A 115,343-nucleotide genomic window follows, 5' to 3' on the forward strand; every position below is an offset into this window, starting at 1 on the left:
GCGTTTGTTCATCTTATCGACGTTACTCTCGAAAACGCCCTGCCCTGCGATACGCAAATCGACTATGACCTGCTGATCGACGACACCACTGGCATCGCTGACTGGGCGGCGCATCTGCTGTACGGCGATGCAACCTGCCCGAACTTCGTCCTGCGCTCGCGGATCGACCAACTGCTGCACGGCTCCTGCCGCAAACCGCATCACCCGGCGGCGGATGGTTTGCTTTGCGTCGATCAGCTATTGGCAAGCGAAGCCGACCCGCAACAACGCCCGGCCTGGCTGATGATGAGCGGCGACCAGGTTTACGCCGACGATGTCGCCGGCCCGATGTTGCGGGCGACTCATGCCTTGATCGAACGTCTCGGCTTGTTCAACGAACATCTCGAAGGCGCCGTGGTCAGCGACAGCGCGAAGCTCTATGAACACCCGGCCAGTTACTACCACCGCGCGGATTTGTTACCAGCGCTGGAGAGCAACGAGACATTGCGCGAGCGATTTTTCGGCGGTGCGCGTAAGCCGATTTTCACCAGCAGCAGCGCTGACAATCACTTGGTGACCTTCGCCGAAGTCATGGCGATGTACTTGCTGGTGTGGGCGCCGACGGCTTGGTCGCTGATCGACCCGCAAGCGCCCGAACTGACGCCCGAACGCCTCAAGCGCTACGCCCTCGAGCAGACTCGCATTGACGCCTTCAAGGCTGGACTGGGCAAGGTCGCCCGCGCGCTGGCGCATCTGCCGAGCCTGATGATTTTCGACGATCACGACATCACCGATGACTGGAATCTGTCCGCGCAATGGGAGGAAACAGCCTACGGCCACCCGTTCTCCAAACGCATTATCGGCAATGCGCTGATCGCCTATATGTTGTGTCAGGGCTGGGGCAACAATCCCGATGCGTTCAAGGATGTGCTGGGAAAAACCCTGAGCCTTAGCGCCAGCGGTGATGATCAATACCTCGACAGCCCGGTGCAGGATGCTCTGATCGATGATTTGCTGCGCTTTCAGCAATGGCATTTCGTCCTGCCAACCAGCCCCGCGCTGGTGGTCATCGACACGCGCACACGGCGCTGGCGCAGTGAGATGGCGCTCAAGCAACCCTCGGGCCTGCTCGATTGGGAGGCGCTGAGCGAACTGCAACAGGAACTGCTCGATCACCCGTCAGCGATCATCGTTTCCCCGGCGCCGATCTTCGGCGTGAAGCTGATTGAAACCGTGCAGAAGGTCTTCAGTTGGTGCGGCTACCCGCTGCTGGTCGACGCGGAAAACTGGATGGCTCATCGCGGTGCGGCGCAGGTGATCCTGAATATTTTCCGCCACTCGCGCACACCGGGTAATTACGTGGTGCTGTCGGGCGATGTGCATTATTCCTTTGTCTACGAAGTGCTTATCCGCCACCGCAAGGCCGGGCCGCGGATCTGGCAGATCACCAGCAGCGGCATCAAGAACGAGTTTCCGAAAAGCCTGCTGGAATGGTTCGACCGCCTCAACCGCTGGCTCTACTCGCCACGCTCACCGCTGAACTGGTTCACCAAACGCCGACGCATGCGCATCGTGCCGTACACGCCGGAACATGCTGAGGCAGGCGAACGCTTGTGGAATTCGGCGGGGATCGGTCAGGTGTTTTTCAATGAACAGGGGCAGCCGCGCGAGATCATTCAGCACAATTCGAATGGCAAGGCGAAGACACGGATGCTGGCGCCGGATCTGGCGGATTATCCGGACTAAGGCCTACACCGTACATGTGGGAGCGAGCCTGCTCGCGAAAGCGGTCGATCATCCAGCAGAGATGTCGACCGATAGTCCGCCTTCGCGAGCAGGCTCGCTCCCACAGTGCTACTTACAAGCCATCAATGCGCGATCAGTGCTCGCCCCACACCTCTGACAATCATCTCCACCTCACGCTCATCAATCGTCAACGGTGGCAGCAGCCGTATCGTCTTGCCCCGCGTGACGTTGATCAACAGCCCATGATCCCGCGCCGCGATCAGGGTCAGATCCCGCACCGGTTGTTTCAGCTCGATACCGATCATCAAGCCCTGCCCACGAATCGCCAGCACATTGGGATTGTCCGCCAGCTCTGCACGCAGACGAGTCAACAAACGCTCGCCCTGAATCCGGGCGTTTTCCAGCAGACCCTGCTCTTCGATGATATCCAGCACCGTGCAACCGACCCGACACGCCAGCGGATTGCCACCGAAAGTGCTGCCATGGCTGCCGGGCGTGAACAGATCCGCAGCCCTGCCCCGCGCCAGACAAGCGCCGATCGGCACACCATTGCCCAGACCTTTTGCCAGGGTCATGACATCCGGAACGATGCCTTCATGTTGAAACGCGAACCAGCGGCCGGTGCGGCCGATGCCGGTCTGGATTTCATCGAGGATCAATAACCACGCATGGCGATTGCACAGTTCGCGCAGCGCTTTCAGGTAGTCGGGCGGCGCAAGCTGCACGCCGCTTTCGCCCTGAATCGGCTCGACCAGAATTGCCACGATGCGCTCGCCGTGCTTTTTCTGCGCCTGCTCGAGCGCCGCGAGATCACCGAACGGTACTTTGAGGAAATCCCCCGGCAATTCGTTGAAACCCAAACGCACCGCCGGGCCATCGCTGGCCGACAAGGTGCCAAGTGTGCGGCCATGGAACGCGTTGGCCATGACCACCACCAGCGGCTGTTCGATGCCCTTGCGCCAGCCGTACAAACGCGCGAGTTTCAGCGCCGTTTCATTGGCCTCGGCACCGGAGTTATTGAAGAATGCACGCTCCATGCCCGACAGCTCAGTCAGCCGTTTGGCCAGTTGTTGTTGCCAGTCGATGCTGTACAGATTGGACGTATGCAGCAGCAATCCCGCCTGCTCGCTGATCGCCGAAACAATCCGCGGGTGCGAGTGGCCGACATTGGTCACCGCGACACCGGCCACCGCATCCAGATACTCGCGGCCGGCCTGATCCCACAGGCGAGTGCCGAGGCCTTTGGTGAAACTCAGGGCCAGTGGTTGGTAGGTGTTCATCAGGGCGGCGGTCATGACTTCAAACTCCAGTGCAGGTCGGTGTGCTGGCAGTATGGTTAGCCAGCGAAACTGGATAAACTCGGCAAAACTTCATTCATTTAAAAGCAGAGCTTGATAATGGACCTGTTCCAGTCGATGAGCGTGTACGTCAAAGTCGTCGAAGCCGGGAGCATGACGGCGGCCGCGTTGCAGTGCGATATGTCGACGACCATGGTCGGCAATCATCTGCGCGCGCTGGAACGACGGCTCGGCGTGCAACTGCTGCAACGCACCACCCGGCGTCAGCGGCTCACTGAATTCGGCAGTGTTTACTACCAGCGCTGTCTGGAAGTGTTGGGGTTGGTCGCCGATTCCGAACGCCTCGCCGAGCAGACCCTCGATCAACCCCGGGGCATGTTGCGCCTCACCGCGCCACTGACCTTCGGCGTTGAACGGCTGGCTCCGGCGCTCAGTGAGTTTTCCCTGCTGTACCCGCAGGTCAAACTCGATGTGGTGCTGACCAACAGCCGTCCCGATCTACTGGAGAGCGGCCTCGATGTGGCGTTTCGGCTGGGCAATTTCGACCAGTCCAACTTGATCGCCCGGCCCTTGATCGACTACACCCTGACTGTGTGCGCCTCGCCGCACTACGTTGCCCGGCGCGGCATGCCGAAAACCCCCGAAGACTTGCAACAGCACGACTGCCTGTCGTTCGCCTATCCCGCCGGCGACGACTGGCAATCGGTGGAAAAGCGCTGGCGCCTCGGAGGGCCCGACGGGGAAATCATGGTCGACGTCAGCGGGCCTATGCTGATCAACAGCTCTGCCGGTTTACATCAGGCTGCCCGCACCGGCATGGGCATCGTGATGCTGCCGGATGCGCTGGTAGAACAAGACCTGCGTGAAGGCCGACTGGTGAAGGTGATCGCCGACTTCCAGCCACCCAGCAGACCGATGCATCTGCTCTACGCGCCAGATCGCTATCGCTTGCCGAAATTGCGCCGGTTCGTGGAGTTTGCGATGCAGACGTGGGGGAAATCCTGAGACTGCCTGCTCGACGTTCCCCTGAAAACTCGCTGACAAGGACATGAACAGCAGATGAACAACACTCTCAACGTACGTGATTTGCTGCCCGCCGAAACGCAATCGGTGCGGCAGTTTCTCGGGGAGCATGGCTGGGGCCATCGCACCGGCTCACCTGAACACTTCGCCCAGTTGATCAAGAACTCTCAGCGCACCGCCGTCGCCGTCCAGGGTGAGCAGATCATCGGATTCGCTCGTGGGATCAGCGATGGTTTGTCCAATGGTTATCTGTCGATGGTAGTGGTCGACGACCAGCATCGGCGTGCTGGGATTGGCCGCGCACTGGTCGAGCACATCATGGGCGACAATCCGGATATCACGTGGGTGCTGCGTGCCGGACGCGAGGGCGCAGAGGCTTTTTTTGCCAGCCTGGGTTTTGAGACCTCGGTGATCGCCATGGAACGGCCGCGCTTGAAATAGTGCACGCCGGGAAAAAACTCGACCGGCAGACCGTTGCTCCGTGACAACGCCGCCGCGCTCCCCTAAATTAGTCGGCCTGAAAAAGCCCTCGGCTTTCTCATCTCCACTCAAGTTAAAAAGTAGTGAAATTTCAATGTCCGATTTCAACACCGCTGAATCCGTAGTCACCGAATCGTCCAAAGCGGAATACGAAAACTCCATCAATCTTTCACAACACCTGCCACAAGCCAAAATCATCAGCGAGATGGTCCTGGACGCGTTCCAGTCGACCCGCGAAAGCGACCAGATCCGCGAGCTGCGCGCGGCGATCCGTCAGGCTCACGACAGCTTCGATGACGACAAGGCCTACGAGCTGATGGGCGAACTCAAGGCGCTGAAAGACGCCGAAGCCGCCGACCTCGCCGCCCTCGAAGACCTCAGCAGCAAGTTCTCGATCGGCCGCATCCTGTCCAGCTTCAAGGACGATCCGGCGTTCCAGGAAATCGTTTACGGCCTCGCGCTGAAAGTGCTGAACCAGACCCATCAGGCGATCAGCAATCCGAGCGGCGGCAAGAGCAAGGCTGCGAAGAAGAAGGAAGTCGAAATCTTCACCATCAGCAAGGACGGCATCAGCGTGACCTTGCCACTGCGCACGCCACGCTCGCGCCTGAACGTTGACCGTGCAGCGCTGGAGTTCCTCGGCTTCACCTTCGTCGGAGAAGGCGAAGAAGCGGAGCTGGAGAGCGAAACGTTCATCGACAATGCCGGCACCGAACAAACCGTTAACCGCAAGAACATCATCACTGCGTTGCAACAGCAGACTGCATTCGATGGGTACAGCATCGCCGCGCAGTACTAGCGCAGCGCTGAACGAAAAAGCCCCGCACTGGGATTCAGTGCGGGGCTTTTTGTTGTCCGGCTTGGGATTCGTGAGGAGGCGAAAATCCTCGCCCCTCACCCCAGCCCTCTCCCGAGGGAGAGGGAGCCGATTTGGGAATATTGTAGAAGTACACCGAAATGAAAGTGATGTGCCGAATCCACAATCGCCCCCGAAATGAAAGTGCTGTGCGGAATCCAATCGCCTCGGTCTCTCAGGTCGATGTATAGCGCAAGACACCTCGGTCAGTCCCCTCTCCCGAGGGAGAGGGTTAGGGTGAGGGCAAGCCGTCAAACAACCCTCAAGCCGAAGGATGCAACGCCACGATCATGTCGACCTCAATCGCCGCGTTCTTCGGCAACTGATACACGCCAACCGTAGTGCGCGTGTGCCGGCCGGCATCACCGAGCACATGACTGAACACGTCCGACGCACCGTTGGCGACTTCGCTCAGATCAACGAAGTCCGGCGTCGACTTCACATACACCGTCACCCGCAACAACGCCTTGATCTTGTCCAGCGAACCCACCGCATCGACGATCAGCGCCAGGCAACGCATCGCACTGATGCTGGCGGCGGCTTGCGCATCCTTGAGGGTCAGCTCCAGTCCGACGCGACCCGGGTACTGAATCTTGCCATTAGTGCGCGGCACCATGCCGCTGATGTACAACTCATCGTGATGTCGGATCAGCGGCGCGTAATTGCCGCCGGCGGTGTTCTCGCCATAGATGTCGTAGTTCAGCTCTTGGGCCAGGGCAATAAAACGCTCGTCGCAGGTCATCCTCTCAGTCATCTCGCCCAGCCTTATGATCAGTGCATGAAGAACCGCAGGTTAAGACAGATGGGCAACCGCAAATGGCAAGGAGCTATCACTGTCATGGTTGGATCCAAATCTAGGGGGTTTACCGGAAGTCTGCAACCAGCAACCCAGCAAATTCAGTGACGTTGGGATTCGCGAGCAGGCTCGCTCCCACATTGGATCTGCGTCGATCGAATATCCCCTGTGGGAGCGAGCCTGCTCGCGAATGGCAGCACATCAAATCAGCATAATCCACCCAACAAAAAACCCCGCACATCTCTCAATGTGCGGGGTTTTTCTTCAAGCCCTTGAGCCTTACGGCGCGTACGTCAGCAGCAGCTCTGCGGGCACCTTGAAGTCCAGGGACATCATGACGCTCAACGCAGTGATGGTGAAGATCGAGAACACGAACAGCTTGCGTGCCCAGACCGTGTCATCCACCGCTTTGTAGCCGGTCCAGGCCATGTACAACCAGTACATGCCCATGGCCGCGGCGACGGCGAGGTAGCTCATGCCGGCGTAACCGCTGAAGGTCAGCATCAAGGTCGCTACAAGGAACGCCAGGATGTAGAGCAGGATGTGCTTCTTGGCCACTTGAATCCCGCGCTTCACTGGCAGCACCGGAATCGATGCGGCCAGGTAATCGTTGAAGCGGAAGATCGCGATGGCGTAGGAATGCGGCATCTGCCACAGGCTGAACATCACCAGCAACGTCAGCGCGGCCATGTCGAAGCTGTTGGTTACGGCGACGTAACCGATCACTGGCGGCATGGCGCCCGACAGACTGCCCACCAGCGTGCCGTGAACCGACTTGCGCTTGAGGTACAGGCTGTAGAAGCCGACGTAGATGATGAAGCCGATCACCGCGAACAAAGCGGCCAACGGATTGGCCACCTTGTACAACAATGCAACGCCGAGAACACCAAGGATGGTCGCGTAGACCAGCGCCAGTTTCAGGGAGATCAAGCCCTGCACCAGCACCCGGTTCTTGGTGCGTTCCATCTTCAGGTCGATGTCGCGGTCGATGCAGTTGTTGAACACGCAACCGGAGGCAACAACCAGGGATGTACCGATCATGGCAGCCAGAAACACCGCCAGATCCACATGCCCTTTCGAGGCCAGGAAGAACCCGCCTGCCACAGAAAGCACGTTACCGAAAATGATCCCCGGTTTGGTGATTTGGATAAAGTGCTTGAGCGACATCGGGTCTTACCTCACTTCGCCATCATGTAGGTGTGGATGCTGAACATGATCCACAACGACAGGCCAACCAGCAGCACGATCACGATCGCCGTAAAGACGAATGCAATCACGTTGTTACGCTGAGCAATGGAACGGTCCAGGTGCAGGAAGTAATACAGGTGAACGATCACCTGGATCACTGCGAACAGCAGAACGATTGCCAGCGTGGTGGCCTTCGGCAGGCTCGGGTACATCACCAGACCGAATGGGATGACGGTCAGGATCACCGACAGGATGAAGCCAATGGCGTACGACTTTACGCTGCCGTGGCCAGCATCATGGCTGTCATGGGAGTGTGCATTAGCCATTACAGAGTCCCCATCAGGTAAACAACGGTGAATACGCAGATCCACACCACGTCCAGGAAGTGCCAGAACAGGCTCAGGCAGCTCAGACGGGTCTTGTTGGTCGCCGTCAGGCCGTGCTTGTTGACCTGGTACATCATGATGCCCATCCAGATCAGACCCGCCGAAACGTGCAGACCGTGGGTACCGACCAGGGTGAAGAACGCGGACAGGAAGCCCGAACGGCTAGGACCGAAGCCCTCGGAGATCAGCAGGTGGAACTCGTTGATCTCCATGGCGATAAAGCCTGCGCCGAGCAGGAAGGTCATGAACAACCAGCCCAGGACCGCCTGCTTCTTGCCTTTGTACAACGCCAGCATGGCGAAGCCGTAGGTGATCGAACTGAACAACAGCAGAGCGGTTTCGCCCAGCACGTATGGCAGTTCGAAGATGTCGTGGCCCGACGGGCCACCGGCTACGTTGTTTACCAGTACTGCGTACACCGCGAAGATCGACGCAAACAGAATGCAGTCGGTCATCAGGTAGAGCCAGAAACCGTATACGGTCATCTCGCCCGAGTCGTGGTGATGGTCATCGTGCCCATGGTCACCATGGGCGTGTCCAACATTGGTCACTAAGTTCGACATGGTTTAAGCCTGTTCCAACGAGGTTTCAACACGGGTGGCACCGGCCGGGATTTTCCCTGCCGCAACCAGACGCTTGTGCTGCTCGGCTTCGATACGCTCGATCGTTTCAACCGGAACCATATAGCCCTGGTCGTCACGTGCAGCGTGGATCACGAAGTAAACGACGGTGCCTACCAGGCTCGCGATCGCCAGCCACCAGATGTGCCAGATCATTGCGAAACCGAAGACGGTCAACAGTGCGCCCATCACCACGCCAGTGGCGGTGTTGTTCGGCATGTGGATCGGCTCGTACTTGGCCGGACGCTGGTACGCAGTACCGTTTTCCTTGGCTTCAGTGAACGGGTCGATGCAGTCAGCCTTAGGCAGCACAGCAAAGTTGTAGAACGGCGGTGGCGACGAGGTCGACCATTCCAGGGTGTGTGCATTCCACGGGTCACCGTGATCGCAAACGTTCTCTGGCTTGTTGCGGTCACGCACCGACACGTACAGCTGGATCAGCTGGCAGGCGATACCCACAGCGATCATCACCGCACCGAACATGGCAACGTACAGGTACGGTACCCACTCAGGGTTGGTGGTGGCGTTCAGACGACGGGTCATGCCCATGAAGCCCAGTGCATAGAGCGGCATGAACGCGACGAAGAAGCCCGAGATCCAGAACCAGAACGCTGCTTTACCCCAGCCTTCGTGCAGCTTGAAGCCGAACGCTTTCGGGAAGTAGAACGCGAAACCAGCGATGTAACCGAATACCGCGCCGCCGATGATCACGTTATGGAAGTGCGCGATCACGAACAGGCTGTTGTGCAGAACGAAGTCAGCACCCGGGATGGCCAGCAGTACGCCGGTCATGCCGCCAATGGCGAAGGTCACCATGAAGCCCAGAGTCCACAGAACCTGGCTGGTGAAGCGCAGACGGCCCTGGTAGATGGTGAACAGCCAGTTGAATAGCTTCACACCCGTCGGGATGGAAATCAGCATCGTCGCCAGACCGAAGAAGGCGTTGACGCTTGCACCCGAACCCATGGTGAAGAAGTGGTGCAGCCAAACCATGAAGCCCAGTACCGAGATCGCGCCCGAGGCGTAGATCATCGAGTGGTGGCCGAACAGTTTCTTGCCGGTGAACGCCGAGATCACTTCCGAGAAGATGCCGAATGCCGGCAGGATCAGGATGTAAACCTCAGGGTGGCCCCACGCCCAGAACAGGTTGACGTACATCATTGGATTGCCACCAAGTTCATTGGTGAAAATGTGGAAATCCATGTAACGGTCAAGGGTCAGCAGTGCCAGGGTAGCGGTCAGGATCGGGAACGAAGCCACGATCAGAACGTTTGCCCAGGTGCAGGTCCAGGTGAAGATCGGCATGTCCATCAGTTTCATGCCAGGGGTACGCATTTTCAGTACGGTCGCGAGGAAGTTAACCCCCGTTAACGTCGTACCTAACCCGGATAGCTGTAGCGCCCAGATGTAGTAGTCCATGCCCACGCCAGGGCTGTATTGCAGACCCGACAATGGTGGATAGGCAACCCAACCGGTCTTGGCGAATTCGCCGACGCCCAGGGACAGGTTGATCAGTACTACGCCGGATACCAGCAGCCAGAAGCTCAGGGAGTTCAGGAACGGGAACGCAACGTCACGCGCGCCGATCTGCAGCGGCACTGCAAGGTTCATCAGGCCGGTGAAGAATGGCATCGCCATGAAGATGATCATGATCACACCGTGAGCGGTGAATATCTGGTCATAGTGTTCAGGTGGCAGGTAGCCAGGCGAACCCTCGGTGGCCATGGCCAACTGGGTACGCATCATGATGGCGTCGGCAAAACCGCGCAGCAGCATGACCATGGCGACGATGATGTACATCACGCCGATTTTCTTGTGGTCGACCGAAGTCAGCCACTCGGTCCACAAGTAGGTCCACTTCTTGAAGTAGGTGATTGCAGCGAACAGCGCCAGACCACCGAGGGCGATCATGGCGATGGTCACCATCACGATCGGCTCGTGGAATGGGACTGCTTCCCAACTTAATTTACCAAACATCGTTTACTCCTCTGCCCCGGCAGCTGAATGCGAACTCGAGTCAATTTCCGTGGCCGCCACTTCTTTCTCTTTCTTCTCGTGCTTCAGCGGCTTGCCCGGCTTCATACCTTCGTACTTGTCGACGATGATCTGGAACTGGTTCGGCGTGACCGAGGAGTAGAGCTCGACTGGGTTGTTCTGGCTCGGTTTGGCAAGGGCCGCGTATTCAGCTTGATCAAGCTGTTTAGGTGACTTCTTGACTTCACTTACCCAGGCGTCGAAATCTTCCTGAGTGGTGGAGATAGCCTTGAATTTCATACCGGTGAAACCCGCGCCGCTGTAGTTGGCGGAGATACCGTCCATTTCAGCGTTACGGTCAGCGATCAGGTGCAGCTTGGTCTGCATGCCCGCCATCGCGTAGATCTGGCCGCCCAGACCCGGGATGAAGAACGAGTTCATCACAGCGTCAGAGGTGATCTTGAAGTTGATTGGCGTGTGCGCCGGGAACACGATCTTGTTGACCGTGGCAATGCCTTGTTCCGGGTAGATGAACAGCCACTTCCAGTCCAGCGCGACCACTTCGATGGTCACAGGCTTGACGTCGGATTGAATCGGACGATACGGGTCCAGTTCGTGGGTCGAAATGTAGGTGATGTAACCCAGGGCAATGATGATCAGAACCGGGATGGTCCAGACTGCCACTTCGATTTTGGTCGAGTGCGACCATTTCGGGGTGTAGACGGCGTTCTTGTTCGACGCGCGGTACTTCCAGGCGAACAGGAAGGTCATGACGATAACCGGCACAACGACCAACAGCATCAGCAGGGTCGCGGTGATGATCAGGTTGCGCTGTTCCAGGCCGACCTGGCCCGTTGGATTGAGCAAGGTCATGTTGCAGCCTCCCAGCAACAACGTGCCGAGCAGCGGCACTAGGCCTAGTAATCTGGGGTACCTGTTTTTACTCATCTCACGACCTCTAAAGCAGCTTGCGCAATGCAGTTGGGTTTTGATCGCCAACACTTCACCCTGCCAAGGGTTGGCATTTTCTTTGGATTGAATAAGGGCCGCCCGTCGCGCGTCAGACGCTCGACAAAACCTGGGACAGCGGTCAGTTCTTATTCGAATTCGTGGTCAAAGGCCTTGTTACAGACCAATTCCATTTGGTGCGGAAAGTTGGAAGGCACCGACACCTGGGTGTCTTGGAAGCCTTGCGACTCACTCGACACCCGACTTTCTGCGCAGCGCCTTAATAAAAAGCGTTCCTTAATAAAGGCTGAACAGTGCCGGGAATTCAGTGCGGGCGATTGTAGATAGGTAGCGCCCTATACACCATGTCTTATCCCGAAATAATTTTTATCCGTTCGAGCAACAATCCATCGCCATTTTTGCAAAAGTTCCGCATCTTATCGAAATCAATTCTCAACAAAAACACCAAAAATTGTAGGTGTACCCGCGTCAGTTCAGACAGCTCTGAAGGCTTTTTCCGAACGCTCGAACAGCGCAAGCCCCGATAACCCAAGGCTTTTGGCCATATGCCCGCGCTTGTTAAAACTGCCTGCTCTGGCACCCGCGTGCTAAAGCCGAAAAACCCCGAAGCAGACCAATCCTTTTTTGTAACAACGCCCGATTCCGCATCACTGAAGCGTCCTGCGACACCGCGCGTGTGACAACATGTCGCACACCTGCCACACCCTGCCTTGCCGTCCGTCACGGTGTTTTCACAAACACTCTGAAATGCAAAAACGCCCCGATTGGCTGATCCGCAAATCGGGGCGTTTTCTGTATCGGCCAGACAGCCGAATAGTTGACTCAGCGCAGTGCTTTTCGGTTACGCGAGGTCAGCAGCGGCACCAGGATCACCACCAGCACGAACGCCACGAGCGCCCATTGCGCCAGCGACAGGCCGAGGATCGGCGGGTACGGCGTCGAGCAGAAACCGTCGACCTGGAAGCCCAGCGGGAAAATCTTCGCCAGCGGCAGATCATCGACAATCGGCTGCAGCACATCGATGCCACAGCTGACCGCCGGGTAGAACTGCGTGTACACGTGATGCCCGGCCACACCGGCCCCGGCAATCGCGCAAAGCACCACCAGCACTTCGAACACGGTGATGCTGCGACGGCTGCGCATCGCCGCGCCGATGAACGCGAACAGCGCGATCAGCAGCAATGCATAGCGCTGCAAAATGCACAGTGGGCACGGTGCTTCGCCGAGCACGATCTGCATGTACAGCGCACCGCCGATCAGTGCCAGGCAGATGATGCCCAGCAGCACCAGAAAGCGCCGCTCACGTCCCAGTCGAATCGTTTCCTCGCTCATCGCGTTTCCTTTATTGTCCATGGTTCAGCTGGCCGGCGGCTGCGCTTGCAGTTGCGCCATCAAGCTGATGTTGTCTTCGATATGCCAATTGGCCGCGATGCGACCGTTATCAATCTGATAGATATCGGTTGCCCGGAAGTCTACACGCTGGCCCTGCCCTTTGAGAGCCTTGAACGTACCGCTGAAATGCCCGCGAAAATGCAGATGCACCACCACGCGGTCACCGGCGATGATCATTTGCTCGATGTCGCAACTCAAGTCCGGCACCGCCGTGCGAAAGAACTTCGACGCCAGTAACGGCCCGGTCGGCCCCTGCACCCGGCCTTCAGGTGGGGTCTGGTCGACAAACTGCGGCGACAGCGCCGCCGTGGCCAACGCCTCTTCACCGGAATTCCAGAAACTGGCGTAACGCCGCGCGGCCAATTCCATAGCTTCGACCTGCGTCTTGGGCAGGCTCTGATCGACGATCAGGGTCTGCGGTTTTATCAGGGCAGATTCGGCAAAGGCAAACGGGCTCGTCAGCAACGCGGCCGAAAGACCGATGGCTGCGAAGCTGAAACGACGGGCGAAGGTGAGGTGCGACATGGGGGCGATCCTGATCATGTAAACGAACGAGCGCCTATCATCAGCATCGGGGAATAAACGATAAACCGGTTAAGAAATGATTAACCTTTAAACACTTTTTAAGAATCAGCACCGCGTAACGGCCTTCGCGAGCAGGCTTGCTCCCACACTGAATCTGCGTCAAACACAAATCCCCTGTGGGAGCGAGCCTGCTCGCGAATGAAGGCAACCCGGTTTCAGATCACTCCAAAGCAGCAGCCGGCCCAAAGAACTCATAACGGCTCTGCTGCTCCGGCACACCCAGCGCTTTCAAATGCCGCTTGATCGCCCCCATGAAGCCCTTCGGCCCGAGGAAGTACGCGTCGACATCACGCTCCTGCGGCAACCACTCGCCCAACAGCGCCTGATCCAGCATCCCGACCTTGTCTGCCGCCGGGCTCACGCCGTCATCTTCGGCGTAGCAGTAAAAACGCTTGAGTTGCGGATGACGCGCCGCCAGCTCATCAATCCAGTCGCGGAACGCATGCACGCTGCCATTGCGCGCGCAGTGGATAAAGTGCACCGGACGCTCGGTTTCCAGCGCGGCTTCGAGCATCGCCAGAGTCGGCGTGATGCCAACGCCGCCGCTGATCAGCACCAAGGGCTTGTCGCTCGCAGCCAAGGTGAACTCACCCGATGGCGGGAACAGCTGAATGCTGGCGCCGACATGCAATTGATCGTGCAAGTGGTTGGAGGCACGGCCACCCGGTTCACGCTTGACGCTGATGCGGTACTGACCGTTATTCGCCAGGGCCGACAACGAGTAATTGCGGCGGATTTCTTCACCGTCGAGGATCAGCTTCATGCCGATGTACTGGCCCGGTTCGGCGGCCAGAATCGGGCCTTTGTCTGCCGGCTCGAAGTAGAACGAAATGATCTCCGCGCTCTCCTCGACCTTGGCCGCGACGATGAACTCCCGCGCCCCGCGCCAGCCGCCAACGGCTTGTTCTTTCTGGTCGTAGATCGCGGTTTCGGCGCCGATCAGAATGTCCGCCAGTTGCCCGTACGCCGCGCCCCAGGCGTTCATCACTTCCGGTGTGGCAATCTCTTCGCCGAGCACTTCGGAAATGGCGCGCAGCAGGCAGGCGCCGACAATCGGGTAATGCTCCGGAAGGATCTGCAGGGCCACGTGCTTGTTGATGATTTTCGCCACCAGATCGCCCAACTGGTCGAGCTGATCGATGTGCCGCGCATACATCAACACGCCGTTGGCCAGCGCGCGCGGCTGGTCACCGCTGGCCTGGTGCGCCTGGTTAAACAGCGGGCGGACCTCAGGGTATTCAGAGAGCATCATGCGGTAGAAGTGCGTGATCAGCGCTTCACCGCCGCTTTCCAGCAGAGGCACAGTGGATTTGACGATGGCACGATCCTGGACGCTAAGCATAAGGTGGACTCCTGAGCTTCTTGGAAAAGTTACCTTAGAGTTATCAGTATTCGTGCCAACTTATTTATCCATATAAATCAAAAGTTTGAGATTTAAGTAGTCATAAAGACTCAGAGCACATTATAGTCATCCCGACTACATCTTGTCTCTTTGACTACAAGACCATGACCGCCAAATCACTGCTCACCGCCCTGCTGCCTCTCGTCTCCGACCTGTCCCGCGAACTGCCCGAGGGCGAGCGTTACCGACGCCTGCTCGAAGCCATGCGCGCCCTGCTGCCCTGCGATGCGGCGGCGTTGTTGCGTCTCGACGGCGAAGCCCTGGTGCCGCTGGCGGTGGACGGTTTAAGCACCGACACCCTCGGCCGGCGCTTCAAGGTCAGCGAACACCCGCGCTTCGAAATACTGCTGAGCGGTGCCGGCCCCACGCGGTTCGCCGCCGACAGCGACCTGCCCGATCCTTATGACGGTTTGGTCGACGGCCTCGACGAGCATCTGGAAGTTCACGATTGCCTCGGCTGTCCTTTATTCGTCGATGAAAAACTCTGGGGCCTGATCACCCTCGACGCCCTCGACCCCGAGCGTTTCGAACCGATCGAACTCGACACCCTGCAAGCCTTCGCCAGCCTCGCCTCGGCAACGGTCAACGCAGCCGAACGCATCCAACGCTTGGCCAATCGCGCAGAAGACGAACACCAGCGCGCCGAGGTTTATCGTCAGGCCAGCGGCCAGCAGAATCGCGAAATGATCGGCCAGAGCAAGGCGCTGAAGAAGTTAGTAGAAGAAATCAATCTGGTCGGCGGCAGCGATCTGACCGTGTTGATCACCGGCGAAACCGGGGTCGGCAAAGAGCTGGTCGCCCAGGCCATCCACGCCGCTTCTCCCCGCGCCGACAAACCGATCATCAGCCTCAACTGCGCCGCGCTGCCCGACACACTGGTAGAAAGCGAACTGTTCGGCCACGTGCGCGGCGCCTTCACCGGCGCCACCAACGACCGTCGCGGCAAGTTCGAACTGGCCAATGGCGGCACACTGTTTCTCGATGAAGTCGGTGAGTTGTCGCTGACCGTGCAGGCGAAATTGCTGCGCGTCTTGCAGAGCGGTCAGTTGCAGCGTTTGGGCTCGGACAAGGAGCATCAGGTCGATGTGCGCCTGATTGCCGCGACCAACCGCGACCTCGCCGAAGAAGTGCGCAGCGGTCGCTATCGCGCCGACTTTTACCATCGCCTGAGTGTGTACCCGCTACGCGTACCGGCGCTGCGTGATCGTGGCCGCGATGTGTTGTTGCTCAGCGGTTTTTTCCTCGAACAGAACCGCTCGCGCATGGGCCTCAACAGCCTGCGCCTGAACAGCGACGCTCAGGAAGCGCTGCTCGCCTACACTTGGCCGGGTAACGTGCGCGAGCTTGAGCACTTGATCGGGCGCAGTGCGTTGAAAGCGCTGGGCAACTGCAAGGTGCGGCCGAAGATACTCAGTTTGAGCGCGGCGGATCTGGATTTACCGCGTGAGGTTGTGGATAACTCGGTTGAGGCGGTTGCAGGTGTGGTGGCTGAGATGCCGTTGATCAGCGGGGATTTGCGCAGTGCGACCGAGCAGTATCAGCGGCGTTTGATCAGCGCGGCGCTGGAGCGTAATCAGGATAACTGGGCGAGTGCGGCGCGGGAGTTGGGGCTGGATCGAGCCAACCTCGGCCGCATGGCCAAACGACTCGGCATGAAGAGCTAAAAGCACACCCTCACCCTAGCCCTCTCCCGGAGGGAGAGGGGACCGACCCGGGGATGCTTCAGAAATACACCGACTTGAAACTGCTTTACCGAATCCATAATCGACTCCTTCGTTCAGGTCGATGTAAAACGCCAGACACCTCGGTCGGCCCCCTCTCCCTCCGGGAGAGGGCTGGGGTGAGGGGCTTTGGCTTTTGATCTGCACGCCACCCGACAACTAACCTAAAGCCCACCCCTTTAACGCCGATAACCCGGCATCAATAGTTTCTGGCGATTTCCACCCTCGCCCACCACCTTTCCACAGAAGGTTCATATGTCCTCCACCAAAGCCCGCGCAGACTCACTTTCGCTTCTGCTGTTTACCTTGCGCAGCGGCAAGCTGATGGCGATCAACCTGCTGAAAGTCAGTGAAATCATCCCCTGCCCGCCGCTGACCAAACTACCGGAGTCGCACCCGCACGTTAAAGGCATCGCCACCCTGCGCGGCGCCTCGCTGTCGGTCATCGACCTTAGCCGCGCGATCGGTGAGCGTCCGCTCGAAGATCCGAACGGCGGCTGCCTGATCGTCACCGACGTCAGCCGCTCCAAGCAGGGCCTGCACGTACAAGCGGTGAGCAAAATCGTCCACTGCCTGACCACCGACATCAAACCACCGCCATTCGGCTCCGGCGGTTCACGCGCTTACATCACCGGCGTGACGTCGGTGGACGGCACGCTGGTGCAGGTACTGGATATCGAAAAAGTTATCCACAGCATCGCCCCGGCGCAGATCGAAATGGCCCCGACCGATCTGAGCATGGAAGACGCTGATGTGCTCGGCAATGCGCGGATTCTGGTGGTCGACGATAGCCAGGTGGCGCTGCAACAATCGGTGCACACCCTGCGCAACCTCGGCCTGCAATGCCATACCGCACGCAGCGCCAAGGAAGCCATCGACTGCCTGCTCGACCTGCAAGGCACGGCGCAGCAGATCAACCTGATCGTCTCCGACATCGAAATGTCCGAGATGGACGGTTACGCCTTCACCCGCACCCTGCGCGAGACCCCGGACTTCGCCCATTTGTACGTGCTGCTGCACACCTCGCTCGACAGCGCGATGAACAGCGAAAAAGCGCGCCTGGCCGGGGCGAACGGCGTGTTGACCAAGTTCTCCTCGCCGGAACTGACCCACTGCCTGATCGAAGCGGCCAAACACGTCGCCGCCCAAGGGCACTGAGTCTTGGCCGAGACGTATTGTTTTTTGATGCGACGCGATCTTGCCAAGGACGCGCCTGATGCTCTTTGGCCTCAAGGCATTGAACTGTGCGCGTACTCCGTCGAAATGGCGGCGGACGTGCATCATTTGATGCAACTCGGTTATCGCGAAGGCGGCGGTCGGGTGCCGGCGCTGGACACTTGGCAGCAGCAATTCGAGACCGATCCTGAATACGATCCGACCCTGTGCTTTATTGCCCACGATGCCGAAGGCGTGGTCGGCGTGGCGCAATGCTGGACCAGCGCCTATATCAAGAATCTGGTGGTGCATCCGCGCATGCAGGGGCGCGGATTGGGCCGGGCGCTGTTGCTCAAAGCATTCAAGGTGTTTCAGCAGCGGCGCGAAGGGTTTGTTGATTTGAAGGTACTGGAAGACAACCGGCGGGCGCAGCGCTTGTATGAAAGTGCCGGGATGTATGTGGTCCGCCGGGAGTTGGTGCCGGACTGATCGACCGTCTTCGCGAGCAGGCTCGCTCCCACATTTTGAAATGCATTCCAGGGGGGGAGCGAGCCTGCTCGCGAAAGGGCCGGCATAGGCAACTTCTAACACTCAGGCAGACTCCAACCTTGGCCACCCACGACCAAGGATGCCCCCCATGAAAGCCCTCACCTTAAGCCTGCTCTGCCTCACCGCCCTCGCCTCTCAAGCCCACGCCTCCAGCCCCGACGCCTGGGCCGCTTACGACAAAACCGTACTCGCCAGTTGCACCAAAGCCAGCAGCCTGAAAAACACCAAACCCGTCGGCACCCCAGCGCAGTTCGATGACCGCGTCGGCTACACCGCCGTTCTGCTGCAAGGCCAATACCCGCAAAAACACATGAAGGGCCAGCAAGGCACCGAACTCTGTCTGTACAACAAACAGTCGAAAACCGCCTTCGTCACCGAGTGGGACTCGATCCGTCCGAGCGCCAAATCCCGGTGAGTGGCGCATAACTTGCTTCGATCAGCGTCTGTGCGGTGGTTTTCCGCCACCGTTTCACACCCTGATTGAAGACAGATCGCTCAATGAATACGACGTTTTCCTGCGTAGGTTGCGGCAAATGCTGCACCGATCACCATGTTCCCCTGACCCTGGCCGAAGCCCGCATGTGGGCGGCGGATGGCGGTCAGGTGATTGTGCTGGTGGAGGCTTTTCTCGGTAATGGCCTGGGTCTGCCGGCGCAGCAGCGAGAACATGCCGAACGTCGCTCAGCGGTCGTTCGCAGCGGCGCAACCGACGCCCATGTGGCAATCACCTTCGCGGCTTACAACGTCGGCCCCTGTCGGAATCTTGACGAAGACAAGTTGTGCCGGATCTACGAGCGACGGCCGTTGGTCTGCCGCATTTATCCGGCGGAAATCAATCCGCATATCCCGCTCAACCCTGCCGCCAAGGATTGCCCGCCGGAGTCCTGGCAACAGGGGCCGGTATTGATCGCTGGCGGCGAGTTGGTTGATCAGGAACTGGTCGAATTGATTCAACGTTCGCGCCAGGCCGATCGCGATGACATCGGGATCAAGGACGCGATCTGCGCGATGCTGGGGATTCGCACCACGGCGTTGAAGGGTGACGGGTTTACTGCGTACTTGCCGAATATGGATGCCTTTGCGGCAGTGATTGATCAGGTGACAGCGCAACCGTTGACGACTGCGCCGAGTGAGTGGGTGTTTCATCTGTCGGGCGATGATGTTGCCGGGCAGGTGTTGGCAGCCGGGGCTCAGGTGGTGACGGAGCCGGCGCAGACGTATGCGTTTATCTCGTTGCGCGCGGCTTGATCCAGATTCTTTAGCGTCTGCACGGGCCTCATCCCGAGCAGGCTCACTCCTGCATTTGAAATGCGTTTCCTAGTAAGAGTGAGCCCGCTCGCTGATCCCGCTGTAATGATCGCTGTTCTTGCAACGATTTTTCACCAGGCCCATCCACGACTGTCCGTGCTTGAGCGCCTGCCACATAGGCGCAAGCGCCTGCGCCGGCATGCATTTAGCCATCAACCGCACGCACAACGCAGCGACGGCTGACGGGAATGCTTGCGACTTTTTCAGCTGGCAGCCACTGCCAGACATTCAAGCTCCACTTTAGCTCCCGGCACCACCAGTTGCTTGCCCGCGAACGTCGTGCGAGCAGGTAACCGGTCGGCAGGGAAATAGCGGCGATAAACCTCATTCATCCCGGCGAAATCCTTGACGTCGGTGAGAATCACGGTGCACTTGGCCACGTGCGCGAGAGATGAACCACTTCGGTCCAGCGCGCTACGCAGATTCTCCATGACCTGAACCATCTGCGGACGAATCCCGCCCGCCGCCAGTTGGCCATCGACATCCAGCCCGAGCACACCGGACAAATAGATCGTCTCACCAATCTGTACGGAATCGGAAAACGGCAAATCCTGCGCCTTGGCTCGATAGCGGGGGAAGTCACTGATAGCAGACGACAGATAGCGCTCAGTGATCGCCTGATACTGGCCGCTCTGTTTTAAACGCTCGAGGGCCGTATTGAGTTCATCACGCAGTTTGCTGTCGGTTTTGCGCAAAGCCATGGCCACGCCCGTGCCCAGCATCGGATCCTTGAGCGCCGGCCCTGCAAAACCGAACGCCTGACCCTGCGGCCGGCTCAAGAATGCGTGCGTGATTTCGATGGAATCCTGCAAGGTGGCATCGATTTCACCGCTCTGCAGACTCGCAATCAGTTGATCGTTGAATTGAAAACTACGAATCGTCACACCCGACTCAGCCCAGCGCGCCTTGGCGAACGCCTCGCGACTGGTGCCGGCCAACACACCAATACGTGTGCCTTGGAGTGATTTGGCATCAGGTTGCAGATGCGTCCCCTTGCGCGCGACCAACTGGCTGCTCAACGGGTAGAGGTTTTCAGTGAAATCGATGCGTTCCCGCCGCGCCGGGGTGGCCGTCATCGGCATGATCACGTCGAAACGATTGGCCTCAAGCGCCACGATATTGGTCGCGTAATCCTGATCGACCCACACGCAACGTTTTTGCAGTTCGGCGCACAAGGCATTGCCCAACTCGATGTTGAGTCCGACCAGTTCACCTTTATCGTTGCGACTTTCAAAGGGAGGTACGAGAGGTTCGACGCCAAACCGCAGCGTCGGCTCGACCGTCGACGACACACAACCGGTGGTCAGGGCTAACAGCGACAAAGCGGACAGGATTTTTGCCAGAGACATGGAAGCGACCTTTATCAAAGCGTTCACGGGGCATGAATCTTTGACGAAAGGTCGCTTGGATTCCCAGAGGGCGAATCTGCTATCTCTGTGGGAATATTCTGCGTCTTGGTGCGATTACCTCAAGAACAGATCAGCGCTTGCCCATCGAACGACGGGTACCCGGCGGCGCCATGCCCGGGGTCTTGGTGTGGCCATTCTTGGCGCCGTTCTTGTACCACGGCTGGTTCGAGCCTTTGGCAGAGGCCAGCTCGCCCGGCTTGAACGGAAATTTGAAGGCCGGGATATCGGCTTTGGTATCGCTGGTGTCGGCCAGTTCAGCCGGGACATCGCTCACGGCGTCGTCAACCGGCGGCAGGGTCGGGGAAGTCATAAAAGCTCCGGAAAGCAAAAAGTCGGGCCCGATCAGTGAGCCGCGAAGGCGCGCAGTATACCTGTGCGCCAAGGTTGGGCACCTGAAGATTTGCAGCGCACGCCGAACGGTTTACAGGTAACTGATGATGACGATGCCTTTGTCGGTCGAGGTCTTCAGCGCTTCGTAGCGCATGGAAATCGGCAGCGACTGATGACTGCAAGCGTTGCGATCGGAGTCGACATCGACTTTCACGCCGGGTTTGATTTCGATCTGGCGAGACTCACGATCAGCAAACGCCCCGACCAGTCCGACCTGACAGCCCGAATCGACAATTTGCCCGGTAAAGCGGATCTCGCCGGATTGACTGGCAGGCGCGGCGGAGGCTATGAGTGGAAGCAAAAGAAGCACAGACGGCAGAGCGGTTTTCAGCTTCATTTCAAGACACTCCCGGGGTGAGCGGCCCAGAGAACCCGGGCTACACAATGTTTATCCGCGTGCAGGGACGGATCTTGAGAAGCGTAGTGGGCAAATAGGTCCCTGATTGGGACTGATCGGTCCCTTTTGGGGACTGCTCAACAAATAATTGCCGTTAGAGATGGGGTGCCCAATCAGACGTCTTCGCGAGCAGGCTCGCTCCCACAGGTGGACTGCGCTTCAAACGGTGGGAGCGAGCCTGCTCGCGAAGAACGATGACGCGGTGTTCAGACGGATTACGTTTGTGGATCAACCCGATCCAGCGCCCGGTTCACCGCCAGCTCGGCGAGCATGACGATCTGCTGGATCGCCAGCGCCGTACTGCGCTGCGGACGACTGAGCTTATCGGCCAGATCACCGGCCATGACATTGGCTGAAGCCAAAGACTCACAGGCGTGGGCGAGCAGGCTTTCGGTGTCGATGTTCGGGTGGATGAGGAACATCGTACTGGGCTGACGCGGTTTGACAGGTTCGGGGCAGAGGTAGAAATCGAGCGCACGCTTGATGGCTTCGCGGGTTTTGATCTGGTCGTCGGCGCGGATGGCGTCTTCGAGTGGGGTGGTGGGATCGATGGGTGGATCTGGAACTGGCTTAGTCATTGGAAACCCTATTTTGCAAATGGGAGCCATCCCTTGCCGTTTCTCACGCGGCGAAGTGGGTGGCAGCTATGTGCGGGGTGAGAAACCGGAAAAATAGGAAACCGGCCAGACCGAAGTCTGCCCGCACACAGCCGCCATGAAGCATTTGCAAGCAGCGGACAAGCCGCCGGCAATTATGCGGACTGATGGACTGAATCACTAATTTTTCAGGGTTCTCACACCCGATCACCGAGTATTCGGCGACAACCAAAGACTAGAGAGCGCACGTCCGACGGACAACCTGAAAAGCTTGTGGGAAGGTTCTGGTTATTTGACACAAATTTAAACAGCCAAAAGCCAACCCTCACCCTAGCCCTCTCCCAGAGGGAGAGGGGACTGACCGAGTAGTTTGCGAGAAGTACGCCGACGTGAAATACCGAGTCGAACTCAGATTCTGAAACAGATCAAAAGCCCCTCACCCTAGCCCTCTCCCGGAGGGAGAGGGGACTGACCGAGTCGTTTGGGAGAAGTACGCCGACGTGAAATACCGAGTCGAGCTCAGATTCTGAAACAGATCAAAAGCCCCTCACCCTGGCCCTCCCGAAACGTCGGACCGCCCGTAAGGAGAGGGGACTGACCGACGTGTTTGGGAGAGCTACGCCGACGTGAAATACCGAGTCGATCCTCAGATTCTGAAACAGATCAAAAGCCCCTCACCCTAGCCCTCTCCCGGAGGGAGAGGGGACTGACCGCGTGGACTGGAAGAGATACGCCGACTTGGGATACCGAGTTGAACTCAGATGTTGAAAAGCTCACAAATCGGCCCCCTCTCCCTCGGGAGAGGGCTGGGGTGAGGGGCAAGAGCACCACAAAAACCAAAGCCGTGCGCGCCGTGCTCTTCACCACTCAATAGGCCGAGTGTCAGCTCGCCTGCTCTTGATCTTGATCCACGAGCGACGTCGGAAGGCTGAGTGGAGGGATTGATCCGGGCGTGGGAGCGCAGCGACCGTTTGGCGCAGCCAAACACAGCGAGAGGAGGTGCAGCGAAGCAAACCGTAGGCGCTGCGCCCGGATCGATCCCGGAGCGAAGGAACCCCGAGCCCCAGCGAGCGGGCCGCACGCAGGAGCAAGCCTTTTTGGTTACTTTTTCGGCGTCTGGAAAAAGTGACCCGCCGTAAGGGCGGAACCCTAAGCCGCCGTTACCGCAGCAACGGATATGCACCCAACGAAACTGACAGCGCTGACAGCTAGCCGTCACCCTACTGACCCGCAGACAGGTTTATAAAGACAACAACCCTGCCCAAACTCCGTCCGGCGCCCACCCCGCATGCGAATCCAAAAAAACAAAGCCCTGCTCGCCACCCTATTGATCGTCCTCGCAGGCGCAGGTCTGTGGTACGCCCTGAAACCCGCCCCGACCAAACTCGCCACCCCCACCGCCATCCCCGTGCGAGTGATCGCCGTCAGCGAAAAAGACGTCCCCCGCTACACCAGCGGCATCGGCTCCGTACTCTCATTACACAGCGTCGTCGTGCGCCCACAAATAGACGGCATCCTCACCAAAATCCTCGTCAAAGAAGGCCAGCTCGTCAAAGCAGGCGACCTGCTGGCCACCATCGACGACCGCTCCATCCGCGCCAGCCTCGATCAGGCCCGCGCCCAACTGGGCGAAAGCCAGGCGCAACTGCAAGTCGCCCTGGTCAACCTCAAACGCTACAAACTGCTCACCGTCGACGACGGCATCTCCAAACAAACCTACGACCAGCAACAAGCCCTGGTCAACCAACTGAAGGCCACCGCTCAAGGCAACCAGGCCTCGATTGATGCGGCGCAGGTACAGCTTTCCTACACGCAGATCCGCTCGCCGGTCACCGGCCGCGTCGGTATTCGCACAGTCGACGAAGGCAACTTCCTGCGCATGACTGACACCGCAGGCCTGTTCACCGTCACCCAGATCGACCCGATCGCCGTCGAATTCTCCCTGCCGCAGCAAATGCTGCCGACCCTGCAAGGCCTGATCAACGATCCGCAACGCGCACAGGTCAAGGCCTACATCGGCGCAGACACCGACGGCGAAACCGGCAACCTGCTCGGCGAAGGTCACCTGACCCTGATCGATAACCAGATCAACGCCAACACCGGCACCATCCGCGCCAAGGCCGAATTCGACAACGCCAGCCAGAAGCTCTGGCCCGGCCTGCTGGTCACGGTAAAAATTCAGACAGCCCTCGACAAAGATGCGCTGGTCGTCCCGCCCACCGTCGTACAACGAGGCCTCGATCAACACTTCGTTTACCGGGTCAACAGCGACAAGGTCGAAGCCGTGCAAGTGCAGATGGTTTATCAAGGCAGCGGCCAGGACATCATCAAAGGCGTGAAGGCCGGCGACGTGCTGGTCACCGATGGCCAGTCGCGGCTTAAACCGGGTTCAACGGTGCAAGTCATGAGCGAGCCGGCGCAGGTAGTGCAAGCGGAGCCGAAACCATGAAGGCGCACAAAGGCGTCTCGACGTGGTGCATCGATCACCCGGTCGCAACCATTCTCCTGACCATCGCGCTGGTGCTGGTCGGTTTGATTGCCTTCCCGCGTTTACCGATTGCCCCACTGCCGGAAGCGGAATTTCCGACGATTCAGGTTTCCGCACAGTTGCCCGGCGCCAGCCCCGACACCATGGCCTCGTCCGTGGCCACGCCGCTGGAGGTGCAATTCAGCGCTATCCCCGGCATGACCCAGATGACCTCCAGCAGTGCGCTCGGCTCCAGCCTGTTGACTCTGCAGTTCACCCTCGATAAAAGCATCGACACCGCCGCCCAGGAAGTCCAAGCGGCGATCAACACCGCCGCCGGCAAACTGCCCAAGGACATGCCGACGCTGCCAACGTGGAAGAAGGTCAACCCGGCCGACAGCCCGGTGCTGATCCTCAGCGTCAGCTCGACACAAATGCCCGGCACCGAACTCAGCGACCTGGTGGAAACCCTGCTCTCGCGTCAGATCAGTCAGATCGACGGCGTAGGCCAAATCAACATCACCGGTCAGCAACGTCCGGCAATTCGCGTACAAGCCTCGGCGGACAAACTCGCCGCGATCGGCCTGACCCTTGCCGACATTCGTCTGGCGATCCAGCAGACCAGCCTCAACCTCGCCAAAGGTGCGCTGTACGGCGAATCGAGCATCTCGACGCTGTCGACCAACGACCAGTTGTTCCACCCCGAGGACTACAGCCAGCTCATCGTTTCCTACAAGGATGGCGCCCCGGTTCACCTGCGCGATGTCGCCAAAGTCGTCAACGGTTCGGAAGATGCCTACGTGCAAGCGTGGGCCGGTGATCAACCCGGGGTGAACCTGGTGATCTCGCGCCAGCCTGGCGCCAACATCGTTGAAACCGTCGACCGCATTCAAGCCGCCCTGCCCGGTCTCGAAGCGATGCTGCCGGCCTCGGTGCAAGTGAAAACCCTGATCGACCGCACCCAGACCATTCGTGCCTCCCTGCATGAGGTCGAGATCACCCTGTTGATCGCGATCCTGCTGGTGGTGGCGGTGATGGCGCTGTTCCTGCGTCAGTTGTCGGCGACCCTGATTGTTTCGGCGGTACTCGGCGTGTCGTTGATCGCCAGTTTCGCCCTGATGTACATCCTCGGTTTCAGCCTGAACAACCTGACGCTGGTGGCGATCGTCGTCGCGGTCGGCTTCGTCGTCGACGATGCGATCGTGGTGGTGGAAAACATCCACCGGCATCTCGAGGCCGGTGACGACATGCGCGAAGCGGCGATCAAGGGCGCGGGCGAGATCGGCTTCACCGTGGTGTCGATCAGTTTCTCGCTGGTGGCGGCGTTTATTCCGCTGCTGTTCATGGGCGGTGTGGTTGGGCGCCTGTTCAAGGAATTCGCCCTGACCGCGACCTCGACCATCATGATTTCCGTGGTGGTGTCGCTGACTTTGGCGCCAACACTGGCCGCACTGTTCATGCGCAAACCGGTGCATCACGCCCACGCCAAACCGGGCTTCAGCGAACGCTTGCTCGGCTGGTACGAGAAAGGCCTGCGCCGCGCCCTCGCCCATCAGAAATTGATGATTGGCGTGTTCGGTCTGTCGCTGGCGCTGGCCATCGGCGGTTACATCTTTATCCCGAAAGGTTTCTTCCCGGTGCAGGACACCGGTTTCGTCCTCGGCACCACCGAAGCCGCTGCGGATATTTCCTACGGTGACATGGTGAAAAAACACTTGGCGATGGCGGAAATCGTCGCCGCCGATCCAGCCGTGCAGGCGTTCTCCCATTCGGTCGGTGTGTCCGGCAGCAACCAGACCATCGCCAACGGCCGTTTCTGGATTGCCCTGAAAAAACGTGGCGACCGCGACGTCAGCGCCAGCCAGTTCATCGACCGTATCCGTCCGCAACTGATGAAAGTCCCCGGCATAGTCCTCTACCTGCGCGCCGGCCAGGACATCAACCTCAGCTCCGGTCCGAGCCGCGCGCAATACCAATACGTGCTGAAGAGTAACGACGGCGCGACCCTCGCCACATGGACGCAACGCCTCACGGAAAAACTGCGCAGCAACCCGGCGTTCCGCGATATTTCCAACGACCTGCAACTGGGCGGCAGCATCACCCACATCAGCATCGACCGCAGCGCCGCCGCACGTTTCGGCCTGACCGCCAGCGATGTCGATGAGGCGCTGTACGACGCCTTTGGCCAGCGCCAGATCAACGAATTCCAGACTCAGGTCAATCAGTACAACGTGATTCTGGAGCTGGACACCAAACAACGCGGCAAGGCCGAAAGCCTCAACTATTTCTACCTGCGCTCACCGCTGAGTGGCGAAATGGTGCCGCTGTCGGCGCTGGCCAAATTCGACGCGCCGACCATTGGCCCGTTGTCGATTGCCCATGACGGGATGTTCCCGGCGGCCAACCTGTCGTTCAACTTGGCGCCCGGTGTGGCGTTGGGTGATGCGGTGATTCTGCTCAATCAGGCCAAGGCCGAGATCGGCATGCCAACCGCGATCAGCGGCAATTTCCAGGGTGCGGCGCAAGCGTTCCAGAGTTCGCTGGCCAGTCAGCCGTGGCTTATCCTCGCGGCGCTGGTGGCGGTGTACATCATTCTGGGTGTGCTTTATGAAAGCTTCGTGCACCCGCTGACGATCATTTCGACTCTGCCGGCGGCAGGCTTGGGTGCGGTGATCATGCTGTGGATCTGCGGCCAGGACTTTTCGATCATGGCGCTGATCGGGCTGGTGTTGCTGATCGGTATCGTCAAGAAGAACGGCATCCTGATGATCGACTTCGCCCTCGAAGCCCAGCGCCACCGAGGCCTGTCACCGCAGGATGCGATTTTCGAGGCGTGCATCACGCGGTTCCGGCCGATCATCATGACCACCCTCGCCGCTCTGCTCGGCGCGCTGCCGCTGATGCTCGGTTACGGCACCGGCGCCGAACTGCGCCAACCGTTGGGCATCGCGGTGGTCGGCGGTTTGCTGGTCAGCCAGATGCTGACGTTGTTTACCACTCCGGTCATATACTTGTGGCTTGAGCGGCTGTTCCACCGGCCCAAACCGATGCCCTCACCGGCATTGGCGACCACAGACTGAGGCAGGGTCATGCGCGTTCTGATTATCGAAGACGAGGAAAAAACCGCGGACTATCTGCACCGCGGTCTGACGGAACAGGGTTACATCGTGGATCTGGCCCGCGACGGCGTCGAGGGGCTGCATCTGGCGCTGGAAAGCGACTACGCGGTGATCGTCCTCGACGTCATGCTGCCGGGCCTCGATGGCTTCGGCGTACTGCGCGCGTTGCGGGCGCGCAAGCAGACCCCGGTGATCATGCTCACCGCCCGCGAGCGCGTCGAAGACCGCATCAAAGGCCTGCGCGACGGCGCCGACGATTACCTCGGCAAACCGTTTTCCTTTCTTGAACTGGTCGCGCGCCTGCAAGCACTGACCCGGCGCAGCGGCGGCCACGAACCGGTGCAAGTGAGCATCGCCGACCTGTGGATAGATTTGATCAGCCGCAAGGCCACTCGCGCCGGCACCCGACTGGATCTGACCGCTAAAGAGTTCTCGCTGTTGAGCGTGTTGGCCCGCCGGCAAGGTGAAATCCTTTCGAAAACCGCCATCGCCGAGATGGTCTGGGACATCAATTTCGACAGCGATGCCAACGTCGTCGAAGTCGCGATCAAACGTCTGCGCGCCAAGCTCGACGGGCCGTTCGACGAGAAACTGCTGCACACCATTCGCGGCATGGGTTATGTGCTGGAGAGCCGTGGTATCCAGTAACTCGATTGCCCTGCGCCTCAGTGGCATGTTCACGCTGGTGGCGCTGCTGGTGTTTCTGTTGATCGGCGGCGCGCTTTATCAACAGGTGGACAAGGGACTGGGCCTGCTGCCGGAAGCCGAGCTGGATGCGCGTTACAGCGTGCTCGAATCGGCGCTCAATCGCTTCGGTACGCCGGAGCATTGGCTGAAGATAAACGCTAAGTTGAAGCTGCTTGGCGAGGAGGACAAACGCATTCGGTTCTGGGTGGTGAGTGGCGATCCGGGTTACGAGTATGGTCAGCCCGATGCGGCGATTCGCGCGTTCGCCCAAGGGCCGCTGGGCATGCATGACCTGCAGTTGCCCGACCATCCTTATCCACTGAAAGTGCTGCTGACCGAACTGCCGGCCAAGGATCAGCGCCCGCCGCTGCGCTTCATGATCGGCATTGATACCGAGACGTTTCATGAGACTCAGCACAACCTGTTGATCGCGCTGATCGGGCTGGCGATTGTCGGTGTGCTGATGGCTTCGGCGCTGGGTTATTGGGTGGCGCGGATTGGTCTCAAACCGTTGATCAAACTGTCCCATGAAGCCCAGCGTCTGGCGCCGCCGCTGCGGGCCGGGCGCTTGCGTTTGTCACCGCTGCCACCGGAGCTTGAACAGTTTGTCGACTCGTTCAACTCGACGCTGGAACGGGTCGAACAGGCCTACTCGCGGCTGGAATCGTTCAACGCCGACGTCGCCCATGAACTGCGTTCGCCGCTGACCAATCTGATCGGGCAGACGCAAGTGGCGCTGACCCGTGGGCGCTCAGCCGAACACTATTTCGAAGTGCTGCAATCGAATCTGGAAGAGCTGGAACGGCTGCGCTCGATCATCAATGACATGCTGTTTCTGGCCAGTGCCGATCAGGGCAACAAGGCGACCAAACTCACATCCACTTCGCTGGCGGATGAGGTGGCGACGACATTGGAATATCTGGACTTCATCCTTGAAGATGCGCAGGTTGAAGTGCAGGTCAGCGGTGATGCGCTGGTGCAGATCGAGGTCGCGCATTTGCGCCGGGCGTTGATCAATTTGTTGAGTAATGCGGTGCAGCACACCGGGCCGGGACAGGTGATCGAGGTGCGAATCGAGGTTGAAGAGCATCAGGTGAGTATCGGCGTGGCCAACCCCGGCTCGCCGATTGCCAGCGAGCATTTGCCACGCTTGTTCGAGCGCTTTTATCGGGTGGATGCGTCGCGCAGTAACAGTGGCAATAACCATGGGTTGGGGCTGGCGATCGTCAAGGCGATTGCGCTGATGCATGGCGGAGATGTGTTTGTGCGCAGTGATCGGGGGATGAATACCTTCGGGATTTATTTACCGGTCTGAAAAGCCCCTCACCCTAACCCTCTCCCGGAGGGAGAGGGGACTGACCGTGGTGTTCTTTCGAAGTACGCCGACCTGAAAGCTCGAGTCGAACTCAGGCTTTGAAAAGCCCCCGATCGGATCCCTTTCCCCCTCGCCCCCCTGGGGAAATGGGACTGAGCGAGTTGTTCTCTCGAAGTACGCCGACCTGAAATATCCAGTCGAACTCGGATTCTGAAAAGCCCCGGATCTACTCGCTTTCCCCCTCGCCCCCCTGGGGGAGAGGGCTGGGGTGAGGGGGTTGCTCTTGACTACACCGCGATCTTCGACTTTTACCTCCTGCGCAACAGTCATTTATGAAAATCACGCTGTTTCCCAACGCCCGGCAACCTTATCTTTGCCCGCACCAAACAGCACTCGCCAAGCGAGAAGGTTTTCAAGATGTCCAACAGTATGGGTATTGCCAGCGCTTTCGTTTTGTCCTCATTGATCCTGTCGCCAATGGCGATGGCTGAAGAATCCCACGCGTTCGTGGCGCAGAACACCGCGCGCGCTCAAGCGTATGACCAGCATCAGGCAGAAATGATGGCCAAGGCCAAAGACGCGACGCAGGCCCCTCAGGCTGCAACTTCCCAGGCTCAATCGCTGGAAAAAGACAGCTGAGTCGCGCACCACACCGTTTCCCTCGACGCGGTTGTTTGGCTCTTCCCGTTCAACCGTCGTCATTCCAGGCCGCTGCCTTTCAGCGGCCTTTTTTCGTTGTGGTCTGAAAGCCGTTTGGTTCGTCTGTAACAACAAGAAACATCGAGCGCCTCAAAATATAGAGGCGCCAGTTGACCCAAGGAGCTCCATTGCACGTGCGTTACCCAGTCCGTTTCACTCCGTTGTTCATTGCAATTGCCGCAACTATTGCCCCCATCGCTCACGCTGAAGAACCTGCTAAAGAAGGTTTCGTCGAAGGTTCGAGCCTCAACCTCAACGCCCGCAACTACTACATGAATCGCAACCGCTTGCAGAAAGCGGACGACAACATCGAGTGGGGCCAGGGCTTTCTCGGGGTCTTCAAGTCGGGTTACACCGAAGGCACAGTCGGTTTCGGCATTGATGCCCACGCCATGCTCGGGTTGAAGCTGGATGGCGGTGGCGGCACGGACGGCTCGAGCATCCTGCCGGTCAGAGAGAACGGCGGCAAAGCGCCGGGGGCTTTTTCCACCGCAGGGGGCACGTTGAAAATGCGTGCGTTCGATACCGAGTTGAAGGCCGGCGACCTGTTCCTCACCAACCCGGTGATTGCCGGCGGTGACACACGCATGCTGCCGCAGACCTTCCGTGGTGTGAGCCTGACCAACCACAGCTTCGACGGCTGGTTGATCGAAGGCGGCCAGGCCAGTTTCACCAAGCCTTACAACCAGAGTGGCCACACGCGCATCGGCACTTCCTACGGGACATTGGCCGACGGCGATGAGAGCCAGCACCTGAACTGGGCCGGCGTCGCCTGGAGTGGTGTCGAAGGCCTGACCAGCAGCCTATACGCCTCTGAGCTCAAGGACATCTGGAACCAGTACTACTACGACCTGGATTACACTTGGCAGTTGAACGATCTGGTCAGCCTCAATCCGGGCGTGCATTTCTATCACACGCAAGACACCGGTGATGCGCTGCTGGGCAACATCGACAACAACACCTACAGCCTGCACTTCACTGTCGGCATCGGTAATCACAGCGTTACCGCCGCGTATCAGCGCGTCAACGGCAACACACCGTTCGACTACATCAGCCAGGGCGACAGCGTTTACCTCGACAACTCCCAGCAGTACTCCGACTTCAACGGCCCGAACGAGCGCTCGTGGAAGCTCAAATACGCCTACGACTTCGCCGGTGTCGGCATGCCGGGACTGACCTCGGCAGTCTCCTATTCGCGCGGTACGGTGGACCTGACCAAGGTGGATCCGAACAGCAAAGGCTATTCCAACTGGTACAGCGCCGATGGCCGCAACGCCAAGCATTGGGAGCGCGATCTCGACTTGCAGTACGTAGTGCAGAGCGGTCAGGCCAAAGATCTGGCGGTGCACTTGCAATGGGCGACCAACCGTGGCGGCAACGGTTACGGCGTGATTGATTCGGATACAGATGAATACCGCGTAATCATCGACTACCCGATCAACGTCTTCTAAGATCGGCGCCCATAACGCCGTCTTGAATTCAGTGATGCACCCTGTGGGAGCGAGCCTGCTCGCGAAGGCGGTCTACCATTCGACATCTACGTTGAATGGTAGACCGCCTTCGTCGGAACGCCGCCCGGAGCAGGCTCGCTCCCACATTAGGAATGGTTTCTGGCTTCGGCTGTGGTGTTTGTGCAACTACGCTTATAAGACTCCCCCCAACCGACAGCCAAATCATGATCGCGAGCCGTACCCCACCCGTTTCGGGCAAGACCGGACGCCCCGAGCTGCTGCTGATCTGCGGCAGTTTGCTGACCGTGATCGCGATTCTGTGCATCGTCACGTTCCTGCTGATCCGCGAGCACGCCAATGCTCAGGAATCAGCCACCCGCAGCGCTACCACCATCGCGCAACTGATCGATGCTGATGTGCTGCGCACCGTCGAGTTGTACGACTTGACCCTGCAAGGCCTGATCGCCGCCGCCCAGCGTGATGACCTGCAAAATGTCTCGCCGCAGATCCGCCATCTGGCGCTGTTCGACCGCTCGACCACGGCACGCTTCAAGGGCGACATCCTGTTGCTCGACAAACACGGCGACGTGATCGCCGACTCCTCGCGGGTCGAGCCGAAACCGGGAAATTTTGCCGACCGCGATTACTTCCTCGCCCACGCGTTCAACCGCGATGTCGGCATGTTTATCAGCCGCCCGTTCAAGACCCGTTGCGACTGCGACGAAGCCAACCAGTGGCGAATCAGCTTCAGCCGACGGATTTCCTCGGACACCGGTGAGTTCGCCGGTGTGGCCGTGGCGTCGATGAAGCTCGACTACTTCGACCAGTTGTTCAACAGCCTCGACATCGGCAAAGACAGCACGTTGAACATCATCGATAACGACGGCGTCCTGCTGGCGCAAAAGCCCTATTTGCAAAGCGACTCCATCGGCAAAAGCTTCGGCAACCGACCCAACGTGATACGGATTCTGCTCGACAAGAGTGGCAATGGCAGTTTCAACAGTGTTTCGAGCATCGACCATCAACAGCGCCTGTATACCTATTCGCGGGTCGGCAATCTGCCGTTGATCGTGATGGTCGCGCTGTCCAGCGACGAGGTATTCGGCACTTGGCGTCGTACCGCCCTGTTGATCAGCGGCGCCACGGGGGTGTTGTGCGTGGGGTTGCTGTGGCTGACCTGGCTATTGGCTCGAGAGTTGCGCTTGCGCCAACGGGCCGAGCGCGAACTGGCACAACTGGCCGCCACCGACGCGCTGACCGGTGTGGCCAATCGGCGGATGCTCGATCAGGCGTTGCGTCATGAGTGGTTCCGCGCCCAGCGCTCGGGTAAACCGATGTCGGTGATGATGATCGATGCCGATCACTTCAAGGCGTTCAATGACCGCCATGGGCATCAGGCCGGGGATCAGGCGTTGAAGACGCTGGCCAAGGTCATTACTGAAAATGTGCGGCGACCGGCGGATCTGGTGGCGCGTTATGGAGGAGAGGAGTTTTCGGTGATTCTTGCCGAGACTCACGGCAGTGGCGCGCAGCAGATTGCCGAGCATATTCGTCAGGCTGTGGAACAGTTGCCGTTGGTCGACGGGGCCGGGCGGCCGATGACCGTGAGTATTGGCATCGCCACATGGACGGCGGCGAGCGAGATGACGCTGGAGCAGTTGCTGTTTGCGGCGGACAAGGCGTTGTATCAGGCCAAGGAAGGTGGGCGCAATCGGGTGGTGGTGGCTGCCTGAATGTTCTGGGGCGATCGCACCGACGCCTTCGCGAGCAGGCTCGCTCCCACATTTGAAATGCATTCCCCTGTGGGAGCGAGCCTGCTCGCGAAGAGGCCGGATCAGCCACTAGAAAAATTGCAGGCATAAAAAAAGGCCATCCGAGGATGGCCTTCAAAAAACTAGAGAGGTTTTTTACTTACACTGCCGCAACCGGGCGCATGTAAGAGATCGGTGCAGTACTGGCGTCTTCGAACGTCACCACTTCCCAAGCGTCTGTCTGCTCAATCAACTTGCGCAGCAGCTGGTTGTTCAGTGCATGACCGGACTTGAAGCCTTTGAACTCACCAATCAGGCTGTTACCCAGCAGGTACAGGTCGCCAATGGCATCGAGGATCTTGTGCTTCACGAATTCGTCTTCATAGCGAAGGCCGTCTTCGTTCAACACGCCATCGGCATCGACCACGATTGCGTTTTCAACGCTGCCGCCGAGTGCGAGGTTGTGCTTGCGCAGGTACTCGATATCACTCATGAAACCAAAGGTACGGGCGCGGCTGACTTCTTTTACGAACGAAGTGCTGGAAAAATCCACGCTTGCACTTTGGGTGCGGTCCCGGAATACCGGGTGATCGAAATCGATCTCGAAGCTCACCTTGAACCCTTCGAAAGGGACGAAAGTGGCGCGCTTGTCGCCGTCTTCCACTGTCACTTCACGCAGGATGCGGATGAATTTCTTGGCGGCGTCCTGTTCTTCCAGGCCTGCCGATTGAATCAGGAATACGAAGGGTCCAGCGCTGCCATCCATGATCGGGACTTCGGACGCGGAGAGCTCGACGTAGGCGTTATCGATGCCCAGGCCAGCCATGGCCGAGAGCAAGTGCTCTACCGTGTCCACTTTCACGTCGCCGTTAATCAGCGTCGTCGACATAGTGGTTTCACCGACGTTTTCCGCGCGGGCAGGAATCTGCACCACAGGGTCGAGGTCAGCGCGACAAAACACAATGCCAGTGTCGACAGGCGCAGGCTTGAGGGTCAGATAGACCTTCTCACCGGAGTGCAGGCCTACACCTGTGGCACGGATAATATTTTTCAGTGTGCGTTGTTTAATCATGGCTTGGGCCGCTTCAGCGCAAATTGCGAACTGGTATCAACAAAGGCTGGCGATGATAGCAGACCATGCCTTTGCTGAACACCAATCACCTTCATAGCCCTGATACATTCCATCAATCGGCCTGACGACGCAGGAAAGCCGGGATGTCCAGGTAGTCCAGATCATCTTGCGGATTCATCTTCGCGGCAGCCGCAGCACCGGCCTGAGCCTGGTTGCGCATGACGGTCGGACGGTCCAGATCACGGTAGTTGACCGCTGGCGCTTCCTGACGGGCCGCAGCCGGTTGTTGCACCTGGGCGGAAGCCATGGAGGTGTGAACGGTGTTGTCGATGACCTTCACAGGCTTCTCGATTTTCGCGCCCAGACCAGTGGCAACCACAGTCACGTGCAGCTCGTCGCGCATGTCCGGATCGATAACGGTACCGACCTTGACCATCGCGTGCTCGGAAGCGAAGGCTTCGATGATGCTACCCACGTCGGAGTACTCACCCAGAGACAGGTCAGGACCGGCGGTGATGTTCACCAGGATGCCGCGTGCGCCTTGCAGGTTCACGTCTTCCAGCAACGGGTTGCGGATCGCCGCTTCAGTGGCTTCACGTGCACGGTTCGGACCGCTGGCGCAGCCAGTGCCCATCATCGCCATGCCCATTTCGCTCATCACGGTACGTACGTCGGCGAAGTCGACGTTGATCATGCCCGGACGCTTGATGATGTCGGAGATACCGCGAACGGCACCGGCCAGTACATCGTCGGCCTTGGCGAAAGCCGACAAGAGGCTTGCGTCTTTACCGAGGATGGTCAGCAGCTTCTCGTTGGGAATGGTGATCAACGAGTCGACGCTTTCCGAGAGCATGCGGATGCCTTCGTCGGCGATCTGCATACGCTTGCGGCCTTCGAACGGGAACGGACGCGTTACTACCGCAACGGTCAGAATGCCCATTTCCTTGGCCACTTCGGCGATGATCGGCGCAGCACCGGTACCGGTACCGCCGCCCATGCCAGTGGTGATGAACACCATGTTGGTGCCCTGCAGGACTTCGGCAATGCGCTCACGGTCTTCGAGAGCGGCCTGACGACCTACTTCAGGGTTGGCGCCAGCGCCCAGACCTTTGGTCACGCCGGTGCCCAGTTGCAGAATGGTACGCGCGCCGATGTTTTTCAGCGCTTGAGCATCAGTGTTGGCGCAGATGAATTCAACGCCTTCGATGTTGCTCTTGACCATGTGATTGACAGCGTTGCCGCCGCCACCGCCAACACCGATAACTTTGATTACCGGGCTTGCGGGGATGTTGTCTACGAGTTCGAACATTTTCCCTCTCCTTACATTCTCTAGTTTTTTCGCCTACTGCATTTTTGTTGCGGTGCATCTACTGCTACTGCTTGCCGCTCGAAGCTTGTCGCTTCCAGCTGCTTTTAAAAGTTGCCTTGAACCCACTTCTTCAATCGGTCCAGCAACGGCGCCTGTGGCTCTTCGTTGCTGTAGCTGTCGCGGCTGCCGATGCCGGAGAACGAAACCCCGTCGGACTGCTTTTGCAGGCCGTACATCAACAAACCCACGCCAGTGGAATAAATCGGGTTGCGCACCACGTCATCCAGACCTTTCACGCCATGCGGCACACCGAGGCGTACCGGCATGTGGAAGATTTCTTCGGCCAGTTCAGTGGCGCCTTCCATCTTCGAGGTACCGCCGGTGAGGACGATGCCAGCCGGGATCAGGTCTTCGTAGCCGCTGCGACGCAGTTCGGCCTGAATCAGCGTGAACAGTTCGTCGTAACGCGGCTCGACCACTTCGGCCAGGGCCTGACGCGACAGTTCGCGCGGTGGACGGTCGCCGACGCTCGGCACCTTGATGGTTTCACCGGCACCGGCCAGTTTCGCCAGGGCGCAGGCGTAACGGATCTTGATCTCTTCGGCGTACTGGGTCGGGGTGCGCAACGCCATGGCGATGTCGTTGGTCACCTGATCACCGGCAATCGGGATCACCGCGGTATGACGGATAGCGCCTTCGGTGAAGATCGCGATGTCGGTGGTGCCGCCGCCGATGTCGACCAGGCACACGCCCAGTTCTTTCTCGTCATCGGTCAGTACCGAGTAGGCCGAGGCCAGTTGCTCGAGAATGATGTCGTCGATTTCCAGACCGCAGCGACGCACGCATTTTTCAATGTTCTGGGCGGCGTTGACGGCGCAGGTGACCACGTGAACCTTGGCTTCCAGGCGTACGCCGGACATGCCCAGTGGCTCGCGCACGCCTTCCTGGTTATCGATCACGTAATCCTGCGGCAGGGTGTGCAGCACGCGCTGGTCAGCCGGGATCGCCACGGCCTGAGCAGCGTCGAGGACGCGTTCAAGGTCAGCCGAGCTGACTTCGCGATCACGGATCGCGACGATGCCGTGGGAGTTCAGGCTGCGGATGTGATTGCCCGCCACGCCGACGAACGCCGAGTGAATGCGGCAGCCCGCCATCAGTTGGGCTTCTTCGATCGCGCGCTGGATCGATTGCACGGTGGACTCGATGTTGACCACCACGCCCTTCTTCAGGCCACGGGACGGATGGGTACCGATCCCGACGATTTCCAGCGAGCCGTCGTCGGAGACCTCGCCGACCAGCGCCACCACCTTGGAGGTGCCGATATCGAGACCGACGATCATTTTGCCGCTTTGCACGTTTGCCATGGGTCCTGCCTCTTCTTAATTCTTTGCGACAGCGGGTTGGGCTGTCGTCGGCGCTACTGGTTCCCGCCAGCCAACAGCGAGGCCGTTGGCGTAGCGCAGATCGATGCGCGCAATGTTCGTAATCTGGTCTTTAAGCGTCTTGTCATAGATGGCGATAAAACGGCGCATCTTTTCCACCAGGTTGCCGCGTCCCAGCAGCAACTCGATGCCGGGGCCAGAACTGCCGGCACCGGTGGTCAGGAACCAACTCCCGCGTTCACGCAGTTCCAGGCGTGCGATCGAGAAGCCCAACGGCCGCAGCATCTGGCTCAGCACCTGATACTGCTGCATCACTTGCTGCTGAGCCCGTTGTGGGCCGAACAGCTGTGGCAAATGTTCGTAGTTCGCCAGCTCCTTTGGCGTAAACGCCTGGCCCTGGTTGTTCAGTAACGACTCGTCGCCCCAACGCGCCACTGGCAGTTGCTCTTCGAGGCGGATCACCACCTGGTCCGGCCACACGCGACGGACTTCGGCGTGGGCGATCCACGGCATCTGCTCAAGCTCGGTGCGCATGCCGGCCAGGTCGATGGTGAAGAAGCTCGACGCCACATACGGGGCGATCCGCTGCTGCACCGCTTGCTGGCTGATGTAGCTGAGGTCGCCCTGCACGGCGATCTTGGTGATCGGCCGGTCAGCGTACGGCAGCAAACGCGTTGCGCCTTCGTAAGTACCAAAGCCCAGCACCACCAACAGCACCGGCCAGAACAGACTTTTCAGAAAGCTGAAATTGGCTTTCGGCAGGCGCGCGGACATCGGCTCTTTCGCCACCATTCGGCTGGCACCCCGTGGCACCGGCTTGCGGCCGGGTGCGGGAGGCTGATGTCGGAGCTGAGCGCCTTGCATCGTCTTAACCTCGAGCGTCTTCAACACTGGCGGCCAGAATGGCCAGAACCAGTTGCTGGAAATCCAGACCGGCCGCACGCGCGGCCATCGGTACCAGACTGTGATCGGTCATGCCCGGAGCGGTGTTCACTTCCAGAAACCAGAACTGCCCGTCGGCGTCCTGCATCACGTCCGCCCTGCCCCAACCGGCAATACCCAGCGCCTCACAGGCCTTGGCCGTGAGATCCATGAGTTCCTGTTCCTTGGCGGCATCCAGCCCGCACGGAATGCGGTACTGGGTATCGTTGGCGATGTACTTGGCGTCGTAGTCGTAGAACGTGTGCGGTGTACCCAGGGCGATAGGAGGCAACACCTGGTCACGCAGGGTGGCGATGGTGAACTCCGGACCTTGAATCCATTGCTCAACCAAGACTTGCGAATCGTAGGTACTGGCCGCTTTCCATGCGTCGATCAACTCGGACGCAGAACTCACTTTGGCCATCCCGATACTTGAACCTTCATGCGCCGGTTTGACGATCAAAGGGAAGCCCAGTTCCGTCGCCGCCGAAATACAATCGGCTTCGCTGCACAGCACGGCGTGACGCGGCGTCGGAATCCCGAGGCTGTGCCAGACCTGCTTGGTGCGCAGTTTGTCCATGGCCAATGCCGAGGCCAGAATGCCACTGCCGGTGTACGGAATGCCCGCCACTTCGAGCAGGCCCTGCATGGAGCCGTCTTCACCGCCACGGCCGTGAAGAATGATGAAGGCGCGGTCGATCTTTTCGCTGAGCAGACGTTGCAGAATGTCGTCGCCAACGTCGATGCCGAACGCGTCCACGCCAGCGCTTTGCAGCGCGTCGAGCACGGCGTTACCGGATTTCAGCGAAACCTCACGCTCGGCACTCAGGCCACCGAAGAGCACGGCGACGCGGCCGAAGTCTTTCGGCGCGATGGTGGAGAACAGGTTGGCGTAGGCAGCAGTCATTTCAACTTCCCCTCGACCGACGCCGCCACGGCGCCAGCGAACAATTCACTTTTCAACAGCTTCGGCGCGAGACCGCCGATATCACCAGCGCCCTGGCACAGCAGGATGTCGCCGGCACGCAGCAGCGGCTTGACCAGCGGCGCCAGATCGACGCCACGCTCGATGTAGATCGGGTCGAGCTGACCGCGCTGACGGATGCTGTTGCACAGCTTGCGGCTGTCGGCGCCCGGGATCGGCTCTTCGCCGGCCGGATAGACTTCCATCAGCAGCAGCACGTTGGCGTCGGCCAATACATTGACGAAGTCGTCGTACAGATCGCGGGTGCGGCTGTAGCGGTGCGGCTGGTAGACCATCACCAGACGGCGCTCCGGCCAGCCACCGCGCACGGCTTTGATCACTGCAGCGACTTCGGTCGGGTGGTGACCGTAGTCGTCGACCAGCATCACGTTGCCGCCGTCGACCGGCAGTTCGCCATAGACCTGGAAGCGTCGACCGACACCCTGGAAGCCAGAGAGGCCCTGGACGATGGCTTCATCGCTGACGCCTTCGTCGGTGGCGATGCAAATGGTCGCCAGCGAATTGAGCACGTTGTGGTTGCCCGGCATGTTCACGGAAACATCCAGCGGCTCACGATCCGGACGCAACACGGTGAAGAAGGTCTGCATGCCTTGCTGGCGAATATTGATCGCGCGGACGTCAGCGTCTTCGCTGAAGCCGTAGGTCACGGTCGGACGTTTCACCAGCGGCAGGATTTCGCGCACTACAGGATCGTCCAGGCACATCACTGCCAAACCGTAGAACGGCAGGTTGTGCAGGAACTCGACGAAGGTTTTCTTCAGCTTGTTGAAGTCACCGTCGTAGGTCGCCATGTGGTCGGCGTCGATGTTGGTGACCACGGCCACCAGCGGTTGCAGGTGCAGGAAACTCGCATCGCTTTCATCGGCTTCGGCGATCAGGTAACGGCTGGTGCCGAGCTGGGCATTGGTGCCCGCTGCATTCAGACGACCACCAATCACGAACGTCGGGTCCAGACCACCAGCGGCGAACACCGAAGCGATCAGGCTGGTGGTGGTGGTTTTGCCGTGCGTACCGGCGACGGCGATGCCGTGGCGATAGCGCATCAGTTCGGCAAGCATTTCTGCGCGCGGCACCACCGGGATACGACGCTCAAGCGCAGTCGCGACTTCCGGGTTGGAGGTGTTCACAGCGCTCGACACCACCAGCACATCGGCGGCAGCGGCGTTCTCGGCACGGTGGCCGATGAAGATCTGCGCGCCGAACGATTCCAGACGCTCGGTCACCGGCGACGCTTTCAGGTCGGAACCGGACACTTGGTAGCCCAGGTTCAACAACACTTCGGCAATCCCGCACATGCCCACGCCGCCGATACCGACGAAGTGGATGCGACGGATGCGGCGCATTTCCGGTTGCGGCATGGCTTTCTGATTCTCAACCATGGGCCACCTCCAGACAGGTATCGACCACACTACGAGTGGCATCGGGTTTCGCCAGACGGCGGGCCGCTTGGGCCATATCTTCGAGTCGTTGCGGTTGCATCAAGACCTCTGTCAGGCGCGCGGCAAGGTCCGCGGCACCAGTCGTTCTTTGCGGCATCAGGAAGGCAGCGCCTTCGCGGGCCAAATAATCGGCGTTGCGGGTCTGGTGATCGTCGATCGCGTGGGGCAAAGGCACCAGCATCGAGGGCAGACCGGCGGCAGCCAGCTCACTGATGGTCAACGCGCCTGCGCGGCACACCACCAGGTCAGCCCAGCCATAGGCCTGGGCCATGTCTTTGATGAACGGCTGCACCTGCGCTTCCACGCCGGCGGCGCGGTAGCGCTCTGCAGTCACTTCATCGTGGTTTTTGCCGGCCTGATGGAACACTTCCGGGCGCAAGTCGGCAGCGACTTGGGCCAGGGCTTCAGGCAGCAACTTGTTCAACGGTTCTGCGCCAAGGCTTCCGCCGAGGATCAGCAAACGCGCTTTGCGACCGGCCAGGGCAGGTCGCGATGTGTCGAGGAACAGCTCGCTGCGCACCGGATTCCCGGTGGTACGGCGGGTGTCCGACAGAGTAAAGGTGTCGGGGAACGCTTCACACACTCGGGCGGCGAACGGCACCAGCAACCGATTGGCGGTGCCGGCCACGGCGTTCTGCTCGTGAACGATCACCGGCACGCCGGCCAGTTTCGCGGCAAGACCACCGGGGCCAGTCACATAACCACCGAAGCCGACCACACACACTGGCTTCAAGCGACGAATGATCGCGCGCGCCTGCCACACTGATTTCAGCAGCATGAACGGCGCCTTGAGCAGCGACAGCTTGCCCTTGCCGCGCAGGCCGGTGGCGTTGATGCGGTGCAGTTCCAGCCCTGCGGCCGGCACCAGTTCGTTCTCGATCCCGCGTGGCGTGCCGAGCCAGTGCACGGTGTAGCCGCGCGCCTGAAACTCGCGGGCACAGGCCAGCGCCGGGAACACGTGGCCGCCGGTACCGCCGGCCATGATCAATACGTTAGCGCCCATGATTCGGCTCCTCGGCGAAGTCGCTCTCATGGAATTCCATCTCTTCACTGCCCAGATGGGTTCGACTCTCCCACTCGATCCTCAATAACAATCCGAGACAGGCGCAGCAGATCACCAACGAACTGCCGCCGTAACTGAGGAACGGCAAGGTCAGACCTTTGGTTGGCAACAAGCCGACGTTCACCCCGATGTTGATCAGGAACTGACCAATCCACAGGAACGACAAACCGTACGCCACATAAGCGGCGAAGAACTGTTTGGCTTTCTCCGCCCACAGGCCGATGTACATGCCGCGAATACACACGAACACGAACAGCGCGACGGTGCACAGCGAACCCACCGCGCCGAGTTCTTCAGCCAATACCGAGAACACGAAGTCGGTGTGCGCTTCCGGCAGGTAGAACTGCTTCTGCACGCTGTTGCCCAGACCAACGCCTAGCCATTCACCGCGACCAAACGCGATCAAGGCTTGCGACAACTGATAGCCGGCACCGAACTGGTCGGCCCACGGGTCGGCGAAGTTGGTCAGACGCGCCATACGATACGGCTGCATCTGAATCAGCAAGACCACGGCCCCGACCGCCAATACCACCATCAGCGAGAAGCGGAACAACCCGACCCCGCCGAGGAACAGCATCGCCGCCGCAGCCCCCATCATCACTACGGTGGCACCGAAGTCCGGCTCCATCAGCAGCAGGCCCGCCATCGGCAGCAGCACGATGAACGGCTTGAAGAAGCCCATCCAGCTCTCGCGCACTTCCTTTTGACGGCGCACCAGATAACCGGCGAGGTAGATCACCACGAATACTTTGGCGATTTCCGACGGCTGCACGTTGAAGAAGCTGAAACCGATCCAGCGCATCGATCCGTTCACTTCTCGTCCGATGCCAGGAATGATCACCATCACCAGCAAGCCAAACGCACCGATCAGCATCAGCCAGCCGAGGCGTTGCCAGGTGGCGATCGGGATCATCATGGTGACGATGCACGCGCCCAGGCCGAGCACCACATAAATAAGGTGGCGAATCATGTAATACAGCGGACTGCCCGACTGCGCGGCTGCCACTTCGGTGGACGCCGAGGCAATCATGATCAGGCCGAGACCGAGCAGCGCCAGGCAACCGGCGAGCATCGGAAAATCGAGATCGATGCCGCGTCCGGTGATGATCGGCGACGGGTACGGCTTGATGATATTGAACAGACTCATGCCAGATCCTCCACAGCGCGGACGAACTGGTGACCACGGTCTTCGTAATTCTTGAACATGTCGAAACTGGCGCAGGCCGGCGACAGCAGCACCACATCACCCGGCTGGGCGGCGGCGCGGCATTGCGCAACGGCGTCGACCAGTGAGGTCGCGCGAATCAACGGCACGGCATCACCGATGGCATCGCCGATCTTGTCGGAGTCACGGCCCATCAGGATCACGGCGCGGCAGTTGGCCGCCACCGGATCACGCAGATCGTTGAATTCGGCACCCTTGCCATCGCCACCGGCGATCAGGATGACCTTGCCGTCGATGTCCGCGCCCAAGCCTTCGATGGCGGCCAATGCGGCGCCAACGTTGGTCGCTTTGGAGTCGTTGTAATACGCCACGCCATCGAGATCACGCACCCACTGGCAGCGATGTTCGAGGCCGGCGAAGGTACGCAAGGCCGAGAGCATGGCGTCGAACGGCAAGCCCACGGCATGCCCAAGCGCCAATGCCGCGAGGGCGTTGGACTGGTTATGGGCGCCGCGAATCTTCAGTTCACGCACCGGCATCAGGTTCTGGAATTCGAAGGCCAGATACTTCTCGCCGTCTTCTTCGCGGATACCGAAGGCTTTGAAATCCGGTTTGCTCAGACCGAAGGTCCAGCACGGCTGGCCCTCGCCCATCAACGGACGGGTCAGCGCATCCTGACGGTTGACCACAAACTGCTTCGCGCCACGGAAGATACGGTGCTTGGCCAAGTGGTACGCCGGCAGACCGCTGTAGCGATCCATGTGGTCTTCGCTGATGTTCAGCACGGTGGCCACTTCAGCGTTGAGCTGGTCGGTGGTTTCCAGCTGGAAACTCGACAGTTCCATCACGTACAGCTCGACGTCGTCGCTGAGCAGGTCCAACGCCGGGGTGCCGAGGTTGCCGCCGACGGCGACGCGTTTGCCGGCCGCAGCCGCCATCTCGCCGACCAGGGTGGTGACGGTGCTCTTCGCGTTGGAACCGCTGATGGCCACGATCGGCGCCCGCGCGTTACGCGCGAACAGCTCGATGTCGCCGGACAGTTTCACGCCACGGGCCGCGGCGGCTTGCAGGGCCGGGGTCGCCAGCGCCAGGCCGGGGCTCACGTAGAGCTCGTCGGCACGGCAGAGGAATTCGACGTCCAGCTCGCCACAACGCACTTCCACGTGCGGATAGTCACGCTTGAGCGTGGCCAGTTCCGGTGGATTTTCCCGCGTATCGGCGACGGCAAACGACGTGCCCCGGTTCGCCAGGAAGCGAACCAGGGACATGCCGCTCTTGCCGAGGCCGACAACGATGCGGAAGTGGTCAGAAGCGATCAGAGACACTCGTTCTACCTCAGCTTCAGGGTGGCAAGGCCGATCAACACGAGAATCACGGTGATGATCCAGAAACGGACGATCACGCGCGGCTCGGGCCAGCCCTTGAGTTCAAAATGGTGGTGTATCGGTGCCATGCGGAACACACGGCGACCGGTCAGCTTAAAGGACGCAACCTGAATGACGACTGACAGGGTTTCCATCACGAACACGCCGCCCATGATGAACAGGACGATTTCCTGACGGACGATCACCGCGATGGTGCCCAGTGCCGCGCCGAGTGCCAGGGCACCGACGTCACCCATGAACACTTGCGCCGGATAGGTGTTGAACCAGAGGAAGCCGAGACCGGCACCGATCAGCGCGCCGCAGAACACGATCAGTTCGCCCGCCCCCGGCACATAAGGAATCAGCAGGTATTCGGCGAATTTCACGTTACCCGACAGGTAGCAGAAAATGCCGAGGCCACCACCAACCATCACGGTCGGCATGATCGCCAGACCGTCGAGGCCGTCAGTCAAGTTGACCGCGTTGCTCGAACCGACGATCACGAAGTAGGTCAGCACGATGAAACCGAGGCCCAGCGGAATGCTGTAGTCCTTGAGCATCGGCAGGATCAGCGTGGTTTCCACCGGGGTGGAAGCGGTCATATAAAGGAAGATCGCCGCGCCGAGGCCGAACACCGACTGCCAGAAATACTTCCAGCGGCTCGGCAAGCCACGGGAGTTCTTCTCGATGACTTTGCGGTAATCGTCGACCCAGCCGATGGCGCCGAACAACAGCGTCACCAACAGAACAGTCCAGACGTAGCGGTTGCTCAGGTCAGCCCAAAGCAGAGTGCTGACGCCGATCGAAGACAGAATCAGCGCGCCGCCCATGGTCGGGGTGCCCGACTTGGACAGGTGCGATTGCGGACCGTCGTTACGCACGGATTGACCGATCTGACGGTTCTGCAAAGTGCGGATCATCCACGGGCCATAGCACAGCGACAAAACCAGCGCGGTCAGTACACCGAGAATCCCGCGCAGGGTCAGGTACTGAAAGACCGCGAAGCCTTTGTAGAACTGTTGCAGATACTCCGCTAGCAGCAGCAGCATTAATGTTTCTCCAGACTGGACCCGCACAGAGCCGCAACGATGTTTTCCATCGCTGCACTGCGCGAACCCTTGATCAAAATGGTGGTGTTTGTGTCCTGCTCGGCGTCGAGGGCCTGAATCAGTTCGGCTTGGCTGCCGAAGTGAAGCGCCTGTTCACCGAAAGCGTTTACGGCGTGAACCATGTTTGGCCCGACGGCATAAAGCGCGGAAACCTTGCCCCGGGCGTACTCGCCCACGTCGCGGTGCCCCTGCTCCGCCCAATCGCCCAACTCGCCGATATCTCCGAGCACCAGGACGGTGCGGCCGGAAAAGCCGGCGAGTATATCAACGGCCGCGCACATCGAGGTGGGGTTTGCGTTGTAAGTGTCATCGATCACGCGCATACCGTTTTTCGCCAGTTGCGCGACGGTGCGCCCCTTGACCGGTTGCACGGCGCCAAGCCCGGTGGCGATGCCGAACAGCGACACGCCCAAGGCGTGAGCGGCAGCGGCGGCGGCCATCGCATTGGCGACGTTGTGCGTGCCGAGCAGGTTCAGTTGAACGCGCTCGACACCTTCAGGTGTGTGCAGATTGAAAGCCGGGCAACCACGCGCATCGGTGGTCAGATCGCTGGCATGGAAATCCGCCTGAGTGTTGCTCAGGGCGAACGTCAGTACTTTGCGAGCGCCGGCACGGGTCTTCCAGATACCGAAGGCCTTGTCATCGAGGTTGAGCACGGCGACGCCATCAGCCGCGAGGCCGTCGATGATTTCGCCTTTGGCTTCGACGATTTTTTCCGGACCGCCAAACTCACCAACGTGCGCGGTGCCGGCATTGTTCAGGATCGCTACGTGTGGCTTGGTCAGGCCAACGGTGTAAGCGATTTCGCCGAGGCGCGAGGCGCCCAGTTCGATCACCGCCGAAGTGTGTTCCGGGGCCAGTTCGAGCAGGGTCAGCGGCGCGCCGAGGTCGTTGTTCAGATTGCCACGGGTCGCCAGCACCGGTCCGCGCGTACGCAGGATGCTCGCGAGCATTTCCTTGACCGTGGTCTTGCCGCTGGAACCGGTGATCGCTGCGACTGGCTGAGTGAATGCAGCACGGTTCAGCGCGCCCAATTGGCCGAGGGCCTGACGGGTATCTTTCACCAGCAGTTGCGGCAAGGTGCTGTCGGCGACTTCACGCTCGACCAGCGCAGCGACGGCGCCTTTGGCGGCAACATCGTTCAAGTAGTCATGACCATCGAAACGCGGGCCGGTCAACGCAATAAACAGTTGTCCGGGCTGAATTGCACGACTGTCGATGCTGACGCCGTCGAAGCTGGCATCGGCGGCGATCAAACGTGCGTCGAGCGCGTTGGTCAGTTCGCTGAGTTTCAGGGCCTTAAGCATGGGCCACCTCCCAAGCGGTCAGGGCGTGATCAGCCTCGACCAGATCGGAGAAAGCGTGGCGCTCGCCGTTGATTTCCTGATAGTCCTCGTGACCTTTACCGGCCAGCACAATCACGTCATGCGCCGAAGCGCCGGCAATCAGTTGCGCAATCGCCTGACCACGGCCGGCGACGAAGGTGACTTTATCCACAGCCGTGAAACCGGCGCGGATGTCATCGAAAATCACTGCAGGATCTTCGGTGCGAGGGTTGTCGTCGGTGACCAGTACCTGATCGGCCAGACGCTCGACCACTTCGGCCATCAACGGACGCTTGCCGCGATCACGGTCACCGCCGCAGCCGAACAGGCACAGCAATTGACCTTTGACGTGCGGGCGCAGCGCGGTCAGAACCTTTTCCAATGCATCCGGGGTGTGGGCGTAATCGACCACCACCAACGGCTGAGTGCCACCGCCAAGACGCTGCATGCGACCGGCCGGGCCTTCGAGTTTCGGCAGTACTTTGAGAATTTCGTCGAGCGCGTAATCCAGACCGAGCAAGGCGCCGACTGCTGCCAGTACGTTGCTCAGGTTGAAGCGGCCGAGCAGCGTGCTGCGCAGATGATGCTCGCCCTGCGGCGTCACCAATGTGGCGCGCACACCGTGGTCGTCAAACTGCGCTTCGCGGCAGAACAGGTACGCGCTGCTGTCGAGCAGGCTGTAGGTGATCAGCCGCGACTCACGTTTTTCAGCGGCCAGTTGCCGGCCGAAATCGTCGTCGAGGTTGACCACGCGGCACTTCAGATCATTCCAGGCGAACAGCTTGGCCTTGGCCTCGGCGTACGCCTCCATGGTGCCGTGATAATCCAGATGATCGCGGGACAGGTTGGTCATCACCGCGACGTCGAACGCCAGCGCCGTGACCCGGCCCTGATCCAGACCGTGGGACGAGACTTCCATGGCAACGGCTTTAGCGCCGGCCTTTTTCAGGTCGCCCAAGGTCGCCTGCACGGCAATCGGATTCGGCGTGGTATGCAGACCGCTTTGCAGTGCGCCGTAGAAGCCTGACCCCAAGGTGCCGACGATGCCGCAATGCTGGCCGAGCAAATCCAGCGCCTGCGCGACCAATTGGGTCACGCTGGTCTTGCCGTTGGTGCCAGTGACGCCGATCAGGTTCAAGTGATGGCTTGGCTCGCCGTAAAAACGCCCGGCGATGTCCGACAGCTGCGCGGCCAGACCTTTGACCGGAATCAGCGGCACGTCGGTAATCGGCAGCACGGTGGCGCCTTCGACTTCATAAGCAACCGCAGCGGCGCCACGTTGCAGGGCATCGGCAATGTGCGCACGGCCATCGAATTTGCCGCCCGGCACGGCGAGGAACAGATCGCCTGCGCGCACGTTGCGGCTGTCCAGCGCCAGTTCACGGATCAACAGATCGTGGCCGGCGTGGGGGAATATCTTGTTCAGACTTAATGACATCAGCCGCGCCCTCCATTGGCTTTCAGCGGAATGACCGGGGTAGCGTTGGCTTGTTGCGTCGTCGGCAGGTTGTCCGGCGTAACGTTCATCAGGCGCAGGGTGCCGGACATCACACGGCTGAACACTGGCGCGGAAACCAGACCACCGAAGTAACCGGCCTTGGACGGTTCATCGATCACCACAACAATCGCGTAACGCGGATCGCTCATCGGGCCGAAACCGGCGAACAGCGAGCGGTAAGAGTTTTCGGCGTAGCCCTTGGTGCCCACCGAAGTCTTACGCGCAGTACCCGACTTGCCCGCCACGTGATACGCCGGCACCTGCGCACGGAACACGCCGCGCGGCGCTTCGATCACCTGAGTGAGCATGCCTTGAAGGGTTTTCGCCACGGCTTCCGGCAGCACTTGCGTGGTCTGCGGCGGCTTGTCGGTTTTGATCAGGGTCAGCGGCGCGAGACGACCGTTGTTGGCCAGCGCCGAGAACGCGTGGACGAGTTGAATCGCGGTCACGGAAATACCGTAGCCGTAGGACAGGGTCGCGGTTTCAGCCTTGCGCCAATCGCGGTAGTTCGGCAGGTTGCCGACACGTTCGCCCGGGAAGCCAAGGCCGGTGTCCTGGCCAAGACCGACTTTCTGTGCGAGGCGAAAAATGGTTTCGCCGCCGATATCGAAGGCGACCTTACTCATGCCGACGTTACTGGAATTGATCAGAATGCCGGTCAGATCGAGCACCGGCCCTTCGGTCCTGGAAACGTCCTTGATCGTGTACTTGCCGATCTGCAGAGAGCCCGGATACACCTCGACGGTGTCGCTCGGTTTCCAGCGGCCGGTTTCGATGGCGGCGGCCATCGAGATGGCTTTCATGGTCGAACCCGGTTCGAACACGTCGATCATCGCGCGGTTACGCATCATCGCCGGTTGCAGGTTGCGACGGTTGTTCGGGTTGTAGGTCGGCTGGTTGACCATGGCCAGAATCTCGCCGGTCTTGACGTCCATGATCACCAGACTGCCGGCCTTGGCGCCGTTCTCGATGATCGCGTTGCGCAGCTCGCGGTTGGCCAGGTATTGCAGACGCAGGTCAATGGACAACGCCAAGGGCTTGCCGGCCTTGGCGTTTTTGGTGACCTGGACATCCTTGATCAGCCGACCGCGCCGATCCTTGATGACCTGTCGTTTGCCCGGCACCCCGGCGAGCCATTCGTCATAAGCCAGCTCGACACCTTCACGACCGTGGTCATCGATGTCGGTAAACCCGACCATATGCGCAGTGACTTCACCGGCCGGATAGAACCGGCGGAATTCTTCGATGCCGTAGACGCCCGGCACTTTCAGGTCGAGCACAGCCTGGCCCTGTTCGGGGGTCAACCCGCGCACCAGATAAATGAATTCTTTGTTGGCCTGGGCTTCGAGGCGTTCGGTCAGGGCTTTCGGATCCTGACCCAGCGCGGCGGCGAGTGCCGGCCACTTCTCTTTCGCCGTTTGCATTTCCTTGGCGTTGGCCCACAGCGTGGTCACTGGGGTACTTACGGCCAAAGGCTCGCCGTTACGGTCGGTGATCAGACCACGGTGAGCGGGAATCGGAATGTGACGCAGGCTGCGCGCGTCGCCCTGACCTTTGAGGAAGTCACGGTCAACCACTTGCAAGTCGATGATGCGCCAGCAGATCGCCGCGACCATGATGCCGAGCAGCGCCACCATCAGGCGGAAGCGCCATGGGAACAGTGCGCCTTCAAGTTTCATCATGGCGCCACCATCTTCACGTCAGCCGCGCCAGGGATGTGCATTTTCAGTTGTTCGGTGGCCAGCACTTCGATGCGGCTGTGCGCGGTCCAGGTGCTTTGCTCGAGAATCAAGCGCCCCCACTCGGCCTGCGCCTTATCGCGCACGCTGAGTTCGTTATAAAGAGTGTTGAGCAACTGCCGGTTCCAGTGCGCGCTGTACGACACGGCGATGGCCGAGACGAGCACGCCGACAAACAGCAGCAGCATCAGAAAGCTGCCGCCGGGCAGTGGCTTGGCGAAAAGCTTGCTCACCGCAACTTCTCCGCGACGCGCATGACGGCGCTACGGGAACGTGGGTTGGCTTTGAGTTCGGCGTCGGAGGCCGTCTGCGCTTTGCCATGGACTTTGATTTTCGGTTCGAACGCGACATGGCGAACCGGCAGGTTGCGCGGCAGGTTGTCGGCTTCGCCTTTCACCAGCTTGCGCATGAACAGTTTGACGATGCGGTCTTCCAGCGAGTGGAAGCTGATCACCACCAGACGGCCGCCAACTTCCAGAGCGTCCAGGGCGGCTTCGAGGCCGGCTTCCAGATCGCCCAGTTCGTTGTTGACGTGAATGCGCAAACCCTGGAATGCACGGGTGGCCGGATTCTTGCCCTTTTCCCATGCCGGGTTGGCGACTTTCAACACTTCAGCCAGGTCGGCGGTGCGCTCGAACGGTTTGATATCGCGACGCTCGGCCACGGCACGCGCCATGCGCCCGGAGAAACGTTCTTCGCCATATTCCTTGAACACCCGGGCGATTTCTTCAGCCGGCGCGGTGTTGACGAATTCGGCAGCGCTGATGCCGCGGGACGGATCCATGCGCATGTCCAGCGGGCCATCGTTGAGGAAACTGAAGCCGCGTTCAGCGTCGTCGAGTTGCGGCGAAGACACGCCGAGGTCGAGCAGAATACCACTGACCTTGCCGCTCAGACCTTGTTCGGCAACCACCGAACCGAGCTCGGCAAAGCTGCGCTGCACAACGACAAAGCGGCCGTCTTCGGCCGCTAGCGTTTGCCCGGTGGCAATCGCTTGTGGATCTTTGTCGAATCCGATGAGCCGACCGTCCGTGCCGAGCTGGCTGAGGATCAACCGGCTGTGTCCGCCGCGCCCGAACGTGCCGTCCAGATAGCAGCCATCAGGACGTACGGCGAGAGCCTCGACGGCTTCGTCAAGCAGTACGGTGATGTGGTTAAAGCCGCTATCAATAGTCACAGGATCAAATCACGCAGTTCATCAGGCATCGCGCCCGGTTGTTGAATGGCAGCAAGGTCAGCGGCAGATACCGCATTCCATGCATCCTCGTCCCACAATTGGAACTTGTTCAGTTGGCCTACCAGCATTGCGCGCTTATCGAGCTTGGCGTATTCGCGCAAACGCGGTGGAACCAGAAAACGACCACTGCCATCGAGCTCGAGGTCGACGGCATTACCAATCAGCAAACGTTGCAGGCGACGGTTCTCTTCGCGAAGCGAAGGAAGCGCGCGCAACTTGGTTTCAATAATTTCCCACTCGTCGAGCGGATAGACACACAAACACGGATCAACGGCATCAATGGTCACGACCAGTTGGCCGGAACTGCGCGAATCGAGCTCGTCACGGTACCGGCTCGGCATAGCGAGACGGCCCTTTGCGTCGAGACTGATAGCGTTAGCTCCGCGAAACACGTCTGCGTTTCTCCAATTTTTATCGTTTTGAGCTCAAAAAACCCACTTCATGCCACTTTCCGCCACTTGCGCACACTATAGGAATGCGCCCACCACACCGTCAAGGCGCGGATTAAAGGAAAACCCTTACAGAACGGAGATTTAGGAGCATAAAAGGAGGTGCAACGAGAATCTGGCGGATACTTTTGACCAATAACTTGATGCAGCACTGAAAGCTGCGCTCGAAAGTTAAAGTAATTTGTTAAGAGTAAGATTTTTTCGGTATTACAGAAGCGCTTCTGCTGTTGATTGAAGCAAGGTGGGAAATGGCTATTACTGCGTGTGCCGCTGCCGGACTTTCAGAGCAGGCCTGCTGATATTACACAGCCCTGTTGCCAATGATTCAAGCAGGGAAAGAAAAAGGTGGAGAGTCGATCTGTAAGCCGGGTTCTGTCTTGAACAGTCATTCGTCTACGATGGCCATCACTGGACATCTTTAGCAACCTACCCGGTCCCAGCGCGGGCCACGCCTTGGGACCCTATTTGGTCTTGCTCCAAGTGGGGTTTACCTAGCCACGAACTGTTGCCAGACGTGCGGTGCGCTCTTACCGCACCTTTTCACCCTTACCGGCGCCGAAGCGCTTAGGCGGTTATTTTCTGTGGCACTTTCCGTAGGCTCACGCCTCCCAGGCATTACCTGGCACTTCGCCCTATGGAGCCCGGACTTTCCTCCCCCCCCTAATTTTCATAGAGGGCAGCGACTGTCCGATCGACTCTCCGCCGCGAAGGTTAACGGCAGAGCGCCCGAAGAACAAGCGCTAAAAGCCTCAAGACCGCTATGGGCGACGGCTTACACGCCTTTCTGTTTATCCAGCGCGACCTGATACAGCACGTTTTTGCGCTCGCCGGTGATCTGCGCGGCCAACGCAGCGGCACGCTTGAGCGGCATCTCTTCAAGCAACAGATCGAGAATGCGCATCGCCTCGCTGCTGACTGCATCTTCAGACTCCGGCGCGGTCCAGCCAGCCACCAACACGACGCATTCGCCGCGCTGCTGATTGCTGTCCGACTCGACGAACGCGCGTAGCTCAGCCAGCGGCAAACCCTTAAGCGTCTCGAAAGTCTTGGTGATTTCACGGGCAAGCAATGCCTGACGCTCACCGCCGAACACTGCTTCCATATCCTGCAGGCATTCAAGAATGCGGTGTGGTGCTTCATAGAAGATCAATGTGCGCGGCTCTTCCTTGACGGCTTCCAGTCGCGCCTTGCGCCCGACCGATTTGGCCGGCAGAAAACCTTCAAAGATAAAGCGATCGGATGGCAGACCGGCCGCCGACAGCGCGGCGATAAGGGCACAAGCTCCCGGCACCGGCACCACATTGATTCCAGCCGCCCGAGCCTGGCGCACCAGGTGATAACCCGGATCGGAAATCAGCGGCGTTCCCGCATCGGAAATCAGCGCGACGTTGTCACCGGCCAGCAAGCGGGTAATAAAACGGCTACCTTCATCTCGTTCATTGTGTTCGTGACATGCGGCCAGCGGCGTGCCAATCCCGAAGTGCTGCATCAGGCGCGCCGAGTGACGGGTGTCTTCGGCAGCGATCAAGGCCACTTCGCGGAGGATCTTCAGGGCCCGGGCGCTGATGTCGTCCAGGTTGCCGATGGGCGTCGCCACCACATAAAGCGAGCCAGCAGCGGAATTCAGGGAACCTGGAGCAGTCAAAGCGCACACCTCGTGATCGGTAAAAGAGGCCATTGTAGCGCGACACGAGGCTTGCGACGCGCCTCGACCCACCCCGGTTTTGCGCACAGTTGTGCGCCGCCGCAACATTTACTCCAGCTAAATTGTCCGATTCACGCCAGTAACATCGCGCCCCGGCCAGTGCTTGGGTACAATTCGACGCTAATTTGATCGAGTATCAGGAACACTTACATGATCGCTTGCCTGCGGCTGTTCACTGCCCTCTGCCTCGCTGCCCTGTTGGCGGCTTGTGCCAGCTCCCCTTCCTCCAGCCTTGGCGAACTTCCACGGACTCCGGATGCCAGCATCGAGCAACTGCTCGAACAGGCTAGCCAGGCGAAAACCCCGGAAAAAGCCGCCCTGTTGCGCCTCAGCGCTGCATATCTGGCTTATCGCCAAGGCAATGCCGGTCAGTCCGCGCAAATCCTGCAACAAGTGCCGATGGAACAACTCAAGCCCGGCCAGCAGATTTTTGCCAGCACGCTGAATGCTGAACTGGCCATGACCCGCAATCAGCCGAAAGCCGCGCTGACTGCCCTGAGCCATCCAAGCCTGCAACATTTGGGCGAGATGCCTGAAGAGCAGCAAGTGCGCACCGGCACCGTTCACGCCCGCGCCCTTGAAGCCGACGGTCAGACACTCGCAGCCGCTCGCGAGCGTGTGTTTATCGCGCCGATGCTGCAAGGCGAAGCCGCGAGCAAGAACCACGAAGCGATCTGGACCCTGATTGGCTCGCTGCCGACCGACCAACTGCAGCCAAACAGCACCGACGATCTCGGCGGCTGGATGGCCCTGGCCATGGCGGTGAAATCCGCAGGCACTCTGGAACAGCAACAAGCCGCGATCGACACCTGGCGCGCGCAGAATCCAAAGCACCCGGCCGCAATCAACCTGCCGCTGCCGCTGACCAAACTCAAGGAACTGGCCAGCCAGCCGCTGAGCAAAATCGCCCTGCTGCTGCCGCAGGACGGCCAATTGGCCGCTGTCGGCAAGGCACTGCGTGAAGGTTTCATGGCTGCACACTACCAGGCCCAACAAGCCGGGCAGAAACCGCCAGCGATCGAGTTCTACGACAGCTCGAAACTGACCTCGATGGACGAGTTCTACCGCAAGGCTCAGGCTGACGGCGTGCAACTGGTGGTCGGTCCGCTGGAAAAACCACTGGTCAAACAACTGAGCACCCGCCCACAACTGCCGATCACCACCCTCGCGCTGAACTACAGCGAAGGCGATCAAGGTCCGGCGCAACTGTTCCAGTTTGGTCTGGCCGCTGAAGACGAAGCCCGCGAAGTTTCGCGCCGTGCTCGCGCCGATGGCCTGCACCGCGCCGCGATCATGGTGCCGAAAGGCGAATGGGGCGACCGCGTACTGCGCGCATTCAGTCAGGACTGGCAGGCCAATGGCGGCAGCATCGTCGCCACCGAACGCGTTGATCAGCCAGTGCAGCTGGCCCAGCAGATCGCCGACATGTTCCAGCTGCGTCAGAGCGAAGCCCGCGCCAAGAGCCTGCAGAACGCCGCCGGCACCAACGTAGCCGCGCAGCCGTCGCGTCGTCAGGACATCGAGTTCATCTTCTTGGCCGCAACGCCGCAACAGGCGCAGCAGATCAAGCCGACCCTGAACTTCCAGTACGCCGGTGACGTTCCGGTTTACGCGACCTCGCACGTTTACAGCGCCAGCGGCGACGTCAACCAGTACAACGACATGAACGGCATTCGCTTCTGCGAAACCCCGTGGCTGCTGGACACCAGCGATCCACTGCGTCAGCAAGTGGTTGCGCAGTGGCCACAAGCCGCCGGTAGCCTCGGCCGCCTGTACGCGATGGGTGTGGATGCCTATCGTCTGGCACCACGCCTGGGTCAACTCAAGGCCCTGCCGGACAGCCGCATTGACGGTGAGTCGGGCAGCCTCGGCATGACTCAGACCCAACGCGTCGTGCGTCAGTTGCCTTGGGCGCAGTTCGTCAGCGGCCAGGTTCAGCGCCTGCCGGACACTCCGCGCTGATGCCCGACAGGTCACGCTCGCAAAGCGGCAAGGATGCCGAGCGCCAGGCGCTCGAGCATCTGCAACAACAAGGTCTGCGCCTGCTGGCGCAGAACTGGTTTTGTAAACGCGGCGAGCTTGATCTGGTCATGCTTGATGGCGATACAGTAGTATTCGTTGAAGTTCGTTACAGAAAAAACACTCAATGGGGTGGCGCGCTCGCTAGCATCGATGGGCGCAAGCAGCAGAAACTGATTTTCGCTGCGCAGTATTTTCTTCAGCGCGAGTCGCGTTGGGCCAATTCCCCTTGCCGCTTCGACGTGGTGGCCATCGACAGCCATCCGGATCAGCTGAACTGGTTGCAGAATGCTTTCGACAGTTGATCGTCGGCGTTGCGACCCGGACAATCCCACCGACAAATTTTGCTCTTTGCTTTGCGGGCTGCACATTCATGTGCCGGACAGCCGCGCTACTTAAGGTCACACAGATGGACATGCAATCCCGAATTCGCCAGCTTTTCCAGGCCAGTATCGATACCAAGCAACAGGCGATGGACGTACTTGCACCGCACATCGAGCAAGCCAGCCAGATCATGGTCAACGCCCTGCTCAACGAAGGCAAAATGCTTTCGTGCGGCAATGGCGGCTCGGCCGGCGATGCCCAGCACTTCTCCTCCGAGTTGCTCAACCGCTTCGAGCGCGAGCGTCCGAGCCTGCCGGCGATCGCCCTGACCACCGACACCTCGACGATCACCTCGATCGCCAACGATTACAGCTACAACGAAGTGTTCTCCAAACAGATCCGTGCGCTCGGTCAGCCAGGCGATGTCTTGCTGGCGATTTCGACCAGCGGCAACTCGGCGAACATTATTCAAGCGATCCAGGCCGCACATGATCGCGAAATGATTGTCGTAGCTATGACCGGACGCGATGGCGGCGGCATGGCGTCGCTGCTGTTGCCCGAGGACGTCGAGATTCGCGTACCGGCCAATGTCACTGCACGTATTCAAGAAGTCCACTTGCTGGCGATCCATTGCCTTTGCGATCTGATCGACAGCCAACTGTTCGGGAGTGAAGAATGACCCCTAATCGCCTTGGCCTTCTGGCCTTGACCCTGTGCCTCGGCATCAGCGGCTGCACCTCGGTGGTGAACGCCAGCCGTGAAGCCCCGATCGACGACGACCGTGGCACCCGCACCTTCGGTAGCAAGATCGATGACTCTTTGATCGAAACCAAAGTGGGCGTGAACGTGGCCAAAGCCGACCCAGCCCTGGACAACGATTCGCACATCGTCGTCACCAGCTTCAACGGCGTCGTACTGCTGGCCGGCCAGACACCTCGCGCAGACTTGAAAGCCAAGGCTGAGCAGGCAGCAGCGGCGGTCCAACGGGTAAAAACCGTTCATAACGAACTGCAAGTCATACCGCCGTCCGGCTTCCTGGCGCGCCAGAACGACACCTGGCTGACGTCCAAGATCAAGACGCAGATGCTCACCGACGCCAGCATCCCTGGCTCGCGCATCAAGGTCGTGACCGAGAACGGTATCGTCTACCTGCTGGGCCTGCTGACCAAACAGGAAGCCACTCAGGCGACCAATCTGGTGCAGGGCGTATCGGGCGTGCAGAAGATTGTGAAGCTGTTCGAGTACATCGACTGACTTACCCTCCCTCTGTAGGAGCTGCCGAAGACTGCGATCTTTTGATTCTCAAAACAAGATCAAAAGATCGCAGCCTTCGGCAGTTCCTACAGGGGAAAAACAGGCAATAAAAAAGGCGATCCATCCGGATCGCCTTTTTTATTACTTCACCACTTTCAAACTCGGCCGACCGCTTGGGCGCGGTGGCTCGCTGTCCGGTGGCGGCAGGTCGTCATCCGGCTCAATGTCATCCTCGTCATCCATTGGTGACTCGATATCGAACACCATGCCCTGACCGTTCTCCCGGGCATAGATCCCAAGGATCGCGCTGATCGGCACGTACAGGCTGTGCGGGACGCCACCGAAGCGACCTTCGAAGGTCACCACGTCGTTGTCCATGTGCAGATGACGCACGGCACTGGGCGAGATGTTCAGGACAATCTGCCCGTCACTGGCGAAACCCTGCGGCACCTGCACCGCCGGGTATTCGGAATTGACCAGCATGTGCGGGGTGCAATCGTTATCAACAATCCACTCGTAGAGCGCGCGGACCAGATAAGGTCGACTGGAGTTCATAGCGGCTCCTTAAGCCTTAGCGCATATCGCGTTCGACACCAGACAGACTCGCCTGGAAAGCCTCACGCGCAAACGAGCGCTCCATATAATCAAGCAGCGGCTTGGCCGGCCGCGGCAGTTCAATACCCAGAATCGGCAAACGCCAGAGTATTGGCAATAGGCAGCAATCCACCAGACTTTGTTCCTCACTGAGGAAAAACGGCTTGTCGGCAAACAGCGGCGACACGCCCGTCAGGCTTTCACGCAATTCCTTGCGCGCCACGACACGCGCGGCCTCCTTGGACTTGGGATCCAGAATCAGATCCACCAGACCACACCAGTCGCGCTGAATACGATGAATCAGCAAACGGCTGTTGGCACGCGCCACCGGATAAACCGGCATCAACGGCGGGTGCGGGTAACGCTCATCCAGATATTCCATCACCACGGTCGACTCCCACAACGCCAGGTCACGATCGACCAGCGTCGGCAGACTGCCGTAAGGGTTTACCTCAATCAGTTTAGGCGGCTGGCGACCAGCTTCCACATAAATGATCTCGGCGCTGACACCCTTCTCTGCAAGCACAATGCGCACTCGGTGGGAATAGTGGTCGGCGGGGTCGGAGTAACAGGCCAACCGATTGGTCACGCCCATGGCGATCCTCCTCGCTTGTTGAAATTATCGGAACCGGAAAAACGCGCGCGCCCAGAGGGCGCCTCCCGCAACCTCTGGCTGACCAGACGTTGCGTTATCGGAGGCGCCCTTGGGCGCGCGCGATTAACAGCAATGCTTGAAGCGTATCAGTGCACGTCTTTCCAGTATTCACGCTTGAGCAGGTAGGCGAACACAAAGAAGAACGCCAGGTACAGCAAAACGTAAGTACCGATGCGCTGATGTTGCAGCTTAACCGGGTTAGCCGAGTAAGCCAGGAAGGTTACCAGATTCTTGACCTTCTCATCGAACTGCTCTTCGTTCAGAGCACCGGATTTCGGCACGATGGTCAGTTGATCGCACGCTTCATGGGTCAGAGGCGTACCGGTCAGCGGATCATATTGCTTCTTGCCGTCTTCGACGATCTGCACCTGTTTGCAACCCACGACCTGACGACCTTGCAGGCCGACCAGTACGTTAGGCATGCCGACGTTCGGGAAGACCTTGTTGTTCACACCCCATGGGCGTGCCGGATCTTCGTAGAACGACTTCAGGTAACCGTAGAGCCAGTCAGTGCCACGCACGCGAGCGACCAGGGTCAGATCCGGTGGTGCCGCGCCGAACCAGGTCTTGGCATCCGCCGGCTGCATGCCGATGTTCATGTGATCGCCAATCTTGGCACCGGTGAACACCAGCTTCTCCAGCATCAGTTCGTGCGGCACACCGAGATCATCGGCAACCCGCTCGTAACGCTGGAACTTGGCACTGTGACAACCCATGCAATAGTTGGCAAAGGTGCGTGCGCCATCCTGCAGGGCAGCCTTGTCGGAAACGTCGATGTCGACCTTTTCCAGCTCCGGACCACCGTGTTCAGCGGCGAAAGACAGCACAGGCAACGCAGCAAAAATCAGAGCAAAAAATAACTTTTTCATCAGCCAGTCACCCTTTCCGGAACCGGTTTGGTCTTCTCGAGCCGGGTGTAGAACGGCATCAGAATGAAGTAGGCGAAGTACAGGAAGGTGCAAACCTGCGACAGCAAGGTTCGCTCCGGCGTCGGCGCAAGCACACCGAGAATGCCGAGAATCACGAACGAAATGCAGAACACCAGCAGCCAGATTTTGCTCATCCAGCCTTTGTAGCGCATCGACTTGACCGGGCTGCGATCGAGCCACGGCAGCACGAACAGCACCGCAATCGCCGCCCCCATGGCGATAACGCCCATGAGTTTGTCAGGGATCGCACGCAGGATCGCGTAGAACGGTGTGAAGTACCAGACCGGCGCAATATGCTCTGGCGTCTTGAATGGGTTGGCTTGCTCGAAGTTTGGTTTTTCGAGGAAATAGCCGCCCATTTCCGGGAAGAAGAACACAATGAAGCAGAAGATAAACAGGAACACCACAACACCGACAATGTCTTTCACGGTGTAGTACGGGTGGAAGGCAATGCCGTCCAGCGGGATGCCGTTTTCATCTTTGTGCTTCTTGATGTCGACGCCGTCAGGGTTGTTCGAACCGACTTCGTGCAGCGCCAGAATATGCAGCACCACCAAGCCGAGAATCACGATCGGCAGCGCGACAACGTGCAAGGCAAAGAAGCGGTTCAGGGTGATCCCGGAGATCAGGTAGTCACCACGAATCCACTGAGTCAGGTCGTTGCCGATCACCGGAATCGCACCGAACAGCGAGATGATCACCTGAGCACCCCAATAGGACATCTGGCCCCACGGCAGCAGATAACCCATGAAGGCTTCGGCCATCAGCGCCAGGTAAATCAGCATGCCGAACACCCAGACCAGCTCACGCGGTTTCTGGTACGAGCCGTAGAGCAGACCCCGGAACATGTGCAGATAAACCACGATGAAGAACGCCGAAGCGCCGGTCGAGTGCAGCAGACGCAGGATCGAGCCGTACTCGACGTCACGCATGATGTATTCAACGGAGGCGAAGGCTTCTTCTGCCGACGGCGTGTAGCTCATCGTCAACCAGACACCGGTGACGATCTGATTTACCAGAACCAGCAGCGCCAGGGAGCCGAAGAAATAGAAGAAGTTAAAGTTTTTTGGCGCGTAATACTTGCTGAGATGGTCTTCCCACATTTTTGTCGCAGGAAAGCGCGCATCAACCCAATCCATGAATTTGCTCATCACGCTTTCTCCGTATCGACGCCAATGACAATCAGGTCATCGGTCTCATAGGAATGCGGGGGAACTGGCAGGTTCAAAGGCGCAGGTTGCGACTTGTAGACACGGCCAGCCAGATCGTAGTGGGAACCGTGGCAAGGGCAGAAATAGCCACCGACCCAGTCTTTGCCCAGATCCGCAGGTGCCACTTCGGGACGGAAAGTTGGCGAGCAACCCAGGTGCGTGCAGATCCCGATCAGCAGCAGAATTTCCGGCTTGATCGAGCGCACTTCAGGGTCGACATAGGTGGGTTGCGTGGAGTTTTTGGAGGTTGGATCGGAGAGCTGGCCCTCGATCTTCTTGAGATTCCCCAGGATTTCCTCGGTACGGCGGACAATGAACACCGGCTGGCCGCGCCACTCAGCAATCATCTGCTGTCCTGGCTCGATTTTGCTGACATTCACTTTCACCGGTGCACCGGCGGCTTTCGCCTTGGCACTGGGAAACCATGACCCCACGAACGGGACCGCAGCCCCCAACGCTCCTGCAGCACCCACCACGGATGTGGCTGCTACCAAGAAGCGACGCCGGCCTGCATTCACGCCGTCATTGCTCATTCAGTCCTCTCCCATCAGCTTTTGTGGCCTGTTAAATCAGGCGTCTACTAAATAAATCAATGTTACTTATAAAAATTTTGCCGAGATGTTAATGAAAAGCCCCAATTCTGACAAGGGAATTACCCGGAGCTCGTACCCTCAAGCCTTGCAGTATAGGGGGTCTACGGAAGTGGCAAGTTGTCGCAGCGCAATTCTTTGATAAATCACAGGCATAAAAAAACGCCCGCTTCCGTGAGGAGGCGGGCGTTCTTTTTGAACGCGGAAGCGGAATTAACGCTTCGAGTACTGCGGACGCTTACGCGCTTTACGCAGACCAACTTTCTTACGTTCAACTTCACGGGCGTCGCGAGTAACGAAGCCAGCTTTGCGCAGAGCGCCACGCAGGGTTTCGTCGTAGTCCATCAGAGCGCGAGTGATGCCGTGGCGGATTGCGCCAGCTTGACCACTTACACCACCGCCGATCACGGTGACGTAGATGTCGAACTTCTCGACAGTCTCAGTCAGCTCCAGCGGCTGGCGAACTACCATGCGGGCAGTTTCGCGGCCGAAGAAGTTTTCCAGCGAACGGTTGTTGATGGAGATGTTACCAGTACCCGGACGCAGGAAAACGCGTGCGGTTGCGGTCTTGCGACGGCCAGTGCCGTAATTTTGAGTCGCCGACATAATGTACTATTCCGTTAAAACTTCAGTTCTTGGGGCTGCTGAGCAGTATGTGGGTGTGCAGCGCCCGCATAGACTTTCAGCTTACGGTACATGTCGCGACCCAGTGGGTTTTTAGGCAGCATGCCTTTAACCGCGGTCTCGATCACGCGCTCAGGGGCTTTAGCGATCAGCTTTTCAAAGTTGATCGACTTGATGCCGCCCGGGAAACCGGAGTGGGAGTAGTACATTTTGTCAGTGGTTTTAGCACCGGTAACACGAATCTGCTCAGCATTGATTACGACGATGTAGTCGCCGGTATCAACGTGAGGAGTGTACTCAGGCTTGTGCTTGCCACGCAGACGGCTCGCGATTTCGGTGGCCAGACGACCCAGGGTCTGACCAGCAGCGTCGACGACAAACCAGTCGCGCTTTACTGTTTCCGGTTTAGCAGTAAAAGTTTTCATTCTTTATAGCCTCAGGGGCCGCCCTGTAAATTAGACGGCGGATCTTACTGAATAGTGCGTACTTTGACAAGTCAAAGGCAGCCGGATACAGACGCTTTCGGGGGCTCGGGTCGGCGCGTCCGTTCAACGGCAAGATTCTTCGGCGGCGGCGCATCACTTCCACTGCAGAAAGAGGTCGGCAATTATGCAGATTGCGAAAAATATTTCAACCTGCTTTTATGATTGTTTTGCCCAAGGAGCACCCGATGGACTATCGCCAGCTAGGCCGTACCGACCTGAACGTGAGTGCAATCTGCCTCGGCACCATGACCTGGGGCGAGCAAAACACTGAAGCTGAAGCCTTCGCCCAGATCGGACGGGCCAAAGAAGCGGGGATCAATTTCATCGACACCGCCGAGATGTACCCGGTGCCGCCGAAAGCCGAAACCTATGCCACCACCGAGCGCTATATCGGCAATTACTTCAAAAGTCGCGGCGACCGGGCCGACTGGATCCTCGCCAGCAAGATCGCCGGCCCCGGCAACACCATCGACTACATCCGCGACAAAAACCTGCGCCACAACCGCCAGCACATTACCGCCGCGGTGGACGCCAGCCTCGAACGCCTGCAGACCGACTACATCGATCTGTATCAACTGCACTGGCCGGAGCGCAGCACCAACTTTTTCGGACAGCTGGGCTACAAACACAAGATCGAAGCCAACCTGACGCCGCTGGAAGACACCCTCGAAGCGCTCGACGAGCAGGTGAAGGCCGGCAAGATCCGTCACATCGGCCTGTCCAACGAAACCCCGTGGGGCACCATGCGTTTTCTGGCGCTGGCCGAAGCCCGTGGCTGGCCGCGTGCCGTGTCGATCCAGAACCCGTACAACCTGCTCAACCGCAGTTTTGAAGTCGGCCTGGCGGAAATCGCCATCCGCGAACAGTGCGGCCTGCTGGCCTATTCGCCGCTGGCGTTTGGTTTCCTCTCAGGCAAGTACGAGGGCGGCGCCCGCCCACCGAAAGGTCGCCTGAGCCTCTACAGCCGCTTCAGCCGCTATTTCAATGCGCAGTCGGAAGCAGCGTGCAGCCGTTATGTGGCGCTGGCCCGTGAACATGGTCTGGATCCGGCGCAAATGGCGCTGTCGTTTGTCACGCAGCAACCGTTTGTCACCAGCAACATCATTGGGGCGACGACGCTTGAGCAACTGGACAGCAACATCGCCAGCTTCGATCTGAAGCTTTCCGATGAGGTGCTGGCTGGGATTGAGGCGATTCACAAGGATCACCCGAACCCAGCGCCTTGATCGACCGCTAAAAGCTTCGCGAGCAGGCTCGCTCCCACAGGTACAGCGTGATCCTTGTGGGAGCGAGCCTGCTCGCGAAGAGGCCGATCAGAGCACCACCAAAGCGGAACGCGGAGCGTCCCAGGCGGCATTCCCACGCAGAGCGTGGGAACGATCATCAAAGCGACCGCGCAATGATCTCCTTCATGATTTCATTGGTGCCGGCATAGATCCGTTGCACCCGCGCATCCGCCCACGCCCGGGCCACCGGGTATTCCCACATGAAGCCGTAGCCACCATGCAACTGCACGCACTCGTCGAGCACCTTGCATTGCAGGTCGGTGCCCCAGTACTTGGCCATCGCCGCCGTCGGCACGTCGAGCTTGCCTTGCAGATGCAACTCAAGACAGCGATCAACGAACACACGACCGATCTGAATTTCCGTGGCCATTTCCGCCAGTTTGAAGCGGGTATTCTGGAAGTCCGCGATCGCCTTGCCGAATGCCTTGCGATCACGGGTGTAATCGATTGTCCATTGCAACGCTGCTTCTGCCGAAGCCAGGCCACCAATCGCCACGGTCAGGCGCTCTTGCGGCAATTCCTGCATCAGATAAGCGAACCCCGCCCCGGCCTGCCCCAGTAAATTTTCCTTCGGCACGCGTACGTCCTGGAAGAACAATTCCGACGTGTCCTGCGCCTTCATGCCGACCTTCTCCAGGCGCTTGCCCTTGTCGAAGCCCGGCGTATTCGCTTCGACCAGAAACAGACTGGTGCCCTTGGCCCCGGCCTTCGGATCGGTCTTGGCAACAACGATCACCAGGTCCGCGAGAAAGCCGTTGGTAATGAAGGTTTTCGAGCCGTTGATCACATATTCGTCACCGTCCAGCACGGCGGTGGTCTTGACGCCCTGCAGATCGGAACCCGCGCCGGGCTCAGTCATGGCGATGGCCGTGACCATCTCGCCCGAAACCAGTTTCGGCAGGTATTTGTGCTTCAGCGCCTCGCTGCCGTAATGCAGGATGTACGGCGCGACAATGTCCGAATGCAGCGAGAAGCCGATGCCGGTCAGGCCCAGTCGCCCGACCTCTTCGATCACGACCGCGCTGTAGAGAAAGTCCGCCCCCAGCCCGCCATATTCTTCCGGCAGGTGCGAGCAGAGCATCCCCGCCTCCCCCGCCTTGTTCCACAGTTTGCGGTCGATATGGCCTTGTTTCTCCCATTGCGCATGGAACGGCACGGCCTCTTTTTCGAGGAAGGTTCGTACGCTGTCGCGGAACAATTCGTGCTCGGAGCTGAACAAGGTTCTGGGGATCATGCGGCACCTTTCTTTGTTGTTGGAGTGAGATGACCTTCAGAGACTAAGCCTCCCTTCTGACACAGGACACTGGACACATCCGACAAAAAATAAGACGATCCAGCCGTCTGGTGACCACTTTCCCTTATAAAAACAAAACAAAAGTTGAATTATGTCCAAGCAAGTCTCCACGCCCTTGCGGCGCGTCAGCATCCTGGCAATCGACCGGGTTTTCGCCTCCACTCTCATGCAAGCCAAGGATTTCTTCCATCTGGCCAGCCTGCGTTATGGCAAACAACTGGGCCACGGCCTGACACCGGCGTTTGAAACGCGCCTGGTCAGCCCCGACGGCAAACCGGTGAACAGCTTCAGTGACGTCGTGATGCCGGTCGACGGCGGTCTGGAAAACGCCGATGTCATTATCCTCCCGGCGTTCTGGGACGATTTCGACACGCTGTGCGGCCGTTACCCCCAAGTGTTGCCGTGGCTGCGTGAACAGCACGCCCGTGGCGCGGTGTTGTGCGGTGAAGCCACCGGGGTGTTCTGGCTGGCCGAGGCCGGCCTGCTCAACGGCAAGGAAGCGACCACTTACTGGCGCTTCTTCAATGCCTTCGCCGAGCGCTTTCCCAAGGTCTATCTCAATCAGGACAAGCACCTGACCGATGCCGACAATTTGTATTGCGCTGGCGGCACCACGTCAGCCTGCGACCTGTACATCTACTTGATCGAGCGTTTCTGTGGGGCCAACGTCGCGCAAGCGGTGGCTCGCGATATTCTCTATGAAGTGCAGCGCAGCTATGCGCCGGGGCGTATCGGGTTCGGTGGGCAAAAGCTGCACCAGGACGTGATCATCCTGCAGATCCAGCACTGGCTCGAAGAGCATTTCGCCGACAAGTTCCGCTTCGAAGATGTCGCACGCGAGCATGGCATGAGCATCCGCAATTTCATGCGGCGCTTCCAGACCGCCACCGGTGACAAGCCACTGCATTACTTGCAACGGCTGCGTATCGAGACGGCGAAAGGCTTGCTGTCCGGCAGCCGCAAGAGCATCAAGACCATCAGTTATGAGGTCGGTTACGACGATGCGAGCTTCTTTGCGCGGTTGTTCCGTCAGCATACGGAGCTGTCGCCGAACCAGTATCGGCAGCAGTTTCAGCAGGCTGCATAATTTTCCTGCAACAGCGCAATTCAATGTGGGAGCGAGCCTGCTCGCGAATTCGGTTTCACATTCAACAAAATTGTTGGCTGACACACCGCCTTCGCGAGCAGGCTCGCTCCCACAGGGGAAATCAGTGCCAATAAAAAGGGCCTGCAATTGCAGGCCCTTTTTCTTTGCCGATTCTGTTTAAGGCTTGTGCGCCCGCGACAGGAATTCGTGCGATTGCATCTCCAGCAAACGACTCAGCGTGCGCTGGAATTCGAAGTTCAGACGGCCGCCGGTGTACAGATCCTTCAGCTCGACTTCAGCCGAAATGATCAGCTTCACGTTACGGTCGTAGAACTCGTCGACCATGTTGATGAAGCGGCGGGCAATGTCGTCGGTGGTGACGCTCATCTGCTCGACACCGCTGAGCAGCACGGCGTGGAAGATCTTGCCCAGCTCGATATAGTCGTTCTGGCTACGCGGGCCGTCGCACAGTTCGCGGAAGTCGAACCAGGCCACGTCATCGCAAGTCCGCAGGGCACGGATTTCGCGGTTCTCGATCATCAGTACATCGTTCTCGACCGCGGCAGTGCATTCCGGCGTCAGTGCCTTGAAGCTCTTGCGCAGGCTTTCGTGAGCGGCTTCGTCGAGCGGATAGTGGAACAGTTCCGCTTGTTCGAGGTGACGCAGACGGTAGTCGACGCCGCTGTCGACGTTGACGATCTCGGTGTTCTGCTTGATCAGCGCAATCGCCGGCAGGAAGCGCGCACGTTGCAGACCGTCCTTGTACAGACCGTCCGGAACGATGTTCGAGGTCGCGACCAGGGTCACGCCGTTCTTGAACAGTTCTTCCATCAGCGTGCCGAGGATCATCGCGTCGGTGATGTCGGAGACGAAGAACTCATCGAAGCAGATTACCCGCGACTCGGTCGCGAAGCGCTTGGCGATGATGGTCAGCGGGTTTTTTTCGCCGCCGAGGGTTTTCATTTCTTCGTGCACGCGCTTCATGAAGCGGTGGAAGTGGGTGCGGGTCTTTTCCTTGAACGGCAGCGCTTCGAAGAAGGTGTCGACCAGGTAAGTCTTGCCGCGACCTACGCCGCCCCAGAAATACAGGCCCTTGACCGGCGCCTGATCTTTTTTGCCGAACAGCTTGCTCAGCAGACCCGGCTTGTTCTGATCGGCGGCGATCAGATCCTCGTACAGACGCTGCAAATGACGCACAGCAGTTTCCTGCGCGGCGTCATGGAAGAAGTCCGGGCGTTTCAGATCAGCTTGGTATCGTTCTAGGGGCGTCATAATTCGTTAGCAAGGCAACAAAAACGGGCCGTCACTGTAGCGACGGCCCGGGGGAATGGCAATCGGCCCTTGGTCGGACCGTGCCGCCGATTAGTCCTGAACCGGGGTCAGCGCAACGCGCAGCGCCTCGATGGCCGCGTCCCGCGCAGCAGCATCGGCGAACGCCGGGCTGTCGCCAACGCACTCGCCTTCCAGCCACACGCTGAAGCTCAGGTCTTCACTGCGCACGTCCAGTGGCTGGCCAGATTGCAGTTGCTTGGTCACCTGGCCTGCGGTTTTGCCATCGGCGAAGTTACGCGACAGCAGCAGTTGCTCGCCATCAGCTGCCAGCAGACGGAAGCGGAAGCTGCCGTCGTCTTCACGGAAGCTGACGAAACGCGCGGCTTTCGCGGCTTTCTTCTTGGTCGTCGCGGCAACCTGAACCTGATTGACGAAAGAGCGCAGGCCAACGGCTTCGCGCAGTTCGTTGAGGAACGGCGTTGCCACGGCACGAGCCTTCTTGGCGCCGATCTGCAGGATGTCTTCCAGATCCGCCGGACGCTCGATCAACTGGTGATACTTGTCGCGCGCTTCGCCGAGATCGTTGTCGAGCAGCTGGAACAGACGGTTCTTCGCCTCGCCCCAACCCAGACCGCCCAACAGTTCGCTGCGGAATTCGTCAGCCTGCGCCGGGGTCGCGAACGCCTGGAACAGGGTGAACAGGTGCGAGTTGTCCGGATCCTTGGCTTCGCCTGGCGCTTTGGAGTCGGTGACGATCCGCGAGATCGCGTCCTTCATTTCCTTGGCGCTGGAGAACAACGGAATGGTGTTGTCGTAGCTCTTCGACATCTTGCGACCGTCGAGGCCTGGCAACGTCGCCACGCTTTCTTCGATCAGCGCTTCGGGCATGGTGAAGAATTCTTTGCCCTGCCCGAACAGGTGGTTGAAGCGCTGGCCGATGTCGCGGGCCATTTCCACGTGCTGGATCTGGTCGCGACCGACCGGCACCTTATGCGCGTTGAACATCAGGATGTCTGCGGCCATCAGCACCGGGTAGCTGTAGAGGCCCATGGTGATGCCGGCATCCGGGTCTTCACCGGTTTCGACGTTCTTGTCCACCGACGCCTTGTAAGCGTGCGCACGGTTGAGCAGGCCCTTGGCCGCGACGCAGGTCAGCAGCCAGGTCAGCTCAGGGATTTCCGGGATGTCGGACTGGCGGTAGAAGGTCACGCGGTCGACATCGAGGCCACCGGCCAGCCAGGTCGCAGCGATTTCCAGACGCGAGCGCTGGATGCGCAGCGGGTCATCGCATTTGATCAAGGCGTGGTAGTCGGCCAGGAAATAGAACGAATCGGCATTGCTGTCGCGGCTGGCGAGGATCGCCGGGCGGATGGCGCCGGCGTAGTTGCCCAGGTGCGGCGTGCCGGTGGTGGTGATGCCGGTGAGGATACGGGTACGGTTCGTCATGGGTAATCGCTTGTCAGACTGCAATCAATTCGAGAGACGCGGCAGGATCAGATCCTTGAGATCGGTCAGCTTGCCATGAAAAAAGTGTCCGCATTCTGCCACTTTCAGCAGCTCATGGGGGCGCTGGAGTTTTTCCGACCAGTCGTAAACCAGTTGCGGATCGATGACTTCGTCGGTTTCCGGCTGGATCACCGTAAGTTCGCCCTGTTGCGGCAGTTGATCCTGCTCGCCCAAGCGCATCACCGCCGGGGCGACCATGAACAGGTGCTTGAGCTGCACGCCTTGGGCTTCGAGACGGCCGCCGAGACTTGCTGCAACAAATCCGCCGAAGGAGAAACCGAACAGGGTCAGTGGCAGATCCGGGTGTTTTTCACGCAGCCATGCAGCGGCAGCCAGAGCATCGTCGACCTCGCCGGTGCCCATGTCGTGCGAACCTTCGCTGGCACCAACGCCGCGATAGTTGAAGCGCAAGGTGATCAGGCCCGCGTCGCGCGCGGTGCGCTGCAGGGTCGAGACGACCTTGTTGAGCATGGTGCCGCCCTGCACCGGGTTCGGATGACAGATCAGCGCGATGCCGCGCGGCTGCTCGTTGTCGAGGTACAAAGCTTCGATTTGGCCGACTGGGCCATCAATCACTACAGGGGTTTCACGCATCAGCAAGGAAGGAACTCCGTGACCTCGAATCGGGTCGACTCGTCTAGCAAATTGTCTGTGCCAATCTATTGCGAGTGAATCGCGGTATACAGCGCAGGTTCGAGCCGTTAACGTAAAGCAAAGCCGTTTATAGAGGAAGGACTCGTGGAACACTCGCTCTTAGTTTGGTTGTTACCGACTCTTGCCCTGGTTGTAGGTGTCGCCATTGGATTCCTGATCGCGCGCGTTGCGCCGAACGCCGCGCCGAGCCGTACGCAGCGTCAACTGGATGATATCCAGGAGCGTTTCGACAGTTATCAAAACGAGGTGGTCACCCACTTCAACAGCACCGCGATGCTGGTCAAGAAGCTGACCCAGAGCTATCAGGAAGTGCAGGATCATCTCGCCGAGGGCGCCAATCGTCTGGCCCTGGACGAGCAGACCCGCCAGCGCCTGATCGCTGCCCTGCACGCCGACGCGGCAGTCGCGCCACGCGAACGCCTGACGCCACCGCGCGATCAGGAGCCGCCGCGCGACTACGCACCGAAGACCCCGAACTCGCCGGGCATGCTCGATGAGCATTACGGGTTGAAGAAGTAATCAGTCTTCGCTGCAAACAAAAAGCCCCCGGACACTGATGTGTCCGGGGGCTTTTTTGTGTCTGTAATCTTCGGTGTTTGTAGCGGCCCCTTCGCGAGCAGGCTCGCTCCCACAGGGGAATGCATTTCAAATGTGGGAGCGAGCCTGCTCGCGAAGGGGCCGGCACAGGCCAGACAAAAAAATGCCCGATCACAGGACCGGGCATTTCTTCATTCAGGCAAGCGCTTACGGATACTGCTGAACCGTACCCGGCTGCTGTTGCTGCTGACCACCATACTGCTGACCCGGAATCGCCTTCAGGTTAACTTCAACGCGACGGTTCTGCGCCCGGCCATTCACGTCACCGTTGCTGGCAATCGGGTTATCCGGACCGGCGCCACGGGCCGACAGGTTGGCACCGCTGACACCTTGCGAAGTCAGGTAGGTCGCCACGCTCTGCGCACGTCGTTGCGACAGGTCCATGTTGTGCTGGCGGCTGCCCGTGCTGTCGGTGTAGCCAACGATTTCGATCTGGTTCTGGCTGAACTCCTTCAACGAGCCCGCGAGGTTGTTCAGCGGCTGGTAGAAGCTGGAGGCAATGTTCGCCGAATCGGTAGCGAATGTGATGTTGCCTGGCATGATCAGCTTGATCTGATCGCCCTGGCGCTGCACTTCAACGCCAGTGTTGGCCATGCTCGCGCGCAGTTTCTTTTCCTGCTGATCGGCGTAGTAACCGTAACCGGCAGCGGACGCACCCACCACGGCGGCACCAATCAAGGCACCTTTACCGCGGTTGTTGTGGTCGATGGCAGCACCGGCCAGCGCACCGGCCAGAGCACCGAGGCCACCGTACTTGGCGGTTTTGCTCATGCCTTGCGAGCCACCGTCGGCCTGGCCCTGATTGTCATACGGGTTGGGCGAGGCGCAGCCGGACAGCAAGGCCACGGCAGTAGCGACAATAATCAAACGACGCTTGGTGAACATGGAGAGCTCCTGGTTTTTCGCATTCGGTGGTGCAGCGGTCACTGGGTTAATGGACCTGCGCGGGCGTTTGATCATGACAATGCACAAAAATTCCGCCGGGCACTCGTGACAAAATATTTAGGCGCGCACAAACGGGTTTTCGCGCATCTCGTCACCCAGACGCGTATCCGGCCCATGTCCGGTCACCACGGTCGCGTCCTCGTCCAAGGTGTATAGCCGCTGCTTGATCGAACGCACGATGGTCGCCTGATCGCCGCCCCACAAATCCGTGCGCCCTACGCCGCGACGAAACAACGTGTCGCCGGCTATCAACAGCTTAGCCTCGGAAAACCAAAAGCTCATGGAACCGGGGGTATGTCCCGGCGTATGCAAGGCAACGCCGCAGCCGCAGGCGAGTTCCTCATCGTCGCTCAGCCAGCGATCCGGCGATGGCACCGGAACATATGGCACACCGAACATCTGGCATTGCATTTCGAGGTTATCCCAGAGGAACTGGTCTTCCTTGTGTAAATGCAGGGTCGCCCCGGTTTTTTCCTTCATCTGCCCGGAGGCGAGAAAGTGATCGAGATGCGCATGGGTGTGAATGATGCTGACGACTTTCAGGCCATGCGCATCGAGACGCGCCATGATCAGGTCGGGGTTGCCGCCCGGGTCGACGACGATGGCCTTCTTCGTTACAGGGTCGCCGATGATCGTGCAGTTGCACTGAAGCGGGCCGACGGGGAATGTTTCGCGAATCAGCGAGATGCTTTGAACGGTCATTGAAAAATCCCTGGAGTCTGGACGAACGGTCGTGCGTTTTTATCAAGAATTCTACGTCACCACCGATACAGAAGGCCCAGCCGCTTATTTGACGTCATTAAAAAAATATAGTGGCAATATAATGTCAATCGCCATTTTCTCGTGCAAAATTGACATCTGTAGCGGCCACATTCAGGAAGGGCCGCAGCCTACTCTGGAAAAATCCGCATGCCCCGTCCAACTGGTTTCACCGTAAGCAGAACCTCGAACTCTACTGGCAGCATCCAGCTCGACAGCCTGATTTCCGGTTATCAATGGCAAAGCACACAGCCAAACGTGCCCGGGGCAGTGACGGACCTGACTTACAGTTTCATCAAGCCCAACAGCTCCTATTTCGCCACCGCATACAGCTCCACCAATGAATACAATGCTGTTTACTCACTGACCTACGGTCAGCAGATTGGTGTAGCCGACGCGCTGGCTACCTGGAGTGCGGTTGCCAACATCACTTTCACGATGACCAGAGATAACGTCTTGGGTGTCGGTGATCTGCGCTTTGGTGGTTTCTCGCTGATGGACCCCAAGATCGCTGCCTGGGCCTACCTGCCGGATGATACGCCCAAGGGAGGAGACGTCTGGATCGGCCCGGCAACGGATAACCCGATGCCTGTCAAAGGCTCCTACGATTTCCTGACCTTCGTGCATGAGATTGGTCATGCCATCGGTCTCAAGCACCCCTTTGAAGCCAGCCCGGGCAACGGGACCATTCTTGCCCCGGCAATGGACGACGTCCGCTATACGGTCATGAGCTATAACGACTCATATTCCTATCAGCCGACGACACCAATGCTTCTGGATATCATGACCATCCAGAACATGTATGGTGCCAACACCCTGTGGCAATCGGGGAACAATGTTTACCAATGGGCATCGGACCAATCCGTATTCGAGACGATCTGGGACACGGGTGGTTATGATGTAATCGACGCCAGCAATCAGCTCGCTGCGGTACGCATCAACCTCAACGAAGGCCAATTCAGCCAGATAGGCCAGGCGTTCCTGAATCTCGATACGCTGACCGCGTTCAATGAGGGCCTGACAATTGCTTACGGCACTAAAATCGAAACGGCCATTGGCTCTGCATTCAACGACACCCTGATCGGTAACGACCTGAACAACTCGCTGGATGGTGGAGCAGGCGCAGACACCATGGACGGTGGTGCCGGCAATGACACCTACTATGTAGACAACATCAATGATGTCGTTATCGAGCGAGGCACATCCCTGACAGAAATCGACACGGTGAATGCCAGTGTCAGTTTCACCCTGGGCGCAAATATCGAGAACCTCAACTTACTGAACTACGACAACATCAACGGCATCGGCAACGATCGCAATAACGTGATTACCGGCAACGCCGGGAATAATATTCTCGACGGCGGCACAGGTGCCGACACCCTGATCGGTGGCGCCGGAAACGACACTTACCTGGTCGATAACTACGGCGATGTCATTGTTGAGTCCAGCAATTTTCTCTTTGAGATCGACACCGTTCAGTCCTCGGTCAACTGGGCCCTCGGCGCCAACCTGGAAAATCTCACTCTTATCGGCACCGGCAACATCGCCGGTAACGGCAACGCCCTCAACAACGTGCTGATCGGCAACGATGGCAACAACGAACTCAATGGTCTGGGTGGCCTGGACACCATGATCGGCGGCAAAGGCAACGATGCCTATGTCCTTGACCAGTCGGGCGAACTGGCGCTGGTGCAGGAAAAGGCTAACGAAGGTGTCGACACCCTTTATATCGGCTACGCGGCGACCTTCAGAACCGGCACCATCGACCTTAGCAGCAACCCTCTGCAAAATTTCGAGAACGTCACCCTCAATGGTGCGGGCCAGTTCACCGTCATCGGTAATGACCAGAACAACACACTGCTCGGCAATGCCGATGCCAACACCCTTCAAGGCGGTGCGGGCGACGATATTCTGGACGGTCGCGCAGGTGCGGACACGCTGATTGGCGGAACCGGCAACGACACCTACGTCGTCGACAACTATGGTGATGTCATCACTGAAACCAGCACACTGCCTGGCGAAATCGATACTGTTCGCTCCTCCGTCAACTGGGTTCTGGGCGCCAACCTGGAAAACCTCACCCTGACCGGCTCCGGCAACATCGCCGGCAGCGGTAACGCACAGGACAACGTGCTGATCGGCAACGACGGCAATAACGAACTCAATGGCATGGCAGGCCTGGACACCATGATCGGCGGCAAGGGCAACGATGCCTATCTGCTTGACCAGACCGGTGAACTCGCACTGGTTCAGGAACTGGCCAACGAAGGCACCGACACCCTCTACATCATGTACGGCTCCACGCCACAGACCGAGACCGTTGACCTGAATGCCGGTAATCTGCTGAACGTCGAAAACGTCACGTTGCTCGGTGCAGGCCGGTTCACCGTCATGGGGAATGGCTCGAACAACACACTGACCGGCAACAGCGGGGACAACATCCTCGACGGCAGTGTGGGTGCCGACACCCTGATCGGTGGAGCCGGAAACGACACTTACGTGGTCGATAACTACGGCGACGTCATTATCGAGAGCAGCACCCTGGCCAGTGAGATCGACACCGTTCGCTCCTCCGTCAACTGGGCACTGGGCGCCAACCTGGAAAACCTCACTCTCACCGGCACCGGCAACATCGCCGGTAACGGCAACGCCCTCAACAACGTGCTGATCGGCAACGATGGCAACAACGAACTCAATGGTCTGGGCGGCCTGGACATCATGATCGGCGGCAAGGGCAACGACGCCTACGTACTGGATCAGGCGGGTGAACTGGCGCTCGTGCAAGAGTTGGCCAGCGAAGGTAACGATACGTTGTACCTCATGTATGCAGCGACGCCCTCGACGGCCGCCGTGAACATCAGTCTTGCTAACCTGGCCAATATCGAGAACGTCACAATCAAGGGTGCCGGCGCGTTCACGATACAAGGTAACGATCTGAACAACATCCTGATCGGCAACAGCGACGCCAACACGCTCAATGGTGGCCTGGGAGCCGACACCATGAACGGCGGCGCCGGCAACGACACTTACTACATTGACAATATTGGCGACGTGATTGTTGAAACCAACGCAGCGCTCAATGAGGTCGACTCTGTCTTGTCGACCCTGAGCTACACGCTTGGCGCCAACCTGGAAAATCTTTCGTTGCTTGGCAATGCGAACATCAACGCGACCGGCAACGAGCGCAACAACAGTCTGAACGGCAACGCAGGCAACAACATTCTCGATGGTGGTGCGGGTGCCGACGTCATGTTTGGAGGTGCCGGCGACGATACCTACATCGTCGACAACTATGGTGATGTCGTCATTGAGGACAGCACACTGCCTGGCGAAATCGACACTGTTCGCTCCTCCGTCAACTGGGTTCTGGGCGCCAACCTGGAAAACCTCACCCTGACCGGCTCCGGCAACATCGCCGGCAGCGGTAACGCACAGGACAACGTGCTGATCGGCAACGACGGCAATAACGAACTCAATGGCATGGCAGGCCTGGACACCATGATCGGCGGCAAGGGCAACGATGCCTATCTGCTTGACCAGACCGGTGAACTCGCACTGGTTCAGGAACTGGCCAACGAAGGCACCGACACCCTCTACATCATGTACGGCTCCACGCCACAGACCGAGACCGTTGACCTGAATGCCGGTAATCTGCTGAACGTCGAAAACGTCACGTTGCTCGGTGCAGGCCGGTTCACCGTCATGGGGAATGGCTCGAACAACACACTGACCGGCAACAGCGGGGACAACATCCTCGACGGCAGTGTGGGTGCCGACACCCTGATCGGTGGAGCCGGAAACGACACTTACGTGGTCGATAACTACGGCGACGTCATTATCGAGAGCAGCACCCTGGCCAGTGAGATCGACACCGTTCGCTCCTCCGTCAACTGGGCACTGGGCGCCAACCTGGAAAACCTCACTCTCACCGGCACCGGCAACATCGCCGGTAACGGCAACGCCCTCAACAACGTGCTGATCGGCAACGATGGCAACAACGAACTCAATGGTCTGGGCGGCCTGGACATCATGATCGGCGGCAAGGGCAACGACGCCTACGTACTGGATCAGGCCGGTGAACTGGCGCTCGTGCAAGAGTTGGCCAATGAGGGCACTGACACCCTCTACATCAACTACGCCGCAGCTACCCAGACCCGAACCATCGATCTTGGCCTGAGCAACCTGCACGATGTCGAGAATGTCACGTTGCTAGGCGCCGGCCAGTTCACCGTCATCGGTAATGACCAGAGCAACACTTTGCTCGGCAATGCCGATGCCAACACCCTTCAAGGCGGTGCGGGCGACGATATTCTGGACGGTCGCGCAGGTGCGGATACGCTGATTGGCGGAACCGGCAACGACACCTACATCGTCGACAACTATGGTGATGTCGTCATTGAGGACAGCACACTGCCTGGCGAAATCGATACTGTTCGCTCCTCCGTCAACTGGGTTCTGGGCGCTAACCTGGAAAACCTCACCCTGACCGGCACCGGCAGCATCGCCGGCAGCGGTAACGCACAGGACAACGTGCTGATCGGCAACGACGGCAATAATGAACTCAATGGCATGGCAGGCCTGGACACCATGATCGGCGGCAAGGGCAACGATGCCTATCTGCTTGACCAGACCGGTGAACTGGCACTGGTTCAGGAACTGGCCAACGAAGGCACCGACACCCTCTACATCATGTACGGCTCCACGCCGCAGACCGAGACCGTTGACCTGAGTATCGGCAACCTGCTGAACGTCGAAAACGTCAAGTTACTGGGGCTCGGTCAATTCACGCTCACTGGCAACAACTTGAACAACACGCTGACTGGAAACATCAATGCCAACATCCTGGATGGAGGCTTCGGTGCCGATACCCTGACCGGTGGTGGCGGTGCCGATATCTTCAAGTTCGGCGCCGTAAACGAAATGGGGGTCGGGGCCAACCGTGATGTCATCACTGACTTCAGCAGCCTCCAGGGCGATAAAATCGACCTGACCCACTTTGATGCCAACTTACTGACCGCCGGTTTCAATGGTTTCACATTCATCGATGGCAACGACTTTACTGCGGCCGGGCAAGTCCGCTTCTCCGACCACATTCTCTCCGGAAACGTCTCCGGAGGCCCTGGCGCTGACTTCGAAATTCAGTTGGTGGGTGTTAATAGTCTGAGTGCCAACGACCTGGTCGCCTGACACTCCATCACCACAGGATCTGCTTGCAGATCCTTACCTGAAAAAAAATGCCCCGAACCTTGGTCCGGGGCATTTTTTTCGGGTCAGTCTTATGACCGTCAGGTGAGCAGTCCTAGCCCCTTAGCCCGTGCGACCGCCTGTGTGCGCCGCTCGACGCCCAACTTGCTATTGATGTGACTTGCGTGGGTTTTCACCGTATGTAACGAGATGAACAGCTGTTCGCTGATTTCCTGGTTTGAACAGCCCAGTGCGATCAGGCGAAGCACCGCCAGCTCTCGACTGCTGAGTTGCTCGGCTGCTACCGGATCCGCAACCGAACGAGTGGCAGGTAGCGGAAGATGCACGAGCAACTGCTGGCTGACATCGCTCGAAGCGCTCAAGGCCAGTTGCCCGCGCAACCAATCTGCATGCTCTCTGAGCAAGGCATCGAATGGCTGCAGCACGCCGCCGGTTGCGGCCTCCAACGCCTGGTGCAACGCTTTACGCGCTTCGGGCTCGCGTGCGCCCGCCAACAGCAACGCCACCTTCTGCGTCAACGCCATCACACTGAGCAACTGTCGCCCGGTTTGCTGACCGTTTTCATGCAATACGTTCAACCGCCCCTCGGCGAGCATGGGTTGCCCTTGAATCATGTCGAGCAACGCCTGTTGCAGTTCAACATGCAACGGCAACTGAGGATGAAACTCCGGCGGCGCTGCAGCGCGCTCGCCCGTGTATGTCTGGCCAAGCCGCGCCAGCCACGCCTCGGCCAGATCGGTGCGGCCCTGCGCCAGCCACAGTTCACATTTGACCAGCGTGATCATCGCCAGATAGTAGATCGGCGGCACGTCCCAGATATGCATCAGGCGTTCGGCCTCAGCGAGTTCGGCAAAGGCCTTGGCGAACTCGCCACTGCTGCCGTCCAGTCGAGCGATCACGCAGTGGCCGATCAACACGCTGATATCGCGACAGGCGCGTGCCTCGCCGATTCCGGCCAACAAACGCACGCGTGCTGCCTGGGGCTGCAAGCGCATGGCCAACAGAAAACCTTCATACAACGTCAGCCTTGCGCGCACCGCATACAGGCGTTGTGGCGACAAGCCGCGCAAGCGCTCCAGGCCCTGATGGACTTCATCGAGAGCACGCAGGATTTCGCCGCGAGCCTGCAACACCCGCGCACGATCGTAGTGTGCCAGCGCTTCGAACAACGGATTGCCGACGCGCTGCGCCAACTCCAGGGATTCGCGGTTAAGTCCACGTGCGCGCCACAGATCGCCGTCGGCAATGGCCAGATTGGACAAGGTCGATAAACACATCAGCCGCTGGCCATAGCGTTTGGCCGGCAGGCTTTCCAACGCTTCGCTGCAATACCTGAGGGTCAACTCACGATGGCCGCGGCCACGGGCAATGATCCCGCTCAACGCCAGCCATTGCGCCAGCATCGACTTTTGCGCCGTGGCCGATGGCGCCGGCAGGAAACGGCTCAGATGGCTGGACAACTCTTCGGCGGCATCGAGCTGACAGGCCAGCCCCAACGCCCAACTATAGAGAACGATCAACCGCGGCGTGCTGATCAGCAGACTGTCGGGCAAGTCCATTTTCCAGCGCAGCAGCATGCCGACGTTCTGCTCGGCCAGCAGTTGTTCTTCGGAAAGGTTCTGCACCAGATTCGCCGCCACATCGAGATGGCCGGCGCGCAACGCCTGTTCGACCGCCTCATCCAGCAGCCCCTGCGCGTTGAACCAGCGACAGGCGCGCAGGTGCAACGTCGCGGTCGGCACCATGGCTTGAGCAATCGGTCGGCTGCGCAGCAGATCCGAGAACAGATGGTGATAGCGATACCAGTGGCCGTGCTCGTCCAGCGGCACCAGAAACACCTGATGCGCCAGCAGGAAACGCAGAATTTCGGCACTGTCGTGAGCTTCACGGACGGCATCGCACAGTTCGCTGCAAAAACGCTCTTGTGGTGCGGTGTCGTAGAGAAAGGCCTGCACTTCGGCGGGCAGGCAATCGATGACTTCTTCCAGCAGATAATCGCGGATCAGCCCTTCCCCGCCGTTCAGTGCTTGTGGCAGCGCCGCATCGCTGCCCGCTTCGGACACCGCCAGCAACCAGAAACGCAAACCGGCGACCCAGCCTTCGCTGCGCTGGATCAGGTTTTCCAGTGCCTCACCGCGCAGGGAACTGCTGTGGCGATCGAGCAAGGTCAGAGCTTCGTCGTGGGTCAGGCGCAGATCCTGCTCATGCAGCTCCAGCAACTGCCGGGACAGGCGCAAACGTGCCAGATGCCAGTCCGGGCGCTGGCGACTGGTCACCATCACCAGCAAGCCATCGGGCAGATGATTGAGGAAAAACTGCAGACAGCGGTCGAGTACCGGACCTTGGGCAAGATGGTAATCGTCGAGCAACAGCAGCAACGGCTTGGCGGGATCGAGGTGCAGGGTCAACTCATCGAGCAAGCCGTCGAGCCATTCTTCGAAGGCAAATGGCTGATGGCGCTGGCGCATTTTCAGCAGGCCGAGTGCGCGACTGCCCAGTTGCGGAAAGTAGTCCTGCAAGCCTTCAAGCAAACGTTCAAGAAAGCGTCCGGGGTCGCTGTCACGAGGGCTCAGCCCCAGCCAGAGACTTTGCCAGTGCGCCGGCAGACTCTGACAAAACTCCACTGCCAGCGAGCTCTTGCCGAACCCGGCGGGAGCACTGACCAGCAACAGGCGCCCAGCGAGCCCGGCCTGCAGGCGCTCGCAAAGGCGTGGTCGCAAGACATAGCCGTCAGGCAACGGCGGGCGAAAAAAACGCCCGTCCAGTGCCGCGACGGCAACGCTTGCGGGACCCGGAAGTGGGGACAGATCGGTCATGGCCGGCTCTTGTTCGAATTGCTGTTGGCGGCATTGCAGATGTCCGCAGACTAGCCTTAAACGAACCGGTTATGAAGGTTGCTGCTACAAATGGCTACAAAAAGGCTACACCCTCCTGTAGCTCCCCCCTACAAAAGCAAAAAAAAACGCCCCGAACCAGTCGGGGCGTTTTCACGAGGATGCGGCCTCGGGTTACAGCGGGTTAGCGAACGCCATCCTGACGCAGTGCAGCCGGGGTGAAATCGCTGGTAGTGGCGGTGAAACCGAAGTCATACGCACTCTTCTCTTCGTTCTTCATGCCCAGCGCCAGATAGCGGCCGGACTGCAGGTCGTAGAGGGTTTCCAGGGCATACCACGGCACTTGTTTGTCGTAGTAGTTCTCGGCATGCGCCTCGGCCACACGCCACAGTTGGCCACGACCGTCGTAATGGTCGATCACGGCTGCCTGCCAGGTGTCTTCGTCGATATAGAAGTCACGCTTGGCGTAGATGTGACGCTGGCCTTCCTTCAGGGTGGCAACCACGTGCCAGACGCGACGCAGCTCGTAACGCGCCAGGTCCTGGTTGATGTGGCCGGCCTTGATGATGTCGGCGTACTTCAGTTTCGGGTCGTCGAGCTTGTAGCTGTCGGAGGCGATGTACATCTCTTTCTTGCCTTCGAGCTTCCAGTCGTAGCGATCCGGTGCACCGTTGAACATGTCGAGGTTGTCGGAGGTACGCAGGCCATCCGCCGCAGTACCCGGGCCGTCGTAGGACACTTGTGGCGCCCGACGCACACGACGCTGGCCGGCGTTGTAGACCCACGCCGAACGCGGCTCTTTTACCTGGTCAAGGGTTTCGTGCACCAGCAGCACACCGCCGGCCAGACGCGCCGGTGCGGTCACTTTCTGCTTGAAGTAGAACAGGATGTTGCCCGGGTTCGCCGGATCGTAGTCCTTCATCTTGTCGCGGAACACGAACTGATCCTGGAAGTACACCAGGCTATACGAGCCGTTCGGTTGCGGCGTTGCCTGGGTCACCAGACGGGTCACGCTGCCACCGCGGTAGCGGGTGATGTGGTTCCAGATCACTTCCACACCGGTTTTAGGAATCGGGAATGGTACGGCGGTGTCGAAGTTTTCCAGACCGTTGCCGCCAGACACCAGGTTGGTGGTGGTGGCGTTTTTCTTGATGGCGGCGAATACGTCATCCGGCACGGTCGCGCCGCGATGGGATGGGTAGACCGGCATCTTGAAGGTTTCCGGGTAACGCTTGAACATCGCGTACTGACCCGGCGCCAGCTTGTCCTTGTACTTGTCGACGTCTTTCGCAGTGATGGTGAACAGCGGTTGCTCACTGGCGTATGGATTGGACAGGAAACCCTTGCTGTCGACCGAGCCGGCATTCTTTGGCAACGGCTTCCACGCCGGGATCGAACCGTCGGCGTTACCGGCCATTTCGGCGCCCATCGGCGTCAGACTCTTGCCCAGTTTGTCGGCTTCGGCAGCAGGCACCGCGGCCATGACGCCGGTCGCCAGCAGCGACAGGCCCAGAACACCGGCGTGGAACAGACTCTTTGTTATTTTCATAAATTCGTTCGTCCTGAATGCAGTGCTTAGAAGTTCACGCCGAAGCTGAGCGCAACGAAGTCGCGGTCATCCACAGTGGTGTACTTGCCGTCAAAGAAGTTGGTGTAAGCCAGGCTCGCGGTGTAGGTGTTCTGGTATTCGGCATCAACACCCAGGCTGACCGCTTTGCGACCTTCCTCGAAGTTGCCGCCAGGGCCTGGCGAGTAACCGCTGACGTCGTGCGACCAGGCCACGTTCGGCTTGAGGTTCACACCGGCAAAGACGTCGTTGTATTCCCAGATGGCGCGACCACGGTAGCCCCACGACATCGAGGTGGTGAAGCCGTCGTTATCGCAATTGCGGCTGCGGTTGTTCTGCGGCGAACCCGGCCCTGCACCGTTGATGGTGCTGGCGTTGAGAATGTTGGCGCAGGTATTCACACCGCCAGTGGCTGGCAACTCGCCAGGGCCATACACCGGATCGCGGCCATAACGCTTGTCGGAACGGCTTTCCAGCCCACCGACGTAGGTCGCACCGACTTCGCCGACGAGGGTCAGACGGCTGGCGCCCATGACCTGATCGAAGAAGTGCGTGAACGTTGTCTGGATCTGGGTGATTTCCTTGCGCTCGTAACCGTGCAGGTCCTGACCCGGCACACCATTGAGGATCGAAGCGTTGGTCAGTGCGCCGCCGATCGGACGCACACCGGCGAACAGGATGTCGGTGGAGTTCAGTTGTACCGGCGCGTTCGGACGGTAGCTGATCTCACCGCTCCACGCCGTACCGGTAGGCAGCGTGGTGGAGAAGCTCAGACCGTAGAGGCGAATGTCTTCAGGGTACTCGATGAAGTAATTCGAGTTACCCGCGACCAGCAGTGGTGCAAGTGCCGCAAACGGCCCCGGCAGCGCGCGCGCGGTGTTGTAGACCGATTGTGGTGCGCCGGTGGCGCTGAAGATCGGCGCACGGCTGTGGTAATTCATGAAGTAGGCGCCGAATTCGGTGTCGAGCGGCTCGTACATGTACTTGAAGGAGGCGCCCCACTGACCGCTGTCGCGGGCATCGCGATCCGGGCCACGGCGCACCAGAACGCCTTCTTCGTTGACGTTGACACCGTTGGCGGCCAATGGCCCCAGGGCGATGGCCGGGATTTGCGAACGCTTGTTCAGCACGCGCAGGTTGTCGTTGCAACCGTCGGCCACGATGTCTGGCTGCGAGAAGAACGTGCCGCAGTTGTCGACGACGGTCTGGTCCCATTCCAGTTGATAGAACGCTTCGGCCGAAAGGTTTTCGGTGAGGCTCTGGGACACGTAGAACATGTTGACCGGGATCAGGCCTTCCTTGATCTCGGCGCCGGGACGACGGAACGCGGAAACGTCGATCGGGTTGATCGAGTTGATGCCGCCGCCGATGAAGGTACTTTCCCCCCAGCTCACCACCTGCTTGCCCAGACGCACGGAACCCGGCTGATCGGCGATCGCGTAGTTGTGGTAGACGAAGGCGTCGAGGATCTGCCCGCCGGACGACTTGGCGCCCTCTTTGCGACCCGAATCGCTGATGTCCTTGAACTGGCGGCTTTCGTCCTTGAGTTCGAAGTCGTACCAGTATTTGCCACGGACGAACACGCCGGTGTCGCCGTATTTCAGTTCAAGGTCATGGATGCCCTTGAAGATCTTCGAAAAGGTTTCGCCGCTCTTGAAGTTGGCGTGGCCATCGTCAGAAGTCTGCGACAGACCATGGCCGCCGTTGTTGACGCCGATGAGGTTCTTGTTCGGGCTCTGGGTAGACCAACTGGCACCGATCGACAGGGACGAGTCGAACTGGCCTTCGATTTCACCGACGTTGAAACTGACGCCGAATGCGGGCCCGGCGAGCGAAGAGGCAAGACTGACTGCCAGAGGCAGTTTCGCCCGGCGCCAGAACTGGTTTACTGAGGTCATCGACGCTACTCCATGTGCATTATTGTTATGGCAGTGAGTACTTTTAAAAACGTCCGAAGGACCGGGTGCCAGAGACAGCCCGAAGTCACTCCAAAAATGCATCGCCCCGTTTTGTGCGTGTGCCCCGTTCTTAAAAATCCTTGAGCGGACTATAGCCAGCAGGTGGTACTGCTTGATCCCTCTAAAGTGTGATTTGCAGCTGCCGGCCACTCTGGAACAGTCCTTTCGCCAGTCCGACACATGTCGGCACGGCAAGGATGGCTGATTTTTTCGATTTCACAAGCCAAGCGCTTGCTTGGTGGGTCTGGCGCGCCGGTTTCGGCGCGCCAGCAGACACTCAAAGTGTCGAGAGGAAGGTGCTGTTGTTGGCCTGCCATTCGGTGATGTCGAGGCGGATGCGCTTCTTGTCGAGCTTGCCGACACTGGTCTTGGGAATTTCGGTAACAAGGGCGATCTGACTCGGAATCGCCCACTTGCTCAGGTGGCCCAGTTCCACGAACGGCTTGAGGTGTTCCTTGAGCTCGCGCGCCCCGATCACGTGCCCTTCGCGGATCACCAGCAAGGCAAACGGACGCTCGCCCCACTGCGGATCGGCGATGCCTACCACTGCTACTTCGCGTACCGCGACGTGACGACTGATCAGGTCTTCGAGGTCCAGCGAGGAGATCCACTCGCCGCCGGTCTTGATCACATCCTTGATGCGGTCGCGGATGTCGATCACGCCCATGCTGTCGAGCGTGGCGACGTCGCCGGTGTGCAGCCAGCCGCCGGCCCAGAGCTCGGCGCCCTTCTGCGGTTCGTTGAAATAGCCCTCGGTGAGCCATGGCGCACGCAGCACCAGTTCGCCCTGGGTCTCACCGTCGGCCGGGAGGAAATTGCCGTCGCCGTCGACGATTGCCGCTTCCACCAGCGGCCCCGGCACACCGGCCTTGATCCGGTAAGTGGTGCGCTCGTCTTCGGTGCCAGCCATCAGCTCGTCGTTGAGATGCGCGCAGGAAACCAATGGCCCGGTTTCCGACATGCCGTACGCGGCAGTGAGCTGTATGCCGCGAGCCTTGGCGGTTTCGTACAGAGTGCGGTTGAGTGCGCTGCCGCCGATGACGATTTTCCAGCCGCCGAAATCAGTGCCCTGCGCCCCTTTGGCGTTGAGCAGCATTTGCAGAATGGTTGGCACGCAGTGGGAGAAGGTGACCTTCTCTTTGCGCCACAGCTCCACCAGAAACTCGGGATCGTAACGTCCCGGATAAACCTGTTTCAGGCCCAGCATGGTCGCCACGTAAGGCAGACCCCAGGCGTGAACGTGGAACATCGGCGTGATCGGCATGTACACATCGTTGGTGCCAAGCAGGCGCACGCTGTCGATGGAGCCCATGATCGTCGACACGCCCATGGTGTGCAGCACCAGTTGCCGATGGGTGAAATACACGCCTTTCGGGTTGCCGGTGGTGCCAGTGGTGTAGAACGTGGTGGCGACCGAGTTTTCGTCGAAGTCCTGGAAGTCGTACTGCGGACTTGCAGCGGCCAGCAGTTGCTCGTACTCGCCGACCAGATTCGGCAAATCGGCGGTTTTTTCCGGCAAATCAGTCAGCAGCAGGGTTTTCTCGACCGTGGTCAGGTGCGGCGCGATCGCCTGGTACAGGCCGACAAACTCGCTGTTGACCAGCACAAAGCGGTCCTCGGCATGGTTCATGGTGTAGAGGATCTGCTCCGGCGACAGGCGCACGTTGATCGTGTGGATCACCGCGCCGATCATCGGAATCGCAAACATGCATTCCAGGTAACGGTGGCTGTCCCAGTCCATCACCGCCACCGTGTCACCGGCCTTCACACCGGCCGCCGTCAGCACGTTGGCCAGCCGCGCCACGCGCTCGATCAGGGTCGGGTAGCTATAGCGAATCTGGTCGCGGTAAATGATCTCGCGGGTTTTCTCGTAACGGGCGCCGGACATCAGCAGCCGTTTGATCAGCAATGGATACTGGTAGGCCCCATCGGCCGGGGGAATGACGCGAGTCTGCAACATAAGAATCCCTTTTCTGACTGCACGGTGTTGGCGTAGAGATCGGTACTCTAGAACCCTTATACGCCAGCCAAATCAGCCAAAGGAATGATTTGCAAAGCCGTACAAATGCTAGCTTTGCGCCAGCATTTGCCGGTTTTCGTCTCAGATCAGGCCGTTTGCCCTACAGCCTCCTCGGAAGGCGTGCGTGGGAAAACTACCGCAGCGAGGAAGGTCAAAGCGCCGAAACCCGCAAGAATCAAGTACAGACCTACAAAACCATGGCGCGGTTCGACATAGGAAATCAGCGGAATCGCCGTCGCACTGGCGCCAAACGATAAACAATAACGCAGCGCGAAGACGCGCGATTGCCATTGCGGGGCAACGAAGTTGGCAACCATCGCATCGTTCACTGTTACCTGACCAAACACCACGAACATGAATGCCGCACCCAGCGCGATCACTGCCCAGCCGTCGGCATAGGCCAGCGCAAACAACAGTGGCGCCTGGCACAGCGTCAGGACAATGAACGGCCATTTCAGGCTGAGCCGATGCAACACCCGACCAATACTCAACTGCGCCACCGCGCCAAAGGCATACGCCAGACTGACCACCACGCCGAGGGTTTGCGGCGAGGCGAACAGCTCATGCAAACGTTCCTGAAACAGTTTCGGATAGGTCATGGTGGTGGCGTTGAACACCACGCCGCCGGTGGCCGTGGCCAACGCCAGCACGCCGAACACCATGACCATCGAAATACGCTGACCGGCCGCCCCCTTGAGTGGCGTGTGCGCACGCTTCGGAATCGGTTCTTCGCGCACCTGCAAGGCGAAGCCGAAACCCAGCACAATCGCCACCGCACCCGGTAACAGAAACGCCGAGCGCCAGCCGAATTGCGTCACCAGCAAGCCTGTGATCAGCGCCGAAAATGCCACGCCAAGATTGCCCCACATGCCGTTGATGCCGATTTCACGGCCACGGTTTTGTGCGTAAGCAACGAGCATTGCCGTGCCCACCGGGTGATAGATCGCCGCGAAAATACCGATCAGGGTCAGGCCGATCACCAGCATGCTCGGGCTGCTGCTCAGTCCGGTAAAGATCGCCGAAGCACCAATGCCGAAGAAAAACACCAGCATCATCTGCCGCCGACTCCAGTGATCGCCGAGCCAACCGGCGGGCAGCGAACAGGCGCCGAAGGCGATGAATCCTCCCAATGACAGGCCGATCAACGCGGCGTAATCAAGACCGAACGCTTGAGTCATGCCGAGCACGGCGGCGGGAAAAATCAGCATGAACATGTGATCGATCACATGCGCGGCGTTGATGTAGCGAATGACATTACGGGATTGATTCATGGCGGCACGCTTTACGTTGTTGTGTGCCGTTTATGCTAGGTTGGCCGCAAAGCGCATTCCTGCCAAGCAAGTCATCAAATCAGACATGTTGATCAGCCATTTCGAACACGGTCCGGTGAGTGCCTACCCCCGGGATTATCTGGACGGCGCGCACCAACCGCTACATCTGCATCGCGAGGCGCAGCTGCTGTATGCCGTCAGCGGGATCATGCGGGTGGTCACGGCATCCGGTGCGTGGGTGATTCCGCCGAGTCGCGCGGTGTGGATTCCACCCGAGGTGGCGCACGAGATTTTCATGAGCGGCGATGTGCAGATGCGCTCGCTGTTCATCGCGCCAGAATTGTCACCCGCCAGCCTGCAACAGTGCTGCGTATTGGCCGTGACGCCGCTGCTGCGCGAGCTGATCCTGCGCGCGGTGCAAGGGCCGCCGCACGCCGACAATCCGCTGATTCAGCAATTGATGCTGGAAGAACTCGCCGGTCTGAAAAACCTGCCGCTGCACATTCCGATGCCCAGCGACCGGCGTCTGCAAAATATCTGTCTGGCACTGCTGCACACCCCGGATCATGCCAATACCCTGGAAGACTGGGCGCAGCAGGTCGGCGCCAGCTCACGCACGTTGGCGCGGCTGTTTCAGCAACAGTTGCAGATGAGTTTCAACGCTTGGCGCCAGCAACTGCGCTTGATGGAAGCCCTGCCCCGCCTGCTCGCCGGGGACAGCGTGCAGCGTGTAGCGCGGGATCTGGGTTACGGCAGCGCGCGGGCGTTCAGCGCGATGTTTCGCCGTTTGCTCGGGGAAAATCCCCGCGACTACCTCAATAACCTGAGCAAGCTCAGCGAACTGGTGTAAGGCCCTGTGGGAGCGAGCCTGCTCGCGAAAGCGGTCTTTCAGCCACCAATAATGTCGACTGACCCAACGCCTTCGCGAGCAGGCTCGCTCCCACAGGTTTAAGTCGCGGTTCTGAGATCAGTGCATCTCGGTAAACGCGATTTTCACGCCGAGAGCGATCAGCACCGCGCCCATGGTGCGGTCGAACCAATGGCCCATGCGGGCGAAGCCGGCACGCACCCGTTGCTGGCTGAATAGCATCGCCACCAGGCAGAACCAGATGGCGGTCGCAACGGCCAGGTAAATCCCGTAACCGGCCTGCACGGCCAGTGGCGTGTGCGGGTTGATCACCACGGTAAACAGCGACAGGAAGAACAGCGTGGCTTTCGGGTTCAGACCGTTGGTCACAAAACCCGAGGTGAACGCACCGCGCGCCGTGCGTACGCCGGCCTCTTTGTGCAGATCATCGGCCACGACTTTCGCCGGTTGCGCCCGCAGTGCCTTGAAGCCGATGTACAGCAAGTAAGCGGCGGCCGCCCATTTCAAGGCGTTGAACAGCACGATCGACTGCGACACGATCAGGCCGATACCCAGCAGCGAATAACCGACGTGGAGGAAAATCGCCGTACCCACGCCCAGCGCGGTCCAGGTGCCGGCGCGACTCCCGTGGGTCACGCTCTCGCGCACCACCACGGCAAAGTCCGGGCCGGGGCTGGCGACGGCCAGCAGGTGGATCAGTGCAACGGTCAAGAACTCGGTCCAGTACATAGGGGCTCCTTTCGGCCAAGCGTATCGATTTGTTTCATCTGGTAGGCTCGGCAGATTACGCCCAACGCTCACAGCACAAAAGGTACAGTTGATGACGAACACGCGCCGCGCGGTATTCCTTGATCACCCTTCGCTGGATCTCGGCGACCTCGACCTCAGTCCACTGCGTGAGTGTTTCAGCGATCTGCAGCTGTTCGCGCAGACCTTGCCCGAGCAAGTTAGCGAGCGCCTGCAAGGCGCCACCGTGGCGATCAGCAACAAGATCATGATCGACGCTGCCGCCATGGCCGCCAACCCCGCTCTGAAACTGATCCTGATCACAGCCACCGGCACCAACAACGTCGACCTCGCCGCCGCCCGCGCGCAGGGCATCACCGTGTGCAACTGTCAGGGTTACGGCACGCCGTCGGTGGCGCAACACACGATCATGCTGTTGCTCAACCTTGCCACGCGTCTGGCCGATTACCAGAAAGCCGTTGGCGAAGGACGCTGGCAGCAGGCGAAACAGTTCTGTCTGCTCGACTATCCGATTGTTGAACTGGAAGGCAAAACCCTCGGCCTGCTCGGTCATGGCGAACTCGGCGGCGCCGTGGCGCGACTGGCCGAAGCGTTCGGCATGCGTGTGTTGCTCGGGCAGATTCCCGGGCGCCCTGCTCGCCCGGATCGTTTGCCGCTGGATCAACTGCTGCCGCAAATCGACGCCCTCACCCTGCATTGCCCGCTCAATGAACACACTCGCCATTTCATCGGTGCTCGCGAACTGGCGTCGATGAAACCCGGTGCGTTCGTGGTCAACACAGCCCGTGGCGGCCTGATCGACGAGCAGGCGCTGGCCGATGCCTTGCGCAACGGCCACCTCGGTGGCGCCGCGACGGATGTGTTGAGCGTCGAGCCGCCGACCCAGGGCAATCCGTTGCTCGCGGCGGACATCCCTCGCCTGATCGTCACACCGCACAATGCCTGGGGTAGTCGCGAAGCACGACAACGCATCGTCGGCCAATTGACTGAAAACGCTCAGGCGTTCTTCAGCGGTAAGGCGCTGCGGGTCGTCAGTTGATAAACTGCGGCACTTTTTTTTGAGGAGCAGTTATGGATCCGCGCAGTGAAGTACTGCTTCGTCAGCCCGAGTTGTTTCAAGGTTCGTTGTTGTTGGCCGGTTTGCCCGCCGATGATTTGCTCGGGCGCCTGCCCAACGCATTCGGCTGGTGCTGGCATGCCGGCGATCAAGCCGCGCTGGACGCTCGCTTCGAGGGTCGCAGCCATTTCGGCGTGAACATTCCCGAGCGCGAGTTCGACAGCGCCGTGGTGTTTCTGCCCAAGTCCAAAGACCTCACCGACTACATCCTCAACGCCGTGGCCTCACGTCTGGCCGGGCGTGAAGTGTTTCTGGTCGGGGAAAAACGCAGTGGCATCGAGGGCGCATCCAAGCAGCTCAACCCGTTCGGCAAACCGCGTAAACTCGACAGCGCGCGTCATTGCCAGCTCTGGCAAGTCACCGTGGCCAACGCCCCTGAAGCCAAGACGCTGGAAAGTCTGGCGCAGACCTATGAATTGCCTTTGGCCGAGGGCCCGTTGAAAGTCATCAGCCTGCCGGGCGTATTCAGCCACGGTCGCCTGGATCGCGGCAGCGCCCTGCTGCTGGAGCATCTGGACAAACTGCCGAGCGGCCATCTGCTCGACTTCGGTTGCGGCGCAGGCGTGTTGGGCGCGGCGGTAAAACGTCGCTATCCGCACAATCAGGTCACGCTGCTCGATGTCGATGCGTTCGCCGCCGCCAGCAGCCGTCTGACGCTGGCGGCCAATGGTCTGGAAGCTGAAGTGCTGACTGGTGACGGTATCGATGCCGCGCCGATGGGTTTGAGCGCGATTCTAAGCAACCCGCCGTTCCATGTCGGCGTGCACACTGATTATTTCGCCACCGAGAACTTGCTGCGAAAAGCAGCGAAACATCTGAAAAACGGCGGCGAACTGCGCTTGGTGGCGAACAGTTTCCTCAAGTATCAACCACTGATCGAAGAGCATCTGGGCATCTGTGCGATCAAGGCCGAAGGCAATGGTTTCCGGATTTACCGCGCCAAACGCGGCTGAAAATTTGTTCTTGCTCAATCGGATTTGCCTAGGCAGAATCCGCTCCGTCCTAGGGGAGTAGTCTCCCACGAGCGCCAAGCTCGTCCGGCATACGTCAACATACTTGATCCTCAGATCATGGCGTATGCGACCCAAGCGTCCGCAACAGACGGATCGCAGGGTTTGACAAGACCTATGACACGCACACCTTACCCGGGGCGGGAAGGCTGTACGTGTCATAGCCGTGTCGACCCGCCCCTTAGGAAATCCTGATGCTGGACTCGTTACTCGTTCCCACCGCAATCGTTGCCTTGGCCGAAATCGGCGACAAGACGCAACTGCTCGCGCTGATTCTCGCCGCTCGCTTCCGCAAACCCTGGCCGATCATTGCCGGGATTGTCGCCGCGACCCTGGCCAACCACGCAGCAGCCGGTGCGGTCGGCGCCTGGTTCGGCAGTTTCTTCTCGAATGCGACGCTGCACTGGATTCTCGCCGCAAGTTTTACGGCCACGGCGCTGTGGACGCTGGTTCCGGACAAAATGGATGACGATGAAACCAGCACCGCACGCAAGTTCGGGCCGTTCCTGACCACGCTGATTGCGTTCTTCCTGGCTGAAATGGGCGACAAGACTCAGGTCGCGACCGTGATGCTCGCGGCACAATACCCGGATCTGTGGCTGGTGATTATCGGTACGACGGCGGGCATGTTGATTGCCAACGTGCCGGTGGTATTGGCCGGTAACTTTGCCGCGGACAAATTGCCACTGACCCTGATCCGTCGCCTCGCGGCTTCGGCGTTCATGATTCTGGCAATTGTTGCGGTGTACAAAGCCATGCAGAGCAGTGGCTGGGTTTAACCCTGCCAACGCCGATCGTTCCCACGCTCTGCGTGGGAATGCAGCCGGGGACGCTCTGCGTCCCATTTGAACGCGGAGCGTCCCTTGAGGCATTCCCACGCAGAGCGTGGGAACGATCATCGACTCAGGATTTCGGCGCTTGTTCGTACAGCGGCATAACCTTCGGAATCGCCGCCTGCAACGAAGCAATCCGGCTGGTCGAAGCCGGGTGAGTGCTCATGAACTCCGGTGGCGAACCTTCCGACGCCTTGCTCATCTTGTTCCACAGAGTGATCGCGGCATTCGGGTTGTAACCGGCGCGTGCGGCCAGTTCCAGACCAATCAGGTCGGCTTCGTTTTCGTTGGCACGGCTGTTCGGCAGGGTCATACCGTAGTTGGCCACGGTGTCAGCCAGCGCCAGACTGTCCTGACCCAGACCGAGCAACGCACCCGCGCCCTGCTTGGCCATTTCGATCCCGTAGGCCTTGGACATCGCTTCACGACCGTGCTCGCGCAGGGCGTGGGCGATTTCATGGCCCATGACCGCGGCGATTTCATCGTCGGTGAGTTTCAGGCTGTCGATCAGCCCGGTATAGAAAATGATCTTGCCGCCAGGCCCGCAGTTGGCGTTTAGCTCGTCGCTCTTGATCAGATTGACCTCCCACTGCCATTGCGCCGCATCCGGACGGAAGTTCGGCGCCTGGGCGATCAGGCGGTTGGCAATCGCCTGAACCCGCTTGGCCTCGGGACTGGTCTTGTCCAGCACACCTTTGCTGGAGGCTTCGCCGACGGTTTTCTGATACGACTGGGCATACATCTGGTCGACCTCTTGCGAGGACAGCATGCTGAACATGTACTGCTTGCGCTCCACCCCCACGGCGCCGCCGCTGGTGGTGTTGACCGACTGACAACCGGCCAGCAACAGCGCTGCGCTCAGTGCACTTACAACCATTGTCTTGTTCATTCAAAAGCTCCCTGAAAACCTGTCGCGTATCGTAGGCGGGTAATTGTATCGGCGCCAGATACAACGGACGTGTTGCAGCGACTTTCAGACGTTTCCCACTTGGCCTGTCGTAAAAAATTCACAGCCACCACTGAGCCCGGTGCAACTGCGTCGCGCACTGATCCATTTGCGACATCGGCTTGCAATTGCACCGGCTCGCACTCATGGCCCAATGCCGCCTGCCGATACATCAGCGCAGACGTCCTCTTGCGTGCGGAGCTCCCATGAAGTTCAAGTCGATCCAGTTTTCCGTTGCCGCCCTGGCCGGCGCCATCGTGCTCAGCGTGGTGGCCGCGCTGGTGCTGTATGCGCTGTTTTCCGGCGCGCGCACGCAAGAAATGGTGCAGCAGCGCACCCAGGCGCAGTTCGAGCAAGTCATCGAACAGCGCCTGACTTCGCTGGCACAAACCCAGGTCAGCCAGATCCAGCGCGAACTCGAAGCGCCGCTGCTGATCGCCGGCGGACTGGTGCGGGTCAACGCCCTGCTCGGCACACCGGGCGCCGATGGCCAGCCGCGCCTGAGCGTCAGCCGCGAACAACTGATCAGCCTGATCAGAGAGAACGTCGAAAAGAACCCGAAGATTCTCGGCACCTACATCGGCTGGGAAAAGAATGCCCTCGACCACGATGACGCGGCCTACGTCGGCACCAGCGTGGTGGGCATCGATGCCGCCAACGGGCGCTTCCTGCCGTGGTGGTTCCGCAACGATGACGGCACCCTCGGCCTGGACAAACTGGTCGACGTCGACGACCAGAAAACCCTGTCCACCGGAGTGCGCGCCAGCGAGTACTACTTGTGCTCGAAGGAAACCAAGAAAGCCTGCGTGATCGATCCGGCGCCGTACAAGGTCGGCGACAAGATCGTCATGCTCGCCTCCTTTATTGAACCGATCATGCTCAACGGCGCTTTCCTGGGCATCGTCGGTGCTGACCTGTCGGTGAACTTCATTCAGGAAATGCTCCTAGGCGCCAACCAGAAACTGTACAGCGGCGCCGGGCAGATGGCCCTGATCGGCGGCAACGGGCGGATCGTCGCTTACACCAAAGACCCGAGCAAGTTCGGTGAAAAAGTCAGCGATATCCTCGACGCCGAGCAGACCGCCAACATGGCCAATCTCAAGCGGGGTGAAGTGACTTACTCGGTCAACAAGGACAAGGGCCGCATCGAGTTGTACCTGCCGTTCGGCATCGGCCAGACCGACGCGCGCTGGACGTTGATGCTGCAACTGCCGCTCAACGCGGTGATGGCGGATCTGCAAAAACTGCAGGCCGACCTCGATGCGCAACGCAAGTCCGACACCTTCGGCATGGCCATGGTCGGTCTGCTCATCGCCGGCATTGGCTTGCTGGTGATCTGGCTGGTCGGCCACGGCATCGCCCGACCGCTGAAGCAAATGGTCGCCATGCTCAATGACATCGCTCAGGGTGAAGGTGATCTGACCCGACGCTTGAGCAGTGATCGCAGCGATGAATTGGGCTCGATCGCCAAGGGCTTCAACACCTTTTTGGCCAAATTGCAGGCGATGATCACGCAGGTAGTGACGTCGGTGCAGAGCGTCAGCGATTCCTCGGAGCACACCGCCGACATCGCCATTCGCACCAACATCGGCATTCAAAAACAAATGGCCGAGATTGATCAAGTCGCCACGGCGGTACAGGAAATGACCGCCACCGCGCAGGATGTGGCGCGCAACGCGACGCAGGCGGCGCAAGCGGCCAGTCATGCTGATCAAGCGGCCAGCCAGGGCATGCAGATTGTCCGTGACACCTCGAACTCGATTGGTGTGCTGGCGGTGGAAATCGGTAAGGCGGTAGACGTGGTGCAGACGCTGGCCAAGGACAGCGAAAACATCAACGCGATTCTCACGGCGATTCGCGGGATTGCCGAGCAGACCAATTTGCTCGCCTTGAACGCGGCGATTGAAGCGGCGCGTGCCGGCGAGCAGGGTCGTGGTTTTGCGGTGGTGGCAGACGAGGTGCGTAATCTGGCGCAGAAAACCCAGAAAGCCACCGAAGAAATCCAGAGCATGATCCAGCAACTGCAGCAGGGCACTCGCGATGTGGTGCGAGTCATGGAAGACAGCCAGAACCGCACTGATGAAAGCGTGCAGCACGCGGCGAAAGCGGCTCAAGCGCTGGAAACGATTACTCACGCGGTGTCGGTGATCAACGACATGAACACGCAGATTGCCAGCGCGGCGGAAGAGCAGAGCGCGGTGGCCGATGACATCAATCGCAATGTGATCAACATTGGGCAAGTGGCCAATGAAGTCGCGGGCGGTGCGGATGAGTCGAGTTCGGCGAGTGCTGATTTGACCAAGCTGGCAGAGCAGCAGCGGCGGTTGATCAATCAATTCAAGGTCTGAAAAGCCAAGAGCACCCTCACCCTAACCCTCTCCCAAAGGGAGAGGGGACTGATTGGGGGATATTTCAGAATGACACCGACCTGAAAGATCTTCACTGAATCCATAATCGACTCGATGCATCAGGTCGGTGAATCGCTCAAGACAACTCGGTCGGTCCCCTCTCCCTCCGGGAGAGGGCTAGGGTGAGGGGCTTTTGATCTAAATGCTTTAACCCGGGGTCAAACACTCCGGCCCATTGAGTTTCGGATCATTGATCAGATTCGCCAACACCCGCTCACGCAGCGCCGCCGGCTCACTGGCCAGCAACCCCTGCAACACATGCAACGGCGTCTCGGGATCGAGCCACGCCGCCTGCCCCGCCTCATCGAGAATCAACGGCCGGCGCTGACTCGACGCCGGTTGCGTAATCACCGCAGTGCTCAGCCACACCTGCTCCTGCACCGGATAAGCCTCCCAGATCGCCGCGAAAAACAGCGACGATCCCTCCCCCGGCGTCAGCCAGAACGGACGCTTGCGCTGGGTTCCGCGCCATTCGTAAAAACCATTCGCCGGTAGCAGGCAACGACGCTGGCGCAGCGCCTCACGAAACATCGGCTGCTCGGCCACGGTTTCCGCCCGGGCATGCGCCGGGGTTTTCGACAGATCGGTCAGCCACGGCGGCGTCAGCCCCCAACGGGCGCGGGCCAACGTGCGCTGGCCATCTTCAGCGGCGCGCAGCATCAACACCGAATCATTGGGGGAAATGTTCCACTGCGCCTGCTGATCGGCGGGAAAACCTGGCAGGGCCGCGAAATCGCGGTTCCAGCGAAACAGGGCATAACGTCCACACATGGGGCAACACGACTCTGAAGTAAAACGAAGCTCAGCCTAACAGACCAGCGTCCCGGGGAAGCTCTCCGGTTCATCGCCGGGCAGCGGCAGCGCGGCATTGTACGCGGTGATCAGCTCGCGGGCGTATTCGGCCTGGTCGTTATCCACAGACAAGCCCAACAGACCGAAGATCGGCAGCTCGCCCGTTCCACCGAGCAAATCGCGACCAATCAAGTGCGCCTCGATGCCTTCGCTGGCGAGCATGCCCTTGAGCATTTCACCTTCCATCAGGTTTTCCGGCTCATAGATTCGCTGCATGGGCACGCCTCACTCGTTTTCGCTGAAGACTTCCAGATGCCATTCCTCTCCATGAACCTGCAATACAAACGTGATCGGCCGACAACACACCTGACAGTCCTCAATGTAAGTCTGATCTCCACCGGACAGGTCCAGCGTCGTCTCTACTACTTCCCCACAATAAGGACATTCGTAATCAGCGGTTTCCAGCATCGCGGTCTCCCAAGTGACTTGTGCGTATAATCGCCGGTCTATTTGCAGGGCTATTTTTGTCTGGCTACTTTTTCAGACCGTGCCCCGCGGGTTTTCGATCAAAACCTTTACTTACCCTAGCCGTTTCCAACAAGAGAGCATGATGGGCGAATTCGATGCCATCCGACCTTACGACGACAGCGAAGTACCTGTGGTACTGGCAAGACTGCTCGGCGACAAGGCGTTTCTAGATATCCTCACCCACTTCCGCTTCCCGCGTTTTGCCGGTGCTTTCGGCTGGATGCTCAAACCACTTATAGCCCATCGGCTGCGTCGTGAGTTCGCCGACGTGACCTCGGTGGCGACTTTGCAGGACAAGGTCGAGTCCTACGTCGACCACACCATCGAGCGCGCCACCGACGGCGTGACCTACACCGGTGTCGAGCAATTCAAGTCCGGCAGCGCTTATCTGTTCATCGCCAACCACCGCGACATCGTGATGGACCCGGCCTTCGTCAACTACGCCGTGTACCACGCCGGCCTGCCGACGCCGCGCATCGCGATCGGCGACAACCTGCTGCAAAAGCCGTTTGTCAGCGATCTGATGCGTTTGAACAAGAGCTTTATCGTCCACCGTTCGATCACCGGCCGTCGCGAGAAAATGGCTGCGTATCAACTGTTGTCGGCGTACATCAACCACTCGATCCGCAACGATTGCGCGTCGATCTGGATCGCTCAGGCCGAAGGGCGGGCGAAGGACGGTGACGACCGCACCGAGTCGGCGATCCTCAAGATGTTCCACATGAGCCGCAAGGACGAGCCGTTCGGCGAAGTCATTCGCTCGCTGAACGTCACCCCGGTGTCGATCAGCTACGAATACGACCCGTGCGACCAGGCCAAGGCCCGCGAGCTGTACATCCGCGCCACCACCGGCACCTACGCCAAAGCGCCGGGCGAGGATGACGTAAGCATCGCCAAGGGCATCACTGGCTACAAGGGCCGGGTGCACGTGAACTTTGCCGCGCCGATCACCGAGCTGTTTGAAGACACCAAGCAATTGGCGGTGGAAATGGACAAGCAGATTCTCGGCGGTTACCGCTTGTTCCCGGTGCATTACCTGGCGTATGCGCAGTGGGCCGATGCTGATCCGCAGTTGAATGTGCCGAAAGCTGCCGAGGTGTTCCCGGCGGATGAACTGGCCAAGGCGCAGGAAGAATGGCAGAGCCGGCTGGATGCGTGCCCTGCAGAGCACCGTCCGTATCTGGTGCTGCAATACGCGACGCCGGTGCGCAATCAGTATCGGGTCAAGGCTGGGTTGCCGCTGTAAGCGGTTTCCACCTGACGCAAAAACGGCGCCTTCGGGCGCCGTTTTTTTATGCCTGAAGCTTTTAGAAGCGCGTGCTGATCCAGGAAACGATCAGGGCCAGCCCGAGGCAAGCAAAACCAAATCGATAGAAAAACCGGTTCATGCGCAAGGTCGCCCAGTCCAGGATCGGCTCGGCATTCGGCTGCGCCTGACGCTGGGCGGCAATGCTGGCCATCGCGCGCTGTTCACGGCGGCGAGTGGCGTGCAGCAGCCAACTGCCCGGAAACGCCAACAACAGCGCCAGCAGGTTGATCAACTTGGCGGGATGGGCGGTAAACAGTGTCATCAAGTGCAGCGACATCACAGACCTCTATCTGAACCGGTATGGCAGACGCCAGATCGACGACCGCGGCGCGGATTCTACCGAAACCCGAGCGCCCTGCCCCAAGCTTTGCGACAAATTACCTGACAATCGACCGATGGCTGTCCTGTGTCACGGCATCGTCATGTGGATAGGCCACCCTGCGCGCCTCGAAACACACATGGAACGCGACATGCTTCACGCTGAAAACCAGGATCGTCTGTACCTCATCACCCCCTACGACGAACAACAGAGCCTCGTCGGCAGCCTTGCCTTCAATGTTCAAGATCGCCATTGGCTGGTGTATTGCGCGCTCGGCGGGCATCAGCATGCGGATTTGCCCGAGACGGATTTGTTGACGGGCGTTAGCGTTCTCGATTTCTACTCGCAGGCAGCTTGAAAAATCAAAAGCGCCCTCACCCTAGCCCTCTCCCGGAGGGAGAGGGGACTGACCGAGTTGTTTTGTCGAGGTACATCGACCTGAAAGTCCGAGGTGAATGCAGATCTCAAGAACAACGCAAATCGGCTCCCTTCCCCCTCTACCCCTTGGGGGAGAGGGTTGGGGTGAGGGGGATCGATCTTCCATACGACACAAATCCCAACCCTGACACCCACAAAAAAGCCCGAAACCATCACTGGTCCCGGGCTTTTTCACATCCGCTGAAAACCTACTCAGCCAGAACCTGACCCACAGTCGGATCCTTGAACAGACGCGTCAACGCATCGCTCAACACATCGCTGACCAGTTTGGTGTTGGTTTCCTGGTTCGGCGCCATGCCGAAACGCTGGTCCAGCGACGCACCGTAACGACCGCTGTAACGGCGGTTGGCGTTCTGCACGTCGGAGCGGAAGGTCGCGCCGATGGTCGCTTCGGTCACGTACATGCCTTCTTTCGGCGACTGATACTTCAGCTCGGCCAGGGTCACGGTCAACTGCGGAGCGTTTGGCGCGTTGTTGGTCGGGGTGAAACCCAACAGGCGCACGGCAGCTTCAGCCTGAGCCTGCAGCTTCGGCAGGATCTGCTCGCGCTGCACGGTGATGGCGCTGGTTTCCGGGTACAGACCGCCACGGGTACCGAGGGTTGGCGACGGACGACCGTCAACCACACGCACGACGACTGGCTGACCACGGCCGACCGCTGGCAGCTGGGTGGTCAGCTTCGGCTCCGGGTTCAGTTGTTGCGGGCTGTGGGCGCAGCCGGCCAGGGTCAAACCGGCCACAGTGATCAAACCGAACAACAGGCGTTGCAACATGCTCTTCTCTCCAGAATCAGGCACAAACAGGCCGGCAGTATAGCGGTGGGCCACTGCGGGTAACCAGCGCCCGGCAGTGAATACTGAAATGTCTGACAAACCCTTGGGAAAGCGGTTCCTGTCACAGATTATTCACCCGCCATACACGTTGACGTCACGGCGCCTTGGCAACCTTGCAATCAGTCCCCCACAAGGTACTCAACCATGCGTTATCTGATCTCGTTGTTCGCACCGCGCCCACTGCATCGCAGCTTCGCCCTGCTCGACCGCAATGGCCATTGCCAGGCATTCAAGCAGTGCAGCCTGCAGCCAATGGGCGACGGCTGGGTGGAAATCGAAGAAATCCGCCTCAACTGGTTGCACCAGCCACTGCCCGCCAGCGCCCGCGTCATAGCGTCGCAGCCCCGTGCACGCGTGCAAGCGATGTTGAGCATCTGACCGGATGCCTAATAAAAGTCATTAAACACGAGCAACTGCCCGCATTTCTTCGATACAATCTCCCCCCGATTATAAGGACGTCTCCTGATCGGGCCCCGCAACAGCGTCAATGCGCATGCATTTGACATCAAAATCGCCCACAGAGAGCCGCCCACACAGATCGAGTGAAGTTGGCGCGCTTGCCTGTTCTTCCGGCAAAAACCCCGCTTTTCGCGAATCTGCAGAGCTGTCATGACGCTCGGCCACCGCGTTGTTTTTGCCCTCGGGCAAGGTGCCAGGCCTGGACAGCCCTTTTTTGAGGTTCACGTCTTCAAAAGAGCGTGAAAAAAACGGGTTTTCACAACTTCACAAGAGTGTGGCGAGCAAATGAAAAGTTTTGCGTCTGAACATGCACCATTAGCGTCTGAAACAGCCCAACGACACAGGACCGGGTATACCTCGAATATCGGAGCCTGAAGCCTGTCCGCTACGGATTTGGTTGCACAAAAACGGATGTCTCGACCATAAGTCGAATTGCCAGCTGCGTGCTGAAATGAGTTCATGGAGCTCTTGAAAGCCAAGCCGCATACATCCGTCGAAGTTGCGAAAAATTGCGAAGATTCGGACATGGCGAACCTGACCACGGATAGCCCGGACATCATTGACCTGTCCCGGAACGCCTGGCAGCCATGCCGACAATTTGGTGCTGCAGATTTTGGAGACGCGTTAAATGGCGCATAACGAAGCAGTCGACGTAGTTCTGGTTGGGGCGGGCATCATGAGTGCCACCCTGGCAGTACTGCTCAAAGAGCTCGACCCCGCGATCAAGCTGGAAGTCGTCGAGCTGATGGATTCCGGTGCTGCCGAGAGTTCCAACCCTTGGAACAACGCCGGTACCGGCCACGCCGGCCTGTGCGAGTTGAACTACACGCCGCAAGCCGCCGATGGCACCGTCGACATCAAGAAAGCCGTGCACATCAACACCCAGTTCGAGGTGTCGAAGCAGTTCTGGTCGTACCTGACCAAGAAAGGCACCTTCGGCTCGTGCAAATCCTTTATCAGCCCGGTGCCGCACCTGAGTTTCGTCCAGGGCGACAGCGGCGTGTCTTTCCTCAAATCGCGCTTCGACGTGTTGAGCAAGCACCACGCCTTCGCTGACATGGAGTACACCGAAGACAAGGCCAAGATGGCCGAGTGGATGCCGCTGATGATGCCGGGCCGCTCGCCGGACGAAGTCCTCGCTGCGACCCGCGTGATGAACGGCACCGACGTCAACTTCGGCGCCCTGACCAATCAGTTGCTCAAGCACCTGACCAGCGCTCCCGACACTCAAGTCAAATACTGCAAGCGCGTTACCGGCCTCAAGCGTAATGGTGCCGGCTGGACCGTCAGCATCAAGGACGTCAACAGCGGCAGCACGCGTGAAGTCGATGCCAAGTTCGTCTTCCTTGGCGCGGGTGGCGCGGCGTTGCCGTTGCTGCAGGCTTCGGGCATCGAAGAAAGCAAAGGCTTCGGCGGCTTCCCGATCAGCGGCCAGTGGCTGCGTTGCGACAATCCGGAAGTGGTCAAGCATCACCAAGCCAAGGTTTACAGCCAGGCGGCCGTGGGTTCGCCACCGATGTCGGTGCCGCACCTGGACACCCGCGTAGTCGACGGCAAGAAATCCCTGCTGTTCGGGCCATACGCCGGTTTCACTACCAAGTTCCTCAAGCACGGTTCCTTCATGGACCTGCCGCTGTCGGTTCGCGCCGGCAACATCGGGCCGATGCTGGCCGTGGCGAAAAACAACATGGACCTGACCAAGTACCTGGTCAGCGAAGTGATGCAATCGATGGAACAGCGTCTGGATTCCCTGCGCCGTTTCTACCCGGAAGCGAAAGCCGAAGACTGGCGCCTGGAAGTGGCCGGCCAACGGGTGCAGATCATCAAGAAAGACCCGAAAAAGGGCGGCATTCTGCAGTTCGGTACCGAACTGGTGTCGGCCAAGGACGGTTCCCTCGCCGCCCTGCTCGGCGCTTCGCCGGGTGCGTCGGTGACCGTTTCGATCATGCTGGAACTGATCGAGAAGTGCTTCCCGGCCAAGGCCAAAGGCGAGTGGGCTGGCAAACTGGCGGAAATCTTCCCGGCCCGTGAAAAGGTCCTGGAAACCGATGCTGCGCTGTATCGCAAGATCAACACGCAGAACAACATCGCGCTGGAACTGGTTGAAGAAAGCAGCGAGACCCCAAGCTACGCTTGATCTTGCCGCATAAAAAACGCCCCGTACTCAGTGAGTGCGGGGCGTTTTTTATGGCCTTGAAAAGCAAAAGATCGCAGCCTGCGGCAGCTCCTACAAAGGTTCTGTGCTCACTCTGTAGGAGCTGCCGAAGGCTGCGATCTTTTGATCTTAAGCGCGAGCGTTATCGATCAGCTCGATGTATTCCGGGGCGTTGCGCTGATCGGCGATCAGCTCAACGAAGGTCTTGCCCTGTTCGTCCTTGCCATCGACGTCGTAGCCAGCCGCAACGAAGAAGCCCAGAAAGCGCTCGAAGTCGTCGATACGCAGGCCACGGTAAGCCTTGATCAGTTTGTGCAGCGACGGCGAAGTGGCGTCGACCGGCTCAAAATCGAGGAACAGCTTGATCTGCTCATCGCCGATCTCGTCACCAATCACTTGTTTCTTATCTTTACGCATTGCCGACTCCAGCTCGCAGACATTACACGGGGCGGGCAGTTTACCCCTGCCCGGCCGCCCGGCTCAACGCGATCGCACGGCCCCGGTGTGCAAATCGGCCCAGATATGGCCATTGGCGTAACTGAGGAACTGCACATACACGGTGTCATTGCGCAGCAGATCGATGATCACGCGGTATTGGGCCAGTGGATAAAACAACGTCAGGGTCTTGCTCTTGTCGTCGTAGATCGGTTTTTTCAGGCTTTTGCTTTCGCCGTCGAAATTGACCAGCACCTGAGTGATGGTCGCGCCCTTGTTCAGGGATTTGCCCTTGAGGCGAATCAGCAGCGATGAAGTAACCGGAATCGGCTGCTGATTGGACTGGCGTTGCGCGCCGACGACCACCGAGTAATCGGTGACCTGCAACAGTTGCTGCTGTTCAGGCTCGGCATCGCGCACCGTCAGATCGTCCGGCGGCAGGAACTGGCTGTGCATCGGCGCGGCGGACAGCGGCAGGCTGAGGGCCAGCAACAGGGCGGCAAAGCTGCGGATCAAGAGGCGCATGACAGGCTCCGGGGGGCGGGGCCGAGCACTCTAGCATGGGTATCGCGGATGGATCAGCACACACAAAACAACTGTGGGAGCGAGCCTGCTCGCGAAGGCAATTTCACATTCAACACTTATGCTGAATGAAAGATCGCTTTCGCGAGCAGGCTCGCTCCCACAGGGGATAGCGCGGGGGTCTTACATGCCTTTAACGGCAAAGATCCCGTTGGCGTTGCGCCAGTAGCCTTTGTAGTCCATGCCGTAACCGAAGATGTAACGGTCGATGCACGGCAGGCCGACGAAATCGGCTTTCAGGTCAGGACGCGCCTTGCGGTCGTGATCCTTGTCGATCAGTACGGCGGTGTGCACTTTGCGCGCGCCGGCGTGTTTGCAGAAGTCGATGATCGCGCCGAGGGTGTGACCTTCATCGAGGATGTCGTCGATGATCAGCACGTCGCGGTCGATGAACGAGACTTCCGGCTTGGCTTTCCAGAACAGGTCGCCGCCGCTGGTTTCGTTGCGATAACGGGTCGCGTGCAGGTAGGACGCTTCCAGCGGGAAGTGCAGATGGGTCAGCAGCTTGCCGGAGAAGATCAGGCCGCCGTTCATCACGCAGAACACCACCGGGTTGCTGTCAGCCAGTTGTTCGTTGATTTGTGCACCGACACGGGCGATGGCCGCCTCGACTTCAGCTTCGGTGTACAGGCAGTCAGCCTCTCGCATGATTTGACGGATATGCTCGAGATCAGCGGACATGGCGCTCTCCAGGGGTTGGCGGAATTGGAAAAGCGGGCAAAGGTACGCATCCATCGAGGCCGAATCAAGCCTTTATGGACTAACGTACAGAATGTCCTATAGGACATCACCCTCGGATAGATTAATCTAGGCCGGTTTTTTTGCCCGCCGCCGGAGTTTTTCCATGCCCATCCTCGAGATCCGCCATCCGCTGATCCGCCATAAACTCGGCCTGATGCGCCGCGCCGATATCAGCACCAAGAACTTCCGTGAGCTCGCTCAGGAAGTCGGCGCCCTGTTGACCTATGAAGCTACAAAAGATTTGCCGCTGGAGTCATACGATATTGCAGGCTGGTGCGGCACCGTGTCGGTCGAGAAAATCGCCGGCAAGAAGATCACCGTCGTGCCGATCCTGCGCGCCGGCATTGGCATGCTCGAAGGTGTGCTGAGCCTGATCCCGGGTGCCAAAGTCTCCGCTGTGGGTGTCGCCCGCAACGAAGAAACCCTGCAAGCGCATACCTATCTGGAAAAACTGGTTCCGGAAATCGACGAACGGTTGGCGATGATCATCGACCCGATGCTCGCCACAGGCAGCTCGATGGTTGCGACCATTGACCTGCTGAAGAAAGCCGGCTGCAAGGACATCCGCGCGATGGTGCTGGTTGCCGCGCCGGAAGGTATTGCCGCCGTAGAAAAGGCTCACCCGGACGTGACCATCTACACCGCGTCCATCGATGAGCGCTTGAACGAGCACGGTTACATCATTCCTGGACTTGGCGACGCCGGTGACAAGATCTTCGGCACCAAGCAGAAGGACGCGTAACCATGCAGCAAGAGTTCAACGATCCGCTCTGGCGCACGGTGCTGTCCGGCGCCCAGATGCTGTTCGTGGCTTTCGGCGCTCTGGTGCTGATGCCGCTGATCACGGGCCTAGACCCGAACGTGGCACTGTTTACCGCAGGTCTGGGGACGATTCTGTTCCAGATCGTCACCGGGCGTCAGGTGCCGGTGTTTCTGGCGTCGAGCTTCGCTTTCATCACCCCGATCATTCTCGCCAAGGGCCAGTTCGGCCTTGCCGCGACCATGGGCGGGGTGATGGCGGCCGGTTTCGTCTACACCTTCCTCGGTCTTGCCGTGAAGATCAAAGGCACCGGTTTCATCGACCGTTTGCTGCCGCCGGTGGTGATTGGTCCGGTGATTATTTCCATCGGTCTGGCCATGGCGCCGATTGCCGCGAACATGGCGATGGGCAAGGCTGGCGACGGTTCGGAACTGATCCACTACCAGACCGCGATGATGATCTCGATGCCGGCATTGCTGACCACGTTGATCGTGGCGGTGTTCGGTAAAGGCATCTTCCGTCTGGTGCCGATCATTTCCGGCGTGCTGGTCGGTTTTGCTATGGCGTTCTATTTCGGTGTCGTTGATACCGCGAAGATTGCCGCTGCGCCATGGTTTGCGATCCCGCACTTCACCGCGCCGGAGTTCAACTGGCAGGCGATCCTGTTCATCGTCCCGGTGGCATTGGCTCCGGCCATTGAACACATCGGTGGCGTGATTGCCGTCGGTAGCGTGACCGGTCGCGACTATCTGAAGAAGCCCGGCCTGCATCGCACCCTGCTCGGTGACGGCATTGCCACCACCGCAGCCGGTCTGTTCGGTGGTCCGCCAAACACCACCTACGCCGAAGTGACGGGCGCGGTGATGCTGACCAAGAACTACAACCCGAAAATCATGACCTGGGCGGCGATCTTCGCCATCAGCCTGGCGTTCATCGGCAAGTTCGGCGCGCTGCTGCAAAGCATTCCGGTGCCGGTGATGGGCGGGATTCTGTGCCTGTTGTTCGGCTCGATCGCGGCGGTGGGGATGAACACCCTGATCCGTCACAAGATCGATCTGGGCGAGGCGCGCAATCTGGTGATCGTGTCGGTGACGCTGGTGTTCGGGATTGGCGGTGTGCTGGTCGGCACCGGTACCGGTCCGGACGACTTCGGCCTCAAAGGCATCGCGCTGTGCGCGGTGGTGGCGATTGCGCTGAACCTGATTCTGCCGGGCAATGATGGCTGGAAGAACAAGAAGGCGGATGAGCCGCTGATCTGAATCTTTAGATCTTCATCGCCTGACAGATAGCTATCGCGAGCAGGCTCACTCCTACAAGGTCAACGCAATACCTGTAGGAGTGAGCCTGCTCGCGATTTGCTTTCAGAGGGCCAGAGGCGCTCGTTCGCAAAGAGTTGCCAACGCCTTCGCCCATTGCGCGTCATCATTGAGGCACGGCACCAAGACCAACTCTTCGCCCCCCGCTTCGCGGAATTGCTCTTTACCGCGATCACCAATCTCTTCCAGCGTCTCGATGCAGTCGGCGACAAACGCCGGACACATCACCAGAATCTTCTTCACGCCGCTTTTCGCCAGTTCATCCAGCCGCGCTTCGGTGTACGGCTCGATCCACTTGGCCCGGCCCAGACGCGACTGAAACGACACCGACCATTTGCCATCCGGCAGGCCCATGCGCTCAGCAAACAACGCCGCTGTGCGCAGGCATTGCGCGCGATAACAGGTCGCCAATACCGCAGGCGAGGCGTTCTTGCAGCAGTCTTCATTCTTGAAGCAATGATTGCCGGTCGGATCGAGTTTGGTCAGGTGCCGCTCGGGCAAACCGTGGAAGCTCAGCAGCAAGTGATCGTAATCCTGCTGCAGATGCGGCTTCGCGCTTTCAACCAGCGCATCGAGGTATTCCGGCTGATCGTAGAACGGCTGCAGCACCGACAATTGCACATCGAGCTTGTTCTGCCGGATTACCCGTTTCGCTTCTTCGATCACCGTGGTCGTGGTGCTGTCGGCGAACTGCGGGTACAGCGGCGCCAGCGTGATGCGCTTGCGCCCGGCCGCAACCAGCTTCAGCAAACAGGTTTCAATCGATGGCTCACCGTAACGCATCGCCAGTTCCACCGGGCCATGCGTCCATTGCCGGGTCATCTGCTGTTGCAGGCGCCGGCTGAGCACCACCAGCGGTGAACCCTCCTCCCACCAGATCGAGGCATAGGCGTGGGCCGATTGCTCCGGGCGTTTGATCAGGATCAGCGACACCAGCAGACGCCGCACCGGCCATGGCAGGTCGATCACGTACGGGTCCATCAGGAATTGATTGAGGTAGCTGCGCACATCGGCCACCGAGGTGGAGGCCGGGGAACCCAGGTTGACCAGAAGCAAGGCGTGATCGGTCATGCAACGTCCTATTTCAGAGGCGGCTGGAGAGATCGTCCAGGGCCGCACGTAAATCCGTGAACTGGAAAGTGAAACCCGCTTCCAGCAAGCGTGCCGGCATCGCCTTCTGGCCGCCGAGCAACAACAAAGACATCTCGCCGAGACCGACTTTCAGCGCCAGCGTCGGCATCGGCATGAACGCCGGGCGGTGCAACACGCTGCCCAGCGTCTTGGCAAATTCGCGATTGCGCACAGGTTTCGGCGCGCACGCATTATAAGGACCACTGGCCTGATCGCGGTGCAGAAGAAAATCAATCAGGGCGATTTGATCGCTGATATGAATCCACGGCATCCACTGCCGACCATTGCCCAACGGCCCGCCCAGGCCGAGTTTGAACGGCAGCAATAACCGCGACAAAAAGCCGCCCTCGGCCGACAGCACCAGACCGGTTCGCACCAGCACCACACGGATTCCCTGCGCTTCGGCACGTTGCGCGGTTTCTTCCCAGGCGATGCACAACTGGCTGGCAAAATCGTCGATCACCGGCGGCGAATCTTCGGTCAGCTCGCGCTCACCGCCATCGCCGTACCAGCCGATCGCCGAACCGGAAATCAACAATGGCGGTTTCTGCGCGCGGGTTTCGAGCCACGCCAACAGTGTTTCCGTCAACGTGATGCGGCTGCTCCAGAGCAACGCTTTGCGGCGATGGGTCCACGGCCGATCGGCAATCGGCGCGCCGGCCAGATTGATGATCGCGTCCACGGACTCCTCGCCGAGGTCTTCCAGACGCGCGATGCCACGCACCTGCGCGCCGCAGATCTTCGCGACCTTCTCCGGTTTTCGGCTCCACACCGTCAGGCGATGCCCCTGCCCCGACCAGTGTCGGCAGAGCTGACGTCCTATCAAACCAGTACCGCCGGTCAGCAATATGTGCATGACATCTTCCTCGCGTGGCGTTTAACCCGGATCACTAGTCTATTTTTATAAACAGGGATCTTTTCTATCGGGCAGGCTCTATTGTTTAACCATAGGCCAAGCTGTCAGAACGAGAACGCTAGAAGTTATACCAAAAAACAAAATTGTACAGGTTTCATCCACGGCGTAGTCTGTACAGAAAGGTAAACGAGGCCCCTATGACTGTACCTATCGCAATCATCGGCACCGGCATCGCCGGGCTCTCCGCCGCCCAGGCTTTGACAGAGACCGGGCATACCGTGCAATTGTTCGATAAAAGTCGCGGCAGCGGCGGGCGCATGTCGAGCAAGCGCAGCGACGCTGGCTCGCTGGACATGGGCGCGCAATATTTCACCGCCCGCGACCGCCGCTTCGTCACCGAAGTGCAGCGTTGGCAAAGCCAGGGCTGGGTCGCCGAGTGGACGCCGCAGCTCTACACCTATCAGGGCGGGCAGTTGAATCTGTCGCCGGACGAGCAGACCCGCTGGGTCGGTGCGCCGCGCATGAGCGCCATCACCCGTGGCTTGCTCGATGGCCTGGAGGTGCACTTCGCCTGCCGGATTACCGAAGTTTTTCGCGGTGAAGAACACTGGCATTTGCAAGACGCCGAAGGCTTCACCCACGGACCGTTCAGCCACGTGGTGATTGCCACGCCAGCCCCGCAAGCGACGGCATTGCTGGCCGCTGCGCCGAAGCTGGCCGGTGCCGCCGCGGGGGTGAAAATGGAGCCGACCTGGGCTGTCGCCCTCGCCTTCGAAACGCCGCTGGACACGCCGATCGAAGGCTGCTTCGTGCAGGACAGCCCGCTCGACTGGCTGGCGCGCAACCGCAGCAAACCGGGGCGCGACAACACCCTCGACACTTGGGTGCTGCATGCTACCAGTGCGTGGAGCCGGCAACACATCGACCTGTCCAAGGAAGCGGTGATCGAGCAACTGCACGGCGCCTTTGCCGAGTTGCTGCACAGCGCCATGCCAGCGCCGAGCTTCAGCCTCGCCCACCGCTGGCTCTATGCGCGACCCGCGACGGGCCACGAATGGGGCACGCTGGCCGATGCCGATCTGGGCCTGTACGCCTGCGGCGACTGGTGCCTGTCCGGGCGAGTCGAAGGCGCTTGGCTCAGTGGCCAGGAAGCTGCGCGACGCTTGCACGAACACCTACAATGAACCGCATCAATCCGCAAAAATTGCTGCTGTCGAAATGGACAGCAGCTCACCCGCAAAACCGTGAAAAACACTTTCTGGTGACCGAGTTGTTCCGTGATGAGGAAGGCACGGTGTTGGAAGTCGAGTTGCAGGCGGTGTTGACCAAGCGTGCCGAAAGATTCGATTGGCAGACGCTACAAAACAACGCTGAATGGCTGCAGGGCTGGAAATAAACACCAGCCATTGTGGGAGCGAGCCTGCTCGCGAATGCGGATTAACCTTCAACAGATGCATTGACTGACGCACCGTATTCGCGAGCAGGCTCGCTCCCACAGGGGATTAGCGATTTAACCGAAAAAGTTGTACAAATGATTTGACTTGTACACCTTTGAATCTATGCTAAGCCAATATTGTACAGAGATTGATCTCTGTATAGGTTTAGATTCGAGGTGCCTATGCTTGCCCTGCCCGCCGCGAAGCCAAAAATCGCCATCAGCGCCTGCCTGCTGGGTGCCGAGGTGCGCTACAACGGTGGGCACAAGGAATCACGCCTGTGCAGCCGCACCCTCACCGAGCATTTCGATTTCGTCCCGGTGTGCCCGGAGGTCGCGATCGGTTTGGGCATCCCGCGCGAACCCACCCGTCTCGTCGGCGACGCCGAGCATCCGCAAGCGGTCGGCACGGTGAACCGGGCGATCAACGTCACCCAGCCATTGGCCGAATACGGCGAGAAAATGGCCGCCGAACTCAATGACATCTGCGGCTACATCTTCATGCAGCAATCGCCGTCCTGCGGCCTGGAACGGGTCAAGGTCTACCACGCCAACGGCGCCCCGGTGAACGGCGGCGGGCGCGGGATTTACGCCCAGGCGTTCTGCGCACAGCACCCGGATCTGCCCGTGGAAGAAGCCGGGCGTCTCAACGATCCGGTGCTGCGCGAGAATTTCATCACCCGCGTGTTCGCCTACAGCGAATGGCAGCAAGTCCTCGCGAAAGGTCTGAGCCGCCGCGCCCTCACCGAATTCCACTCGCGCTACAAATACCTGCTGATGGCGCACAACCCGCTGCAATACAAAGCACTCGGCAAGCTGTTGGGCAACATGGCGCACAGCGATCCCGTCGAGCTCGGCCCACGCTACTTCAGCGAACTGATGGCAGCGTTGAAAAAATGCGCCACCCGTGGCACCCACTGCAACGTGCTGCTGCACATCAGCGGTTATCTGAAACAGGTAATCAGCGCCGAAGACAAACAGGAAATGCAACACGTCATCGGCCAGTACCGCCAAGGCATCGTGCCGCTGGTGGTGCCGTTGACGTTGCTCAAGCATCACTTTCGCCTCCATCCGGATTCGTACATCGCGCAACAGGTTTACCTGCAACCGCACCCGGAAAACCTCAGCCTGCGAAACGCAATCTAATGAACGACAAAATGGATACCAGCGCCCAGGAAGACCTAGGCGCGGATTTTAAAAAAGCCCTCGACGAGGGTTGGCTGCCGATCCGCGAAGTCGCGCGGCAGACCGGCGTCAACGCGATCACCCTGCGCGCGTGGGAACGCCGCTACGGGCTGGTCGTACCGCAACGCACGCCCAAGGGCCACCGGCTGTATTCGGCCGAACATGTTCAGCAAATTCTGACCATCCTCACCTGGCTTAACCGTGGTGTTGCTGTCAGTCAGGTCAAACCGCTCCTCGACGCACCGCAGGCGTTCAGCGAATCAGTGGAAAACGATTGGCAGCGCTTGCGCCAGACACTGCTGACGGCCGTTACGCAGCTCAATGAACGCAGCCTCGACGACAGCGTCAATCAGGCCATGGCGCTCTACCCGCCACGCACGCTGTGCGAGCAATTGCTGATGCCGTTGCTGGCGGAACTGGAGCAGCGTTGGCAGGGCCAGTTCGGCGCGCAGATGGAACGGGTGTTCTTTTATTCGTGGTTACGCAGCAAATTCGGCACACGCATCTACCATAACAATCGTCAGTTGCATGGCGCCCCGCTGCTGTTGATCAACCATTCCGACCTGCCACTGGAACCTCATCTGTGGCTGTGCGCGTGGCTGATCAGCAGCGCCGATTGTCCGGTGCAAGTGTTTGACTGGCCGCTGCCGGCCGCCGAACTGGCGCTGGCGGTCGAACATCTGCAAGCCCGTGGCGTACTGCTGTATTCCAGCAAAGCCATGAACCTTGCGCAGTTGCCCAAGCTACTGAACGGAGTCAGTTGTCCAAAAATGCTGGTCGGACCAACGGTATGCATCCACCACGCCGAGTTGTCCGTAAGAACTTCCGAGATGGCTGATGTGTTCCTGGCGGAAGACGCGCTTCTTGCGCATCAGGAACTCGTTCAGCGTGGGCTGATTTAATGGACGCCGTGAGTGCCGACATGCAATTGATCTGGCTGCGCAGCGACCTGCGCCAACATGACAACACCGCTCTCGCAGCCGCCGCAGCGCGCGGCCCGACGGTCGCCGTGTACCTGTTGAGCCCGCAGCAGTGGCTGGAACATGACGATGCGCCGTGCAAGGTCGACTTCTGGTTGCGCAACCTGCGTGAGCTGAGCGCAAGCCTTGGCACACTCAACATCCCGTTACTGATTCGCACTGCAAGCCATTGGGATCAAGCTCCGGCGGAACTGCTCAAACTCTGCCGGCAACTGAAGATAGCGGCGGTTCACGTCAATGAAGAATATGGCGACCATGAAAGCCGTCGCGATGCAGCGGTGGCCGAAACACTGAAGGCCGAGGGCATCACCTTTCACAGCTATCTCGACCAGTTGCTGTTCAAACCCGGCAGCGTACTGACCAAGACCGAGAGTTACTTCAAGGTGTTCAGCCAGTTCCGCAAAGTCTGTTATGAACGCCTGCATCGCTCGATGCCGGCGCTGGTTAAAGCCCCCGGCAAACAGGAAAAACTTGAGGTCAGCAGCGACCCGATTCCCGACTCCGTCAAAGGCTTCGCCACACCGAGCCAGACCCTGCGCGATCTATGGCCCGCCGGCGAAAAGGAAGCCCGACGCCGCCTCGACACCTTCACCGACGCGCAAATCGACTACTACCAGAGCGAACGCGACTTCCCGGCCAAGCCTGGCACCAGTCAGCTTTCGGCGTATCTCGCTGCCGGTGTAATTTCGCCACGGCAATGCCTGCACGCCGCCCTGCAAAGCAATCAGGGCGAATTCGAAAGCGGCAAGGTCGGTGCGGTCACCTGGATCAACGAGCTGCTGTGGCGTGAGTTCTACAAACACATTCTGGTCGGCTATCCCCGCGTTTCCCGCCATCGCGCTTTCCGCCCGGAAACCGAAGCGCTGGCCTGGCGTGATGCGCCGGACGATCTCGCCGCGTGGCAAGAGGCGCGCACCGGCCTGCCGATCATTGACGCGGCCATGCGCCAATTGCTCGAAACCGGCTGGATGCACAATCGCCTGCGCATGATCGTGGCGATGTTTCTGACCAAAAACCTGCTGATCGACTGGCGTGAAGGCGAACGCTTTTTCATGCGCCACCTGATTGATGGCGATCTCGCGGCGAACAACGGTGGCTGGCAATGGAGTTCGTCGACGGGCACCGATTCGGCGCCGTACTTCCGCATTTTCAACCCGTTGAGCCAGTCGGAAAAGTTCGACAGCGAAGGCCTGTTCATCAAGCACTGGCTGCCGGAACTGGCCGACCTTAACAAAAAACAAGTGCATAACCCTGCCGACCTCGGTGGCTTGTTCGGCGCGGCGGACTATCCGTCACCGATCGTCAACCTCAGCACCTCGCGTCAGCGCGCTTTGGCGGCCTTCAAGAACCTGCCTTCGCGGACGTCTTCAGGAGGCGACGATGAGTGAATTCCTGCGCCGCTTCGCCCGGCAATTTTCAGCGTTGAACAAAGACAACCTGCAAAGCCTGGGCGAGCTGTACAGCGATGACATTCACTTCACCGACCCGCTGCACGAGGTGCAGGGTCTGGCGCAGTTACGCGACTACTTCGGCGAGCTATACGCCAACGTCAGCGAACTGCGTTTCGATTTTCATGGTTTCGACCAGATCGGCGACTGTGAGGGTTACCTGCGCTGGGTCATGAGTTATCGCCATCCGCGCCTGGCGGGTGGCCGCTTGATACGCGTCAGCGGCTGCTCGCATTTGCTGTGGCACGACAAGGTTTATCGCCATCGGGATTATTTCGATGCCGGGGCGCTGCTGTATGAACACTTGCCAGTATTGGGCCGGGTCATTGCCTGGCTGAAAAGGAGAATGGGATGAGTCGTACACCTCCACGGCGTTATTGGTTGACCGGGGCCAGCAGTGGCATCGGCGCGGCGCTGGCTGAAGAGATCCTGAAAACCGGTGCGCACCTGGCGGTCAGTTCCCGTCAGATTGCCCCGCTCAAAGTCTTGTCACAACGCTATCCAGGGCAGGTTTTGGTAGTGCCGGGTGACCTGACCAACAGCCAGACGGTGCGCGAAATCGGTGAGCAGATCGCCGCGGACTGGGGTTCGCTGGACTCGGTGATTCTCAACGCCGGCACCTGCGAATACGTCGATGCCAAACAGTTCGACTCATCGATCGTCGAGCATGTGGTGCGCACCAATCTGCTCGCCAGCAGTTATTGCATCGAAGCCGCGCTGCCGCTGCTGCGCAAAGGCACCGCGCCGCATCTGATCGGCGTGGCCAGTTCGGTGACCTACTTGCCACTGCCACGGGCCGAAGCCTACGGCGCCTCAAAGGCCGGACTGCGTTATCTGTTCGAATCGCTGCGCATCGATCTGGCCGACGAAGGCATTGAAGTCACCGTGGTCAGCCCCGGTTTCGTCGAAACTCCGCTGACCGCGAAAAACGACTTCCCGATGCCTTTGAGCTGGCCTGTGGATAAAGCCGCGCGGCACATCTTCGCCAAGCTCAAGGACCGGCCGCTGGAGATCGCCTTTCCGGCGCTGTTCATGGCCGCGTTGTGGCCGCTGTCGAAACTGCCGGCACGTGTGCAACTGGCGATCGGCAAGCGCATGGTGCGCAAGTCGCCTCCGCTGACGGATCCGACATGAAAATCGCCATCGTCGGCAGCGGGATCGCCGGGCTGACCTGCGCCTACCTGCTCAATCGCCGCCATGAAGTCACGGTGTTCGAGGCTGGCGACTGGGTTGGTGGCCACACGCACACGGTGCCGGTGACCGTCGATGGCCGCCAATATGCGGTGGACACCGGTTTCATCGTGTTCAACGACTGGACCTACCCGAATTTCATCCGCCTGCTCGGGCAGCTCGGCGTGGCGTTCAAGCCGACCGAAATGAGTTTCTCGGTGACCGACCCGGACACCGGCCTGGAATACAACGGCAACAACCTCAACAGCCTCTTCGCCCAGCGCAGCAATTTGTTGTCGCCGGGGTTCTGGGGCATGTTGCGCGACATTCTGCGCTTCAACAAAGAAGCCCAGCGCGACCTGGTTGAACTGCGCATCGCCGCTGACACAACCCTTGACGAGTACCTCAAGGCTGGCGGTTACGGCGAACGGTTCATCCTGCATTACATCGTGCCGATGGGCTCGGCGATCTGGTCGATGCCGATGGCGGAAATGCTCAATTTCCCGCTGCAGTTTTTCGTACGTTTTTTCAAGAACCATGGACTGTTGTCGGTCAGTGATCGGCCGCAATGGCAAGTCATCGAAGGCGGCTCCAGCGCTTACATCGCGCCGCTGACGGCCGCGTTCAAGGAAAGGATTCGTCTCAATTGCCCGGTAGCCCGGGTTGATCGTGACGTGCATGGCGTAGTTATCCACAGCCCGGCAGGCCTCGAACACTTCGATCAGGTGGTGTTCGCCTGTCACAGTGATCAAGCGTTGAAACTGCTGGCGGTCCCAAGCGAAGCCGAACGCGCGATCCTCGGCGCCCTGCCCTACGCCGACAACGAAGTGGTGCTGCACACCGACACGCGCTTGTTGCCGACACGCAAACTCGCCTGGGCGAGCTGGAACTATCGGCTCTGCGGCGCCGGCCACACCCACGCCGCCGTCACCTACGACATGAACATTCTGCAGGGCATTCAGAGCGACACCACGTTCTGCGTCAGCCTCAATCAGAGTGCCGGCATCAGCCCGGACAAAGTGCTCGCCCGTTACACCTACGCCCACCCGCAATTCAGCCTCGCGGCGGTGGCAGCACAAAATCGCTGGAGTGAACTGGATGGCGCGCAGCACACGCATTATTGCGGCGCCTATTGGGCCAACGGTTTCCATGAGGACGGTGTCGTCAGCGCCTTGCGCGTGGCCGCCGCGTTCGGGGAGACCTTATGAACAGCGCCCTGTACAGCGGCTGGATCGGCCATCGGCGCTTCTCGCCGCGCCGCCATGAGTTCCGCTATCGGATCGGTTTGCTCTACCTCGACCTCAGCGAGCAGGACGCCGTGCTTGCACTGTCGCCGCTGGCCGGGCGCAGTCGCTTTGCGCCGTTTTCATTTCGCGAGACCGACTACCTGAAGACCTTCACCGGCCGTGGCATACGCCTGATCGATGCCGTGCGTCAGCAGGTCGGCATCGCCATCGGCCATGAACCGCAAGGCTCGATCTGCCTGCTGACCCAGGCGCGTAGCTGGGGGTTGTCGTTCAACCCGGTGAGTTTCTTTTATTGCCATGAAGCCGACGGGCAACTGGCGGCGATTGTCTGCGAAGTCACCAACACGCCATGGCGCGAGCGTTATCACTATGTGCTTCCAGCGCGCACGCCCGTCGACCTGCGGGACTTTCACCAGCACTTCGCCGTGGCCAAGGCCTTTCACGTTTCGCCGTTTTTGCCGCGCGATCTCGAATACCGCATGAGCTTCAGCCCCGCCGCGCAAACCCTCGGCGTGCACATGGCCGACTGGCAGGGCGAGCACAAGCTGTTCGACGCGACGCTCAATCTGCAACGCGAAAGCCTCGATCGCCACAGCTTGCACCGTTACTTGCGCCGCTTTCCGTGGATGACCGCGAAAACCGCCTTGGCGATTTATTGGCAGGCGCTGCGACTGCTGCTTAAACGCGCACCGATCTTTGCTCATCAGACTGCCGACGGCAGCTTTCAAACCGCCACTGTGCCTCCCAAGGAGCACCGCCATGAAATCCTCTAGTCTGTCGGTCAGCCGGCTCAGCACCAACGGTCTGACCGGGTCGTTGCTGCGCCGTGGTGTGTTGCGCCAACTGGCGCAGCTCAAACACGGACAATTGCTGGTGGTCGAGGAT

106 protein-coding genes, 1 other RNA gene and 1 riboswitch (2 of these 108 running past the window's edge) are annotated in these 115,343 nt (G+C 59.5%); of the genes, 45 read left to right on the top strand and 62 right to left on the bottom strand.

Annotation, left to right across the window (positions count from 1 at the left end; all coding sequences use genetic code 11):
* On the top strand, positions 1–1,725 hold the 3' portion of the coding sequence (locus tag HU718_RS25060) for an alkaline phosphatase D family protein (protein WP_186616702.1). It extends 195 nt beyond the left edge of the window; the window shows 1,725 of its 1,920 coding nt (coding positions 196–1,920); the start codon falls outside the window, past its left edge; the stop codon is at positions 1,723–1,725.
* A 122-nt stretch (positions 1,726–1,847) separates the two neighbouring features.
* Here HU718_RS25060 and HU718_RS25065 read toward each other — a convergent pair whose 3' ends face one another.
* Positions 1,848–3,020 (bottom strand): aspartate aminotransferase family protein, encoded by a 1,173-nt coding sequence (locus tag HU718_RS25065; RefSeq protein WP_150731669.1) that lies wholly within the window; start codon positions 3,018–3,020, stop codon positions 1,848–1,850.
* Positions 3,021–3,122: 102 nt separating this feature from the next.
* Between HU718_RS25065 and HU718_RS25070 the strand changes: the two genes are divergently transcribed.
* From HU718_RS25070 to HU718_RS25080, 3 genes are all read left to right on the top strand, one after another.
* Positions 3,123–4,028 (top strand): LysR family transcriptional regulator, encoded by a 906-nt coding sequence (locus HU718_RS25070; protein ID WP_038362897.1) that lies wholly within the window; start codon positions 3,123–3,125, stop codon positions 4,026–4,028.
* A 54-nt stretch (positions 4,029–4,082) separates the two neighbouring features.
* A complete protein-coding gene (locus HU718_RS25075; protein WP_150707700.1) occupies positions 4,083–4,487 on the top strand; it encodes a GNAT family N-acetyltransferase in 405 nt (134 codons plus the stop codon).
* A gap of 133 nt (positions 4,488–4,620) precedes the next feature.
* Positions 4,621–5,325 (top strand): hypothetical protein, encoded by a 705-nt coding sequence (locus tag HU718_RS25080; RefSeq protein ID WP_186616703.1) that lies wholly within the window; start codon positions 4,621–4,623, stop codon positions 5,323–5,325.
* 319 nt (positions 5,326–5,644) lie between these two features.
* Here HU718_RS25080 and HU718_RS25085 read toward each other — a convergent pair whose 3' ends face one another.
* The 9 genes from HU718_RS25085 to hmpA form a co-directional block, all read right to left on the bottom strand.
* The gene (locus HU718_RS25085; RefSeq protein WP_007916938.1) at positions 5,645–6,136 is read right to left on the bottom strand and encodes a RidA family protein; all 492 of its coding nucleotides are present in this window, start codon (positions 6,134–6,136) and stop codon (positions 5,645–5,647) included.
* Positions 6,137–6,457: 321 nt separating this feature from the next.
* Entirely contained in the window at positions 6,458–7,345 is an 888-nt protein-coding gene (gene cyoE / locus HU718_RS25090; RefSeq protein WP_007916939.1) for a heme o synthase, read from the bottom strand.
* 11 nt (positions 7,346–7,356) lie between these two features.
* Positions 7,357–7,692, bottom strand: coding sequence for a cytochrome o ubiquinol oxidase subunit IV (cyoD, locus tag HU718_RS25095; protein ID WP_007916940.1), 336 nt, complete (start codon positions 7,690–7,692; stop codon positions 7,357–7,359).
* Positions 7,692–8,315, bottom strand: coding sequence for a cytochrome o ubiquinol oxidase subunit III (gene cyoC, locus HU718_RS25100; protein ID WP_007916943.1), 624 nt, complete (start codon positions 8,313–8,315; stop codon positions 7,692–7,694). The genes cyoD and cyoC overlap by 1 nt, the downstream gene beginning before the upstream one ends.
* A gap of 3 nt (positions 8,316–8,318) precedes the next feature.
* Positions 8,319–10,349 (bottom strand): cytochrome o ubiquinol oxidase subunit I, encoded by a 2,031-nt coding sequence (gene cyoB, locus HU718_RS25105; protein ID WP_042560959.1) that lies wholly within the window; start codon positions 10,347–10,349, stop codon positions 8,319–8,321.
* Between the two features lie 3 nt (positions 10,350–10,352).
* A complete protein-coding gene (gene cyoA / locus HU718_RS25110; RefSeq protein ID WP_007916947.1) occupies positions 10,353–11,294 on the bottom strand; it encodes a ubiquinol oxidase subunit II in 942 nt (313 codons plus the stop codon).
* Between the two features lie 843 nt (positions 11,295–12,137).
* Positions 12,138–12,647 carry a disulfide bond formation protein B gene (locus HU718_RS25115; RefSeq protein WP_137218398.1) on the bottom strand — a complete coding sequence of 170 codons (510 nt, stop codon included), beginning with the start codon at positions 12,645–12,647 and terminating at the stop codon, positions 12,138–12,140.
* 24 nt (positions 12,648–12,671) lie between these two features.
* Positions 12,672–13,232, bottom strand: coding sequence for an ester cyclase (locus HU718_RS25120; RefSeq protein ID WP_186616704.1), 561 nt, complete (start codon positions 13,230–13,232; stop codon positions 12,672–12,674).
* 220 nt (positions 13,233–13,452) lie between these two features.
* Positions 13,453–14,634 carry an NO-inducible flavohemoprotein gene (gene hmpA, locus HU718_RS25125; protein ID WP_186616705.1) on the bottom strand — a complete coding sequence of 394 codons (1,182 nt, stop codon included), beginning with the start codon at positions 14,632–14,634 and terminating at the stop codon, positions 13,453–13,455.
* 164 nt (positions 14,635–14,798) lie between these two features.
* Here hmpA and norR point away from each other — a divergent pair, with 164 nt between their 5' ends.
* From norR to HU718_RS25150, 5 genes are all read left to right on the top strand, one after another.
* Positions 14,799–16,358, top strand: coding sequence for a nitric oxide reductase transcriptional regulator NorR (norR, locus tag HU718_RS25130; protein ID WP_186616706.1), 1,560 nt, complete (start codon positions 14,799–14,801; stop codon positions 16,356–16,358).
* Between the two features lie 312 nt (positions 16,359–16,670).
* Entirely contained in the window at positions 16,671–17,573 is a 903-nt protein-coding gene (locus HU718_RS25135) for a chemotaxis protein CheV (protein ID WP_034156080.1), read from the top strand.
* A gap of 27 nt (positions 17,574–17,600) precedes the next feature.
* Entirely contained in the window at positions 17,601–18,059 is a 459-nt protein-coding gene (locus tag HU718_RS25140) for a GNAT family N-acetyltransferase (RefSeq protein WP_186616707.1), read from the top strand.
* A gap of 148 nt (positions 18,060–18,207) precedes the next feature.
* On the top strand, positions 18,208–18,534 hold the full coding sequence (locus HU718_RS25145; protein ID WP_150707693.1) for a hypothetical protein: 327 nt from the start codon (positions 18,208–18,210) through the stop codon (positions 18,532–18,534).
* Positions 18,535–18,617: 83 nt separating this feature from the next.
* On the top strand, positions 18,618–19,367 hold the full coding sequence (locus tag HU718_RS25150) for a YkgJ family cysteine cluster protein (protein WP_102901571.1): 750 nt from the start codon (positions 18,618–18,620) through the stop codon (positions 19,365–19,367).
* A gap of 263 nt (positions 19,368–19,630) precedes the next feature.
* On the opposite strand, the gene HU718_RS25155 is transcribed toward HU718_RS25150, so the two are convergent.
* From HU718_RS25155 to HU718_RS25170, 4 genes are all read right to left on the bottom strand, one after another.
* Positions 19,631–20,776, bottom strand: a complete 1,146-nt coding sequence (locus HU718_RS25155) for a transporter substrate-binding domain-containing protein (RefSeq protein WP_186616708.1) — start codon at positions 20,774–20,776, stop codon at positions 19,631–19,633.
* A 130-nt stretch (positions 20,777–20,906) separates the two neighbouring features.
* Positions 20,907–21,146: a hypothetical protein gene (locus HU718_RS25160; RefSeq protein WP_102901568.1), complete on the bottom strand. Its 240-nt coding sequence runs from the start codon at positions 21,144–21,146 to the stop codon at positions 20,907–20,909.
* A gap of 111 nt (positions 21,147–21,257) precedes the next feature.
* Complete coding sequence (locus HU718_RS25165) at positions 21,258–21,563, bottom strand: hypothetical protein (protein ID WP_102901567.1); 306 nt, start codon at positions 21,561–21,563, stop codon at positions 21,258–21,260.
* Between the two features lie 275 nt (positions 21,564–21,838).
* A complete protein-coding gene (locus HU718_RS25170) occupies positions 21,839–22,201 on the bottom strand; it encodes a DUF6124 family protein (protein ID WP_150731526.1) in 363 nt (120 codons plus the stop codon).
* A gap of 1,306 nt (positions 22,202–23,507) precedes the next feature.
* Here HU718_RS25170 and HU718_RS25175 point away from each other — a divergent pair.
* The 7 genes from HU718_RS25175 to HU718_RS25205 all read left to right on the top strand — a co-directional run bounded on the left by HU718_RS25175 (position 23,508) and on the right by HU718_RS25205 (position 33,690).
* Positions 23,508–24,668: an efflux RND transporter periplasmic adaptor subunit gene (locus HU718_RS25175; protein ID WP_186616622.1), complete on the top strand. Its 1,161-nt coding sequence runs from the start codon at positions 23,508–23,510 to the stop codon at positions 24,666–24,668.
* Positions 24,665–27,766, top strand: coding sequence for a multidrug efflux RND transporter permease subunit (locus HU718_RS25180; protein WP_038369196.1), 3,102 nt, complete (start codon positions 24,665–24,667; stop codon positions 27,764–27,766). The genes HU718_RS25175 and HU718_RS25180 overlap by 4 nt, the downstream gene beginning before the upstream one ends.
* 9 nt (positions 27,767–27,775) lie before the next feature.
* On the top strand, positions 27,776–28,453 hold the full coding sequence (locus tag HU718_RS25185) for a heavy metal response regulator transcription factor (RefSeq protein ID WP_186616623.1): 678 nt from the start codon (positions 27,776–27,778) through the stop codon (positions 28,451–28,453).
* On the top strand, positions 28,425–29,807 hold the full coding sequence (locus HU718_RS25190) for a heavy metal sensor histidine kinase (protein ID WP_186616624.1): 1,383 nt from the start codon (positions 28,425–28,427) through the stop codon (positions 29,805–29,807). The genes HU718_RS25185 and HU718_RS25190 overlap by 29 nt, the downstream gene beginning before the upstream one ends.
* Positions 29,808–30,224: 417 nt before the next feature.
* Positions 30,225–30,446 carry a hypothetical protein gene (locus tag HU718_RS25195; RefSeq protein WP_016986472.1) on the top strand — a complete coding sequence of 74 codons (222 nt, stop codon included), beginning with the start codon at positions 30,225–30,227 and terminating at the stop codon, positions 30,444–30,446.
* A 194-nt stretch (positions 30,447–30,640) separates the two neighbouring features.
* The gene (locus tag HU718_RS25200; protein WP_186616625.1) at positions 30,641–31,957 is read left to right on the top strand and encodes an OprD family porin; all 1,317 of its coding nucleotides are present in this window, start codon (positions 30,641–30,643) and stop codon (positions 31,955–31,957) included.
* Positions 31,958–32,181: 224 nt separating this feature from the next.
* Positions 32,182–33,690 (top strand): sensor domain-containing diguanylate cyclase, encoded by a 1,509-nt coding sequence (locus HU718_RS25205; RefSeq protein WP_186616626.1) that lies wholly within the window; start codon positions 32,182–32,184, stop codon positions 33,688–33,690.
* A 178-nt stretch (positions 33,691–33,868) separates the two neighbouring features.
* On the opposite strand, the gene lpxC is transcribed toward HU718_RS25205, so the two are convergent.
* The 18 genes from lpxC to rsmI all read right to left on the bottom strand — a co-directional run bounded on the left by lpxC (position 33,869) and on the right by rsmI (position 53,443).
* The gene (gene lpxC / locus HU718_RS25210) at positions 33,869–34,780 is read right to left on the bottom strand and encodes a UDP-3-O-acyl-N-acetylglucosamine deacetylase (RefSeq protein ID WP_007916984.1); all 912 of its coding nucleotides are present in this window, start codon (positions 34,778–34,780) and stop codon (positions 33,869–33,871) included.
* A gap of 112 nt (positions 34,781–34,892) precedes the next feature.
* Positions 34,893–36,089, bottom strand: a complete 1,197-nt coding sequence (gene ftsZ / locus HU718_RS25215; protein WP_007916986.1) for a cell division protein FtsZ — start codon at positions 36,087–36,089, stop codon at positions 34,893–34,895.
* A 104-nt stretch (positions 36,090–36,193) separates the two neighbouring features.
* Complete coding sequence (ftsA, locus tag HU718_RS25220; protein WP_007916987.1) at positions 36,194–37,453, bottom strand: cell division protein FtsA; 1,260 nt, start codon at positions 37,451–37,453, stop codon at positions 36,194–36,196.
* Positions 37,454–37,468: 15 nt separating this feature from the next.
* Positions 37,469–38,335 carry a cell division protein FtsQ/DivIB gene (locus HU718_RS25225; protein ID WP_007916989.1) on the bottom strand — a complete coding sequence of 289 codons (867 nt, stop codon included), beginning with the start codon at positions 38,333–38,335 and terminating at the stop codon, positions 37,469–37,471.
* Positions 38,336–38,339: 4 nt separating this feature from the next.
* A complete protein-coding gene (locus tag HU718_RS25230; RefSeq protein WP_095123205.1) occupies positions 38,340–39,299 on the bottom strand; it encodes a D-alanine--D-alanine ligase in 960 nt (319 codons plus the stop codon).
* Entirely contained in the window at positions 39,296–40,756 is a 1,461-nt protein-coding gene (gene murC / locus HU718_RS25235; protein WP_150707686.1) for a UDP-N-acetylmuramate--L-alanine ligase, read from the bottom strand. The genes HU718_RS25230 and murC overlap by 4 nt, the downstream gene beginning before the upstream one ends.
* A complete protein-coding gene (gene murG / locus HU718_RS25240) occupies positions 40,749–41,819 on the bottom strand; it encodes an undecaprenyldiphospho-muramoylpentapeptide beta-N-acetylglucosaminyltransferase (RefSeq protein ID WP_007916994.1) in 1,071 nt (356 codons plus the stop codon). The genes murC and murG overlap by 8 nt, the downstream gene beginning before the upstream one ends.
* Positions 41,809–43,026: a putative lipid II flippase FtsW gene (gene ftsW, locus HU718_RS25245; RefSeq protein ID WP_016987575.1), complete on the bottom strand. Its 1,218-nt coding sequence runs from the start codon at positions 43,024–43,026 to the stop codon at positions 41,809–41,811. The genes murG and ftsW overlap by 11 nt, the downstream gene beginning before the upstream one ends.
* Positions 43,023–44,369: a UDP-N-acetylmuramoyl-L-alanine--D-glutamate ligase gene (gene murD / locus HU718_RS25250; RefSeq protein WP_134177976.1), complete on the bottom strand. Its 1,347-nt coding sequence runs from the start codon at positions 44,367–44,369 to the stop codon at positions 43,023–43,025. Before murD ends, ftsW begins: the two co-directional genes overlap by 4 nt.
* A 5-nt stretch (positions 44,370–44,374) precedes the next feature.
* Entirely contained in the window at positions 44,375–45,457 is a 1,083-nt protein-coding gene (gene mraY, locus HU718_RS25255; protein ID WP_007917000.1) for a phospho-N-acetylmuramoyl-pentapeptide-transferase, read from the bottom strand.
* A complete protein-coding gene (locus tag HU718_RS25260; protein WP_186616627.1) occupies positions 45,457–46,824 on the bottom strand; it encodes a UDP-N-acetylmuramoyl-tripeptide--D-alanyl-D-alanine ligase in 1,368 nt (455 codons plus the stop codon). Before HU718_RS25260 ends, mraY begins: the two co-directional genes overlap by 1 nt.
* Positions 46,817–48,280, bottom strand: coding sequence for a UDP-N-acetylmuramoyl-L-alanyl-D-glutamate--2,6-diaminopimelate ligase (locus tag HU718_RS25265; RefSeq protein ID WP_186616628.1), 1,464 nt, complete (start codon positions 48,278–48,280; stop codon positions 46,817–46,819). Before HU718_RS25265 ends, HU718_RS25260 begins: the two co-directional genes overlap by 8 nt.
* Positions 48,280–50,019, bottom strand: a complete 1,740-nt coding sequence (locus HU718_RS25270; RefSeq protein ID WP_186616636.1) for a peptidoglycan D,D-transpeptidase FtsI family protein — start codon at positions 50,017–50,019, stop codon at positions 48,280–48,282. Before HU718_RS25270 ends, HU718_RS25265 begins: the two co-directional genes overlap by 1 nt.
* Entirely contained in the window at positions 50,019–50,312 is a 294-nt protein-coding gene (gene ftsL, locus HU718_RS25275; protein ID WP_095123194.1) for a cell division protein FtsL, read from the bottom strand. Before ftsL ends, HU718_RS25270 begins: the two co-directional genes overlap by 1 nt.
* Complete coding sequence (gene rsmH, locus HU718_RS25280; protein WP_007917010.1) at positions 50,309–51,256, bottom strand: 16S rRNA (cytosine(1402)-N(4))-methyltransferase RsmH; 948 nt, start codon at positions 51,254–51,256, stop codon at positions 50,309–50,311. The genes ftsL and rsmH overlap by 4 nt, the downstream gene beginning before the upstream one ends.
* On the bottom strand, positions 51,253–51,708 hold the full coding sequence (gene mraZ, locus HU718_RS25285) for a division/cell wall cluster transcriptional repressor MraZ (RefSeq protein WP_186616629.1): 456 nt from the start codon (positions 51,706–51,708) through the stop codon (positions 51,253–51,255). The genes rsmH and mraZ overlap by 4 nt, the downstream gene beginning before the upstream one ends.
* Before the next feature lie 402 nt (positions 51,709–52,110).
* An RNA gene (gene rnpB, locus HU718_RS25290) (RNase P RNA component class A) lies at positions 52,111–52,464 on the bottom strand.
* A gap of 73 nt (positions 52,465–52,537) precedes the next feature.
* The gene (gene rsmI, locus HU718_RS25295) at positions 52,538–53,443 is read right to left on the bottom strand and encodes a 16S rRNA (cytidine(1402)-2'-O)-methyltransferase (RefSeq protein ID WP_186616630.1); all 906 of its coding nucleotides are present in this window, start codon (positions 53,441–53,443) and stop codon (positions 52,538–52,540) included.
* Positions 53,444–53,620: 177 nt separating this feature from the next.
* Between rsmI and HU718_RS25300 the strand changes: the two genes are divergently transcribed.
* The 4 genes from HU718_RS25300 (at position 53,621) to HU718_RS25315 (ending at position 57,067) form a co-directional block, all read left to right on the top strand.
* Entirely contained in the window at positions 53,621–55,432 is a 1,812-nt protein-coding gene (locus HU718_RS25300) for a penicillin-binding protein activator (protein ID WP_186616631.1), read from the top strand.
* The gene (locus HU718_RS25305; protein WP_034156479.1) at positions 55,432–55,794 is read left to right on the top strand and encodes a YraN family protein; all 363 of its coding nucleotides are present in this window, start codon (positions 55,432–55,434) and stop codon (positions 55,792–55,794) included. The genes HU718_RS25300 and HU718_RS25305 overlap by 1 nt, the downstream gene beginning before the upstream one ends.
* A gap of 104 nt (positions 55,795–55,898) precedes the next feature.
* Positions 55,899–56,492 carry a phosphoheptose isomerase gene (locus HU718_RS25310; protein ID WP_007917022.1) on the top strand — a complete coding sequence of 198 codons (594 nt, stop codon included), beginning with the start codon at positions 55,899–55,901 and terminating at the stop codon, positions 56,490–56,492.
* The gene (locus HU718_RS25315; RefSeq protein WP_007917023.1) at positions 56,489–57,067 is read left to right on the top strand and encodes a BON domain-containing protein; all 579 of its coding nucleotides are present in this window, start codon (positions 56,489–56,491) and stop codon (positions 57,065–57,067) included. The genes HU718_RS25310 and HU718_RS25315 overlap by 4 nt, the downstream gene beginning before the upstream one ends.
* Before the next feature lie 141 nt (positions 57,068–57,208).
* Here the strand turns inward: HU718_RS25315 and HU718_RS25320 are convergent, their stop codons facing one another.
* The 7 genes from HU718_RS25320 to rplM all read right to left on the bottom strand — a co-directional run bounded on the left by HU718_RS25320 (position 57,209) and on the right by rplM (position 62,095).
* Positions 57,209–57,622 carry a ClpXP protease specificity-enhancing factor gene (locus HU718_RS25320; protein WP_016985146.1) on the bottom strand — a complete coding sequence of 138 codons (414 nt, stop codon included), beginning with the start codon at positions 57,620–57,622 and terminating at the stop codon, positions 57,209–57,211.
* 16 nt (positions 57,623–57,638) lie between these two features.
* Complete coding sequence (locus tag HU718_RS25325) at positions 57,639–58,256, bottom strand: glutathione S-transferase N-terminal domain-containing protein (RefSeq protein ID WP_007917025.1); 618 nt, start codon at positions 58,254–58,256, stop codon at positions 57,639–57,641.
* 146 nt (positions 58,257–58,402) lie between these two features.
* Positions 58,403–59,185 (bottom strand): cytochrome c1, encoded by a 783-nt coding sequence (locus HU718_RS25330; protein WP_038361065.1) that lies wholly within the window; start codon positions 59,183–59,185, stop codon positions 58,403–58,405.
* Positions 59,185–60,396, bottom strand: coding sequence for a cytochrome b (locus HU718_RS25335; protein WP_007917029.1), 1,212 nt, complete (start codon positions 60,394–60,396; stop codon positions 59,185–59,187). Before HU718_RS25335 ends, HU718_RS25330 begins: the two co-directional genes overlap by 1 nt.
* Positions 60,396–60,989, bottom strand: coding sequence for a ubiquinol-cytochrome c reductase iron-sulfur subunit (petA, locus tag HU718_RS25340; RefSeq protein ID WP_186616632.1), 594 nt, complete (start codon positions 60,987–60,989; stop codon positions 60,396–60,398). The genes HU718_RS25335 and petA overlap by 1 nt, the downstream gene beginning before the upstream one ends.
* A 270-nt stretch (positions 60,990–61,259) precedes the next feature.
* Entirely contained in the window at positions 61,260–61,652 is a 393-nt protein-coding gene (gene rpsI, locus HU718_RS25345; RefSeq protein WP_008080273.1) for a 30S ribosomal protein S9, read from the bottom strand.
* A 14-nt stretch (positions 61,653–61,666) separates the two neighbouring features.
* Entirely contained in the window at positions 61,667–62,095 is a 429-nt protein-coding gene (gene rplM, locus HU718_RS25350; protein WP_007917032.1) for a 50S ribosomal protein L13, read from the bottom strand.
* A 245-nt stretch (positions 62,096–62,340) separates the two neighbouring features.
* Here rplM and HU718_RS25355 point away from each other — a divergent pair, with 245 nt between their 5' ends.
* Positions 62,341–63,381, top strand: a complete 1,041-nt coding sequence (locus tag HU718_RS25355) for an NADP(H)-dependent aldo-keto reductase (RefSeq protein WP_186616633.1) — start codon at positions 62,341–62,343, stop codon at positions 63,379–63,381.
* A gap of 157 nt (positions 63,382–63,538) precedes the next feature.
* Here the strand turns inward: HU718_RS25355 and HU718_RS25360 are convergent, their stop codons facing one another.
* Entirely contained in the window at positions 63,539–64,675 is a 1,137-nt protein-coding gene (locus HU718_RS25360; RefSeq protein ID WP_186616634.1) for an acyl-CoA dehydrogenase family protein, read from the bottom strand.
* A 250-nt stretch (positions 64,676–64,925) separates the two neighbouring features.
* Here HU718_RS25360 and HU718_RS25365 point away from each other — a divergent pair, with 250 nt between their 5' ends.
* Positions 64,926–65,822 (top strand): GlxA family transcriptional regulator, encoded by an 897-nt coding sequence (locus HU718_RS25365; RefSeq protein ID WP_175555647.1) that lies wholly within the window; start codon positions 64,926–64,928, stop codon positions 65,820–65,822.
* A gap of 177 nt (positions 65,823–65,999) precedes the next feature.
* Here the strand turns inward: HU718_RS25365 and zapE are convergent, their stop codons facing one another.
* The 3 genes from zapE to HU718_RS25380 form a co-directional block, all read right to left on the bottom strand.
* On the bottom strand, positions 66,000–67,094 hold the full coding sequence (gene zapE, locus HU718_RS25370; protein WP_186616635.1) for a cell division protein ZapE: 1,095 nt from the start codon (positions 67,092–67,094) through the stop codon (positions 66,000–66,002).
* 90 nt (positions 67,095–67,184) lie between these two features.
* A complete protein-coding gene (locus tag HU718_RS25375) occupies positions 67,185–68,540 on the bottom strand; it encodes a tryptophan--tRNA ligase (RefSeq protein ID WP_034156484.1) in 1,356 nt (451 codons plus the stop codon).
* Positions 68,541–68,564: 24 nt separating this feature from the next.
* The gene (locus tag HU718_RS25380; protein WP_150731120.1) at positions 68,565–69,194 is read right to left on the bottom strand and encodes an alpha/beta hydrolase; all 630 of its coding nucleotides are present in this window, start codon (positions 69,192–69,194) and stop codon (positions 68,565–68,567) included.
* A 144-nt stretch (positions 69,195–69,338) separates the two neighbouring features.
* Here HU718_RS25380 and HU718_RS25385 point away from each other — a divergent pair, with 144 nt between their 5' ends.
* On the top strand, positions 69,339–69,773 hold the full coding sequence (locus tag HU718_RS25385; RefSeq protein ID WP_007917055.1) for a Z-ring associated ZapG family protein: 435 nt from the start codon (positions 69,339–69,341) through the stop codon (positions 69,771–69,773).
* A gap of 225 nt (positions 69,774–69,998) precedes the next feature.
* On the opposite strand, the gene HU718_RS25390 is transcribed toward HU718_RS25385, so the two are convergent.
* Together HU718_RS25390 and HU718_RS25395 are read right to left on the bottom strand one after the other, a co-directional pair.
* Entirely contained in the window at positions 69,999–70,736 is a 738-nt protein-coding gene (locus tag HU718_RS25390; protein ID WP_038361038.1) for a YiaD family glycine zipper/OmpA-like lipoprotein, read from the bottom strand.
* A 117-nt stretch (positions 70,737–70,853) separates the two neighbouring features.
* Positions 70,854–71,498 carry an MBL fold metallo-hydrolase gene (locus HU718_RS25395; RefSeq protein ID WP_150707673.1) on the bottom strand — a complete coding sequence of 215 codons (645 nt, stop codon included), beginning with the start codon at positions 71,496–71,498 and terminating at the stop codon, positions 70,854–70,856.
* 207 nt (positions 71,499–71,705) lie between these two features.
* Between HU718_RS25395 and HU718_RS25400 the strand changes: the two genes are divergently transcribed.
* Entirely contained in the window at positions 71,706–76,742 is a 5,037-nt protein-coding gene (locus HU718_RS25400; RefSeq protein WP_217868252.1) for a M10 family metallopeptidase C-terminal domain-containing protein, read from the top strand.
* Positions 76,743–76,840: 98 nt separating this feature from the next.
* On the opposite strand, the gene HU718_RS25405 is transcribed toward HU718_RS25400, so the two are convergent.
* From HU718_RS25405 to HU718_RS25425, 5 genes are all read right to left on the bottom strand, one after another.
* Entirely contained in the window at positions 76,841–79,576 is a 2,736-nt protein-coding gene (locus HU718_RS25405; protein ID WP_186616474.1) for a winged helix-turn-helix domain-containing protein, read from the bottom strand.
* Between the two features lie 202 nt (positions 79,577–79,778).
* Complete coding sequence (locus tag HU718_RS25410) at positions 79,779–81,143, bottom strand: DUF1329 domain-containing protein (RefSeq protein ID WP_007912796.1); 1,365 nt, start codon at positions 81,141–81,143, stop codon at positions 79,779–79,781.
* 26 nt (positions 81,144–81,169) lie between these two features.
* On the bottom strand, positions 81,170–83,059 hold the full coding sequence (locus tag HU718_RS25415) for a DUF1302 domain-containing protein (protein ID WP_095123022.1): 1,890 nt from the start codon (positions 83,057–83,059) through the stop codon (positions 81,170–81,172).
* Positions 83,060–83,396: 337 nt separating this feature from the next.
* The gene (locus HU718_RS25420) at positions 83,397–85,079 is read right to left on the bottom strand and encodes a fatty acid--CoA ligase (RefSeq protein ID WP_007912801.1); all 1,683 of its coding nucleotides are present in this window, start codon (positions 85,077–85,079) and stop codon (positions 83,397–83,399) included.
* 146 nt (positions 85,080–85,225) lie between these two features.
* On the bottom strand, positions 85,226–86,410 hold the full coding sequence (locus HU718_RS25425; protein ID WP_186616473.1) for an MFS transporter: 1,185 nt from the start codon (positions 86,408–86,410) through the stop codon (positions 85,226–85,228).
* 85 nt (positions 86,411–86,495) lie between these two features.
* On the opposite strand from HU718_RS25425, the gene HU718_RS25430 reads away from it, so the two are divergent.
* Positions 86,496–87,260 carry an AraC family transcriptional regulator gene (locus HU718_RS25430; RefSeq protein WP_186616476.1) on the top strand — a complete coding sequence of 255 codons (765 nt, stop codon included), beginning with the start codon at positions 86,496–86,498 and terminating at the stop codon, positions 87,258–87,260.
* A gap of 117 nt (positions 87,261–87,377) precedes the next feature.
* On the opposite strand, the gene HU718_RS25435 is transcribed toward HU718_RS25430, so the two are convergent.
* A complete protein-coding gene (locus tag HU718_RS25435) occupies positions 87,378–88,007 on the bottom strand; it encodes a LysE family translocator (protein WP_186616472.1) in 630 nt (209 codons plus the stop codon).
* A gap of 91 nt (positions 88,008–88,098) precedes the next feature.
* Here HU718_RS25435 and HU718_RS25440 point away from each other — a divergent pair, with 91 nt between their 5' ends.
* The 3 genes from HU718_RS25440 (at position 88,099) to HU718_RS25450 (ending at position 90,931) form a co-directional block, all read left to right on the top strand.
* A complete protein-coding gene (locus HU718_RS25440) occupies positions 88,099–89,064 on the top strand; it encodes a 2-hydroxyacid dehydrogenase (protein WP_095123018.1) in 966 nt (321 codons plus the stop codon).
* Between the two features lie 32 nt (positions 89,065–89,096).
* A complete protein-coding gene (locus HU718_RS25445; protein WP_186616471.1) occupies positions 89,097–90,095 on the top strand; it encodes a methyltransferase in 999 nt (332 codons plus the stop codon).
* A gap of 39 nt (positions 90,096–90,134) precedes the next feature.
* A riboswitch (yybP-ykoY riboswitch) is annotated at positions 90,135–90,259 on the top strand.
* Between the two features lie 87 nt (positions 90,260–90,346).
* Positions 90,347–90,931, top strand: coding sequence for a TMEM165/GDT1 family protein (locus HU718_RS25450; protein ID WP_007912813.1), 585 nt, complete (start codon positions 90,347–90,349; stop codon positions 90,929–90,931).
* 124 nt (positions 90,932–91,055) lie between these two features.
* On the opposite strand, the gene HU718_RS25455 is transcribed toward HU718_RS25450, so the two are convergent.
* Positions 91,056–91,874: a M48 family metallopeptidase gene (locus tag HU718_RS25455; RefSeq protein ID WP_122599128.1), complete on the bottom strand. Its 819-nt coding sequence runs from the start codon at positions 91,872–91,874 to the stop codon at positions 91,056–91,058.
* A gap of 263 nt (positions 91,875–92,137) precedes the next feature.
* Here HU718_RS25455 and HU718_RS25460 point away from each other — a divergent pair, with 263 nt between their 5' ends.
* Positions 92,138–94,279, top strand: coding sequence for a methyl-accepting chemotaxis protein (locus HU718_RS25460; protein ID WP_186616470.1), 2,142 nt, complete (start codon positions 92,138–92,140; stop codon positions 94,277–94,279).
* A 207-nt stretch (positions 94,280–94,486) separates the two neighbouring features.
* On the opposite strand, the gene HU718_RS25465 is transcribed toward HU718_RS25460, so the two are convergent.
* Genes HU718_RS25465 through HU718_RS25475 form a run of 3 tightly spaced genes read right to left on the bottom strand, consistent with a single transcriptional unit; the run spans position 94,487 to position 95,599 of the window.
* Positions 94,487–95,110, bottom strand: coding sequence for an SOS response-associated peptidase (locus tag HU718_RS25465; RefSeq protein WP_102901149.1), 624 nt, complete (start codon positions 95,108–95,110; stop codon positions 94,487–94,489).
* 36 nt (positions 95,111–95,146) lie between these two features.
* Positions 95,147–95,407, bottom strand: a complete 261-nt coding sequence (locus tag HU718_RS25470) for a putative signal transducing protein (RefSeq protein WP_007912819.1) — start codon at positions 95,405–95,407, stop codon at positions 95,147–95,149.
* Positions 95,408–95,416: 9 nt separating this feature from the next.
* Positions 95,417–95,599, bottom strand: a complete 183-nt coding sequence (locus tag HU718_RS25475; RefSeq protein WP_016985166.1) for a CPXCG motif-containing cysteine-rich protein — start codon at positions 95,597–95,599, stop codon at positions 95,417–95,419.
* 142 nt (positions 95,600–95,741) lie between these two features.
* Between HU718_RS25475 and HU718_RS25480 the strand changes: the two genes are divergently transcribed.
* On the top strand, positions 95,742–96,905 hold the full coding sequence (locus HU718_RS25480; protein WP_176470129.1) for a 1-acyl-sn-glycerol-3-phosphate acyltransferase: 1,164 nt from the start codon (positions 95,742–95,744) through the stop codon (positions 96,903–96,905).
* Between the two features lie 61 nt (positions 96,906–96,966).
* Here the strand turns inward: HU718_RS25480 and HU718_RS25485 are convergent, their stop codons facing one another.
* Positions 96,967–97,245, bottom strand: a complete 279-nt coding sequence (locus HU718_RS25485) for a hypothetical protein (RefSeq protein ID WP_016985168.1) — start codon at positions 97,243–97,245, stop codon at positions 96,967–96,969.
* 193 nt (positions 97,246–97,438) lie between these two features.
* Here HU718_RS25485 and HU718_RS25490 point away from each other — a divergent pair, with 193 nt between their 5' ends.
* The gene (locus HU718_RS25490; protein ID WP_008083982.1) at positions 97,439–97,645 is read left to right on the top strand and encodes a hypothetical protein; all 207 of its coding nucleotides are present in this window, start codon (positions 97,439–97,441) and stop codon (positions 97,643–97,645) included.
* Positions 97,646–97,913: 268 nt separating this feature from the next.
* On the opposite strand, the gene HU718_RS25495 is transcribed toward HU718_RS25490, so the two are convergent.
* Positions 97,914–98,498, bottom strand: a complete 585-nt coding sequence (locus HU718_RS25495) for a YajG family lipoprotein (protein ID WP_008086137.1) — start codon at positions 98,496–98,498, stop codon at positions 97,914–97,916.
* Between the two features lie 204 nt (positions 98,499–98,702).
* Here HU718_RS25495 and HU718_RS25500 point away from each other — a divergent pair, with 204 nt between their 5' ends.
* Together HU718_RS25500 and mqo are read left to right on the top strand one after the other, a co-directional pair.
* A complete protein-coding gene (locus HU718_RS25500; protein WP_007912834.1) occupies positions 98,703–98,936 on the top strand; it encodes a hypothetical protein in 234 nt (77 codons plus the stop codon).
* A 709-nt stretch (positions 98,937–99,645) separates the two neighbouring features.
* A complete protein-coding gene (gene mqo, locus HU718_RS25505; protein ID WP_186616469.1) occupies positions 99,646–101,154 on the top strand; it encodes a malate dehydrogenase (quinone) in 1,509 nt (502 codons plus the stop codon).
* Between the two features lie 147 nt (positions 101,155–101,301).
* Here mqo and HU718_RS25510 read toward each other — a convergent pair whose 3' ends face one another.
* The 3 genes from HU718_RS25510 to HU718_RS25520 form a co-directional block, all read right to left on the bottom strand.
* On the bottom strand, positions 101,302–101,589 hold the full coding sequence (locus tag HU718_RS25510; RefSeq protein WP_186616468.1) for a PA4642 family protein: 288 nt from the start codon (positions 101,587–101,589) through the stop codon (positions 101,302–101,304).
* 63 nt (positions 101,590–101,652) lie between these two features.
* Positions 101,653–102,132, bottom strand: a complete 480-nt coding sequence (locus tag HU718_RS25515) for a hypothetical protein (protein ID WP_186616467.1) — start codon at positions 102,130–102,132, stop codon at positions 101,653–101,655.
* Positions 102,133–102,312: 180 nt separating this feature from the next.
* Complete coding sequence (locus HU718_RS25520) at positions 102,313–102,870, bottom strand: hypoxanthine-guanine phosphoribosyltransferase (protein ID WP_064387625.1); 558 nt, start codon at positions 102,868–102,870, stop codon at positions 102,313–102,315.
* Positions 102,871–103,033: 163 nt separating this feature from the next.
* Here HU718_RS25520 and upp point away from each other — a divergent pair, with 163 nt between their 5' ends.
* Together upp and HU718_RS25530 are read left to right on the top strand one after the other, a co-directional pair.
* Positions 103,034–103,672, top strand: coding sequence for a uracil phosphoribosyltransferase (gene upp, locus HU718_RS25525; protein ID WP_007912842.1), 639 nt, complete (start codon positions 103,034–103,036; stop codon positions 103,670–103,672).
* A 2-nt stretch (positions 103,673–103,674) separates the two neighbouring features.
* On the top strand, positions 103,675–104,949 hold the full coding sequence (locus HU718_RS25530) for a uracil-xanthine permease family protein (protein WP_007912843.1): 1,275 nt from the start codon (positions 103,675–103,677) through the stop codon (positions 104,947–104,949).
* A gap of 102 nt (positions 104,950–105,051) precedes the next feature.
* On the opposite strand, the gene hemH is transcribed toward HU718_RS25530, so the two are convergent.
* Both hemH and HU718_RS25540 read right to left on the bottom strand, forming a co-directional pair.
* On the bottom strand, positions 105,052–106,077 hold the full coding sequence (hemH, locus tag HU718_RS25535; protein WP_186616466.1) for a ferrochelatase: 1,026 nt from the start codon (positions 106,075–106,077) through the stop codon (positions 105,052–105,054).
* 13 nt (positions 106,078–106,090) lie between these two features.
* On the bottom strand, positions 106,091–106,993 hold the full coding sequence (locus HU718_RS25540) for a TIGR01777 family oxidoreductase (protein WP_186616465.1): 903 nt from the start codon (positions 106,991–106,993) through the stop codon (positions 106,091–106,093).
* A 197-nt stretch (positions 106,994–107,190) separates the two neighbouring features.
* Between HU718_RS25540 and HU718_RS25545 the strand changes: the two genes are divergently transcribed.
* The 10 genes from HU718_RS25545 to HU718_RS25590 all read left to right on the top strand — a co-directional run.
* A complete protein-coding gene (locus HU718_RS25545; RefSeq protein WP_102901142.1) occupies positions 107,191–108,177 on the top strand; it encodes an NAD(P)/FAD-dependent oxidoreductase in 987 nt (328 codons plus the stop codon).
* A complete protein-coding gene (locus HU718_RS25550) occupies positions 108,174–108,389 on the top strand; it encodes a TIGR02450 family Trp-rich protein (RefSeq protein WP_186616464.1) in 216 nt (71 codons plus the stop codon). The genes HU718_RS25545 and HU718_RS25550 overlap by 4 nt, the downstream gene beginning before the upstream one ends.
* Positions 108,390–108,611: 222 nt before the next feature.
* Positions 108,612–109,574 carry a YbgA family protein gene (locus HU718_RS25555; RefSeq protein WP_186616463.1) on the top strand — a complete coding sequence of 321 codons (963 nt, stop codon included), beginning with the start codon at positions 108,612–108,614 and terminating at the stop codon, positions 109,572–109,574.
* The gene (locus HU718_RS25560) at positions 109,574–110,515 is read left to right on the top strand and encodes a MerR family transcriptional regulator (RefSeq protein WP_150707658.1); all 942 of its coding nucleotides are present in this window, start codon (positions 109,574–109,576) and stop codon (positions 110,513–110,515) included. Before HU718_RS25555 ends, HU718_RS25560 begins: the two co-directional genes overlap by 1 nt.
* Before the next feature lie 20 nt (positions 110,516–110,535).
* A complete protein-coding gene (gene phrB / locus HU718_RS25565; RefSeq protein ID WP_186616462.1) occupies positions 110,536–111,981 on the top strand; it encodes a deoxyribodipyrimidine photo-lyase in 1,446 nt (481 codons plus the stop codon).
* Positions 111,974–112,396, top strand: coding sequence for a nuclear transport factor 2 family protein (locus HU718_RS25570; RefSeq protein ID WP_186616461.1), 423 nt, complete (start codon positions 111,974–111,976; stop codon positions 112,394–112,396). Before phrB ends, HU718_RS25570 begins: the two co-directional genes overlap by 8 nt.
* Entirely contained in the window at positions 112,393–113,175 is a 783-nt protein-coding gene (locus HU718_RS25575; protein WP_095122991.1) for an SDR family NAD(P)-dependent oxidoreductase, read from the top strand. The genes HU718_RS25570 and HU718_RS25575 overlap by 4 nt, the downstream gene beginning before the upstream one ends.
* Complete coding sequence (locus HU718_RS25580; protein WP_186616460.1) at positions 113,172–114,419, top strand: NAD(P)/FAD-dependent oxidoreductase; 1,248 nt, start codon at positions 113,172–113,174, stop codon at positions 114,417–114,419. The genes HU718_RS25575 and HU718_RS25580 overlap by 4 nt, the downstream gene beginning before the upstream one ends.
* Complete coding sequence (locus HU718_RS25585; RefSeq protein WP_016987209.1) at positions 114,416–115,231, top strand: DUF1365 domain-containing protein; 816 nt, start codon at positions 114,416–114,418, stop codon at positions 115,229–115,231. The genes HU718_RS25580 and HU718_RS25585 overlap by 4 nt, the downstream gene beginning before the upstream one ends.
* Positions 115,218–115,343, top strand: the beginning of a protein-coding gene (locus HU718_RS25590) for an SAM-dependent methyltransferase (RefSeq protein ID WP_186616459.1). The gene runs 1,140 nt beyond the window's last position; 126 of the gene's 1,266 nt are visible here — the first part of the coding sequence; it begins with the start codon at positions 115,218–115,220; its stop codon lies beyond the right edge, outside the window. The genes HU718_RS25585 and HU718_RS25590 overlap by 14 nt, the downstream gene beginning before the upstream one ends.

The organism is Pseudomonas tensinigenes (assembly GCF_014268445.2).
Taxonomy (GTDB): Bacteria; Pseudomonadota; Gammaproteobacteria; order Pseudomonadales; family Pseudomonadaceae; genus Aquipseudomonas; species Aquipseudomonas tensinigenes.

Coding starts and splice junctions, on each gene's coding strand:
- HU718_RS25065 (WP_150731669.1), bottom strand. CDS start 3,020: ATGACCGCCGCCCTGATGAACACCTACCAACCACTGGCCCTGAGTTTC.
- HU718_RS25070 (WP_038362897.1), top strand. CDS start 3,123: ATGGACCTGTTCCAGTCGATGAGCGTGTACGTCAAAGTCGTCGAAGCC.
- HU718_RS25075 (WP_150707700.1), top strand. CDS start 4,083: ATGAACAACACTCTCAACGTACGTGATTTGCTGCCCGCCGAAACGCAA.
- HU718_RS25080 (WP_186616703.1), top strand. CDS start 4,621: ATGTCCGATTTCAACACCGCTGAATCCGTAGTCACCGAATCGTCCAAA.
- HU718_RS25085 (WP_007916938.1), bottom strand. CDS start 6,136: ATGACTGAGAGGATGACCTGCGACGAGCGTTTTATTGCCCTGGCCCAA.
- cyoE (WP_007916939.1), bottom strand. CDS start 7,345: ATGTCGCTCAAGCACTTTATCCAAATCACCAAACCGGGGATCATTTTC.
- cyoD (WP_007916940.1), bottom strand. CDS start 7,692: ATGGCTAATGCACACTCCCATGACAGCCATGATGCTGGCCACGGCAGC.
- cyoC (WP_007916943.1), bottom strand. CDS start 8,315: ATGTCGAACTTAGTGACCAATGTTGGACACGCCCATGGTGACCATGGG.
- cyoB (WP_042560959.1), bottom strand. CDS start 10,349: ATGTTTGGTAAATTAAGTTGGGAAGCAGTCCCATTCCACGAGCCGATC.
- cyoA (WP_007916947.1), bottom strand. CDS start 11,294: ATGAGTAAAAACAGGTACCCCAGATTACTAGGCCTAGTGCCGCTGCTC.
- HU718_RS25115 (WP_137218398.1), bottom strand. CDS start 12,647: ATGAGCGAGGAAACGATTCGACTGGGACGTGAGCGGCGCTTTCTGGTG.
- HU718_RS25120 (WP_186616704.1), bottom strand. CDS start 13,232: ATGTCGCACCTCACCTTCGCCCGTCGTTTCAGCTTCGCAGCCATCGGT.
- hmpA (WP_186616705.1), bottom strand. CDS start 14,634: ATGCTTAGCGTCCAGGATCGTGCCATCGTCAAATCCACTGTGCCTCTG.
- norR (WP_186616706.1), top strand. CDS start 14,799: ATGACCGCCAAATCACTGCTCACCGCCCTGCTGCCTCTCGTCTCCGAC.
- HU718_RS25135 (WP_034156080.1), top strand. CDS start 16,671: ATGTCCTCCACCAAAGCCCGCGCAGACTCACTTTCGCTTCTGCTGTTT.
- HU718_RS25140 (WP_186616707.1), top strand. CDS start 17,601: ATGCGACGCGATCTTGCCAAGGACGCGCCTGATGCTCTTTGGCCTCAA.
- HU718_RS25145 (WP_150707693.1), top strand. CDS start 18,208: ATGAAAGCCCTCACCTTAAGCCTGCTCTGCCTCACCGCCCTCGCCTCT.
- HU718_RS25150 (WP_102901571.1), top strand. CDS start 18,618: ATGAATACGACGTTTTCCTGCGTAGGTTGCGGCAAATGCTGCACCGAT.
- HU718_RS25155 (WP_186616708.1), bottom strand. CDS start 20,776: ATGTCTCTGGCAAAAATCCTGTCCGCTTTGTCGCTGTTAGCCCTGACC.
- HU718_RS25160 (WP_102901568.1), bottom strand. CDS start 21,146: ATGACTTCCCCGACCCTGCCGCCGGTTGACGACGCCGTGAGCGATGTC.
- HU718_RS25165 (WP_102901567.1), bottom strand. CDS start 21,563: ATGAAGCTGAAAACCGCTCTGCCGTCTGTGCTTCTTTTGCTTCCACTC.
- HU718_RS25170 (WP_150731526.1), bottom strand. CDS start 22,201: ATGACTAAGCCAGTTCCAGATCCACCCATCGATCCCACCACCCCACTC.
- HU718_RS25175 (WP_186616622.1), top strand. CDS start 23,508: ATGCGAATCCAAAAAAACAAAGCCCTGCTCGCCACCCTATTGATCGTC.
- HU718_RS25180 (WP_038369196.1), top strand. CDS start 24,665: ATGAAGGCGCACAAAGGCGTCTCGACGTGGTGCATCGATCACCCGGTC.
- HU718_RS25185 (WP_186616623.1), top strand. CDS start 27,776: ATGCGCGTTCTGATTATCGAAGACGAGGAAAAAACCGCGGACTATCTG.
- HU718_RS25190 (WP_186616624.1), top strand. CDS start 28,425: ATGTGCTGGAGAGCCGTGGTATCCAGTAACTCGATTGCCCTGCGCCTC.
- HU718_RS25195 (WP_016986472.1), top strand. CDS start 30,225: ATGTCCAACAGTATGGGTATTGCCAGCGCTTTCGTTTTGTCCTCATTG.
- HU718_RS25205 (WP_186616626.1), top strand. CDS start 32,182: ATGATCGCGAGCCGTACCCCACCCGTTTCGGGCAAGACCGGACGCCCC.
- lpxC (WP_007916984.1), bottom strand. CDS start 34,780: ATGATTAAACAACGCACACTGAAAAATATTATCCGTGCCACAGGTGTA.
- ftsZ (WP_007916986.1), bottom strand. CDS start 36,089: ATGTTCGAACTCGTAGACAACATCCCCGCAAGCCCGGTAATCAAAGTT.
- ftsA (WP_007916987.1), bottom strand. CDS start 37,453: ATGGCAAACGTGCAAAGCGGCAAAATGATCGTCGGTCTCGATATCGGC.
- HU718_RS25225 (WP_007916989.1), bottom strand. CDS start 38,335: ATGCAAGGCGCTCAGCTCCGACATCAGCCTCCCGCACCCGGCCGCAAG.
- HU718_RS25230 (WP_095123205.1), bottom strand. CDS start 39,299: ATGACTGCTGCCTACGCCAACCTGTTCTCCACCATCGCGCCGAAAGAC.
- murC (WP_150707686.1), bottom strand. CDS start 40,756: ATGGTTGAGAATCAGAAAGCCATGCCGCAACCGGAAATGCGCCGCATC.
- murG (WP_007916994.1), bottom strand. CDS start 41,819: ATGGGCGCTAACGTATTGATCATGGCCGGCGGTACCGGCGGCCACGTG.
- ftsW (WP_016987575.1), bottom strand. CDS start 43,026: ATGAGTCTGTTCAATATCATCAAGCCGTACCCGTCGCCGATCATCACC.
- mraY (WP_007917000.1), bottom strand. CDS start 45,457: ATGCTGCTGCTGCTAGCGGAGTATCTGCAACAGTTCTACAAAGGCTTC.
- HU718_RS25260 (WP_186616627.1), bottom strand. CDS start 46,824: ATGCTTAAGGCCCTGAAACTCAGCGAACTGACCAACGCGCTCGACGCA.
- HU718_RS25265 (WP_186616628.1), bottom strand. CDS start 48,280: ATGTCATTAAGTCTGAACAAGATATTCCCCCACGCCGGCCACGATCTG.
- HU718_RS25270 (WP_186616636.1), bottom strand. CDS start 50,019: ATGAAACTTGAAGGCGCACTGTTCCCATGGCGCTTCCGCCTGATGGTG.
- rsmI (WP_186616630.1), bottom strand. CDS start 53,443: ATGGCCTCTTTTACCGATCACGAGGTGTGCGCTTTGACTGCTCCAGGT.
- HU718_RS25300 (WP_186616631.1), top strand. CDS start 53,621: ATGATCGCTTGCCTGCGGCTGTTCACTGCCCTCTGCCTCGCTGCCCTG.
- HU718_RS25305 (WP_034156479.1), top strand. CDS start 55,432: ATGCCCGACAGGTCACGCTCGCAAAGCGGCAAGGATGCCGAGCGCCAG.
- HU718_RS25310 (WP_007917022.1), top strand. CDS start 55,899: ATGGACATGCAATCCCGAATTCGCCAGCTTTTCCAGGCCAGTATCGAT.
- HU718_RS25315 (WP_007917023.1), top strand. CDS start 56,489: ATGACCCCTAATCGCCTTGGCCTTCTGGCCTTGACCCTGTGCCTCGGC.
- HU718_RS25320 (WP_016985146.1), bottom strand. CDS start 57,622: ATGAACTCCAGTCGACCTTATCTGGTCCGCGCGCTCTACGAGTGGATT.
- HU718_RS25325 (WP_007917025.1), bottom strand. CDS start 58,256: ATGGGCGTGACCAATCGGTTGGCCTGTTACTCCGACCCCGCCGACCAC.
- HU718_RS25330 (WP_038361065.1), bottom strand. CDS start 59,185: ATGAAAAAGTTATTTTTTGCTCTGATTTTTGCTGCGTTGCCTGTGCTG.
- HU718_RS25335 (WP_007917029.1), bottom strand. CDS start 60,396: ATGAGCAAATTCATGGATTGGGTTGATGCGCGCTTTCCTGCGACAAAA.
- petA (WP_186616632.1), bottom strand. CDS start 60,989: ATGAGCAATGACGGCGTGAATGCAGGCCGGCGTCGCTTCTTGGTAGCA.
- rpsI (WP_008080273.1), bottom strand. CDS start 61,652: ATGTCGGCGACTCAAAATTACGGCACTGGCCGTCGCAAGACCGCAACC.
- rplM (WP_007917032.1), bottom strand. CDS start 62,095: ATGAAAACTTTTACTGCTAAACCGGAAACAGTAAAGCGCGACTGGTTT.
- HU718_RS25355 (WP_186616633.1), top strand. CDS start 62,341: ATGGACTATCGCCAGCTAGGCCGTACCGACCTGAACGTGAGTGCAATC.
- HU718_RS25360 (WP_186616634.1), bottom strand. CDS start 64,675: ATGATCCCCAGAACCTTGTTCAGCTCCGAGCACGAATTGTTCCGCGAC.
- zapE (WP_186616635.1), bottom strand. CDS start 67,094: ATGACGCCCCTAGAACGATACCAAGCTGATCTGAAACGCCCGGACTTC.
- HU718_RS25375 (WP_034156484.1), bottom strand. CDS start 68,540: ATGACGAACCGTACCCGTATCCTCACCGGCATCACCACCACCGGCACG.
- HU718_RS25380 (WP_150731120.1), bottom strand. CDS start 69,194: ATGCGTGAAACCCCTGTAGTGATTGATGGCCCAGTCGGCCAAATCGAA.
- HU718_RS25390 (WP_038361038.1), bottom strand. CDS start 70,736: ATGTTCACCAAGCGTCGTTTGATTATTGTCGCTACTGCCGTGGCCTTG.
- HU718_RS25395 (WP_150707673.1), bottom strand. CDS start 71,498: ATGACCGTTCAAAGCATCTCGCTGATTCGCGAAACATTCCCCGTCGGC.
- HU718_RS25400 (WP_217868252.1), top strand. CDS start 71,706: ATGCCCCGTCCAACTGGTTTCACCGTAAGCAGAACCTCGAACTCTACT.
- HU718_RS25405 (WP_186616474.1), bottom strand. CDS start 79,576: ATGACCGATCTGTCCCCACTTCCGGGTCCCGCAAGCGTTGCCGTCGCG.
- HU718_RS25410 (WP_007912796.1), bottom strand. CDS start 81,143: ATGAAAATAACAAAGAGTCTGTTCCACGCCGGTGTTCTGGGCCTGTCG.
- HU718_RS25415 (WP_095123022.1), bottom strand. CDS start 83,059: ATGACCTCAGTAAACCAGTTCTGGCGCCGGGCGAAACTGCCTCTGGCA.
- HU718_RS25420 (WP_007912801.1), bottom strand. CDS start 85,079: ATGTTGCAGACTCGCGTCATTCCCCCGGCCGATGGGGCCTACCAGTAT.
- HU718_RS25425 (WP_186616473.1), bottom strand. CDS start 86,410: ATGAATCAATCCCGTAATGTCATTCGCTACATCAACGCCGCGCATGTG.
- HU718_RS25430 (WP_186616476.1), top strand. CDS start 86,496: ATGTTGATCAGCCATTTCGAACACGGTCCGGTGAGTGCCTACCCCCGG.
- HU718_RS25435 (WP_186616472.1), bottom strand. CDS start 88,007: ATGTACTGGACCGAGTTCTTGACCGTTGCACTGATCCACCTGCTGGCC.
- HU718_RS25440 (WP_095123018.1), top strand. CDS start 88,099: ATGACGAACACGCGCCGCGCGGTATTCCTTGATCACCCTTCGCTGGAT.
- HU718_RS25445 (WP_186616471.1), top strand. CDS start 89,097: ATGGATCCGCGCAGTGAAGTACTGCTTCGTCAGCCCGAGTTGTTTCAA.
- HU718_RS25450 (WP_007912813.1), top strand. CDS start 90,347: ATGCTGGACTCGTTACTCGTTCCCACCGCAATCGTTGCCTTGGCCGAA.
- HU718_RS25455 (WP_122599128.1), bottom strand. CDS start 91,874: ATGAACAAGACAATGGTTGTAAGTGCACTGAGCGCAGCGCTGTTGCTG.
- HU718_RS25460 (WP_186616470.1), top strand. CDS start 92,138: ATGAAGTTCAAGTCGATCCAGTTTTCCGTTGCCGCCCTGGCCGGCGCC.
- HU718_RS25465 (WP_102901149.1), bottom strand. CDS start 95,110: ATGTGTGGACGTTATGCCCTGTTTCGCTGGAACCGCGATTTCGCGGCC.
- HU718_RS25470 (WP_007912819.1), bottom strand. CDS start 95,407: ATGCAGCGAATCTATGAGCCGGAAAACCTGATGGAAGGTGAAATGCTC.
- HU718_RS25475 (WP_016985166.1), bottom strand. CDS start 95,599: ATGCTGGAAACCGCTGATTACGAATGTCCTTATTGTGGGGAAGTAGTA.
- HU718_RS25480 (WP_176470129.1), top strand. CDS start 95,742: ATGGGCGAATTCGATGCCATCCGACCTTACGACGACAGCGAAGTACCT.
- HU718_RS25485 (WP_016985168.1), bottom strand. CDS start 97,245: ATGTCGCTGCACTTGATGACACTGTTTACCGCCCATCCCGCCAAGTTG.
- HU718_RS25490 (WP_008083982.1), top strand. CDS start 97,439: ATGCTTCACGCTGAAAACCAGGATCGTCTGTACCTCATCACCCCCTAC.
- HU718_RS25495 (WP_008086137.1), bottom strand. CDS start 98,498: ATGTTGCAACGCCTGTTGTTCGGTTTGATCACTGTGGCCGGTTTGACC.
- HU718_RS25500 (WP_007912834.1), top strand. CDS start 98,703: ATGCGTTATCTGATCTCGTTGTTCGCACCGCGCCCACTGCATCGCAGC.
- mqo (WP_186616469.1), top strand. CDS start 99,646: ATGGCGCATAACGAAGCAGTCGACGTAGTTCTGGTTGGGGCGGGCATC.
- HU718_RS25510 (WP_186616468.1), bottom strand. CDS start 101,589: ATGCGTAAAGATAAGAAACAAGTGATTGGTGACGAGATCGGCGATGAG.
- HU718_RS25515 (WP_186616467.1), bottom strand. CDS start 102,132: ATGCGCCTCTTGATCCGCAGCTTTGCCGCCCTGTTGCTGGCCCTCAGC.
- HU718_RS25520 (WP_064387625.1), bottom strand. CDS start 102,870: ATGTCCGCTGATCTCGAGCATATCCGTCAAATCATGCGAGAGGCTGAC.
- upp (WP_007912842.1), top strand. CDS start 103,034: ATGCCCATCCTCGAGATCCGCCATCCGCTGATCCGCCATAAACTCGGC.
- HU718_RS25530 (WP_007912843.1), top strand. CDS start 103,675: ATGCAGCAAGAGTTCAACGATCCGCTCTGGCGCACGGTGCTGTCCGGC.
- hemH (WP_186616466.1), bottom strand. CDS start 106,077: ATGACCGATCACGCCTTGCTTCTGGTCAACCTGGGTTCCCCGGCCTCC.
- HU718_RS25540 (WP_186616465.1), bottom strand. CDS start 106,993: ATGCACATATTGCTGACCGGCGGTACTGGTTTGATAGGACGTCAGCTC.
- HU718_RS25545 (WP_102901142.1), top strand. CDS start 107,191: ATGACTGTACCTATCGCAATCATCGGCACCGGCATCGCCGGGCTCTCC.
- HU718_RS25550 (WP_186616464.1), top strand. CDS start 108,174: ATGAACCGCATCAATCCGCAAAAATTGCTGCTGTCGAAATGGACAGCA.
- HU718_RS25555 (WP_186616463.1), top strand. CDS start 108,612: ATGCTTGCCCTGCCCGCCGCGAAGCCAAAAATCGCCATCAGCGCCTGC.
- HU718_RS25560 (WP_150707658.1), top strand. CDS start 109,574: ATGAACGACAAAATGGATACCAGCGCCCAGGAAGACCTAGGCGCGGAT.
- phrB (WP_186616462.1), top strand. CDS start 110,536: ATGCAATTGATCTGGCTGCGCAGCGACCTGCGCCAACATGACAACACC.
- HU718_RS25570 (WP_186616461.1), top strand. CDS start 111,974: ATGAGTGAATTCCTGCGCCGCTTCGCCCGGCAATTTTCAGCGTTGAAC.
- HU718_RS25575 (WP_095122991.1), top strand. CDS start 112,393: ATGAGTCGTACACCTCCACGGCGTTATTGGTTGACCGGGGCCAGCAGT.
- HU718_RS25580 (WP_186616460.1), top strand. CDS start 113,172: ATGAAAATCGCCATCGTCGGCAGCGGGATCGCCGGGCTGACCTGCGCC.
- HU718_RS25585 (WP_016987209.1), top strand. CDS start 114,416: ATGAACAGCGCCCTGTACAGCGGCTGGATCGGCCATCGGCGCTTCTCG.